This window comes from Paenarthrobacter sp. 10L412, from assembly GCF_056395565.1.
Genome location: NZ_JBFTJT010000001.1, coordinates 171591 through 286933 on the forward strand (window position 1 = coordinate 171591; position 115343 = coordinate 286933).

Genomic DNA, 115343 nt, shown 5'->3' on the forward strand with positions numbered 1-115343 from the left:
TTCCAACTACAAACGGCATTCCAAAACCGGCGAAGAGGGCCTCACTGAGGTCATCCGCCAGATCGAGGAGTCACACGCGGCCTTCACTGGCTTCCGTGTCGAAATTCTCCATGCCATCGAGAGCGACGATCTCGTCGCCATCCACTGGCAAAGCACCGGAACCCACAGCGGAACCTACATGGGTGTCCCACCCACCCAGCGCACCGTCACGGTGGTGGGCGCTTCCTTCCTCAACCACCACAACGGACTCATCACCGAAGAATCCGTTGTATGGGACCCCCGGGAGCTCCTTTCAAGCATGAACATCTGGCACCTCGGAAACCCGACGGCGGCAAAACCATGAGCACACAACGCAGCGAAATCGGCGCACTTGAGAGCCCGACACCCGCCGAGGATCCCACGAGAAGGAACACCACCAGGGACACTACCGCCCCCTTCATACGGGTCGGGAAGCTCACCAAGGTGTTCACTCCTGCCCAAGCACGCTCTTGGCGCCTCTTTGGGCGGAAATCCTCGGTTTCCATCGGATTCAAGGCGGTTGACGATGTATCTTTCCAGGTCGAGCAGGGCGAGATATTCGTCATCATGGGCCTCTCCGGGTCTGGAAAATCGACCATCATCCGTATGCTCAACAGACTCATCGATGCCACTGAAGGTTCCATCACCATCGGCGGCAAGGACGTTCGGGGCCTGGATCCGGCCAAGCTGCGCGCTTTCAGGAACCAGGCCATCAACATGGTTTTCCAGCACTTTGGCCTGTTCCCCCACCAGTCCCTGCTGGACAACGTTGCATTCGGTCTGAAAGTCCGCGGCGTTGACCGGCAGACGCGGGAAGCCAAGGCAACCGAGGCCCTGAAACTGGTCGGGCTCGGTGACCGGACACATGCGATGCCCGATCAATTGAGCGGCGGTATGAGGCAACGCGTCGGGCTGGCGCGGGCGCTGGCCACTGACGCAGAAATTCTCCTGATGGACGAGCCCTTCAGCGCGCTGGACCCGCTCATCCGCCAGGACATGCAGCAGTTGCTGATCAAATTGCAACGCAACTTCAAGAAGACAATCGTGTTCGTAACGCACGATCTTGACGAAGCCATGCTCCTCGGGGACCAGATCATGGTGATGAAGCAAGGGAAGCAGATCCAGTGCGGAACCGCGCTTGACCTCCTTGAATCGCCGGCGGATCCATATATTGAAAAATTCGTTGCTGAAGTGAACCGCAGCAAGGTCATCCAGGCCGGAATGCTGGTGGAACCGCTTGATGCCACCGACTACCCGGATTCAGCGGCTGCACAGACCTCAAGCGCCACAGTCCTTGCAGATCTGCTGCCTGTCTTCGCCTCAGGCAGCAAGCAAATCCACGTCACCGGCCAGGACGGCCGCGTGATCGGCAAACTCACCGCGAGGAAAGTTTTCGCGGCACTCTCTCCAAAGGAGTACGTCCATGAATCTTAATGTCGGAAAATGGTTTGAGTCCGTCATTGATTGGCTCCTGGCCAACCTCGGATGGTTCTTCGATGGTGTGTCCTGGCTGACCAGCCAGATTGTTGGCAGCGTTGAATTCGCCCTCATTGTCCTGCACCCCCTGGTCATCATTGTCCTGCTGACAGCCGTGGCAGCGTTCATGACCCGCAGCGTGGGCATCTCCGTCTTCTCAGCGGTTGCCTTCTGGCTCATCCTCTCCATGGGACTGTGGCTTAATACGATGTCCAGCCTGGCGATCGTGCTGGTCTCGGTTGCGGCCGCCCTCCTGATCGGAGTCCCGTTGGGAATTTGGGCAGCCCTGAGCAACTCGGTGAGCGCGGTCATGCGCCCCCTCCTGGACCTCATGCAGGCGATGCCCGTTTTCGTGTACCTCATTCCGGCCGTCTTCTTCTTCGGCGTCGGAACCGTGCCCGGCATCGCAGCGACCATCGTCTTCTCCATCCCTCCGGCCGTGCGCCTGACCGAGCTCGGAATCCGCCAGATGGACTCTGAACTCCTCGAAGCGGCACAGGCCTTCGGCGCAAGGAAAAGCCTGATCCTGCGCGATGTACAGCTTCCCCTGGCCTTCCCGTCCATCATGGTCGGCGTCAACCAGGTCATCATGCTCGCCCTGTCCATGGTGGTCGTAGCCGGCCTCGTAGGCGCAGGCGGACTTGGTGGAGTCGTAGTCCAGGGTGTTGCCCAACTCGATACCGCCCGTGGGTTCGAAGGCGGCCTCGCCGTCGTCATCCTGGCTGTCTACCTGGACCGGGTCACAGGCGGAGCCAGTTCCTTGGCCGGCGCCCTGCGCAAGAGCAACAGGCTCAGGAAAGAACGGGCTGCAACCAAGGCGGCCGCCCCGTCCAGTACTGCTCAACCAACCCTCACCCACTAAGAAACCGTTCACTAAAACCAGCACCATTCGGAGGCCCCTTTGAAAAAGACCATCACCGCAATACTCGCCAGCGCTGTCCTGGCAGTCAGCATGAGCGCGTGCTCTGGAGTCGCCAACGGCTCCAGCACCGACAAGGAAAAGACCATCAACTTCGCCACTGTTCCCGGCTTCGATGACACCGTTGCCGTCACCGGACTTTGGTCTGTGCTGCTCGAAGAAAAGGGCTACACCGTCAAGACCACAAGCGTGGACCTCGCTGCCGGGTTCTCCGGCATCGCCCGCGGTGACCTTGATGGGTACCTCAACGCCTGGTTGCCCTCAACGCACCAGGCCTATGTCGACAAGTACAAGGACGATCTGGTGATTCCGGACAAGCCATACTTCGACAACGATATGAACGTCCTTGCGGTACCGGACTTCGTCGAAGAAAACACCATCAGCGATCTGGTCAAGAACGCAGACAAGTATGATTCGAAGATCGTAGGAATCGAGGCCGGCTCCGGCGAAATGAAGTTGCTCCCTGGCGTACTGGCCAAGTACTCCGGCCAGGACAAACTCAAGATCGTCGAAGGCAGCACCCCGGCAGCCCTCGCGGCACTCAAAAGCGGCGTCGAAAACAAAAAGCCCGTAGTCATCGCGCTATGGACCCCGCACTGGGCCTTTGCATCCATGCCCATCAAGACTCTCAAGGACGATTCCCAGGGCTGGCCGAAGCCGGACGGTTCCTACGTGGTCCTGTCCAAGAAGTTCGCGGAAAAGCACTCCGACGTCAAGGGCTGGATGTCCAAGTCCAAGCTCACCGAGGAGCAGTACGCCTCGTTGATGCTTGCCGTGAGTGAAGCCAAGGACCCGGCGGAAGGCGCACGCAAATGGCTGGAGACGCCCGATAACCGTGCAGCGGCAGACAAGTGGTTCCAATAAGCCTTGTGAGATTAGCGGCCAGGACCAAGTCTTTGGTCCTGGCCCTCCAATAGTTGCCGATGAAGCGGCCCGTGTGTGCATCAGCACGCACGGGCCGCTTCGACGCCCAGTCTCCGTTTCGTTGCGGAGAATTTCTGAAGGAGCATCATCAATGACGCTATTTACGGACCTCAGTGGATGGCTGGGAGCCTTTGTGGTCCTCGCGGGGTACGCGTGTTTCTCCCTGGGGTGGATCCGTGCAGGGTACCGCTTCCAGCTGGCGAATCTCATCGGTTCTGCAGCCCTCGCCTTCAGCAACACCGCCACCGGCTCCTGGCCTTCAGTGGCGCTGAACATTTGCTGGTGCCTCTTCTCAGCAGTGGCCATCGTCCGGCTTCGCGGGACACCAAGGCGAGACCGGGAAAACATTCCAAGGATTCCCCGCAGGCCCGTAGATTGAAGTGGCAGAAGCGCCAAAAAGCAGTGGCCCGGACTCATGGAGAGTCCGGGCCACTGCTTTACGGCCTGCCGAAGGGATTGCTACCGGGCCTTGCTGTGCATGACGTGCTTGGTGCGCGAGTAGTCATCCAAGGCGTAAGCCGAGAGGTCGCGACCGTAGCCGGAGCTCTTGAATCCGCCCCAGGGCATCTCTGTTGCCAGAGCCAGGTGGGAGTTGACCCATACGGTACCGGCCTCAAGCCGCGATGACATCTCGTGGCCCAACTGCGGGTTCAGGGTCCACACTGAGGCTGCCAGTCCGTAAGGCACTCCATTCGCCCGGCTCACGGCCTCGTCTTCGGTGGCAAACGTTTCGACTGTGACAACGGGGCCGAAGATCTCCTCAACCGTGCAGGCCGCGCCTTCCGGTACGTCTACGAGCACTGTCGGAGCCACAAAGTAGCCTGCGCCCTCCAGCGCACCGCCACCCAGTGCTGCCCTGGCGCCGTCCGCTTTCGCGCGCTCCAGGTGCCCCAGCACGCGCTCGTAGTGGGCCTTCGAAATCATGGGGCCCATTTCGACGTCGGCGCCTGCGGTGGACTCCCCGACAACAAGGGTGCCGACCTGCTCCACAAGCAACTCGGTGAAGCGCTCGGCGACCGATTCGTGCACGAGCACACGGCAGGCAGCACCGCACTCCTGGCCGGAGTTCCAGTAAGCGGCCGCGCGCAGCGACTCGGCGGCTGCGGCGAGATCCGCGTCGGCGAAGATCACAACGGGCGCCTTGCCGCCCAGTTCCAAGTGCACGCGCTTGACCGTCTCCGCTGCCAGGCGGGCCACTGCGCGGCCACTGTTGACCGAGCCAGTCAGGGCGATCATGGCAACATCAGGGTGTTCGGCGAGACGCGCCCCGACCACCGGGCCGAGGCCCGTGACGATGTTAAGCACTCCTGACGGAAGCAGGTCCGCGATCAATTCGGCAAACTTCAGCGTGGTAAGCGGCGTCTGCTCCGAGGGCTTGAGGACCATCGTGTTGCCGGCCGCCAGGATTGGCGCAATCTTCCAAACAGCCATGAGCAGCGGATAGTTCCACGGCGTGACCACACCTACAACACCCAGCGGTTCCCGCAGGATGACAGAAAGGTGGTCTTCGGCGTACTCGCCTGAGGCAACGGAGGTGGTGGACCGGCATGCACCCGCCATGAAACGGAAGGAATCGATGGAAGAAGCGACATCGTCCTCGGCCACCATCAGCGGTTTTCCGGTGTTCAGGGCCTCAAGCCGGGCAAGTGCGTCCGCGTTTTCAGCCAGGCGGTCAGCGATGGCCAGCAGGATCTCCGCACGCTGCTTGGGCAGCGTGCGGCCCCATGCCTCCTTTGCCTCGAGTGCAGCGGCGACGGCCACGTCAACGTCTTCGGCGACGCCTTGGGCAACCTCACAGATGACGGCTTCGGTACAGGGATTAACGACAGCCAGCGTTTCACCGCTGGCTCCCGCACGGAACTCACCGGCAATGAAATGCTTGCCGGGCGGAAGCTGGTCGAGCTCGAAAATCGGTGACGGATCCGTGCCACGGCGCACTGATCCTGACAATGTTGTTGCTGTAGTCATGGTCACTCCTGGTTGTTCTTATTTGGGCAGAAACAGATGGTGCAGGTTCTTGGGTTGGGCATCTGGCGGATTCTCCGCTTAGGCGTATGCAGCCTCGAGTTGAAGTTCTCCCACGAGTTTTGCGATACGCGCCAAAGATTCGGGGTCGAGGTCTGCCGTCGGCCGGCGCGGCGTGCCGATCGGATGGCCAAGCAAATCCAAAGTGGCTTTGATGGCTGGCACAAACGGCACAGAGAGGATGGCATCGATCAGTGGATAAATGCGCCTCCACTCGGCTTGTGCTGCCGGGAAGTCGCCGGCAGCAACTGCGCTCTGGACCGCCACAATTTCGCGCGGCAGGATGTTCGCCGTACCGGCCATGACAGCAGTGGCGCCCTCCGTTAGCGCGGCCAGAGTCAGACTGTCCCAGCCGATGATGGTTGAGATGTACTCGCCATGGTGGTGGATCAATTGCGTGGCCTGCCCCATGTCGCCGCTGGAGTCCTTGATGTAGAGGATGTTCTCCACTTCCCGGGCCAGTTTCCCCACCAGGTCGGCGTCAAGGTTGAGACCAGTGAGCGCTGGCATGTTGTAGAGCATTGCCGGCAGTTCGATTGAACCTGCCACGGACCGGAAGTAGCTGGCAGCCTCCGCCGGCGAGAGGAGATCGTAGTACGGGGTGATCAGCATGACGACGTCGGCGCCGCTCTCCTGCGCGTGCCGGGACAACCGGATGGCCTCGTCGGTGCTGCTCGCGCCGGTCTGGGCCACCACCGGCACGCGGCCTGCTGCGTGATCCACAACGGTCTCGACGATGAGGCGCCGTTCGTCGGCAGTAAGCGAAGCGAACTCGCCGGTGGAGCCACAGGCAACAACGCCGTTCACACCGCCGTCGATGGAGCGGTCCACCAGTGAGCGCAGTTTTGGCTGATCAATAGTGCCATCGGCCGTAAAAGGCGTTGGCAGCGCAGTTAGCACACCGCTGAGTTGTAGTGACATAGGGAGTTCCTGTCTGCTGATCCTGAAACGGGACATGGGTGGGAGCTTGGCAATCCAGTTAGAGCAATTTGTCCTTCAACCACACCCCGCACGTTCAGTTACTGAACGCTATGATCAATTCTTGTACATCTACTCGCGCGCCACAATAGATGTGGGCCGAATTAACACACCATTAACGCGGGACCGCACCCACCGATGTGGGGACGTCCAGCATTGCCTGGGCCGCCATGATGTCGGGGTTGCAATACCCAGCCCGCCAACAGGAGGCCCGATTAGGCCAAAGCTTCGGCAACCTCGTTGGCGGCCTGGCCCAGCTCGGCAACAATTCGCAGCACGCCGCTGGACTTGATCCGCTGGACCAGTCCCTGCAGGACAAGGATGCCAAGCAGTTCTCCGTGAGGATCGCGCGACGGACAGGCGATAGCGAAGAGCCCTTCTTCCAGCTCATCGTCCAGAAGCGCGTAGCCCTGCTCCCTGACCCGGTGTACTTCGCGCAGCAGGGCACGGCGAGTCGTGATGGTGCGCTCGGTATAGGACTCAAGCCGATCCGGCAGGACTTCGGCGATCCTGTCATCGCTCAATTCGGACAGGATGAGCTTTCCCGTGGCGCTGGCATGCAGCGGATACGTCCCGCCAACGTAGAGGTGCGATGCGTTCAGGAAACGTGTAGCCGATGCTTCTGCAATGACGTCATAGGCAGTTTCGCCCCTCAACATTGCGAAGTTCACGGTCTCGTTCAGCTGCGCGGCGTATTTGTCCAGGACAGGCTGGACTCTTGCGACCACCCCGGCATGCGGGTCGGCCAGCCTGCCAAGCCGGGCAACCTGCCAGCCAAGCTTGTACCGGTTGTCGCCGCTACGGTCCACGAAACCCGCATGCTCCAAGCTGAGGAGCAGGCGAAAAGCCGTCGGCCTGGTTATGTCCACAAGCTGGGCTACCTCGGTGACGGAGACTCCTTCAGGATGCCGGCCCAGCTCAGCCAGGAGATGCGTTGCTTTGACAACGGACTTGTTCGTCAGGTCCACGCCTTCCCCGGATAGCGGGTTCTCGCTGACCGCGCCCGCCGGATACCCATCTGAGTTCAGCACTTGCGCCCCTGATTCGGAATTCATAACGTCCCTTGCTCTTTCGTGTAGCCAACGAGATGGTGGAGTCGTGCGGTCGGGCCGTGGTCGCGCTACTGCCGTGCCGCCGGAACGAGGGTTTCCCCCGATGTGGGCATCGGCGTGAGGAGCATCGTAGCGGTGTCGATGCGCTCGTCGGTGTCCTGCCCTTCGGCTAGCGCCTCGGCCTCTTTGCCGCTGGACACCACGGGCACTGAACCGAGAAGCGGACGCGATGCAGACTCCCGCATTTTCAGCACTGCCAGGAGCGCGATGACGGAGAAGAACATCACATAAAACGCCGGTGCGAAGGCATTTCCCGTGATCTGGACGAGGATCTGGCTGACCAGCGGGGTAGTGCCGCCGAAGAGTGAAATGGAGAGATTATGCGTGAGTCCGACACACCCAAAGCGTGAGGCGGTGGGGAACAGTTCGGACATCACGGCACCCGTCAACGCCAGGAAGCAGGCACAGGGGACGGCCACCAGGAACAGTGCCAAGTACAGCGACCACAGAGCGCCGACCTGCATCAAGGCGAACGCGGGGATCAGCAGGATGATGTTGCCGAGCGTGGCAATGGCATACACAGGGCGCCGTCCAATCCGGTCGGACCAGCGCGCCACGACAGGAATCATCACAGCCAGCAGAACCAGGACAACAACTGCAGCCACGGCAGTGTGTACCGCATCCGACCCCACCTGCGTTTCCAGATAGGTGGGCATGTAGCTGGTCAGCATGTAGGCCGAAGTGCCGTCAGCGGCGATCAGCGAGATCCCGATAAGAATCTGGGGCCAGTAGTGCTTGACGATGTTGGGCAGGCTGTGGCGGACGAAAATCGGGTTGACATCGCCATGGCCGGACTTCTCCTGTGCGACCTCGAAGCTCGGCGATTCCGGGATGCGCTTGCGGAGTGAGATTGCCACCAAGCCCAACGGCAGGGCGATCAGGAAGGGAATGCGCCAGCCGCCATCGCGCATCGCGGATTCGCCCCACACCGACGTCGTAATCGTTGCCACTACAGCCACTACTCCGGCGCCGGCCGCGAAGCCCAGCATCGAACCGGAGTTCAGGAGCGATGTCATAAACCCGCGGCTTCGGTCCGGAGAAAACTCCGAGATATAGGTCGCCGCACCGGAATACTCGCCCCCGGTTGAGAAACCCTGCAGCATCTTCAATAGATAGAGCGGAATGATGACCCAGAGGCCAACCTGTCCGGCGGTCGGCAGCAGGCCGATAACGGTGGTAGCGGCCGCCATCAGTGCCATCGTAAAGAACAGCACCTTGCGGCGACCGATCCTGTCACCCAGCGGGCCGAGGATCATGCCTCCGAGGGGGCGAACGACGAAGGACACAGCGAAGCCCAGAAGAGTGACCAGGAGGCCCATTCGCCCGTCCATTCCTTCGGTGAAAACCGAAGTCATGGTGACGGCCAGGTAGCCGTAGATCCCGATGTCATACCATTCGATGAAGTTGCCTACACCGGCGCCAATCTGAGCTTTCCGCAGTTCGCGGTTGTCCACGACTATGCAGTCATCCGCCCTCAATCGGCGTGCCGCCTTGGGCAACCCTTGGCGACGCGTTTCGCGTTGATCGAACATCTTTGTCCTACTTTCCTTAAAAGCCAGAAGCGCAAGACTCAATCGCGTCGGACAGCCCAAGGAGGGCTACCGACATCGGCAGAGACGCCACAGGGACCGGCATCGCGTCTTCTTTCAGCATGGCTCCTTGTAATTCGTGCACTTCCAGGCAACGTGCCGGCATTTTGCTGGCCGGCCAGCGAAGTTTCGGGGCCAAGAACCCCAAGGCCCGACGAGTTCAACAAGTGAACGTCGTGATCAAAAATATGACACCCGCCACACCTTATGTCAAGAGCGCCCCGCAACCTCCCGCGATCTGGGCCACGTCTTGACAGTGAACTGCACAACACCCTAAATTGAACGCAGCGTTCAATATCTGACGTTCACCAATGAAGTTGTCGCCGAGTCCGGCGCAGTCCAAGGAAGCACCGCTGCCATGAAAAACGAACCACTGAGCCTGTTCGCATTCGACGTATTTGCTCCCGCGCACCTGACCTCCGGTTCGTGGCGCCACCAAGGTGACGAAGGCTATCGCTACACAGACCTGGAGTACTGGAAGGGCGTAGCCCGGATGCTGGAAGAAGCCAGCTTCGACGGAATCTTCTTCGCCGACAACCTCGGCTACCACGACGTCTTCCGTGGTTCAGGCGATGCTGCGTTGCGCGATGCGGCGCAGTTTCCCATCAACGACCCCACCCTGCTGATCAGCGGCATGGCCGCGGTCACGAAACACCTGTCCTTCGGTGTCACGTGCTCAGCAACCTACGAGCCGCCATACATGCTTGCCCGCCGCTTCAGCACCCTGGACCACCTCACGGCCGGACGCGTCGGCTGGAACATCGTTACCTCTTACTCCGAAGCCGCGGCCCGCAACCTTGGCAAGGAACAGCAGCTCAGCCCCGCAGAGCGCTACGACATGGCCGACGAGTACATGGACGTGGTTTACAAGCTTTGGGAAGGTTCATTCGAGGAAGACGCCGTGGTCCGCGATCCAGCTTCCGCGACCTATATCGACCCCAGCAAGGTCCACGCCATCAACCATTCCGGTAAACACTTCACCGTTCCCGGCTTCCACCTTTGCGAGCCCTCCCCGCAGCGCACTCCCGTGCTGTTCCAGGCAGGCTCTTCTTCCAGGGGCATGGCCTTCGGCGCCAAGCACGCCGAGGCTATCTTCATCCAGAGCACCTCCGTGGAAGGCGCCAAGCGCACGGTAGCCAAGGTGCGCGACTCTGTGGCCGAAGCGGGCCGCGATCCTCAGGATGTCAAGGTTGTCATCCTCTTGACCGTAGTCGTGGCTCCCACCGATGAGGAAGCCCAGGCCAAGTACCAGCAAGCCGTGGACAATGCACCGATAGAAGGTTGCCTCGCTCGATTCAGCGGCTGGACCGGAATCGACATGTCCGAGTACGAACTGGATGCTCCCTTGAAGTCCGTGGGCACCAAGGCAGCACAGTCCATGGTGGATATGTTCTCCAAGGCCGATCCGGACCGGGACTGGACCCCGCGCCAGATCGCCGAGTTCCTCGCCGTGGGCGGCAGCGGCTGCACCATCATCGGCTCACCCGAAACCGTGGCTGCCGAACTGCGCCGGTGGCGCGACGAGGCCGACGTAGACGGCATCAACCTCAGCTACACCACCAAGCCCGGCGACTGGAAGACATTCATCGAACTGGCCCTCCCTGAACTACGTGCCCAGGGACTCGTTTCCCCGGCACGCACCGAAGACCAGGCTGCGGCAACCCTGCGCGAAAAGCTCTTCCCCGGGCACAAGTACGCCCTCGACAGCCATCCTGCCGCCGGATACCGCGCGGAGCGACTGGCTCCCACCAGCAACTGACACAACAGACTGACGAAAGCACAAAGGAACCATCATGGATATCACCCCAACCGCCGAACAGGCCCCGGCACCGGACCTCTCCCCCGCCTACTACCGCCAAGTACTGGGCAAGCTGCCCACCGGCGTCGTGGCAATCACCGGCATTAACGACGACGACGAGAAGCTCGGCCTGGTCGTCGGCACCTTCCAATCACTCTCGCTGGAACCGCCCTTGGTCATGTTCTGCGTTGACCGCTCTTCCTCCACCTGGCCGAAGCTTCGCAAGCTGCAGAACTTCACGGCCAACATCCTGGCCGACGACCAGATCAGCACGTGCCGCTCCCTTTCCCGGAAGGGCCCGGAAAAGTTCGAGAACCTGCCCAGCACGCCGGGCCCCCTCGGGACCCCACACCTGGATGGTGCCACGGCCTACATCGACTGTGTGGTCACCGCAGAAGTGGTCGTCGGCGACCACTACATGGTGGTCGGCGCCGTGACCAACATGGAAGAAGGAACAGGCAACGCCCTGATCTTCCGTGGAGGCAAGTTCGGCCAGTACCAGCCCATCGAGATCCCCGTACCTGCAGAAGCAAAGAGCGCATCATGAGCAACCGCAAAGAAACAATCCTCAAGGCCTGGAACGACGCCTGGGGCGAAGGCGACCTGACCGCGTTCGAGCAGTTGCTTGCACCGGGCTATGTCCGCCGCTCCAAATCAGGCAGCGAAGACTATCAAACCCTCAAGGCGAACATCGAGGCGATGCACGCTGCCTTCCCCGATACCCGCACCGACATCCTGCAGATCATTGAGGACGGCCAGAAGACCGCCATTCACTGGCAGACCACGGCAAGCCACCAGGACACCTTCATGGATGTCCCTGCCACAGGCCGCAAAGTCACTGTGACCGGAGCGTCCTTCCTCACGTTCGAGGACGGGAAGCTCGCTGAGGAATGGGTCGTCTGGGACCCGCGTGAACTACTTGCCGCTCTGGGAATCTGGCACCTCGGCGCCGGTAACCCAATCGCACAGGAGACGCAACGATGACACTCAACGGACATTCCCTGATCGCCGGAGACACCGTCGTCGGCACGGACGGCAAGTACTTCGCCATCGATCCGTCCACCAACGCGCAACTGGAACCGGCCTTCAGCCTGATCAGCGAAGCACAGCTGAGGACCGCCACTGACGCAGCAGCGGACGCCTTCGAATCGTTCAGCAACCTCGATCCTGAACGCCACGCGCGCTTCCTGGAGATCATTGCCGAGAACATCGAAGCGCTCGGCCAGGAACTCATAGAACGGGCCATGGCAGAGACCGGACTGGGAGCAGACCGGCTGAGGGGCGAGCGTGCGCGGACCGCCGGACAGCTACGGCTCTTCGCGAAAGTTGTCCGCCAGGGTGACTTCCGCGGGGTTCGCATCGATCCGGCCATCCCGGACCGTACCCCGCTTCCCCGGGCAGACATCCGCCTGCGCCACATCCCGCTCGGCCCCGTGGCCGTTTTCGGGGCCAGCAACTTCCCTCTCGCCTTCTCCGTTGCCGGCGGTGACACTGCTTCCGCCCTCGCCGCGGGGTGCCCTGTGATCGTCAAGGCACACAACGCCCACCCAGGGACCTCCGAGCTTGTGGGCCGGGCGATCACCAAAGCGGTCCGTGCTGTTGGACTCCATCCCGGCGTCTTCTCGCTCATCTTCGGATCCGGCAACAAGATCGGCCAGGCCTTGGTAGCCGACCCCGTTATCAAGGCTGTGGGTTTCACCGGCTCCCGCGGCGGTGGCACGGCGCTAATGCGCACGGCTGCCGCGCGGCCTGAACCGATTCCCGTGTACGCGGAGATGTCTTCCATCAACCCCGTCTATGTTCTCCCGGGCGCCTTGGAAGGGGACATCGATACGCTGGCCCGCCAGTACGTCACATCCGTCACCGGGAGTTCCGGCCAGGTGTGCACCTCTCCCGGCTTACTGTTCGTCCCGGCCGGTGAAGCTGGAGACCGCCTCGCTGTCGCCGTCGGGAAGGCCATGAGCCAGCAAACCGGGCAGACCATGCTGACCCCAGGCATCGCTTCCTCCTGGCAGCAAGGTGTAGACGCCGTGGAGGCGGTGGCCGACGCCGGCCTGATCGCCCGCGGTGAAAAGGGAACAACCTCCAACGCACCTGCCCCAGCGGTGTTCAGCGTGGACCTCGACGCCTTTACCAACAGCCGTACGCTGCAGGAAGAAATCTTCGGTGCCGCCAGCTTGGTCATCCGGTACAAAGCCGTAGGGGACCTCATCGCCGCCACGCTTCGGCTCGAAGGACAGCTGACCGCGTCATTCCAGGCATCCGAGGCAGACTATTCCACTGTGGCACCGCTCATCACGGTCTTGGAGCGCAAGGTGGGCCGGATCATCATCAACGGCTGGCCCACCGGTGTGGAAGTCGGCCACGCGATGGTCCACGGCGGGCCCTACCCGGCCACCTCCGATTCAAGGACAACGTCCGTGGGCACGCTTGCCATAGATCGGTTCCTGCGGCCGGTCTCCTACCAGAACTTCCCGCAGCAGCTACTTCCGGCACCGCTGCAGGATTCCAACCCCTGGAAGGTAAACCGGATGATCGACGGCGAAATCACTAGCGTCACGCGCTAGGCAATTCGCAACTCAATATTTCCGGCCCTGGACAACCCGCCACCACAGGAGTCCAGGGCCGGAGTCCCACTCCCCCTTAATCAAGGACGATTAACCATGTCTATCAACACCATCGCAGAGACCCTGCGGACGGCCCGCTTGCAGGGTGAACCCATCGCGGCTCCCACGGAGAACTGGCCTTCCCTCGACGTCGACTCCGCCTTCGAAGTGCAGAAGGCGAACGTCGCCCACGCCGTAGCCAACGGCGACCGCCTTGTCGGCTATAAGTTGGGAAACATCGCCAAGGTCATGCAGGATGCCTTCGGCCTGGACCAGCCCGACTATGGCCACTTGCTCGCCGGCTTCTTTAAATACGAAAACACGTCCCTGCGCCGTGAGAGCTTCATCGAGCCTTACGTCGAACTCGAGCCGGCCTTCGTCCTCAAGCGAAACCTGGGCGGTCGGAACACAACTGTCGCAGATGTCATCAATGCGATTGACTACGCGCTGCCCGCCATCGAGGTCATCGACTCCCGCGTCAAGAACTGGGCGATCGGACTTCCCGATACCCTGGCTGACAACGGTTCCACCGGTGCAGTCATCCTCGGCGGCACCCCGCGTCTGCTCACCGAACTTAACCTGCGGGACACACGCGGCGTCCTCCGTTTCAACCACCGCGAAGTCATCACGGGCACTACGAAGAACATCCTCGGCAACCCGCTTGCCGCCGTCGCCTGGCTCGTCAACCGCCTCGCCCAGTACGACATCGAGTTCGAGGCCGGCCAGGTCATCCTTCCGGGCAGCTGCCTGAAAGCTGTTCCGATGAACGAAGCCGGCCGCTGGTCCGGCACCTTTGAAGGCTGGGGAACGGTCGAGTTCGACGTCACCACCGGCGTCGCAAACTAAGCCCATTGGTGGCCGGTGCCGTCCGGCCACCACCAACAACCAGCTAAGGAAGCCCTCACATGCGTTTTGCCAATATCTCCGGCCGGCTGTCTCTCGTCACCGCTGCCGACGGCGTGATTGACATCGCCACTGAGAGCAACGGCACGTTCAGTCCGCGAATTCAGGAAGCCTACGAACGCTGGGACGATCTGCTGGAGTTCGCCACCACGCTCCAAAGTGCAACCGGTAGGCCGTTTTCGGAGGTGGCCCCGGAAGAGTTCGGCGGCCCCGTTCCACAGCCGCGGCAGATCTTTGCCATTGGCCTCAACTATGCCAAACATGCAGCCGAGGCCGGGCTGGACGTTCCAAACGACCTTACTGTCTTCACAAAATTCGCCACCGCTCTGACGGGCCCCTTCGGCGAGATTTCACTGCCTCCCGGAACAGTGGACTGGGAGGTAGAACTCGTCGCCGTCATCGGCCAGGGCGGGCGGAACATCGCTGCGGAGGTCGCGTGGAAGCACGTCGCAGGCCTTACCGTTGGCCAGGATCTTTCCGAGCGCACAATGCAATCACAGGGTCCGGCGCCGCAATACAGCCTGGCGAAGTCCTACCCCGGCTTTGCGCCGATTGGTCCCGTTGTGGTGACACCCGACGAGTTCAAGGACCCGGACGACATCGGCCTGACCTGCACCCTGAACGGCGAGCAAGTACAGAGCTGCAGGAGTTCGGACATGGTCTTTTCCGTACCGGACATCATTGCACGCCTCTCCCAGGTCACCCCGCTGTTGCCCGGCGATCTCATCTTCACCGGCACGCCGCCCGGGGTGGGAGTGGGTCGCACTCCCCAACGCTTCCTTGCCCCGGGAGACGAGCTGGTCACTTTCATGGAGGGCGTCGGCGAGATGCGCCATGTTCTCCGGGCACCAGCAGCACCTGACACGGTTACTCCTGCCTGAGCGCGATCCGGGCCACCCAGAATTCGGCGAGATCGCGCGTGGATTTCAGGCTCCGGCCCGTCAGCTTCTCGATCCGGGTCAAACGGTAAGCGAGGGTCTGTCGGTGGATACCAAGGACGCTCGCCGTGGCCGTCCAATTGCGGTCCTGGTCCAGGTAGGCGCACAACGTCTCCAACAGTGAAGCCCCACTGCTGCCTTCGCGCAGCGGGCCCAAGACGCGGTCAATAACCTCAAGCGCTTCGCTCTCCGAACGAGGGGAAATAGAGAAGACCGCCTCATCGTAGTGGACCACTTCCTCGGCGCCGCTCCGAACCGACTCATACGCCCATTGGGCGCGCAGGGCCGCTTCACGCACCTCGCTGATATGGGTGAAGCGGGGCGACACGCCAGCTCGGACGCCGTGGAACCTGACGATGGAACGCAGACCCTCGACGTCGGAAGCGGACAGCAGCGAGACAAGGTACCCCTTACGCACCGCGCTGGCGTGCGGAATGGTAGCCAGTGATAAGGACTCAACGATGAGGTCCTCATGGGCGGGCACCATCACCGCCACCGCGAGGTCTCTGGAGTTCAGGCCAAGTTCGGCTGCGTCCTGCTCCAGCCTGGAAACGTTTATCTCGCCCGAGTACGCATCGGCCAGCACTTGACGGCCACGCCCTGCCGCAGCCATGGCGGCGGCGGCACGTCGATCAGCTTCGACAGCCACCACGCGTGTCAGGTGCACCAGCGTGAAGGAATCCAGCATGGAGCCATGGCCCTCGTCCACCAGCAGCACAGTCGGCCTGCGGGCAGTAAGCTGCCATGCCGACACCGATCCCTGCCGCAGAGTTGCGATCCTTGCGCCCCCAACCTTCGCTGACCGGGCCAAAGCCGCAGCCGCTTCCTGGACTTCGCCTTCGCCCGGCATCAGGGCGCCCGGCAATATCGTTGTTCCAGTGGCGGCGTCGACGGCGCACAGGGAAACGTGGAAGACCCTGCCGAGTTCCCGCATGAATCCATCCGGGGCTTCATAGGGTTCAAGCACGGTCCTGTAGAGACGGCTTAGCGTCAGAATCTGCTGGGTCTGGTTGTTGGAATTCGCGGCCGCGACGATCCGCCCAATGCTGGCGAACGGCACGGCGCTGGTGATCATGATGGGGAAATTCAGCCGGTCGGCTTCGGCAAGCATTTCCTGGGTGAGCGCGGGTGCGAGTTGGTCGTCGCCCACGGTCACTCCCGCGAGCCCCGCGGCATCCAACCGGCGGACCAGGTCCACTTGCCCCTGCCGGTCCTCCGGAATGCACAATCCCACCGTCATCAGCAGCTCATCGGGACCCAGCCAGCGCTCAGGCTCCGGCATTTCACTGCTGTGGGCCCACAGGACGCGGCGTTCTACCCCGCCCTGCCCCGCGATCAGGCGCGTGCTGGCCGCGTCCATGGCCAGGAGATCCGCCACGCGCAGGTTTTCTGCCACAGCCTTACCTCATATTCCAGTCTGGACTCTCAAATGCTGGATCACACTACGACGGCGTGTCATACGTAAGTACGAATCGTTCATCTAAATTCGTAGTTTAGTCCATAGATCGTGCGGGACCCAGCCACCTAATCTCGCAATAGAACAACCTCCGGAAACGTCAAGACCATTGGAGATACCCATGACTGAACAAACTGACGTAGTAGTCATCGGCGCCGGTCTCGCCGGCCTCATCACAGCACGCGAGCTCGACAACCGCGGCCACCACGTCGTCGTCCTGGAAGCCCGCAACCGGATCGGCGGCCGCCTGTACACCGAGAACCGCCTCGGCAGGACACTGGAACTCGGCGGCAACTGGCTCCACTGGACCCAGCCGCACGTCTGGGCCGAGGTGACCCGTTACGGACTGGAGGTCTCCCGCGGACCGCGCTCCGAAGAAACGTACTGGCTCGCCGGCAGCGAGGTACGCCGAGGCAACCTCGATGACTTCATGAAACTGATCGATCCGGGAATGACTCGCCTGCTGGCGGACACCACCAAGTGGCTTCCGCGCCCTGACGCCCCGCTGACAGTGGAGAACCTGGCCGAGGTGGACCAGTACAACTTGCAGGAAATGCTGGACAAACTGGACCTCTCCGAGGACGAGCGCAACGCGAACGAGGCCGCTTGGGTGGGGCACTTCAACGCTCCCCTGGATCAGTGTGCGTACGTCAACGCATTGCGCTGGACAGCTGGCTCCTCCGGGCACTGGCAACTCATGCACGAGGCATCGGCGATCTACCGACTGAGGGATGGCAACGACACGCTGGCCAACGCTATCGCCGCCGACACCAACGCGGACATCCGCCTCAACTCACCGGTGACTTGCGTCCGTCACACAAACAACGGCGCCACTGTCACCTACGGCGACGGCCAGGAAATCCACGCGAAGAAGGTGGTCATCACCTTGCCGCAAAACATTCTGCACAAACTCACCGTCCAGCCCGCCCTTTCCGAAGGCAAGCTGGCGGCCAGCCGGGAAAGGACTGCGTCCCAGGGAGTCAAGGCCTGGATCCGGGTCAAAGGTCCCATTAGGCCGTTCTTCGCATACTCCGCGCAGGACAAGCCGCTGTCAGTGATCCGCACCGAGTTCGTCGGCGACAACGACGCCGTCCTGGTGGGCTTCGGCGCCGACGCCGCCCGCATTGACGTCACGGATCCCGCACAGATCCGGGAAGCCATCAAAGTGTGGCGCGACGACCTGGAAGTCCTCGAAGTCACCGGGCACAAGTGGGGCGAAGACCCGTACGCCGAAGAAACGTGGCAGATCCAGCGACCCGGCCAGCTCACCAAATACCACGCCGCACAGCAGGCAAGTGAAGGCGTGCTTCACTTTGCCAGCAGCGACATCGCCAACATCTGGGCCGGCTTCTTCGACGGCGCCATCGAGTCCGGCCTGCGGGCCGGCCGTGAGGTGCACACCGAACTTCGGCCATAAGAAGAACTCAAACACATCCGAACTGGAGCGGGGTGGAGGCGCCATAAGGCGCCCCGCCCCGCTCTACGCGTTGTTGCCGGGGCAGCCTTGCAATAGACCTGTGAGCCATGCCATACTATTTCAAACGTTCGTAAAATGAACGTCGCGTTCAATTTACAATCAAGGATCAGCAGCTTCAGAGAGGAAGCCACCATGTCGATCGCAGACCGCACCGCCCGCACCTTCAGTCTCGGCAAAGCCGGACGCATGTTGAAGCGCTCCTCCCGCCCGGAGACCCAAGAATGCACTCACGAGCCGTCCCCGAGCATCAGCTGCACGCCATGGGAAGGCCTCTACCTGGAGCATTGGAACACCGCCGACGACGGCTGGCAAGACGACGCCGGCGTCGCCATCGAATTAGAGCGCTTCCTGGACGGCCTCCTGGCAGGCAAATAGGACAGTCGGCAGAAAGCCCCGCGATTGACACGACGTCGACACTGAAGTTCGTGCCGACGTCGAGCCTTAAGGTCTGGTTTAGACAGCCCCTTGCTGCAGGCTAACCAAGTGCTGCGGCTACCTGTTCGGCGGCCTGTCGCACTTCGTCGATGGTTTCGGCTAAACGGTGCGATTTAAGGCGCTGCGTGGGTCCGTTGATGGTTACTACGCCAATGAGTTCGCCGGTGGAGTTTCGGACGGGGCAGCCGACCGCAAACAGGCCGTCTTCGAGCTCGCTGTCCAGAATTGCGTACCCCTGCGTGCGGACTTTGCCCAGTTCTTGCAGGAGTGCGTTGCGGCTGGTGATGGTGTACGGGGTGTGGGCGTCCAGCGTCTCCGGCAGTTCCTTGGCCAGTTTTTCGTCGCTCTGTTCGGCGAGAATCAGCTTTCCCGTGGCACTGGCGTGCAGGGGATAGATTCCCCCAAGGTACTGGTGCGATGCGCTGAGGTAACGCGCCCCCAAGGCTTCGGCGATCACCTTGTGCGCGCCATCGCTATCCACCATGACGAAGCTGAATGTCTCATTGTGAATGCCTGCGTATTTGTTCAGTATGGGCTGGATTTTGCCGACCGCACCGGCATAGGGATCTACCAGTGAGCCCAAGCGGGCTATCTGCCATCCAAGCATGTACCGATTGTCCTCGCGCTGCACAAAGCCCGTTTGCTCCAGGCTCAAGAGCAAGCGGAAGGCTGTTGGCCGTGACATGCTACCTGCCCGCGCGAGTTCTGTGACGGTGATGCCTTGCGGGTGGTGGCCCAGGTTCTTTAACAGAACTGTTGCCTTGACGACGGAACTATTGGTCTGTCCCAAGGGCTCATGGACACTCGAGGCGTCGTCGCTTACTGGCGTTTCCTCTTGCTGGTTTAATAGCGATGCCATTCGCACTCCCGCTTCGATGGACGTGGCGGACCTCCTGTCAGCGATGTGGCAACCATTCAGGCAATCCGACGGTACGTTCATTTGCTGAACGTCATATTCAAATCTTGCGGCTCCCCTCCACCCCTGTCAACATCCCATTTCAAGATTTGCCCTTTCGATCCAGGCATTGACCGACACTGTGATTTGTGTCATATTTTGAATACGACGTTCAAGGCTTGAACGTTCGAGCCTCGGCATCCGAACTCGGATCCCCACATATCGCCCCACTGCTCATTGCACGCCCAGCCCCTCAGTGACCGGGAGGTCAAACATGTTCCATTGCCAACTTCTCAGTGCCGCGAATACGGCGGAACCCATGTCCCCAGCGGCGGGGATGTGACAAAATGTCAGCCATAGACAAAACCGCCGCCCCTCACAGCGTCGCCTCATCGACGAGCAAACGGCGCTTCATGATCAGGATGGTCACCGTCCTGATCGGCGGCATGTTCCTGGACGGCTACATTCTGGGCATCATCGGTCCGGTGTCCAGCAGGATGGCCGAGGACCTGCAGCTCGATCTGGTCTGGCAGGGTCTGATCGCCGCCGGAGCCCTGATCGGTATCCTTGTCGGCTCTCCGCTTGGCGGCTGGGCCGCCGACAAGTTTGGCCGCAAGCCGATCTTCATGTTGGACATCGCCCTCTTCGCGGTCGCCTCAAGCATGCAGTTCTTCATCGACACACCTGTATGGCTGTTCGTCGTACGCCTGCTGATGGGCATGGCGATCGGTGCCGAGTATTCGGTTGGATGGCCCATGATGAGTGAGTTCGCCCCCGCCCACCTGCGCGGCCGACTCCTGGGCGCTACGCTGATCGCCTGGTACGCCGGCTTCATGATCGCATTCCTGGTCGGTTACCTGCTGAACGAGTACACCGGCCTGAGCTGGCACTTCATCCTCGGCACCAGCACCTTCATCGCGGTGGCTATATTCCTGGGTCGGCTCGGTTTTCCGGAGTCGCCGCGCTGGCTTTGGAGCGTAGGCCGCAAGGACGAAGCCCGCGCTCTCGCCGTCAAGTACATGCCCGAGGACGCGCTCGACGACGTCCAGCACGAGGACGTCCGCAAGGGCAACTTCAGGATGCTGTTCAACAAACAGTACTGGCGGGCCACCCTGTTCATCTCAGGGTTCTGGTTCTGCGCGGTGACACCTTACTTCGCGATCGCCACCTTCGCCGACAGCGTTTTGACGCAATACGGCCTCTCCGGCGGGCTTGCTGGTGGAGTCGGTCTCTCCGCCGTTGCCCTGGCAGGCGTTGTCGTCACAGTGTTGTTGATCGACAAGGCCGGCCGCCGCGTACTGACCGTCCCGCCGCAGTGGCTGTGCGCCGTCGTCCTCGCAGTCATCGGCCTGTGGGCTGGCGCTCCGGCGCCTGTCGTGCTCATCCTCTTCCTGGTCTTCTCGTTCGTCAACGCGATGTACACCACCTTGACTGGCGTCTACCCGGGCGAGGTCCTCCCCACGGAAATCCGCGGAATCGGAACAGGCTTCGCCGCCGCAGTCAGCCGCGTCGGAGCAGGCATCGGCATCTTCCTCTTCCCGATGTCAATGCAGACACTCGGCGCCGGCCCCACGATGCTGATCGCCGCCGGAGTCGCCCTCCTCGGCGCCGGGCTATCACAGTGGCTGGCCCCGGAAACGAAGGGCAAAACCCTCACCGAAGCCGCAGCAGGCTTCACGCACTAAAGCCCATCGAGTAACCCTGGGCTGGTGGCCGGGCGTCACACTGAGCCACGTCGTGCGATGGCGTGAATTACATGAAAGGAGCGTGGGACATGGGTCTAGTCCTCGTCACAGGAGCTTCCTCGGGCCTTGGACTAGCGACTGTGACCAGCTTGGCAGAGGCGGGACATGACGTTGTTCTGCACGCCCGCAACTCCGTGCGAAACATCGATCACAACGTCCGCAATCGCATGTGCGAAGTCATCTACGGTGACCTCGCGGACTTGGATGAGACAGCCAGCCTGGCAGCGCGAGCGAACGATATCGGGGTATTTGACGCCGTGATCCATAACGCCGGAGTCCTTAATGGCCCCGAGGTATTCGCAGTTAATGTCGTCGCCCCCTTCGTACTCACGTCTTTGATGGCGGCTCCAGGTCGTTTGATTGTTCTTAGCAGTTCAATGCACATGTCCGGTTCGACTGACCTGGACATGGTCGACTTTTCCCACCCCGAAAGCAGGCCTCGACCATACGAAAACTCCAAGCTCTACGTCACGGCACTGGCGTTTGCTATCGCCGACTTCCATCCCAACATGCTCTCTCATGCAGTGGACCCGGGTTGGGTACCGACGCGGATGGGCGGCACTTCTGCTCCAGACAGTTTCAACGAAGGCCACCGTACCCAAGAATGGCTGGCCACTGCTGACGAAGCTGAAATCACGCCGCGTTCAGGCGGATACTGGTACCACCGCCAGCCACGCCACCCGCACCGGGCTGCCCTCAGCGGCCAGTTTCAACGTGAGCTAGTGGAGAAACTGGCAGGACATACCGGACTTGATTTAGCAACCACCGCCTGACCAGAGCTCGGACAGTGGACGGTCATCAAAGCCCACTACGCTGACGTCTTCCGGCATTCGTACACGTTCGGGTGAGACAGCGCGCTCGCGAGGGCATTCACCATAACCGCAAACTACCACCGGCAGCATTGAGTGAAGCTCCGGAAGGACGGAACTTGGCTATCGCGGCCACCCCACTGGACGGATATTGTCCGCTTGGGGTCCTTTGGAGCCCTGTACAACATCGAACTGGACACGCTGGTTCCCTTCCAACGAGCGGTACCCGCCGCTGACGATCGCCGAGTAGTGGGCGAAAACCTCACCTGAGCCGTCGTCGGGGGCAATGAACCCGAAACGCTTTTCCGTGCTGAACCATTTGACCGTACCAGTCGCCATTTCATGCTCCATCGTTGCCGTACTTGAGCCTTTGGATTTCGCTGACCTAAGCCCTCTACTGGGACTTTGCTGGTGCCTGGGCCAGTTTCGCCTGGATGTCTTTTGCGTGTTTCTGTATCTGCTCGCCGTAACCTCCGTTGAGGGCGGTGTCCTTGACTTTTGAGGCATCGGCGTCGCGCTCTGATGCCGGGGCTGCTTCCAAGGTCTTCAGGTCGGTCTGCAGATTTGCGGGGAGTTTGCTGAACGCCTTGGGGTGGTGGATCAAGATGTAAGCGACCTCGTGGGCTTTGTCCCCGAAGCCGGCCTCGGCCCGGATGCTGACCCTCAGCACGGCTGGTAGGGCTCGGGCAAATGGATGTTTAGCGTGGCTCGCGCTGTCTTGTCCCGCCGTCGAGGCTGAGGATGACGCGCTTGGAGAAGGGGATGGGCTCTGACCGTCTGCCGAGGCAGCTGTTGCCCCAATTGCTGCTCCCCCGAGAAGGACAGCACCTGTCGCCACGGCGGCGCCGCGCATCCGCCATCGACGGATAACGTCTCCACTTGGCATTCGCCTGTTGTTCATGACTGCTCCTGAGTGATCCGTTGGGACCCCGGTGGGTTGGGCCAGGATGGGTCCTGACCGTTCCACTATCGCCTGCCGACGTCCGGGACAGGTTCGGGGAATGTAAGGGGACGGTAAAGTATGGGGCCCTTGCCGCGTTGCCGACCACAACAGAGCGTTCAATGGAAGCATGGACCAACCATCGACTCCCGATGCGACACCGTCCCGTGGTCTCGTGATGATCGTGGAAGATGAGCGTGCGATCGCCGACGTGGAACGGCTGTATCTGAGTCAAGCGGGGTTCGGCGTACACGTTGAACCCACCGGTGAAGGCGCGCTGGAGCGGGTCAGAAGTCTTCGACCCGTCGCTGTCGTGTTGGACGTCGGGCTGCCTGGCATCGACGGAATCGAGGTATGCCGTCGGATGCGCACCCAGGAGGATTGGACACCCATCATTTTTGTCACTGCCCGCGACGAGGAGGTGGACATGCTTTTGGGATTGGAACTGGGCGCAGACGACTACATGACTAAACCGTTTTCACCTCGGGAGTTGGTGACCAGGCTCAAGACGGTCCTGCGCCGAAGCGCGGGCGCCCCCGGCAGAGGTGTCCTGCGGGTTGGTTCCGTGACCCTGGACCAGGGCAGTCACACTGTCAGCATCGATGGTTCAGCGGTGGAGCTGACTGCGAGGGAATTCGACGTGCTCGCCTTTTTGATGGCCAGCCCGGGCAGAGTGTTCAGCCGTGAACAGCTTCTGTCTTCGGTCTGGGGGCAGGCCAGCTACGCGGGAGGGCGGACCGTGGACGTGCATATAGCCCAGCTTCGCTCCAAACTCGGCGATGACAGCCCCATCCGTACCCTGCGAGGGGTTGGATACTCTGTCGATGGCGGCCTCACGTGAAAATCCATGACGCTGGTAACGGGGGGCTTGAGGGTCACACTGACCGCGAAAACCGGAATCCGGCGTCGGGTTGGCTGCGCTCACTGGCAGGACGAATCACGCTCGTTACCGCCGCGGTGGCTGTCCTGGCGGTACTGGTCACCGGTGGCACCGCCTACCCACTGATACGATCCGCGGCGGTTGAGCAGGCCAGACAGCAGCTGTTCCGCCAAGCCGACGCGTTCGCCGCGGCACCCGTTGCCTCCCAAGCGCTGGACCTTCGCGAGAGGCACCTTCTTGGACCGGACACCTACGAACTGTCCACCATCACCGCCACCGGCACGGTCCGGGGGCCAGCCACACAGCTTCTCGGGCCAGCCGACATTCAACAAGTGCTTGCCGGCCACAAAGTGTCCGCGACAGTTGTCCATGACGGTGCCCAACTCCTTGTGGAGGCAAGGGCCCTCCCCAGAAGCGGGGGGATCGTGCTGAGCAGGTCCTTGGACGATGTGAACGCCGCCTCCTCCCAGCTCCTCCAACGCACACTGCTGGCCCTTGCGGCCGGGCTGTTAATCGCGGTGCTTGCCGGAACACTGCTTGCCCGGCGTCTCTCCGGCCCCCTCGTCAGGACTGCTGCAGCCGCGCGGCGGATGGCTGCCGGCGAACGGACCGTTCGCGTTGACCCGGCCGGAGTTACTGAAGTGCGCGATGTGGGAGAAGCCATCAACACCCTGGATCACGCGTTGCTGGCCAGCGAAGGCAGGCAACGTGAATTCCTACTGTCCATCTCCCACGAGATCCGGACGCCACTCACTGCCATGCGCGGCTACGCCGAAGCCCTCGAGGACGGGCTGATCCCGCCGGAGGACACCTCCCGGATAGGGCGCACACTTTCCGCGGAAACGGACCGTCTCGATGGTTTTGTCCGTGACCTTCTCGCACTGGCCCGACTGGAAACGGACGATTTCACCCTGGACCTCCAACCCGTCGACGTCGCAGCGCTCTTGGGACAAGTACAGCGGACATGGCAGGGAGCAGCCACGGAGGCCGGGGTGGAACTGACGCTCCAGCTGCCGGAAGCAGCCACAAGTGAACCCCTGCTGGTTGTTACGGACGCGCAACGGTTACGCCAGATCATCGACGGGCTCGTGGGCAACGCACTGCGCGTCACCCCGCGCGGGAAACCGCTCATCCTCCGCGTCAGGGTCGAAGAGCGCCCCACAACCGCCGGGTTGGCGCAATCCCCTGAGCAGTTCCCTGGCACCTCCAACGTGATCGTCATCGAGGTGCGGGACAGCGGCCCGGGCCTCACAGCCGAAGACACCGCCGTCGCTTTCGACCGCGGCGTCCTCTATCAGCGCTACAACGGACAACGCCCCACCGGTAGCGGCCTCGGCCTCTCCATCGCAGCACGGCTCGCAGAACGCATGGGACTCACCCTCACCGCAGAAGCCACCCACTTCCCCGACGACGGTGCCTGCTTTTGCATCCGGGTCCCTCGCATGTCCGCTACCTCACCGGGGGACGCCTTGTAGGCACTCAGGCTACTGGCGCTCCGGCGCCAAGTGCCACGGGGCGCACGGACGGGAACACTCTGCACCGTGGCTCCACATAGCCCGCGGCGGTTCGGGTACCCGGTGCTGCTAATCCAGTACCGCGGTTGCTTCGATCTGTTCGAGCACGTCGGGCTCGAACAGAGACTCGACGCCGATCAGCGAGGTCGGCGGCATCGGCGTGGGCAGTCCGATCTCTGCGGCGACACTTTCGATACCGTCCATGAGAGCGGTGATCTTCTCGGGAGCCCAGGCGGTGACGTAGAACGTCAAACGCACGACGTCGTCGAAGGTCGCCTGAGCTCCGGCGAGCCCGATCGCGGTATTGCGCAGAGCCTGCGCGACCTGGCCGGCCAGGTCCCCCGGGGCGACGGGCGTGGCATCGGCCAGGCGCGAGATCTGTCCGGCGACGTGAACGTGACGGGTGCCGGTGCCGACGGCGACGTGGTGGTACGGGGCGGGCTGCATCAAGCCTTCCGGGCTGAAACGCTGAACAGACATGAGACTCCTTACAAAAGAAATGAACTTGGTATATCTTTGATACCTGGTACATGCAGGACACTTCAACGAGACCAGGTTTCATGCCGGATACCACCAGCCATGCTGACCCTCTGGAGATCAGCACCCCGCACCGGGAATTGCTCGATCAAGTTCTGGACAAGTGGTCATTGAGCGTGCTCAACGAACTCTGCGAGCGGCCATGCCGGTTCAGCGAACTGCGACGGGCGATCCCATCCGTGTCGCAAAAGTCCCTGACGGCGACGCTGCGTCGCCTCGAACGCAACGGCATCATCGAACGCGAGCTGCTCAGCTCGCGCCCCGTCGCGATCGAGTACCGCATCACACCCTTAGGCAAGACACTCCGCCACCCCATCGACGTGCTCCTGGAATGGGCCGCAGCGCACATGCCCCACATCGAACAGGCCCGCGAGACCTTCGACGTCCAGGACCTGGCCGAAGACACCTGACGGTGGGCGACTCTGTGGGACACCGTAGAGCCATCGAACCGCCCCACTGCAGACATCGACGCCAGCTAAGGTGACAAAGCCGAGGTCGACGACGTCGTCGACGACGCACTCGACGCCTCTTTTACACTCAGACCTGAAACAGAGGACTGGATCCTTGGTGTTACAGGAGCGAAGCTAGACACACCGCGCTTCCCGCTGGCGATGGCCGCTGGGATGAGCCGATGAGCATTCTCCGCGCCGCGCTCGAGGCCAGCCGGCTCCAGGAGTCCGATCCTGCGGTCGGACCCGACGGCGGTGATCTTCCCCGGTGACAGCTATTGCCTCGTTCCGGCGGGTTCTGTTCAGACATGCTTCCTCCAAGATGATGACGATAGGTGGCCTTAGTGAGTGGTGACGTTGACTACTTCCGTGATGGCACCCACGGGGAAGTTTGTGTAGCTGGAGAAGTCGAAGCCGTTGTACCCAAAGATCTTGCCGTCGGTTTTTAGTCGGTTCATATCGATGAGAATGACGCCGAGGGTGGGGACGATCTTTTCACGCCAGACGAACAGATACAGAGCCTCAGCGATTTTGATGTAGTGGCAGCGGTCGGTGTCACCCAGACCGGCTTCTGAGCCCTTGATGCAGTGCCACGTGTAGAAGTTGTTGTTCAGGTAAACGTGTTCATACACTTCTTCGGGGCTGTAGTGGTAGCGGTTCCTTAGCCCGATCAGTTCGGTGGTGGGGGCGTGCGCGGTTCCGCCTTGCGTCCCGCCCACTGAGCCGTGAAGAATGGCTGCTTCAACTCCGGTTAGTTCCGTGCCTTGGCGTGCCCTGTCGTAGGCACTGATGGAGGTGGCTTGCTCGTCAGGGAGTGCTCCCTCTATCAGGGTCACTTGCCCGCTGTTGTTGTCCAGTACGAGGCTCACTGACTTCTTGACCGAGTCGCCCACGAGGAAATCGTCGCCCATGAGGAAATCAACGAAGTAGATGCCTTCCCTGACGGAGGTGACGCGTGCGTCCTGCTCCCGGCCGTCCCAGACCAGTGTCTGGCTGTTCGAGATCCGGCACTCGTGAGTGCGTCCGCCGAGGAAATGGAGCGTGAAGTCCTTGCCGTTCAGGCCCTCGTTGGCCTCGAGAATGTTGTTGTTAACGGCGAAACCCTCACCCAGGGCGCCGACGGAAATAAACTCGGGCGTTGTTGTGGTGTTCAAAATGAAATCCTTTCGTGGTGGTTGCGGTAGTCGTTCAGGCAGGAAAAGACGATCGTGCGTGGTAGCCGTAGTCAGCCATGAGGGAGACACCGTTGACAGGGCCGGAGAGAGGGGATGCAAGACTGAGCACAAGCCAGGCAACATCCGAAGGCTTACTGACGGGGTATTCGGCGTCCTCAAATGAGTCAATGCCCAGGCCGTCGCGGGCCATTGGCGTATCCACGATTGACGGGCAGACGCTGTTGACGCGGATGCCGTCATTGTAGAGTTCCGTCGACAAAGCCCGGGTCAGCTGGACGATTGCGCCCTTGGATGCGTTGTAAGCCAACATGCCTGGCACAGCGACGAAGCCGGAGTCACTGCCGATGAGCGTATATGTCGCACCCGTCCCCTCGCGAAGATAGGGCAACGCTGTCTTGATGGCCAGGAACGGGCCCAGGACATTGGTCCGTTGGACCTCCATGAACTCCTCGGCCGGAACCTGATCCACAGGGCTGCCGAGGGATCCTGAGATGCCGGCGCTGCTGACAAGGTGATCCAACCCGCCCAATTGTGACACCAGGTCGTTTGTGGCGGACTGTACAGCTGACTCGTCGGAAATGTCACAGGATTCTCCGACGATGGTTACGCGGGGATGTCTTGCACGTAGGCCGTCCACCGCCGTCGAGAGCCTTTTGGACGATCTGCCGACAATGCCTACGTTGGCCCCTTCTCCGGCGAAGGCATCGGCCACTGCGATCCCGATACCCGACGTTCCGCCGGTGACCAGGACCCGCCGGCCCGCTAGTCCGAGGTCTACCATGAGCCGGGTCCAGATGTGCTGGTGGCATCGGCGAGGTCGCGATGCGCTTTGTCGTAGTGCTCCATGTCGCTGAGCAGCTCGTGGTAAATCTCAGGCCTGCGGGACTTGAGCCACTGCGCAGTTGCGAGTCCGGTGAGAACCGCAACAACGAGCAGCCACGGCAGCGCGCCGATGATGGGATTGTCGGAACCGGCCAGTGTGGTGAAGTTTAGAATCGCCAGCAGCACGATCAGGGCAAGCCCGAGTGCTCCAAGGCTCGGGGCTACCAGGGTTTTCCAGAGCCTTGGATCCCTGTTGCGGCGGAAGTGGACGACCACGGCCACCGCGGCAAGCATTTGAAGGGTCAGGATTCCCAAGGTGCCGAACCCCGTCATTGAGGCGGTCAGGGCGGTAATGGGGTCCAAACCAGCCACGTAGTAGATTCCCGCAACCACCGTGCCGAAAAGTAGCTGCGCGGCACTGGCGTTCTGGGGGGATCCGTTGGAGCTTCGTGTGCGGCTGAGGGCTCTCGGCAGAATTCCGACGCGGCCATAGGCGTAGATGTAGCGGGCGGCCGAGTTGTGGAGTGCCAGCAGCGCAGCGAAGAGTGAGACCAGCAGCAGGACCATCATGACCTTGGTGAGGGTGTCGCCGAGGTATTGATTGGAGAGCATGAAGACCAGGTCACCTGAGGGCAAGTGCTCGATGGCGGTGTCCTGTGCCTGGGCGACACCCAGGGCGCTGACGATGGCCCACGTCGTGAATGCAGCGAAAGCGCCAATGAACAAGATGGCGATATACGTCGCTTTCGGGATCGTGCGGTGAGGGTCCCGGGCTTCCTCGCTGAACAAGCCCGTTGCTTCGAAGCCGACAAAGCAATTGGCTGCGAAGAGCAAGGCCAGTCCCAGTGATCCCGAGAACACTGCCTGGGGCATCAGCGCTTCAAATGAGAACCCGTGCGTGAGCAGAACGTTGAAGTCCAGGATCAGGAGGATGGACACCTCCAGGACCAGGCAGACGCCCAACACTTTTGCGCTGAAATCGATGCCTCGGCGTGTCAGCAAGAAGATCAGCACCACAGTGATGAGACTCCAGACGAACCACGGCAGGTCCAGTCCTGTCAGTTCTTTGATGACTGTGGCGGTGAAGAAGCCGGACGTGCCGATAGCTCCAGCCACAAAGCAGTTGTAGCCGAGCAGGGCGATGTTGCCTGCCACAAGGCCCATGCGACGGCCGAGGCCTTTGACGACGAAAGCGTAAAACCCTCCGGCACTGACCAGCTTCTTGGCCATTTGTGCGTAGCCGACAGCGAAGAGCAGCAAAATCAGGGTTGCGATGAGAAACGCACCGGGCATGCCCCCTCCGTTGCCGAGGGCAATGCCTAGTGTTGCGATAACGATGATGCCGGTCAACGGGGCTACCGCTGCCAGAACCAGAAAAACGATGCCTCCTACGCCCAAGGCATTGGAAGAGAGCTCGGTGCCGGCGGTGCCTTGCTCTGGGAATTGAGGTTTCACGGGGTTTACTCCTGGGAGATGAACGAGCGAAGGTCGTGCTTTTTGGTACAACTGGGTACCCGCCGGAGAGCCGGAAAGCTGCACGGGCGTGGGGAGACAGGCCGCCTGACCGGAGATTTCCCGGGGAAGGATGGTTAGGAGGCTGCAGACGTATAGCTTTTGGAGATGTAGCTTCGGGCGAGTCCAAGGACCATCGGAACAACGCGTTCGACGATGAATTCTGCAGCTTCGTCACCTCTGCGCGTGGATGCCCAGCCCAAGTAGGTCAAGCCCCGCGAGAGCAGCATGGAGTCCCAGGACTGGAGGAGTCCGTCCGGCAAGGCTCGGGCCGAGGCGTAGCCCTCAAGCAGAGCTCGGCGGTAGTTCTCGTAAAGGGGGTGCGGCTGGAAGAAGAACATGATCGTTGCCAGATCGAAGAGGTGCCAACCCTCACCGAAGTCGTCGAAATCGATCAAAACCATCTGGCCGTCGTGTCCGACCAGAACGTTTTCGGGAGTCAGATCCGCGTGGATCACCCCGTAAACATCGACAGACTTTGGAAGGGCCACCAGGTCTTGCCGCAGCTTCTCCACCCCGGATTCCAGGAGCGATTCGCCCTCTGGACCCAGGCTCTGAAGCGCCAACGGGTTACCCCACTGGGCCGAGTCACCTACCAGCCCGTCGGCATCCCATGCCTGGCGCCGGAACGCTTCGACACGGCCGATCATGGAAGTGCATGTGTGCAGTTCAGCGGTCAGGACGCCCAACTGGCGGAATACTGCCGGATCAAGCGAGCTTTCCCCCGCCATCGCTTCACTGATGTCACCCAAGGGCACTCCACCCTCCACCCAACGCAAGACGTCCAGTTGGAAAACGGTGCCATCGTCAGCCGTAACTACGCATACGAAGTCACCTTTGAGGGTGGCAACCGGCTGGGACACGCTTAGCCCGTGCTCAGCCAGCGCGTGCAGATAGGCAAGCTCGGTGTTGATCTCCGCATCAGTCCTGTATCCGGCCCGATGCAGGCGGATGGCATAGCTGTCCCCGGAGTCAGATGTGAGCCGGAAAACGTAGTTCTCCCGGTACTTGACTAGTTCAATGGGGGCTGTTGGATCAAAACCATACTGCTCCAGCGCTCCCCTGACTGTTCGGATTGCTGCTTCTGTCCTCATGCTGATTTCCTGCTTCCTGAGCCCGGTTGTGAGCGGGGTCATACCTAAAGCTAAATCCTGCACACACAGTTTGGCAACAGTACAGTGTGTTTAGTTTTTGTGTGACATGTGTCATTATTGAATAAGCAAGACAATGGATGGCCTTGGGAAGGTTGGATAACCGCATGGACCTGAAAACGGACAAGCAACTGTCGCTGCGTGAGCGCAACCGGCTTCGGACGCGATCAGACATTCTCGACGCTGCGGCTGAGATGTTGGGCGAGGGTGGTTACTCCGGGCTTGCCCTCGAAGAAGTCAGCCAGCGGGCTGGACTCTCCCGGGGGACTGTGTACGCGCATTTTCCCGGCGGGCGAGATGATGTAGTCCGGGAAGTGTACCTGCGGGTCGCAGACGCCGTGCACGCCCGAGGCCTGGAGCTTCGCGACGAAGCAAGCGACACAGCAGGCCGCATATCAGCTTTGGCACGGGCCTACGTGGAAATGACCAGTAGTCCTTCAGGACGCTTCTACGGCCTTATGGGGCCGGACGTCACACCTGTTCTTTCCGGTGTGCGGCGGACATCCGAGTCGTTCGAGGCGCTGATCAAACTCGACCTGTCCACGGCCCTCGCTGCAGGTCAATTGCCCCAAGGCTCCGACAGTGATGCCTTGGCCACGGCCCTGTCGGGAGCCATTCGAGCCTCGGGCGCCCGCGCCGCCGTGACACCCGGAACCGCCGAGCAACAGATAGCCGCCGTAAAACTGCTCGTCGAAGGCCTCCTCACAAAACCGGCATAGAACCAGTCATCCCCACTCAACCTTCAACGCGAATAGAACGCGGCCGGCTTAGGTCGGCAGGCGCCAGAAAGACAGCCATGACTACGGAAACTAAGACTGAGTCCCAGGTGCAGCAGCCAGGCAAGGACCTGTTGGCCCGCCGATACGCCACACTTGGCCCGCACTCCCCCCTTTTTTACGAGAAGCCGCTGGAACTGGTCTCCGGCTCTGGCGTTTGGCTGACCGACGCGCAAGGCAAGATCTACCTTGATGGTTACAACAACGTTCCACACGTGGGCCATGCGAACCCCGCCGTGGCTGACGCGATCTACCAACAGCTGCTGACCATCAACCTGCACACCCGCTACCTGAACAACCGTGTAGTGGAATACGCAGAAGCCCTGCTCGGCACCTTCGACGGCGCTCTGGAACGGCTGTTCCTGACCAACAGCGGATCGGAGGCCAACGAGCTCGCCCTGCGGATCGCACGACAACACACCGGGAACACCGGCGTGCTGGTTTCAGATTTCAGCTACCACGGAAACACCACCAGTCTGGCCGAGCTGACAACGGGATTGACGGTGCGCGAACCACTCGGTTCCCATGTCCGGCCCCTCCGGATTCCCGACACTCACGGCGTTGCAGAGAGCGACGTGCCCGCATTGCTTAAGCAGTCCTTGTCTGACGTTGACGCCGCCATCGCATCACTTCAAGCCACGGGGCACGGCGTCTCTGCATTCCTTTTTGACCCCCTCTTCTCCACCGAGGGGCTTCTGCAGCTGCCCGCCGGCTACATCGAGGGCGTCGCCGCCCGCGTCCGTGCCGCAGGAGGCCTCATCATCTCCGACGAGGTGCAATCGGGCTTCGGCCGCACCGGATCCGGCATGTGGGGCTACCAAATGTTCGGCATGGAACCCGAACTCGTAACGATGGGCAAACCCATGGGCAATGGACATCCTATCGGCGCCGTAGTCACCACGGCTGAACTGCTCGACGAATTCGGCCAGAACAACATGTTCTTCAACACCTTTGCAGGAAGCCCTGTCTCTTCCGCCGCCGGACTGGCCGTGCTGCGCTTCATGGAACAGGAAGACCTGATGGCCAAAGCCGGCCACTTGGGTGAGCACATTCGTGCCCGCCTCGAAAACATCGCTCAAGGCAACGCGAACGTTGGCTCCGTAAGGGGGCGCGGCCTGTTCTTCGGAATAGACATCATAGAAAGTGACGGCAGCCGCACCCCTGCCCCAGGCCTGACGAAAATCCTCATCGAGGACATGCGTGAACGCGGCGTGCTCATCAGTCGTGTGGGACCCCATGACAACGTCCTGAAAATGCGTCCGCCACTTGTATTCGGTAAGGAGCACGCCGACATACTGCTCGAACAGCTCGAACTGTCACTCGGCAGCTTGTCCTAATCATCTCGCCAGTTCTCCCTTCAGCCCCGGTTTGCTGACCTCAAGTCCTTTGACCTCACGCACCTTCCACTGCTGATTGTCACCCTCATTCCGCTGGCCGCAGCAATCATCCTCGGTGCCGTCGCCGGCTCCGAGGCCCACATCAATCCGGATAACCCCTGCGACGTACTCGCATTAGTCACTGTTTTCGGGCTGGTTGCACTGTCCGCAGTGATCGAAGTTGTCGGACATGAAATGGTCGGCAGCAAGCACACAATCCGCGCTGTGAAGGCAAAAGCAGCTTGAACAACTTGGGTCTGAGCAGCTAACGCGCCAGCAGGGTCTCCTCCTCCAAGTAGCCGAGCTTGTCCGGGTTTCGCATGGCGAAGATCCTTGCGATCCTGCCGTCCTCCACAACCAGGCTGATGAGTGACGGACCGCCTGCTTCGTCGTCGATCCGGATGCCGAGGCCGCCGTTGAGCCAGAGCAGAGCGATTTTCGGGTTGAGCGCGGCCTGCGGGAAGGACCGCAGCAGATTTGTCACCTTCTTCGCGCCATACACCGGCACCCGAACCGCCTGGGCGACGCCGCCGCCGTCAGCGATGAGTACGACGTCGGGGGCCAGCACGTCCATCAAGCCCTGCACGTCCCCGGTGGTGACCGCCGCAAGGAACCGTTCGACGACTTCCTGCTGCTCGGTGCGGTCCACGCGCATGCGGGGCCGCCGGGCGGCCACATGAGAGCGCGCCCGGCTGACGAGCTGGCGCACGGCTGCCGCTGACTTGCCCACGGCCTCGGCAATCTCCTCGTAGGGCACGTCGAAAACCTCGCGCAAGACGAAGGCGGCCCGCTCCACAGGGGTGAGCGATTCGAGAACCGTGAGCATGGCGATCGAGACGCTTTCGGCCAGTTCCACGTCCTCGGCTACATCCGGCACGGTGAGCAGGGGCTCGGGCAGCCATTCCCCGACGTAATCCTCCCGCCGTCGTGACAGCGTGCGGAGGCGGTTGAGCGCCTGCCGGGTGACGGTGCGAACGAGGTAGGCCCGCGGGTCGCGGACGCCCGCGCGGACGTCGAGGCCCAGTTCGGCCCACCGGAGCCAGGCCTCCTGCACTACGTCCTCCGCATCCGCGGCGGAGCCGAGTATCTCGTAGGCGACAGTGAAGAACAGGCTGCGGTGGGTAACGAATGGATCCTGCCTGTCAGTGGCGCGGAGGTTGCTCATGCCGCTCAGGCTACTCCGCGGCCGCTGCGTGCTGCGAGCGGCTTCAGCTCACAGGACTCCGCGAAACCCTCGGATTCGATGCCGAGGGCCACGTTGCTGCGGGTGGTGAGGTTGGCGAAGCCGATGACGCTGGTCAGTTCGATCAGCGCTGGCGCGCCCAATTGCCCGAGCAACCGGGCCGACAGTTCGTCGGTCACCGAGACGGGCGTGGCACTCATGGTCTCGGCATACTCCAGGACGTCCCGCTCCAGCGGCGTGAAGACGTCGGACTCACGCCAGCACGGGATCTGCCGAGCCTTCTCCAGGTCCAGGCCGTGGTTGTGCGCCATGAAGTAGTTGTAGTCCAGGCACCAGCTGCAGCCGATGAACGAGGCCACGGCCATGTGAGCGTAGGACTTCAGCGACTCATCGCAGCTGTTCCACCTCTGCAGCTTCTGTCCGAAGCCCATGGATGCCTTGAGAACGGGCTGGTTGTGCCACATGACGCCCAGCGATTCAGGGACTTTGCCGAACATCTTCGCGCTGAACTTCTTAATGAGTGCGCCGTAGAAACCGGTGATCTCTGCGGTCGGGATCCTGCTGGTCATGACTCCTCCTACGGGTCGGTTCTGGGTCCTACGACATGAAGACACCGCCCGGGCCCGATCTGTGACACGTCGAGTTCAGACGAAGGCGGATTTGCCGGTGACGGCACGTCCGACAATCAGGGAATTGATCTCGTATGTCCCCTCGTAGGTGTAGAGGATCTCCGCATCCCCCAGCAGTTTGCCCATTTCGTACTCAGTGCTAATGCCATTTCCACCAAGCAGGGACCTGCCCATGGCCACCGAAGCCCTTGCCATCCGGGTGGTGGTTGCCTTGCTCATGGCGGCCTGGGCCATCTCCAGCTTTCCCTCAGTCTGGATCCTCGCGAGGTGCGCCATTAATCCAAGGGATGCTGTGGCATTTCCAAGGATCTCGGACAACTGCTGCTGTACCAGCTGGAACTTTGCGAGTTCCCGACCGAACTGCATTCGCTCCAAGGAATAAGCGCGGGCGATATCAAATGCTGCAAGTTGAATGCCAGCGGCCTGCCAGCCAACCCAAGCCCGGGAATCCCGCAACAAGTCGTTTGCTTTGGAGAAGTCGGTGGCTCCCGGAAGGAGATTTGCTTCGGGAATCCGGACGGAGCGAAGCTCAATGTGGGCGTTTTGCATGATCCGCAAACCGATCTTGTTGCAGATCTTCGTGGGTGAGTATCCGGGACGATCCGTCTCAACAATGAAGCCCTTGATCTGCCCATCCGCGACATCCCTCGCCCACACCAGAGCGAAATCAGCAACAGTACCCGAGCCTATCCAGCGCTTGGCGCCATCGATGACCCACTCGCCGTCGTCGAAGCGGGCCGTAGTCTCAAGTCCGCCGGCAATATCCGAGCCATGGTCCGGCTCGGTGAGGGCAAAGGCACCGAGTTGACGGAATGAGGTCAGGCCAGGGAGCCAACGGTCTTTTTGGTCCTGCGACCCCAAGGCATCCAGCATGCCCACGATGAGTTCATTGTGGATGCCAACCAGAGCTGACAGTGAGACGTCCGCTCGTGCGACCTCAACATATACGAGCCCCTTAAACAGGACTGACGTTCCGTCGGTTTGCAAACCTCCAAGACCGTAAGTTCCGAGCATGGCCAGTAGCTCGAGCGGGAACTCCTCCCTGTTCCAGTAGTCAATGGAAGCTTCCCGGACGTGTTCCTGAAGGAAGTTACGGATGTCCAACAGCCGCGAACGCTCGGTGGCCGAGAGCAGATCCCAGACATACATCAGGTCTGCGTCAGGAAAAGGCGGCTCTATCGCGGGCATCGCCGGGTCGGGCCGGTTGCGAACACTTTCTTCCAGTTTCACGAGCATGTGTCCCTTCATCCTTGACAGGAGTAGCTTGGCTGGGCTTACTGACAGCAGAAACGCACCAGGGACTACATATTAGGACTTCCTAGTAGATACTAGGAAGTCCTAGTAGATGCCTGAATTGGCAGACATAGTGTGCGTTGATGCACAGGAGGCGAATGTGGAATTTAAGGGACTTCCAAGCGCAGACGATCTTCTCGTCCTGCTCACTGTTGCCCGCTTGGGCAGGTTCAACGCAGTCGCTGAAGCGCTGGACACCACACACACCACCATTTCGCGGCGGATCGTCGCCTTGGATAAGCGCCTGGGCGGCCGCACCTTGGAGCGCACGCCTTATGGATGGGAGCTAACCGAGTTGGGACGAAAGGCGGTCGCTGCGGCGGAGGGCGTTGAGCGAAGCTTGGGAGGCCTCACGGCCAGCTTGGAGCGCACGTCCGAATCCCTTTCGGGCTTGGTGAGGATCAGCACCCCTGACGTGTTCGGACCCATGTTTGTGACGCCCGCACTCGTACGGCTTCAGCGCAGAAACCCTTTGCTACGGGTCGAAATGCTCAACGCCACACGCAAACTCAGCCGGAACCGGTCGGGCGTGGATCTGGAGATTGTTGCAGGCGCCGTGGAGGCGGGGAGAACGGAAACAATCTTCCTGGCCGACTACGTCCTCCGCCTTTACGCCAGCCCAAATTACCTGAAGGAGCGCGGGACGCCCCAAACGCTTCCAGAACTCCAAAGCCACAGCTTCGTCTCCTACGTGGAATCCGTTCTTCAAGTTGTTGAAATAGGCCACAGGTCGCAAACCCTGACAGAGAGTCCGGCAAACTTTCAGGCAACAAGCCTCTTTGCCCAGCTGGAGGCGGTTCGACATAACGGCGGAATCGGCCTCCTGCCCTCCTTCATGGTCTATGGACTACCCGGTTTTGTCCCCGTACTGCCGCATGGTTTTGAACGGCGGCTCAGTTTCTGGGCCGCGGCCAGACCAGAATCACTTCGCTCCCCTGCCGTGCAGGCCGTCATCAAGGCCGTTCTGTCGGAAGTCCGCAGCCGCCAAGACGAGCTGATGGCTTAAAGGCCGGAACAAGAGCCGACCCATCGCTGATGCCATGTGCACGTATGCACATGGCATCTGCTTTAACTGCGCTTGTTCGCACCGTTGAGGCGGTGGGACGCTGAATCAACGGCCCAGCAGAAAGCTGGAATCCCCCAGACCTTCGACCAGATGATGGATCACCCAGCCACGGAACCGAGGCCAGTGATCCAGAAGCAAAGGAGCATTTCATGGTCAACGAACTCACGCACTACATCGGCGGAACACGCACGGAGGGCACGTCCAAGCGCTTCGGCGACGTCTTTGACCCCTGCACCGGACAGGTGCAGGCACATGTCCCGCTTGCCACCCCCGCAGAGGTAAGCGAGTCTGTGGCCAATGCTGAAAAAGGCCACGCGGAATGGTCAGCGATGAACCCGCAGCGCCGCGGCCGAATCTTGCTGAAGTTTGTGGCACTCGTCAATGAACATCTGGACGAGCTCGCGGAAATGCTCTCATCCGAGCACGGCAAGACCTTTGCCGATGCGAAGGGGGACATCCAGCGTGGCCTTGAGGTCGTGGAATTCTCAGCCGGAGCGGCTGCGCAGTTGTTGAAGGGTGAGTTCTCCGACAGCGTCGGGACGGGAATCGACGTCCACTCCCTGCGCAAGCCGCTCGGCGTCGTCGCGGGCATCAGCCCCTTCAATTTTCCTGCGATGATCCCGCTGTGGCAGGCCGGCCCCGCATTGGCTGCCGGCAATGCATTCGTCCTCAAGCCCTCCGAACGCGATCCCTCCGTCCCCCTGCGTTTGGCGGAGCTGCTCACCGAAGCCGGGTTGCCTGACGGTGTATTCAACGTGATCAACGGCGACAAGGAAGCCGTTGACGCCCTCCTTGAGGACCCGCGCGTCAAAGCAATTGGCTTCGTTGGCTCCACGCCGATCGCTCAGTACATCTACGCAACGGCCGCCGCACAGGGCAAGCGTGCCCAGTGCTTCGGCGGAGCCAAGAACCACATGGTGATCCTTCCGGACGCCGATCTGGATATGACCGCTGAGGCCTTGATCGGCGCGGCTTACGGCTCCGCGGGCGAACGCTGCATGGCGATATCAGTTGCTGTGCCGGTGGGCGAAAAGACGGCCGACGCGCTGGTTGCCAAGCTCAAAGAGCGCATCAACAAACTCACCGTCGGCCACAGCATGAATAAGGCCAGCGACTTCGGTCCGGTCATTGCTGCATCAGCGAAGGAACGCATCGAGTCCTACATTGCCGCCGGCCAGGATTCAGGAGCCACCCTGGTGGTGGACGGGCGTGAACCAACCGTAGAGGGCTATGAGGGCGGATTCTGGGTAGGCCCCACCCTGTTCGACCACGTGACGCCCGAAATGAGCATCTACAAGGAGGAGATCTTTGGCCCCGTGCTGAGCGTCGTCCGCGCCGAGGACTACGACGAAGCACTGCGCCTGTGCAACGAGCACGAATTCGGCAACGGCGTTGCAATCTTTACGCGCGACGGCGACGCGGCCCGCGACTTTTCCAGCCGAGTCGAAGTCGGCATGGTCGGCATCAACGTTCCGCTTCCGGTTCCCATTGCGTACTACACCTTCGGCGGCTGGAAGGCATCCGGCTACGGCGACCTTAACCAGCACGGAGCGGATGCGTTCCGCTTCTACACAAAAACCAAGACCGTCACCAGCCGCTGGCCGTCGGGGATCCGCGGGGGCGCCAGCTTCGTCATGCCTGCCGGAAGCTGACCATGCCCACCGACCAAGTCCTCTTCGAACGTCGAGGCCGGCTCGCCGTCATCTTGCTCAACCGGCCCCGGAACATCAACGCGCTAACCCCACAGATGGTGGAAGCAATGCTCGCCAAGCTTGGCGAGTGGGCCGAAGACGATGCGGTGAGGACGGTCCTGGTGCGGGGCGCCGGCGAGCGCGGCCTCTGCGCCGGCGGCGACATCGTGGCGATCTACCGGGACATGATCGACGGCGGCGGCAGCGCCACCGCGCAGTTCTGGGCTAGGGAGTACCGTCTCAACTCGCTCATCAGCCGCTATCCCAAACCGTATGTGGCACGACTCCCTGCATCTGGGCCTCGCGGACCACTTCGTTCGGAGCGACAGCCTGGACGCACTTGCGACGGCGTTGGAGGAGGAAGCGGCGGACGAGGCCATTGCGAAGTTCGTCGTTGAGCCGCAGCCCTCGAGCCTCGCGGCAGACCGGACGTGGATTGACCAGGCCTACGCCGCCGACGACGTCGAGGAAATCGTGCGTCGTCTACGGTCCACACCTGTACCGGAGGCAGCCCAAGCAGCGGACTCCATCGAGGGGAAGTCACCTACGGCGCTCAAAGTCACCCTTGAGGCACTACGACGTGCGCGGGCGCGTGACCTCACTCTTGAAGAAGCACTGGACATGGAATACCGCATCGGCCTCCGGTTTCTTGCCGGCCATGACTTCCGTGAGGGCATCCGCGCACAGGTCATCGATAAGGACCGTAGTCCCCGCTGGAACCCAGCCACCGCGGCCGAGGTGACCACCACCATGGTTGCGGCTTGCTTCGCCTCCCTCGGCGGGCGTGAGCTTGGGCTCGCCGAGGGCGTGGCAGTCGGATGACGACTCCGAAGCCACCCACTATCCAATTTTCAACTTTTTCAGGAGTGTGACGCATTCCATGTCTGCATACGCTGACGCCTACGCACGCAGTATGGCCGACCCGCAATCGTTCTGGCTCGAAGCCGCCGACGCGATCGACTGGTTTGAAAAGCCGCACCGCGCGCTCGACACCTCCGAGGCGCCGTTCTTCAGCTGGTTCCCGGATGGGGTACTCAACACCTGTTACAACGCGCTGGACCGGCACGTCGTCCAAGGGAAAGGTGACCGCCTGGCCCTCGTCTGGGAATCGGCCATGGCACATCGGACGGAGCGGTATACCTACACCGAACTCCTGGATCGAGTCGGCCGGTTCGCGGGTGCTCTTCGTGACCTTGGCGTCGGCCGCGGAGATCGCGTGCTGATCTATATGCCCATGGTTCCCGAAGCCGCCATCGCGATGCTGGCATGTGCTCGGCTCGGTGGGGTTCATTCGGTGGTCTTCGGCGGATTCGCCGCCCCGGAACTTGCCGCGCGAATCGACGACGCCGAGCCCAAAGTCATCGTGGCTGCATCCTGTGGTCTGGAGCCAGGCCGCGTTGTGGAATACACACCGATCATCCGGGCGGCGTTGGAAAAGACCCGCCATCGTCCCGATTCCACCATCATCCTTCAGCGTGAACAGGCGATGTCGGAACTGGGAGAAGCCGAGTTCGATTGGGATGACGTCATTTCCGCTGCCGTACCCACCGACTGCGAACCGGTCATGTCCACCGATCCCCTCTACATCCTTTACACCTCTGGAACCACCGGAAGACCCAAAGGCGTTGTCCGTGACAACGGCGGCCACGCTGTCGCCCTGGCCTGGTCCCTGCCCAACGTCTACAACGTTCACCCAGGAGAAACGATGTGGGCGGCCTCAGACGTGGGATGGCAGGTGGGCCACACTTACACGGTGTACGGGCCACTCATTGGCGGTGCCACTACGGTCATGTTCGAGGGAAAGCCGGTTGGAACTCCCGACGCCGGGGCGTTCTGGCGCATCATCGAAAAGTACAACGTCAAAGTGCTGCTCACCGCACCCACGGCCATGCGGGCGATCAAACGGGTTGACCCCGAGGCCACGTGCTTGGACGGGCTGGACATCAGCAGCCTGGAGACCCTGTTCCTGGCAGGCGAAAGGCTTGATCCGGACACCTACGCATGGGCTGGCAACCTCCTCGGCGTTCCGGTGGTTGATCACTGGTGGCAAACGGAAACCGGATGGCCCGCTTGCGCGAACCTTCGAGGGCTGGAACCGATGCCCCTCAAGCCGGGCTCGCCCTCGGTTCCTGTTCCCGGGTTCGACATTCGGGTGCTCACCTCGGACGGCAAGCCGGTGGAGGCCGGCACCGAAGGGATGCTTTGTATCAAATTGCCGCAACCCCCAGGCATGCTGAGCACGCTTTGGCAGGACAAGGAACGCTATCGCAAGGCATACCTGAGCACGTTCGACGGGTATTACCTCACTGGCGACAGCGGCCTGATCGACGAGGACGGGTACGTGTTTGTCATGGGCCGCACTGATGACGTCATCAACGTAGCCGGACACCGTTTGTCCACCGGAGTCTTGGAAGCGGTGCTGGCTGCCCATCCGGCGGTCGCGGAATGCGCGGTCATCGGGGTGCCGGACGAATTGAAAGGGCAAGTGGCTCGGGGCTTCGTGGTCTTGAAATCCGGGGCCAGCATCACCGAGGACACCTTGCGGGAACAGATCATCGCCTCTGTCCGCGCAGAAGTCGGGCCTGTGGCCGCATTTCGGGAGCTCTACGTGGTGGACGGCCTCCCCAAGACGCGCTCCGGAAAGATCCTGCGCCGCAGTATGCGGGCTATCGCCGAAGGGCGAGATGAAGCGCTGCCAGCGACCATCGAAAATCCCGAAATCTTCACTTCACTGAGTCCAATACTTCAAGGTAAAGGCGCCAATTAATGACGGATCGAGCCCGCGGGCTCGTCCATTGGTTCGAGGGCTCCGCCCCAATGCGCGACCAAAGAAATCAATCGAAACGCGAGGACAACTTATGACACCACGAATCGCTTTTATCGGACTGGGCCACATGGGTGGTCCAATGGCAGCCAACCTGGCAAAGGACGGATACGAGGTAAGCGGGTTTGACCTGGCAGCCTCGTCCCTTGGCCAGGCCCGAGACAACGGAATCAGGATTGCGGAATCTGCGGTAGCGGCCGTTGAGAGGGCCGACGTGGTCATCACGATGCTTCCAGCAGGCCGCCATGTTCTGGAACTGTACTCAGGAACAGCTGATTCTGTTGGGCTGTTGTCGGCAGCCTCCCCAGGGACCCTCTTCATTGACTGCTCCACCATTGCAGTCGCAGATGCGCTGTCCGCACACGAATTGGCGGCTTCGGCGGGCCAAAGGTCTTTGGAGGCTCCGGTCTCCGGCGGGGTCGCTGGCGCTGCTGCGGGCACCTTGACGTTCATGGTTGGAGGACTTGACGCTGACTTTTCCCAAGCCGGCCCGCTCCTGGACACCATGGGCAAACGAAAGGTGTTTTGCGGCGGTCCTGGCGCGGGCCAGGCAGCCAAAATTTGCAACAACATGATTCTGGGCATCACCATGATCGCGGTAAGTGAAGCCTTTGTCTTGGGAGAGCAGCTTGGGGTCAGCAACGATGCACTGTTCGATGTGACGTCAAATGCGTCCGGCCAATGCTGGGCGCTGACCTCCAATTGCCCCGTACCGGGTCCTGTACCTGGCAGCCCGGCGAATCACGACTTCCGTCCTGGTTTCGCGAGTGCCCTCATGGCCAAAGACTTGGGCTTGGCAGCCGATGCCTTGGCTTTCGCCGGCCTGCAGGACGTTGGGCTGGGAGGAAGGGCGACGAACATGTATCGCGCGTTTTCCGACGACGGCGGTGCAGAACAGGATTTTTCTGCCATCATCAACGCCATTCGGGCCAAGACGACGGAATCAAACTTCGAGAAGCGTCCACAGAGCTTCCTTCACCAGTAGCGTGTAGGGTCATGCAGCCTAACGACTACTACCGCCCCGATGACCGGGAGTTGCTCCGCGCCGCGATGCGTGAGCTGGCCCAACGGTTCCGCCCCGCGGTGTTGTTTGGCGGGATGGTGGCCGGGAAAAGCCTCCAACTCTCGGACTTCCTCGGCACGGCCACGGCTAGTCTCCGCAACGTCAGTGTCCTTCCTGGCGCTGGGCTGGGTGGGCGGGTTTTCAGTCAGTGCCAGCCGTATCTGGTGACCGACTACATCGCTTCCGACCGGATTACCCACGAATACGATGCTGCCGTCAAAAACGAGGGCATCAGATCGCTGACCGCGGTGCCGGTCCTGGTTCGGGGCGAGCCGCGCTCCGTACTTTATGTCGGAAGTCGGGAGGGCATCCCCCTGGGTGAGCGGGCCATGGAAGATGCGATGGCAGCGGCGACGGCCATCGCTTCCGAACTCCGCGTCAGGGATGAGGTAGACCGGCGAGTGGCCGTCATGCATCGTGTCCATCCGGAACCAGCCATGGCCTACGACCACAACTGGCTGGAGGAAGTCCGGCAGGCACACGCTGAGTTGCGGTCCCTGGCCAGCACGGTCACTGACGTGCAACTCGCACAACAGCTCGACGGCATCGGCGCGCGTCTGGCCCCGTCCCCCGCCAGCGGGTTGCAGCCCGCTGTACGGCTGGCACCCCGGGAACTTGATGTGCTTGCTCAGATTGCCTTGGGATGCTCCTATGCCGAAACGGCAGACAGGCTGAGTCTCAAGCCTGTCACCGTGAAGAGTTATCTTCAAAACGCCATGGCCAAGCTCTCGGTGCATAACCGGCTCGAAGCGGTGTCGGCCGCACGGAGGCTCGGCCTTCTGCCGTAGTGAGTCTTCCGAAACCGCGGTAAGAACGTCCTCCCGGATTTCCGGAAGGACGTTCTTGTGTTTGCTTTGATCGGCCATGGAGTCCAGGACGTACGTGAGGTAGCCCAGCGCCACGGATGCGGGGCTGCCGATGAGTCGACAGCCCCGCACCTTCCAGCGGCAGTCCTATGCCGCCGTCGTGCGGTCCTTCTTCATGGTTCCGCCTTCTACGGGACGTTCTTCAAGTCCCGACCTCTCCCGGTTGGGTAGTGCCATGGTGCAGGCGATGCTGAACACGCCAATGGCGGCGAGCAGAACGCCGATGCCCCAGCCGCCTGTGCTGGTAATCAGCTGTGCCGCGACGAGCGGAACAATGCCACCGCCCAGAACCCCGGCGAGGTTGTAGCCCATGCCGGCACCGGTGTAGCGGTACTTTGTCTCAAACAGCTCGGGAAGGAGCGCACCTGCCGGGCCGTAGGCGATCGCAAAAATCACGAGAGTGACGGTGAGGCCAATACCGAAGGCCAGAACCGTGCCCATGCCCAGCATTGGGAACAGCACCAGGGACCACGGCACAGCGAAAATACAGGACGCCGCGATGACCTTCTTGCGACCGAAGCGATCGGAAAGGATACCGGAGGCCAACGTAGCGGCGGCAACGAAGACTGACGCGATGATTCCAGTGGTAAGGACCTCCGGACGGCTCAACTTCATACCGGTGGGACTCGTGGCGTAGCTGGTCAGGAACGCCGTTCCAATGTAGAAGAGGGCAAACAGGAGCGTCAGGGAGCCGCCTGCCAAGAGGATTTCCTTGGGTTGGCCCTTGATGGATTCCACGATGGGAAGCTTGGCAGTGGTTTCGGGGCGCTTGGCATTCCTGAACACCGGCGTCTCCTCGATGCTGGTCCGCACCCAGAAGCCCACCAGAACCAGGACGGCGCTGAGAATAAACGGCACTCGCCAGCCGATAGTGATAAACGCTTCCGACTTATCGCCCAGGGTGAGGCTGGTGACCAGAAACGTGCCGCTGGCCAGCGCGAAGGCCACCGAGGGACCGAGCTGCGGGAAAGAGCCGAACAGTCCTCGTTTTCCTGGGGGTGCGTATTCGGCTGTCAGCAGGGTGGCTCCCGCCCATTCCCCGCCGACAGCCAGACCCTGTACGAACCGAAGGACCACCAGCAGGATCGGTGCTGCAACGCCGATGGTGCTCGCATCCGGTATCAGGCCGATCATCACCGTGGCGATGCCCATCATGAGCAGCGTGGTGATGAGGGTCTTCTTGCGTCCGATCCTGTCGCCATAGTGCCCGAAGATGATTGCCCCGACCGGCCGGGCGATGAACGCGACGGCGAAGGTGCCGAAAGATGCGACAGTTCCGGCGGCAGCACCCAAGGCGGGAAAGAAGACAACCGGAAAGACCAAGGCCGCTGCCGTTCCGTAGATGAAAAAGTCGTAGAACTCGATGGTGGTGCCGGCCGCACTGGCGAACGCTACTTTCCTGAGCGTCTTGCGGCTATGAGGCGGTGAATAGGCAACAGATGAAGCTGAGCTCATGGGAATCTCCTTTGATGTCCGGCTCGTATTTCTCACAATGTGATGCAGAGCACCCTAGCTAGAAGCGAGGACATCCAACTACCTCCCAAAGGAGGTAGTTGGCGACAAGGCATGAATGTATACAAAGAGGCTCCCATCTCGGCGGTTATTGCCGCTTGGCGCAGCCTGTGTATACACTGGGGTTATGCGCGCCAGTGATCGGGCCTACGCGGCTCTTCGTGAAGACATCGTTGAGTGGCGTCTGCGGCCGGGGACGGTGCTGGCGGAGGTGGAGCAGTCCGAGCGGTTGGGGGTGTCCCGTACGCCGGTCCGGGAGGCGTTGGGCCGGCTGACCGCGGAGGGATTGACGACGGCGGCTGGTGGGCGCGGTGTCGTCGTGACCGATATTTCGCTGGACAGCATCGATGAGTTGTTTGAATTGCGCGAAACGCTGGAGGTCAGGGCCGCGGCGTTGGCAGCGCAGCGTGGAGAGCCGGGCGTTTTCGCCGAACTGCATGCCCAGCTGCTGGGGGCGCCGGATCTGCTCAGCGATACCGATCCTGCCCGGCACGAGTATTACGCGTTGGTGGGCCGCCTGGATGAGGCCATCGACGCCGCCGTCTCCAATTCCTACCTTGCCCAGGCGATGCGGGGCCTGCGGGTGCACCTGGTCCGGGTGCGTCGGCTGGCAGCCGACGACGCCGCCAGGCTCCGTGCCGCGGCCGCGGAGCACGCCGCGATTGCCGAAGCGATCGCGGCAGGCAATCCGCGGCTGGCCGAGGCCGCCACCACACTTCACTTGCACCGAAGCCTCACCCACGTCAAGGCCGCTCATGTGGCCCGCTGAACACCCTCACCAGCCCGCTGAAACCCCTCAGTAGAAGGAGCACCATGGTCAAGAACCACCACGTCCGCGTGTACAAGTCCGAAGAGAACCTCCCGCGCGAGGAACAACTCGCGCACAAAATCGCCGTGGTCGCCGCCGACCCCGTCGACGTCACCCCGGAGGTGACCGATATGGTGATCAATCGGATCATCGACAACGCCTCGGTGGCTATTGCCTCGCTGAACCGCGCCCCGATCATCGCAGCACGCGCCCAGGCCCTGACCCACGCCCCGTCCGCCAACGGCACGGGCGGGCACGTTTTCGGCATCAGCGAGCGGGTCTCCCCCGAGTGGGCTGCTTGGGCCAACGGCGTGGCCGTGCGTGAACTGGACTACCACGACACGTTCCTGGCCGCGGACTACTCCCACCCCGGAGATAACATCCCGCCGATCCTGGCCGTCGCCCAGCACGTCGGCTCCAACGGTGCGGACCTGGTCCGGGCCATCGCCACCGGGTATGAGATCCAGGTGAACCTGGTCAAGGCCATCTGCCTGCACAAGCACAAAATCGACCACGTCGCCCACCTGGGTCCGTCCGCCGCGGCCGGCATCGGCACGTTGTTGGGTTTGGATGTTGAGACGATCTTCCAGTCCGTGGGCCAGGCCCTGCACACCACCACCGCCACCCGGCAGTCCCGCAAGGGCGAAATCTCCACTTGGAAGGCCCACGCCCCGGCGTTCGCGGGCAAAATGGCCGTCGAAGCCGTGGACCGTTCCATGCGCGGACAGACCTCCCCCGTGCCGATCTACGAAGGCGAAGACGGCGTGATCGCCTGGCTGCTCGACGGCCCGGACGCCTCCTACGACGTGCCCCTGCCGCTGCCCGGTGAAGCGAAGCGCGCCATCCTGGACACCTACACCAAGGAACACTCCGCCGAATACCAGGCCCAGGCCTGGATCGACCTCGCCCGCAAACTCCACAAGGAACACCCCGAAACGACGGACCCCGCCAATGTGAAGTCGGTGCTGATCAAGACCAGCCACCACACGCACTACGTGATCGGCTCCGGCGCGAACGACCCCCAAAAATACGATCCGTCCGCGTCCCGGGAAACCCTGGACCACTCCATCCCCTACATCTTCACCGTCGCCCTGCAGGACGGTACCTGGCACCACGTTCACTCCTACGCCCCCGAACGCGCCGCACGACCGGACACCGTGGCACTCTGGCACAAGGTCACCACCGTCGAAGACCCCGAATGGACCCGCCGCTACCACTCCCTGGACATCACCGAGAAAGCCTTCGGCGGCACCGTCGTCATCACCCTCACGGACGGAACCGTGATCACCGATGAAATCGCGGTGGCCGACGCGCACCCGCTCGGTGCCCGGCCGTTCGCCCGCGCCCAATACATCACCAAGTTCCGCACCCTCGCAGCAGGACTCGTGGAGGAGACCGAGATCGAACGGTTCCTCGCCGCCGTCGAACGCGTCACCGACCTCGGCCCGGGCGAACTGGACCAGCTGAACATCACCGCAGCACCCGGCGTGATCGACCCCACCAACGCGCCGAAGGGACTGTTCTAAATGCTGTACTCCAAAGTCACGCCCGAACAGAAACGGCTGAAACTGCGGGAACTGCTGGCCTCCGGGACCGTGCAGCAGTTCCCCGGCGCGTTCAACCCGCTCTCGGCACGGCTGATCGAGGAGAAGGGCTTCGCGGGGGTCTACATCTCCGGCGCGGTCCTGGCCAACGACCTCGGCCTGCCCGACATCGGACTGACCACCCTCACCGAAGTAGCCACCCGGGCCGGGCAGATCGCCCGGATGACCGACCTGCCCTCCCTCGTGGACGCGGACACCGGCTTCGGTGAACCCATGAACGTCGCCCGCACCATCCAGGAACTCGAAAACGCAGGCCTGGCCGGCTGCCACATCGAGGACCAATTCAACCCCAAACGCTGCGGCCACCTGGACGGCAAAAACGTCGTGGACATCGACACCGCCACCAAACGCATCCGCGCCGCAACAGACGCACGCCGGGACCCCAACTTCCTCATCATGGCCCGCACCGACATCCGCGCGACCGACGGCATCCACGCCGCCCAGGACCGCGCCAAAGCCCTGGTGGACGCAGGCGCCGACGCCATCTTCCCCGAAGCCATGGCCACCCTGGACGAGTTCCAAGCCATCCGCGACGCCGTGGACGTGCCCATCCTCGCCAACATGACCGAATTCGGCAAAAGCGACCTCTTCACCGTGGACCAACTCCAAAGCGTCGGCGTAAACATGGTCATCTACCCCGTCACCCTCCTGCGCATTGCCATGGGCGCTGCAGAGGCCACCTTGGAAACAATCAAGAGGCTGGGCACCCAAGAAGTTCGTGTACCGCAGATGCTCACGCGTGCGCGCCTCTATGAACTCGTCGACTACGAGGCCTACAACCAATTCGATACCGGCGTATTCAACTTCGCCGTACCGGGCATCCGATAACGCACTCGATACAGAACAAAGGAGTTCAAACATGGCTGAATCAGAAATCCGCAAAGGCCTTGCCGGCGTCGTGGTGGACTACACCGCCGTCTCGAAGGTCAACCCGGACACCAACTCGCTGCTCTATCGCGGCTACCCGGTCCAGGAACTGGCCGCCAAGTGCAGCTTTGAAGAGGTCGCCTACCTGCTGTGGAACGGCGAACTGCCCGACGACGAACAACTCGCGGCGCTCGTTGCCGTGGAGCGCGCGGGCCGCGCCTTGGATCCTGCCGTCAGGGAGGTCATGGATGGTCTGCCCACCACGGCACATCCCATGGACGTCTGCCGTACAGCAGCTTCCGTCCTGGGAGCCCGGCACGAACTGGCCGAAGACTCATCCCCCGATGCCAACATGAAGAAGGCCATCGACCTCTGGGCTGCCATGCCTGCCGTCGTCGCCTATGACCAGCGCCGCCGCCGCGGCCAGGACGTGGTGGAACCGCGGGAAGACCTCGACTACTCCGCGAACTTCCTCTGGATGACCTTCGGCGAAGAAGCAGTAGTCGAGGTGGTGGAGGCATTCAACGTCTCGATGATCCTCTACGCGGAGCACTCCTTCAATGCCTCCACGTTCACAGCCCGCGTGGTCACCTCCACGCTCTCCGATCTGCACTCGGCCGTGACCGCTGCCATCGGCGCCCTCAAAGGCCCCTTGCATGGCGGCGCAAACGAGGCCGTCATGCACACCTTCGACGAGATCGGCATCCGCAGCGAAGAATCCATGGAAGAAGCCGCAGTCCGGGCCCGGGCCTGGATGGAAGATGCACTGGCACAGAAGAAAAAGGTCATGGGTTTCGGGCACCGCGTCTACAAGCACGGCGACTCCCGGGTGCCCACCATGAAGGCCGCCCTGGACAAAATGATCGCCCACTACGGACGGCCCGAACTCCTGGGCCTCTACAACGGCCTCGAACAAGCCATGGACGAAGCCAAGGCCATCAAACCCAACCTCGACTACCCCGCCGGGCCCACTTACCACCTCATGGGCTTCGACACCCAGACCTTCACCCCCATCTTCGTCGCCAGCCGCATCACCGGCTGGACAGCCCACATCATGGAACAACTTGCTTCCAACTCGCTGATCCGACCCCTGAGCGCATACAACGGTGCGGAGCAACGCTCACTCTAATGCCGCCGTCGAGCCCCTGAACTGGTGGTGGGGCACCGGATGATCACCCGGATCATCACATCTATCGCAACGTTTCGGTGCCCCGCCTCCGCTTTTTGATGCTGCTCGTGCAGCCAGAGCCCTTGAAGAAAAGAGGAGCCAAACCGTGGACTTGCACCCACAACCGGACTGGGGCCGACTCTTGGGCCAACATGTGGAAATCCGCCAGGCCGGACACTTTGTCAGGAGCGGCATCGTGGACGCCGTGATGCCCGACAACTCGATCATTTGGCTTTCAGCCGAGGGGCCATGGCCCCGGGAAATGGTCGAAAAGTCAGGCAGCCGGGAGGTCTTCGCCCGCTACCAGTGGGATGTCCCGAAACAGAACACGGCTTGAGCGCGCGCTGCAGGCCATCACAGTCGCGTCGGCCCCGTGCACTGGTGCGCGTGGCTGATTGAGTCCGGGCACGTATTCGCCGACGGCCTTGATCCCGTCCGGACGTCAGACAGGGGGAAGAGGCCTGCCGCTCGTGTGGGAACAAATCTTCTCACGCCAGTCCAACGCGAAACGTGGGGACAAGCTGGCTAGTGGCCCTCGGCACCCGTAGCTAGCTCATCCTTGCCCTCCCAACCGGCTGGTGGCTGCCTCTCGATGAAGCTTCGAGAGCGCCTGCGCAAGCAGGGGAAACGCCTGTGCCCTTGTTTCCGGACGCAGACCGAGGTTGATCCGCACGCGGCCAGGGACACCAAAGCACGCATTCCCCGGCGCCACAAGGAGGCCAAACTCTTCCGCTATGCTGCCGCACCAGGCATCCACGTCAGGAGCGTCTACTTCCGGAAAAACGGTGGTGCCGCCGTCGGGCACCGTGAGCCGAATTCCGGGCACCCTGTCGCACAGGGCCGCGAGTTCGACGTAACTGTCGTAGACCAATGATTTGGCCCGGGACAGCAGTCCTTCGCTGTTGTCCAGTGCCACCTTCCCGATCGCCTCGCTGGTCACGGCGGGCGACCGGGATGTCCAGCGCTGGATTGAGCGAAGGTCGTCAACAACCATCATTGGCCCGGCCGCCCAGCCCAAACGGAGTCCCGGAAGACCATAAACCTTGGAGAGGCTTCCGATCGAGACACCGTTGGGCACCAAAGCGGCAACAGCCGGCGGTACCTCCTGGACCCCCAGTGGCAAACCGCGGTAGACCTCGTCAACGACTAGAAGCGCGCCGACGCTGGCCAGCTTGGTGGCGATCTCTGTCAGCATGCCCGCGGTCAGAACCTGGCCGGTGGGATTATGTGGGGAACTCAGGAACACCGCGGTGGTCGACGAACGCACATGTTCGCTAATCGACTCCGCGGTCACTGGGGCCCTTAGCAGGGAGACAGCGCAACCCCGCCTCTGCGCAGTCATCAAGGCACTCTCATGCGTGGGGATTTCGATGATCACGTGAGCGTCCGGATGGCAGAGGAGCTCGGCGACCATCGCCAGTGCGTCCCCGGCCCCGGCAGTGACTGTCACGTTGTCCGCGACAAGCCCCGGCATGGCGGAGGCTATTTGCTCCCGGAGCTCCAAGGAACCGCCTGGTGGACCGTAATCAAACAGCAATCCCGGCGGGGCTAGGTCCGTGACAGCCAAGCCGGCGATTGCCGCCAGTTCGCTGAGCTCCAAGGGAGCGACGACGCTGGAGCCAAGCACGAGCGGGGCAACGGATTGGTAGGGCGCCGCCCAAGCCGAGTGGCCAAACGGACGCCGAATATCGCTTTGCAATTCAATCCCCTTTGATTGGGCTCCTTGGATCCCGGTTTCAATCCGGCAGGACCACGAAGTGTTCGAAGCTGCCTGTGCCCGACCCGGCGCCGCACGAATGCGCGGTGAACAAGTGCTGGGCATCCCCGGTTGCCGGATGACCGTAGACGCTCCGCACCACCAGACGCCCCTGCATATCCCTAACGACGACGTAGGTGCCGCCTGGTTTCGGATCACGGTCCAGCCTCACTGTCTTCCTCGTGAGTTCATGCTGGGCGTACCAGACCGGTGCCCGGCAAGCCTGGCATTGTTCCTGCTTCATGAACCTAAACGGCGCTGCGCTCGAATGACGTGGCCTTTAGCTTGCGCATATGTTGTGTCATTGCCGTTTCCGTAGGCAGGCGCTCCACGCTCGAGGCTCCGAAGAACCCCACCACGCCGCTTGTACGGTCCAGGACGTACGCCACGTCGTCTGCGTCAGCGATTGGCCCGCCGTGGCAGAGGACGATGACTTCCGGATTTATCGCGTGACCTGCATCGGCAATGGCCTGGACATCTGCGACACATTCGTCAAGGCTTTTTGCCGTCCGGGCACCGATGGTCCCCGAGGTTGTCAGCCCCATGTGTGCCACGAGGATGTCCGCGCCCGCTTCGGCCATGGCGCGGGCGTCCTCGGCGGAGAAGACGTAAGGCGACGTCAGCAGTCCCAGGCTGCTGGCCTGGCGGATCATCTCGACTTCGAGGCTATAGCTCATCCCTGTTTCCTCGAGGTTCTGCCGGAAGTGCCCGTCGATGAGTCCCACCGTCGGGAAGTTCTGAACGCCGGCGAACCCCAGTCCCTGCAGTTCGCGCAGAAAAACGTTCATGTTCCGGAACGGATCAGTGCCACATACGCCGGCCAGGACGGGGACATCCTTCACGATAGTGAGGACCTCACGGGCCATGTCGACCACCACTGCGTTGGCATCACCGTAGGAAAGCAGTCCTGCGAGGGACCCACGCCCGGCCATCCGGTAACGACCGGAGTTGTAGATGATGATGAGGTCGGCTCCGCCAGCTTCCGCGCACTTGGCTGAGAGCCCGGTTCCCGCACCGGCGCCAACAATGACGCGGTTGGCTGCGATCTCGTCCTGGAGTCGCTGGACTAGTGGGTGTCGTGTCATGGCGTGATTGTCCTATCGTGATCGGCTTCGTTGTGGATATCGGTGTACATGTTGTGCAGGCGGGTGGCCATGGCTAGGCCGAACCCGGGTTCGTTGATGTCACAGTCATGGGCGTGGATCTCGATCCCGTCTCCGCTGTTTTCCTGGATGGCGGTCCACAACCGGGCGTCCGCGGCGGGATCGTGGAACGTCTTGCCTTCGGTTGCGATGCCGGACGTGCCCTTCAACGGCAGGTAGAGGGCCACGGGCCCCTTGGCGGCGTTCAGCTTCACGGCAATTTCCCGCCCGAGCTGATCGCACTCTTCGCCTGTTGTCCGCATGAGCGTGACAGTGTCGTTGTGGCGATGGAAGGTGCGGTTCTCGAACTTTTGCGGCACCGTTGAGGCCGCCCCGAAGTTCACCATGTCGATGGCCCCAACGGACACGACCTGCGGGATTCCCGCCCGTGCGGCGGCGGTCAGGCGCTCCGGACCCGCCGAGAAGACGCCCCCAACAAGGTTGTCGGCAAGTTCAGTGGTGGTGATGTCGAGCATCGCGTCGACCATGCCGGCGTCGACAAGGTTCTCCAAGGCGCGTCCACCGGAACCCGTGGCGTGGAAAACGATCACCTCGTAGCCGCGTTCTTCCAGGTACTGCCTGGCAGTCGTTACGCAAGGTGTTGTGAGCCCGAACATCGTTGCCCCTACCACCGGCCGCTGGCTAGCATCCTCGGGGGGAACAACCTTGGCCATGCCTGCCACAGCTCCAGCGGCGTTGGCGATTGTTCTGCTGGAGATTCGGTTGATGCCTGCGATATCGACGATCGAATTCATCATGGTAATGTCCGTGTCCCCGACGTAAGGGCGTGTATCTCCGGAGGCAACAGTGGATACCAGCAGTCTGGGAACGCCGACAGGCAGGGTCTGCATCGCGCGGCTGATCAGGGTGGAGCCTCCAGTGCCGCCCAGGCCGGCCACGGCGTCGAGCTTTCCGTCGCCATGCAGGCGCCGCAAGATGGCCGAAGCGCCGAGCGACATCACATCCAGTGCATGGGCCCTGTCGTTTGCCTCGATCAGCTCAGCGATGCTTGAGCCTCCCAGCCGCGAGACTTCATTGCGATCGACGTCGGGTTCAGGGCCCTGCGGCTCGTGGATGCCCGTGTCGACCAGGATGACGTCGACTTCCGCTTCGGCCAGGCACCGCCTGAAATAGTCGTACTCGGTACCCTTCGTGTCCAGCGTGCCCAACAAAACAACTGTTGGCCTCATGATTACTCCTTAAGTGCATGGGTTTGGTATTGCAGCGGATTGCGGAGGAACGCCTAAACCCGACGGCGGGCGGTGACTGCGACGGCGAGGATAATGATCGCCCCTCTTGCTACCTGCTGCTGGGCGCTGTCGAGGCCCATGAGGATCAGCCCGTTGTTCAGAAGGCCGATCATCAATGACCCAAGAAGTGCACCGACCACGGAGGCGCGGCCGCCGAAGAGGCTCGTGCCGCCCAGGATCACGGCGGCGATAACCGACAACTCGTCACCGGTGCCCGTGTTGTAGCTGCCGGTATGGAACCGCCCCGCATAGAGCATTCCGGCAAGTGCCGCGAGCACGCTGGACAAGAGCAGTACCAGGAAGACCACGCGCTTGGTGTGGACGCCACTGAAAGCCGCAGCTTTGCTGTTGCCGCCGGTGGCCAGCACCTGGCGGCCGAAACCCGTCCGGCGAAGGCCGAAATGCCCGATCAGCACTATCAACAAAGTCCACAGGAGCAGCCCGGGAATAGGCCCGATGTTGCTGTCGCCGAAGAGGAAAGTGAAGTCGAGGTCGTTGATGGCCTGGGGCGCCGCGCCGGTTATCCACATCGCCGCACCCTGGGCCATGCCGAGCATGCCCAGTGTTGCAAGGAATGACGGGACTCCCACGACGCTGACGAAGAAGCCATTAAGTAGCCCAACGATCACGCCCGTGGCCAGGCCGGCTACGATGCCTGGCACCAGTCCCACAGAGTTGATCGTCATCGCCGTCGTGACGGATGCGAGGCCCGCGGTGGCGCCCACCGAGAGATCGATCTGCGCCGCGGCTATGACGAATACGACGCCGACTGCCATGACTGAGATGGTTGAGGTCTGCCGGACGATGTTGAGCAGGTTGTCCGACGTGAGGAAACCACGGTCATTGAGAGTGATCGAAAAGAGGACGAAGATGACTGCGAAGCCAACGTAAATAAGGTTCTGGCGCCAGCTGAAGGTCGAGACGATCCGCTTGATCGAATTCTTCGATGACTGGTCGACCGGTTCGAGAATAGTTGTCATGGTCAGACTCCCTGAATGGCACGATGGAGTGCCTCTTCTGATGTGAATTGATGGCCTCGATACGCGTTATCAACGCGTCCGTTTCGAAGCACTAGGATGCGGTCACTGACCTCCAAAAGTTCTTCAAGCTCTGACGAGATCACAATGACTGCTTTGCCCGATGCGGCAAACTGACGGAGAATCCGCATGATCTCCTTTTTGGCGCCGATGTCGATCCCCGCCGTGGGCTCGTCGAGCAGGAACACTTTCGGCTCCGTCAGGAGCCATTTGCCGATGACGATCTTCTGCTGGTTACCGCCGGAAAGCAGCCCTACGGCTTTCCCGGTGGACGACGTTCGAACGTCCAGGCGCTTGATGACGGCCTGGGCGGAGCGGAGCGTCTCGCTTTTGTTGATCCAACTCCTGCGCCCCGACGCTATGAGGGGCAGTTCGGAGTTCATCTCAACGGAATGGTCCAAGACCAAGCCCTCCATGCGACGGTCTTCGGGAACGAGGGCAATGCCTGCCCGGATGGCGTCGCGGGGGTTCTGGATCTTCACCTCCTGGCCCTGGACCCGTATGGTGCCCTTTGTAATCCTGTCGATCCCGAATATGGCGCGCACCAGTTCGCTGCGCCCGCTGCCCATCAACCCGGCGAGACCGACCACCTCACCAGCGCGGACGTCGAGGTCAAGGCCGCTGATGCCATTGGCGCAATGCAGGTCGCGGATTTGCAGGAGCGGAGTGGTCTGTCGCGGACCTTTCGGCGCTTGAACGGACGACGCCGGACTGGACACCAGCGGATCGGGCGCGGTGGATCCGTGTTGCTTCGGCGCGTGTGCCTTTTGCTCGCCGAGCATGTCAGCAATAACTTCACCGACGGGGTAATCGGAGACAGCCTCGGTCCGGACCCTGCGGCCGTTGCGCATCACGGTGATTCGATCGGCGATGTCGTAGATCTCCGCCATGCGATGCGAGATGTAGACGATTGACATACCGGCGTCGCGCAGCATCCTGATCCGTTGGAAGAGCGTCTCCGTTTCATCCTTCGTCAGCGATGCGGTTGGTTCATCCAGGACGAGGACGTTCGCGTCCTGGGACAGTGCCTTCGCAATTTCCGTAATCTGCCAGTAGCTGGCAGCGAGCGGCCCTACCTCGGAGCGGGGGTCCAGTTCGACGTTCAGCTCGGCCAGGATTTTCCTGGCTTGTGAAATCATCATGCGTTCATCGATGAATCCCAGACTGGTTCGGGGCTCCCGCCCCAAAAGGATGTTTTGCGCCACCGTCAACGTGGGAATGAGGCTGAACTCCTGGAAAACCATGGTGATGCCGTTTGCCTTGGCATCCAAGCCGGATTCAAGCGGCACTGACTTTCCGTTAATAAGGACTTCTCCGCCGTCGGGAGTGTAAACGCCCTCAAGGATCTTCATCAATGTTGATTTGCCGGCACCGTTTTCGCCCAGAAGAGCGTGGACTTCACCCCGAGTCACTTCGAAGTCGACTTCCTTCAGGACCTGCACGCCGGCGAAGCTCATCTTCATTCCGCGCATGGCCACCGCCACCGGCGGTCCGGCAGTCTCTGTGGTTTCTGTTTCCTGCACCCGTGTTCACCCCTTTGGGAACTGTTGTGTGGGTAGGTTCGAAGGTTCCGGCGGGTGTCCGGACGCCCCCAAAAGGCATCCGGAAACCCGCCCGGGCCTCCTATTTCTTGTTGACTGCGTCAGTGATTTCCTTCGGCGCTTCAGCGTTGTAGATCTGTTTCCACTGCTCCGCCACGTTGGAGCGGTCAACCGGGAGTGCGTTCCATGCGTAGTAGGGGTTGAGATCTTTTCCGAGCAGCGAGTAGGCAACGGCCATCGCTTCGGCCACGCCCTGGTTGTATGGCTGCGACCCGCCGACTCCCTTCACCATGTCGTCCCTGGCTGTGCTCACGGCAACCGTCTTACCGAGGTCGATCGTGGTGATGGCGAAGTTCGAACCGTTCTTACCCCTCTCGCGCGCTGCTGCGATGACGCCCTCGGCGTGGGTATCCCAGACAGCCCAGATTCCGTCGAGATCCGGGTGCTGGCTTAGCATGCTGTTCGTAGCGGCTGCACCCTGACCGGTAAAGTCAGGGCCCGGGCTCCCCTTTTCCTCCACGACCTGGATGTCGGGGTATTCCTTCAACACTGCATGCACCGCATCAAGCCGCTGCTGCGTGGCGTAGTAGTGGGCGGCGTGGTAGATAATGCCGACCTTCCCCTTGCCGTTGACCGCTTTCACCAACTGGCATGCCGAGGCCACGCCGGTACCGTAATCGTCGGAACCGACGACCGTGAGGTAGTCCTTGCCTGCTTTCATCTCGGGCGGCGCATTGAGCGCGAAGACGAGCTTCACTCCGGCTGCGGCAGCCTGCTGGTAGATGCCTGTCTCGGAGGGCGCGTCAACCGGAAGGGACACCATGAAATCCGGCTTGCGTGCCAGGATCGTCTGAATGTCGTTGGTCTGTTTGTTGACTTGGAACTGGCCGTCCGTGGTAGTCAGGACCTCGATGCCCAGCTTATTAAACGTGTCTTTCAGGGCCGCTACTTGGGCTGTGGAATAGTCGCTGCCAAAGACATGCCATGCGATGGCGACCGACTTCTTCATAGCCCTGACTTTGTCGATTTCTTCCTGCGTCAATGTCAGTTGCGAAGCGGGCGTCGCCGTCTCGCCTTGTGGACCCTTGTTGTAGACCTTTTGGGCTACCTCGGTGAGGCATTTTTCGACCTTGCTCTGGATGGCCGGGTCGACGGTGGCGACTGCTGTGCCAGCCCCGGTACTGCCGGCACTACAACCGGCGAACATGGTAATTGCCATGGCGGAGGCCGCCACGAATGCTGCGCCTTTGATTCGGCTCTTTATCGACATTCTGAATGTGCTCCTAGCGAATGGATGGCAAAGGTGGAGGGGAGCCCTGAGGGCGGCGGCGCAGGAAAGCGACGGACCCTGCCGCAGGTGTCCGGGTGCCTGCTGATTCCACTGCATCGGCCATCTATCTACGCCTATGCGAACGAATCAGCAGGCAGACCGGGCAGCTGCATGCTCCTGTTTGGTTACTTCGACGCGGCGGCTGGCCGCGGCGTGAAGTCGCGCCACGTGTACTGGGGGTCATAGCCGAGGAGATTGCGAGCCTTGCTGATGTCGTAGAGGGGGTACTGGGGTTCCGCCCGGTACAGGTCCTCGTTCACCCGTGCCTCCGGGTAGTACTTCCTGATGAGGTCCAGCGAGTCCCGGGTCGAGAAGACATCGCCGGCCCCGATGTTGAAGTTGTCCCACTGCACGTCTTCGTTACCGATCCGGCCCGTCTGCACTGACTCCAGTGCGAGACGGAATGCCTGCGCAACGTCCCGCGGGTCGACATACTGGTAGACGAAGTCGGTCATCGTCATGTCTCCCGCGGAGGGTAGTTCCGGGTTGGCCACGGCTGGGAGCACATGTTCCGGGTTGTCGATGTCGGCAACGGCGTCGATCCAGTAGTCCTGGTCGAAGAGACCCACCGTAGCCAAGCGGAGGGACGCGATACGCTGCTTGTAGCGGCGGCTATACCCGTAACCGAGGACTTCGCCGATGATCTTGCTCATCCCGTACATGTCGTCGGGGCGGTTGGATATTTCCTCGTCAATCGGGAAGTATTCCGGAGTCTGCGGGGTGGACCAGAAGATCGGGCCCCAGGCGCATACGCTGCTGGTCAGAACGATGTCCTGGACACCGGCCCGACGCGCAGCTTCGAGGACGTTGAACGTGCCGTCGCTATTCACGCGCCAAATCTTTTCTTCTTCGCCTTGGCCGGTGTAAACGGGGATAGCGGCCAGGTGGACTATGGCGTCGGCGCCCTCGAAGGCGCTTGCCAGGTCATCGATGGACAGGATGTCGCCCTTGTGGAAATCCCATTCTGAGTTCGGGGGTTCAATGGCGTCGAACACTTTGATGGAGTGGTCCTTCGCGAGTTCCGGTACAACGAACTCACGTCCGAGGCGGCCGGAGCCGCCGGTAACGACGATGTTACTCATTTGCTTTTCTCACTTTCCTGGTGGCCCTCCAACGGGAGCGGCCATCTAGAGGGGTGTGCTGCCCGGAGAAGAAGGCCCGGGCCGGTGGTTTCACCCATTGCGGGGCGACCTGCAGCAAATGTACCAACACTGTACCGAGAGTCAAGAGGTTTTGATTTTTTCTTTTCTTAAGCGCCAATGAAACGCCATCCCTTGACCGTGTTGGAACATAACTGGTACACATGCCTAAGCGTCAAAGTGGTCGCACGCTTGCCGCTGACAGACGCGGGCGAAGCCATTCGACCGCTTGTATCTCCATCCATGAAAGGTAGGACCATGGCGTATCCAAACCTGCTACGCGAGGGCAGAATCAACCGCATGCGGACAAAGAACCGCATCATCACCGGTCCGATGGAACGGGCCATGGCTAATCGCGATGGCACCCTGAACCAGCGCTACATCGACTACTTGGTCGAACGTGCCCGGGGCGGCGCCGGCCTGGTGAATGTCGAGTCCACATACGTTGACCCTCGTGGCCAAGGGAATCCATTCCAGGTCGGGTGCCACGACGATCGGGTTATCCCGGGCTTCACCCGCCTGGTCAACGCGCTCCACAATGAAGGGGCAGTAGTTTCGGTTGAGCTCTATTTCGCGGGGCGACAGTCTGCATCGACCGCAACGCTTCGTCAACCCTTGGCACCAACGGCCATACCGTGCAGTTTCTTCGACCCCATGCCGCTTCCTCTGGAAATGACCCAAGCCGATATCGACGACGTCGTCCGCGCATTCGCAGAAGCCTCAACGCGCTGCCTCAAGGCTGGCGTCGATATGATCCATCTGCACGGTTCACACGGTTATCTCCTGGAACAGTTCCTCTCTCCCTGGAGCAACAAGCGGACTGACAAGTATGGCGGGTCAGCAGAGAACCGGGCCCGATTCGCCCTCGAAGTTGTCGCAGCTGTCAGGAACGTCGTCGGGCCGGACTATCCCATCGGCTACCGCATCTCCATGGAGGAATATGTGGAGGGTGGCCTCACGACCGCCGACACCATCCCCTTCTGCAAGCTTCTCGTGGAAGCCGGCATCAACCTGATCGACATCACCGCCGGAATTTATGAGACGGGAAGCGAAATCTTCCAGGGCCCCGAAAGGGGACACGGTGGTTTCGTGCCCATCGCCGAACAGCTGAAAAGGGCGGTTGGAGACACAGTTCCGGTCAGCGTGACGCAGAAACTCAATGATCCTGACCTTGCTGAGTCCGTGCTGGCGGACGGCCGGGCCGATTTCATTTCCATGACACGTGCATTCCACGCGGATCCCCATTTCGTACGCAAGATCGAGCAGGACCGGGCCGAGGACATCGTCCCCTGCATCGCCTGCCATACCTGCCTGAATCTATTTTTCAGCCGCAAGGTGGCGCATTGCGCCGTGAATCCCCAATCGACGTTTGAGCGCACGCGGGCCCTACGCATCACGGAACGCCCCCGCCACGTGACAGTGATCGGCGGCGGGCCGGCCGGAATGACAGCCGCACGGCTCTTGGCGCGCCAAGGAAACAGCGTGGAGCTTTATGAGGCGCGTCCTGTACTTGGTGGCCAACTGAACCAGGCCGCCCTCGCCGCGCACGACTATGGCTACTTCGTCAGCTACCTGTCCCGGCAGATGGAAAAACTCCATGTCGACGTAAAGCTCGGCCAGACATTGGACGCAGCCACCCTGGCGGACCACGACACAGATGCGATCGTCCTCGCCACGGGCGCACGCGGCGGTTACACCTACGCGACGACCAGTGGCGGCCGCCCGGTCTTCAACGTCATCTCGGCCTTTGATCGTGACATCACCGATTGGTCCGGCCGCGTCGTGATCATCGGCGGAGATGCCGAAAGCTGCTTCCTCGCCGTGCGCCTTGGCACGGCAAGGCCCGATCTCAGGATCGACATCGTGGACCCCGACGGTGGGTTCGCGCTCAACAAGGCCGCACCCGCACGCAATTTGTTGATGGCCCAGGTCGACGCGCTGGAGAACGTCCACCTGCATCCGGAACGCACTGTCGAAGAAATAGGCGAGGGGTTCATCCGCCTACAACACCGGGGCGTGGCGGAAACCTGGAATGACATCCAGGATGTCGTAACCGGCGGGAGGGTTTCCAACGTTGAGCTTTACGAGAGCCTGATGGAAATCAATCCCGAGCTGGAGGTTTATCGCATCGGGGACTGCATCGAGCCGCGGGATATCCACGAAGGAACCCAAGAGGCTGCGGAGGTGGTGGAGCTTATCCGATTGCGGAGTTTGGAACGCCGCACAGCTCCCGCAGGGGCCGGGGTGGGCATCCGCTGATCCCGTAAGGTGCCGCGGAAAGCCAAAAAGTCCCGGCCCTGACCCCAAACAATGTTCTGGCCGTCACAAACGTGGCGGCCAGAACATTGTTGTGTTGGCGGCTGGACTTTGCCGGTTCCTTTGCCCGATCCCCTGGCCAATGAGGCCACTTAGGTCATTGTGCGGGCAGTTCGATCTTCTTGTGGTCACTCGCGGTGTCGGCGGCCGTTGCCGCTTGCCCCATCGATCCGGCAAGCCGGGACCGCAGGAAAGTGAGCTCCGCCAGGGAAATTTGACACCGGTAGCGGGCCGTCGGGAGATTGCCGGTGTGGGCCTCCATCGCCTCGGGCAGGAGCAGCAGCGATGTATCTCCGAGCTCCCGTGGTATTTCCGTATAGCTATGGATGGAAAGGTCCGATCGCAGTTCTGAAAGCTTGTCCATTACGGCCCCCAGAACCCGCCGGTCCTCGGAGACAACGGCAACACTTGTCTCCGCAGGAAGGCCGGCCACCGCGAGCCGGAGGTCGGTCTCAAGCGTCAGGCCGATGGCAAAGACGTCTGCGCGGCCAGCCATCCTGGCTCGGGCCTTCGGGGCATCCGACGCCAACGCGACAAACACCGTCCGTGGGGCAGGCTCGATGGATTCAAGGCGTTCACTGGAAACCGGATAGTCGAGAAGGCGGGCAAGATCCTCGGGACCCATGCCCGGAACCTCGACCTCGGGTTCAATAAAGACGACGCGTAGGTCCCCCAGGGCCGCGGCTCGGAACATTTGCCTGGCAAACTCGATGAATGCGGATTCGGAAAGCCCATCGCGGATGGCCAGGCCGGCCGCGGCCCTCAGGCGCCCGGCAAGAGCTGCCGCTCCATCTTCTCGAACTGTGGCCGCGAAATTTGCGACAAAGCGCCCGTTGGCGGTCCTGGTGAGGGTTCCCCTGTCGACCAGGATTTCAAAGGCCCCCTGAACGGTGGCCCGATGAACGCCCCATGCGTCCGAGAAGTGCCGCGCAGAGGGAAGCAGTTGATGACCGGCGCGATGTTTCAAGAGCCACTCTTCGAGGCCATCAGCCAGACGTCGGCGCAGATCGCGGCGGTCTGAGACGTCGACTCTCTTCGCTACGTCAGTGACGATCGCTGAGTCCACGGCCGTCATGGCTCCAGCGACTGAAAGCTCGTCTGTCAGATCCTTCTCCGTCGTCCCATCCATGCATCAAGGCTAACATCGTCACACCGAAATTCCGGGCTTTGCATGTACCGGATTCATACCAGATCTGCGTTCCTGGAAGCAGTCTCCCCGCAGATCAAACCGCAGCGGCTCCTAATGCCGGAACGTGGGGGTTCCCCTGAGGGCTTGAGCGAGAACGGGAAAGGCCTTTGCCCTCGCCTCCGGCCGTAAGCCCAGGTTTATGCGGATACGGCCAGGGATTCCGAAGCATGCGTTGCCTGGCGCTAACAGAACCCCGTACTGCTCTGCGACCCGTCCACACCATGCATCCACATCAGCAACATCAATCTCCGGGAAGGCAGTAGTCCCTCCGTCCGGCGCCGTCAGCTGCATTAGCGGCGACCTGTCGCAGATGGCGGCCAGTTCGGCGTAGCTGTCGTATACGAATGATCTGGCGCGGGAGAGAAGAGCCTCGCTGTTGTCCAACGCGATCGTGGCGATCACTTCGCTGGTGGCTGCCGGAGACCGCGAAGTCCAACGCTGCATGGATTTCACGTCATCGATCAACAAGGCCGGGCCTGCTACCCACCCGAGGCGCAGCCCAGGAAGACCGTATACCTTGGAGAGGCTACCGATAGATACTCCGTTGGGGACGAGGGCGGCAACGGCTGGAGGGACCTGTGACATTCCCAAGGGCAGTCCTCGATAGCTCTCATCAACAACAAGGAGCGCGTCGACCACAGCTAGCTCCGCTGCGATCCGGGTCAGGGCGTCAGCACACAGTACTTGACCGGTCGGGCTATGCGGGGAACTCAGGAAAACGGCCCTGGTGGTTGGTCGTAAGCTGCCAACGACCAATTCCCTAGTGATCGGGCCCTGGAGCAAGGTGACGGACGTGCCTATTTTCTGTGCTGCCACAAGGGCACTTCGGGGAGCCGGAGTTTCGATAACAACATGGGCGCCAGGAAGGCAGGCCGCTTCGGCGACCATGGCCAGCGCTTCGCCGGCTCCAACAGTGACGGTGACGTTATCAGGGATGACGCCAGGCATGATGGCGGCGATTCGTTGACGGAGCTCTGCCGATCCGCCAAGTGCCGTGTAGTCCAGGCTGAGCCCTGTGGCCAGAAGGGGGCCCGGGTCGAGGCGGGCGATGGTGGTCAGCTCCCCCAGAGTGAGTGGGGCTATGGCGCTTGACCCAATGACTAGCGGAGCAAGTGATTCGTACCGCGCTGACCATTCGGCGTGGCCCAAAGGCAGGTAAAGGTCGGCTGGCAATGCGGTCCTCTTTGGGGTCGGTTTGGGACGGCCCCCCCCGACGCCGTTCTTAAGTCTGTCTTCGAGCGCACGCCGGTACGTGGAGGTACTTCACGTACCGGCGTGCGCTCAAACCGGGATGTCCCGTTTGGCGAACAGTCAAAGTTCGCGAGCCGCATTGATCAGTCTTTGCTGCTGAAGGCGGCGTCGAAGGAGGTCTGCGACGCCGGGAAGTCGTACTTTTTCAGGGCGGCGAGGGCTTCGGGGGCGCCGTGCAGGCGGTCCATTCCGGCGTCTTCCCATTCGATGCTGATGGGGCCGTTGTAGCCGATCGCGGCCAGGGCGCGGAAGGAGGATTCCCAGGGCACGTCCCCGCGTCCGGCGGAGACGAAGTCCCAGCCGCGTCGCGGATCTCCCCAAGGCAGGTGGGAACCCAGGACGGTGTTCCGGCCGGTGGGCCGGAGCTTGGTGTCCTTGCAGTCCACGTGGTAGATCCGGTCCTTGAAGTCCCAGATGAAGGAGACGGGGTCGATGCCCTGCCACATGAAGTGGGACGGGTCCCAGTTCAGGCCGAACGCTTCCCGGTGGCCGATCGCTTCGAGGGTCCGGACGGTGGTCCAGTAGTCGTAGGCGATCTCGCTGGGGTGGACTTCGTGGGCGAAGCGGACCCCGCATTCGTCGAACACGTCCAGGATGGGGTTCCACCGGTCCGCGAAGTCCTGGTAGCCGGCGTCGATGACCTTTTCGGGGACGGGCGGGAACATGGCGACGTATTGCCAGATGGAGGACCCGGTGAAACCCACCACCGTGTCCACACCCAAGGCCTTGGCGAGGCGGGCGGTGTGTTTCATTTCTTCGGCGGCGCGTTGGCGGACGCCTTCAGGCTCCCCGTCACCCCACACGCGGGACCCGACGATGGCTTCGTGGCGGAAGTCGATGGGGTCATCGCACACGGCCTGGCCTTTGAGGTGGTTGGAGATGGCCCAGACCTTCAGGTTGTACTTCTCCAGGACGGCGAGTTTGGACTCGACGTAGCCGGGTTCGTCCCAGCGCCAGGCGTCCAGGTGGTCTCCGGAGACGGCGATTTCCAGGCCGTCATAGCCCCAGCCCGAGGCGAGGCGGGCGACTTCCTCGAAGGGAAGGTCGGCCCACTGGCCAGTGAACAGGGTGAACGGCCGGGTCTGTTGGTCGGTCATGGTTGTTCCATTCTGGAGGGATCGCTTAGGCCGCGGCGTAAGCGATGACGTTTTCTTTGGTTGCTTGTGCCTTGTCCAGCTCAGCCACTACCCGGCCGGCCCTCATGACCATCACTCTGTCGGAGAGCTCGAGGAGTTCGAGGAGCTCGCTTGAGATGACGAGTACAGCCACGCCTCTGCGGGCCAACTGTTCGATCAGGCGGTGGATTTCGGCCTTCGCCCCGATGTCGATGCCCTTAGTTGGCTCGTCCAGAATGAGGACCTTGGGATTGCTTGCCAGGCAGCGTGCGATGATGACCTTTTGCTGGTTGCCGCCGGACAGTGACTGTATCGGCGTTTCCGCAGATGGGGTCCTGACATCGAGTTCCTTGATGTAGCGGCTGACCATCTTCTTTTCGTAGCCCCGCTGCATTACGCCCCATTTACTGACCTGTTTCAGGAGGGTCAGTGTGGTGTTTTCCCGAATGGACAGCATGGGAATGATGGCCTGCAACTTTCGCTCCTCCGGGACGAGGGCAATACCGGCGTCGATGCCGGCAGAGGCGCTACGGAGATTCAGTTTCCGGCCGTTTACCTCAACTGTCCCGGCGTCGGCCTTGTCGGCCCCGTAAATACACCGGGCGACCTCGGTCCGGCCAGCTCCGACGAGCCCTGCGAGTCCAACAATCTCCCCTGCGTGCAGCTGGAGGTTCACGTCTTCGAACGCGCCGGCGAGGCTTAGACCCCGCGCTTCAAGAACAAGTTCACCGCGTTCGCGGGGAATGTGCTCATAGAGGTCAACGTCCTTGCCCACCATCAACTGCACAACGGAACGGGCATCGAGCTGATCTGCTGGAACGGATGAGGCCACCGTTTTGCCTTCGCGGATGACGGTGATCCGGTCGGCCAGGGTGAAGACTTCCTCCAATTTGTGAGAAACGTACATGATCGCCAGGCCCTTGGCCCGCAGTTCGTTGACCAACTTGTACAGCTTCTCAACGTCCTGCTCGGTCAGAGCAGTGGTGGGCTCGTCCATGATGATGACTCTCGCGTCCTGGGCTATTGCGCGCGCGATCTCCACCATTTGACCGTCCACCGTTGAGAGCGCCATGGCAGGGGTGTCAAGGTTCAGGTGGGGTGCCACCTGGTCAAGGGCCTTGCGTGCGCGGCGGCGGATCTCGCGGCGGGAGACGATGCCGTTGCGTCCGCCCCAGTTTCCCAAAAGGACATTTTCGGCCACCGACAGGTCCGGGACCAGGTTGTGTTCCTGGTAGATAGTGGCAATGCCGGCGGCCTTGGAGGCCACCGTGCTGGAGGGCATGAGTTCGCCATCCACGTACACGCCGCCTTCATCGGGCGTGTAAAACCCACTGAGGGTCTTGATCAGCGTTGATTTTCCGGCTCCGTTTTCGCCGCAGACGCAGTGCACCTCTCCGGCATGAAGCTCAAAGTTCATGCCGGAGAGGGCGACGACGCCCGGAAACAGTTTTACAAGGTTGCGTGCTTCAACAATTGCTGGAGCGCGTCCGGGCATTTCGATCACGGCAATTCCCTCCTGAGGAAGGTGAGTCCGTCCCTGGCCAGCGCGTCCATGGAGGGTGCCACCGGCCGCCAGAGCGAAACGGCTTTGGCGATTTCCTCGACCGTGGGAAGGAACGACTCGACAACAATGGAACCCTGGTAGTCGATCGTTTTCAGTGCGTCGAAAGTCTCGGACCACGGCACATGTCCGCTGCCGGGCGTTCCGCGGTCGTTTTCTGACACCTGGAAGTGGAAGACCTTGTCACCGGCAGAGGTGATGGCCGCACCGATGTTCTTCTCTTCAATGTTCATGTGGAAGGTGTCCAGCATCAGCCCGACGTTGTCCCGGCCGATCAGCTCGCACAATTCCAGACCCTGTTCGACGGTGTTGACCAGGTCGGTTTCGAACCGGTTGAGCGGTTCTATGGCCAAGGTGATGCCGCGTTCGGAGGCGTAGTCGGCTACTTCACGCAGGCTGTCGGCCGCCCACTGGCGCTGCTGCTGGCGTTCCCCGGGGGGAAGCAGCCGTGCTTTGCCGGTAGCGGAGTACATCGGGCCCGCCACGTGGGGTGATCCCACGGCTTGGGCGATGTCAACGCAGAGTTTCAGGTAGTCGATGCCCTGCCGCCGCTTCTGCGGGTCCTCATGCGAGACGTCGCGGTCCGGTCCGAACGCGCCGCATATGGACACGGGCAGTCCGGTTCGTTCCGAGGCTGTCTTGAGTGCTTCTGCGCTGACCACGGCAGGGTCTTCAATGCAGACCTCGATCAGGTCGTAGCCCATCTCCTTTGCGACGTCGAATTGATCGACGTCCTGGTCGGTGAACGGGGAGACCAGGATGAAGGTGCTAACGCCGAACTCATATTTACTCATTGGGCCACAGCTCCTGTTCCAGCTTCTTCATTTCGTTGATGGCCTTTTCGGTGTAAGGGTCCAGGAACTCCAGGTGCCCGCCGCGTGCCATCATGGCGAAGGGGTTCGACGCGGCGGGAAGGAGCTCGAAGGTCAGGTAGCCGTCGAAGTTGATGTCCTTCAGCGTCTGCAGCGTGGGACGGAAGTCGATGTGTCCTACGCCCGGGGCGGCACGGTTTGAATCGGCCAGGTGGACGTGGTTGACCTTGCTGCCGGCACGGGCGAAGGCGCCGTGGATGGTGTCTTCTTCGATGTTCATGTGGAAGAGGTCACCGTGCACGCCGGCGTTTTTCAGACCGGTAGCGTCGAGAAGCTCAACGGCACGGTCCAGCCGGTTCAGGAAATGTGTCTCGTAGCGGTTCCACGGCTCCAGGGTGATGTTGATGCCAACGCTGGCCGCATATTCGCCCAGAGTGCGGACGTTCTCCACAGCCCAGTCCCATTCCTGTTCGTCGCTTGCCAACGCTTCGGTCTTACCCACTGGGGACGGGCCGACGATGATGGTTGGGGCTCCGACGGCGGCGGCGAAGTCGGCTACCGACTTGCCGTAGTCCAAGGCTTTCTGCCGGTTTGCAGCGCTGGGGTTGATCAGGTCGCGTTCCTCCCCGAACCAGATGCTGCAGATGGAGCTGACGTCAATACCGGCGTCGTTGGTCAGCTTGTTGATTTCTTCGACGTCGTGCGTTGCCGGCTCTCCTACCAGTTCGATGGCGTCGTAGCCGTAGCGGGCGACGCGGTCGATGCCTTTGGCGATGTCTTCCTGGTAGTAGACGATGGCGTTGTAGGAATACTTGAAGCGGGACATGTTTCTCCTTGAGGTGGAATTGCTTGGTCCTGCCGGACCGAACGGGGGGCTCGGCCCGGCCGCCTATGGTTTGGGGCTCTAGTCTTTGAAGATGTTGCCCCAGAGCGTGGGGTCATCGACGTTCTCTTTGGTGATGAGCTTGGTGTCTGTCAGCTGCATCTTGGGGACCTGCTTGCCATCCAGCAGATCAACCTCGGCCTGAAGGGCCAGTGCTCCCATCTCGAACGGGTTCTGGTCCATCGTGGCGTCCTGGATACCGTTGCGGATGCGGTCCAGGGCGAGCGGAGTACCGTCGACTCCAACCAGCGGGATGTGGTTCGCTGCTCCGACCGGAGCGTCCTTGTTGATCTGTGAGAGGCCGGAAACGATGCCACGCACCATTTCGTCGTTGTGGCTGAAGAGTCCGTTGATGCTCGAGTCGGCGGTGAAGTTGTCAACGGTCAGGGACAATGCGTTATCTGCGGTCCACTGTGCGTCACGGCCGATGACCTTGATGCCGGGGTACTGCTTGATACCCTCGGTGAAGCCTTTGCCGCGCAGAATCGCGTGGTAGGCACCCTTGGCTCCTTGATATTCAAGGACGGTCCCCTTGTTTCCCATCAGTTTGGCCAAAGCTTCAGCGCCGAGTTTGCCGGCCTTTTCGTTATCGAAGGCGACGGCAGCGTCCGCGATGTCGCCTGGGATCACCGAGTCAACAGTGGTGACGGTCTTTCCGGCGTCGTGGATCATCTGGACTCCAGGAACCAGCTCAGCAGAGTTATTCGGGCTAAGAACGATGCCGTCCACGCCTTGGGCGAGCTGGTCCTGGATCTGGCTTATCTGGGTGCTGGAGTCACCCTTGGCGTCAAGGACTGTGACTTCCACGCCGAGTTCCTTCGCCTTGTCCTTCACGCCCTGGCCGAGGGCAACCATGAATTCAAAACTCTGGCTGTACAGCAGGACGGCGATTTTCTTTGTCTTCGTTCCGTCGCTTGTTCCCTGCGCGGCGCTGGATGCACCGCAGCCGCTCAGGGCGATGGCAGCGGCGGAGATTACCGCGAGCACCGCCAGTTTGGGTGAGGTCTTCATTGACTTACTCTTTCTATTGATGATTTCCCTGGTGCTCAGATATGCCAGCTGAGCGGGGCAAAGGGGTGAGGTGTCAGGCCGGCGTTCCGGTGGTCTGCGGCGTGCCGGACCCTGTGTGCTGCGTGCGGGTCCCGTTGGGGTCTTTCGATGGCGGCGGCCCGATCTTGCGTTTCCTGGACAGGTTCTTTTGGACGTACTTGTAGCGGTAAACGTCCAGGGCGGCCGCGGCGAAGATGACGACGCCTTGGACAATCCGGTCATAGGACGAGGGGATGCCGAGCAGGTTCACGGCGTTGGAAACCATCGCGATCAACAGCACACCGAGCAGGGTGCCCTTGATGTTTCCCTGGCCGCCGAAGAGGCTGGTTCCGCCGATGACCACGGCTGCGATGACAGTCAGTTCAATGCCGTCGCCGGCACGTGGGCTTCCGGAAGCCAGCCGGCCCGTGAGCAGGAGCCCGGCCATACCCGCAGACAGACCGGCGACTATGTAGGCGTTCATCGTGACGCGGTCAACGCGGATGCCCGCCAACAGGGCTGCCTCCTTGTTGCCGCCAACGGCGTAGATGGAGCGTCCATAGGTGGTACGGGTCAGGACCAGGTGAGCCAAGAAGGCCAGCACCAGAACAGCTGGTATCAGCAGGGGAATTCCTGCGATTTTGGCACTGACCATATCGGTGAGCACCTTCGGAACGGGTGTGATGTTGCCGCCGTCGGAGTAGGCAAAGGCTATTCCTGATCCGGCGGAGAGTGTTGCCAGGGTCGCGATCAGCGGGGATATTCCCAGCTTCGTGACCATCAGTCCGTTCACTGCACCAACTCCGGCGCCGACCACCAGACCAGTCAGTAGTCCAACTGCCGGCGGCATGTTCATGTTGACGATCACGCCCATGGACAGCACGGAGGACAGGGCTGCGGTCGATCCAACCGAGACGTCGATGCCTCCGGTCAGGATCACGAAGGTCATGCCGATGGCGAACACACCGAGGATGGTGCACTGGTACAGCAGATTTACGAGGTTGACCGTGGTCAGGAATACCGGGCTGAGGAACGTCAGCAGTACACCGAAGAGCAGGACGACGACGAGCAGGCCCTGGGCACCGATGAAATCGCCGACACCGGAAAGCCGTGAACGTGACTCCTCTTGGGATTTTCCGGGGCCAGCCTTCCCGGAAACCGGACCGGCGGAACCGGTGGCTGTTTGTGGCTGCATGGTTGTATCTCCAGTCAATTCGACACTTCCTCGGGTCGGAAGTGCTAGTGGCTGCCGATGAGTTCGGCGTTGGTCTTCAGGGGAATGGGTGCGCCGTCTTGGCGGGCGGAGTCCGCGGTGGCCATGACGAGCTGCAGGCTCTGGATGTTGTCGGTGACGTCCGTCTCAGCCTTGTGCCCCGTTTCGATGGCGTCCCGGAACGCTGCGAGAGTGCCCAGCCGTTCCTCGACCGGCAACGGGTCCAGGTCCACGTGCATGACGCCGGAGCGTTCCACTGCGCCCGCGAGGAACACGGTGTCGAACAGTGAGGCGAAGTTGATGGTGACTTCGTTGTTCTTCCACGTGATGGTGCCCTTGCTGCCTTGGATTTCCCAGTCGCCGTCCCAGCTGGTCTGCGGGCCGTAGGAGCTCCACGAACCGGTGTAGACAACGCGGGCACCGTTGTCGCAGTCGAACTGCACCACCGCGGACGCGTTGCCTTTGAATCGTGAGGTGCCCGTGTTCCAGGACCGTGCACGGACCGCGGTAGGTTCGACACCCACGATCCCCCGGAGTTGGTCGAGGTGATGGATCATGGCGTCCACGATCAGGGGCTCGTCCATTTCGAGACGGAATCCTTCAAACGGCGGGTTTTTCTTGTAGTCGATGAACACGTGCTCAAGGTCTCCGATGACCCCGTCGCGGATGAGGCGCTGAACGGTCCGTGCGGCCCGCTTGAAACGGTAATTCTGCGACACCATGGCGTGCTTGCCGTATTTCTCTGCCGCCTCGATAATCCGGATGCCGTCTTCAAGGTTGTGGGCAAGCGGCTTCTCAATCAGGGTGTGTACCCCGGCTTCCAGGGCCGGAATCGCCACGGCTGCGTGATACTCGGGCGGAACGATGACCAGGACAGCGTCGAACGTTTCCTTGTGGTTCAACGCTTCCTCGATAGTGGCGTAGGCGGGGATTCCGTACTGTTCACCTGCGGCCCGTGCGGCGTCGGGATTGACGTCGACAACGCCGGCCAGTTCCCAGGTCTTGCTTTGGTGAATCACGTTCAGCCATGAAGCGCCCCATGCGCCCAGACCTACCTGGATAATTTTCATTTACCTAACTCCTTCTGGTTCTTTGACGTCCGGGACGGCGACCCACTCGCCGCCCTTGCTCGATTCGATGATGCTTTCGGTCAGGAGGGCTGACCTGAGGCCGTCCCTAAAGGTGGGCAGGCCATCGCGGATGTCTCCGTTGATTGCGGCATAGGTATCGGCGACGAATGCATTGAAAGCGTCTTGATAACCCTGCGGATGTCCTGCCGGCAGGACACTGAGCCGTGCCGCTTCAGGGCTAAGCGCGTCCGGGTCGCGGACAAGCAACTGTGAACCCGTCCGTTTACCAAGCCACAATGTCTCCGGGGCTTCCTGGTCGAACTGAAGGGTGCTCTCCGCACCCGAAATCTCGATCATCAGGCGGTTCTTCCGTCCAGGCGCAACCTGGCTGACCAGGAGGTTTCCCACGGTCCCGCCTTCAGTGGCAAACACGGCCGCAACAAGGTCCTCGGTCTGGATGTCCTTGTGATTTGCCCGGCCGGAGAAGAAAGTGCGGCTCAGGGCCCCGACCCGTGTAATCCGGTCCCCGCTCACGAATTCCAGCAGATCGCACAGATGGGAGCCGATGTCGGCGAACGCCCGCGAAGGGCCACCGAGACCGGCGTCCACCCGCCAGTTGTCGTCGTCCCGGGACAGAAGCCAATCCTGGAGATAGGAACCCTGAACCGTGGAGATCCGGCCTGTTTGGCCCGATGCAATGCGTTCCCGGGCTTCCCGGATCATCGGATGGAACCGGTACACGAAGGGAACGGTCGCAACCGTTCCTGCCGCGGCGGCTAGCTCCACAAGACGGCTGGCATCCTGCACGTTGGTAGCCAGAGGCTTCTCACAGACAACATGCTTGCCTGCTTTCAGCGCTGCCTCGGCCAGTGCGTGGTGGGTGGCGTTCGGGGTGCAGATGTGGATGACGTCAATCGTCTCGTCCTCGATGAGGTCCTGGACGGAGGCGTACGCCTGCTGCACACCCAGGCGGTCTTTGGCGCGGCGGGCGCTGGCCGGGCTGGAGGACGCGATGCCGGCGATTTCCGCCCCTGCTGCACGGGCGGCTCTGCTGTGCACCTCGGCCATGAACCCGGCGCCGACGAACCCGGCCCGTAACCGGGAGGGGGCTGTCGTGGTTCTGTCTTTTTCCATGCCGAAACAGTGACATGCAGCAACGGGCTTTGGTCAGGGGATCAGCAAAAGTCTGCACCTTTTGACGCTGACGGCGCTGGAACACCTGCACAAGTTGCACTTTTTGATGCTTAGCACCTCGCCGGGTGGACGGGGACGAGTGAGCAGCTCGACACTGGGTGGAGATAAGGGCCCCAGGGTCCTGTGAGCGTGATGCGTCGAGACCTCAGTCTCACCATTCACCTTCTTCGAGCCCCCCCGAATTGGAGAGACATGGACAACGGCGGACCGGGCGGACTTCTGCAGATCCTGCGTGACGGACGCCCTCGAACCAGAGCAGACCTGGCTGGGATAACCGGCCTGGGGCGGGCTGCCATCAGTGCTCGCCTTGAGCCACTCCTAAAACTTGGATTGGTTGTTCCCGCATCTGGTGCACCCTCCACTGGGGGCCGCCCCTCAGCGCGACTAGCCTTCAACCCGGGTGCAAGGTTGGCTGCTGCAGTTGACGTCGGCGCCACACACGCCACCGTGGCTGTCACGGACCTGTCAGGGACGGTACTCGTGGAAACCACTGAGCGGATTGAAATCTCAAGCGGACCAGAAGCTGTTCTGGACTGGCTGCTGATGGCGCTGAAGAGACATTTGAAAGTGCTGGAGCGTCCGACGGCGGATGTCATCGCCGTCGGTATCGGGCTACCCGGTCCCGTTGAATTCTCCACCGGAAAGCCAACCAGCCCGCCGATCATGCCGGGATGGGACGGATTCGATGTTCCCGGTTACGTTCAGCAAACCTTTGACGTTCCCGTACTGGTTGACAACGACGTCAACCTCATGGCCCTCGGCGAGCGGGCGACACGCTGGCCCAATGAGGACAACATGATCTTCCTCAAGGTCGCAACCGGTATCGGCTCCGGAGTGGTTAGTGGAGGAGAATTACAGCGCGGGGCTGCAGGCGTGGCTGGAGACGTCGGCCATATCGCTGTTGCCCGCGGGGCAGGAATTCTATGTCGCTGTGGCAAGAGCGCCTGCCTGGAAGCCATCGCAGGTGCTCCGGCCATAGCCGCCCAGCTCCGCGAGAGCGGACTCGAGGCAACCAACGGAAGTGACGTCGTCGCGCTCGTTCGTTCCGGTGATTTGGCTGCCATCCAAGCGGTCCGCCAGGCTGGTCGCGACATTGGGGAAATGCTCAACATGTGCGTGAGCTTTATCAACCCCTCGCTGATTGTCGTCGGCGGATCGCTTGCGCAATCCGGGGAACATCTGATCGCAGGGATTCGCGAAACGGTCTATGCACGCTCAACGCCCTTGGCGACCCAGCGCCTGAATATCACCCAATCCGAAACCGGGCCGAAAGCTGGAGTGGTTGGGGCCGGCATCTTGGCCGTCGAACATGTCCTCGCCCCTCACCGGTTCAATGACCTGGCAACCAGGCTGCCCCAGTCAAAGGTACGTACAGAGGTAAAATATCGCTAACAGTTGAGGTCTTTTCCGGCCGGTCTTGTGTGCCACCCCGCCCGCTTCCTCAAGACGTCGTGGCAACTCCCAAGGCCGCCGTGATGGTCAGCTGGTGAAGGAGGATGACATGCCTCAATCTGATACAGGGAACAGCGGCCGGCTGCGACGCTATGCAGTGCCGGAGGGGCTGAATCCCGAACAAAGGTTCGAACATTGGCGGGAGTGGTACGGCAGTGCCGTCGAAACACCAATGCGGCTGGAAAAGTCCATACATAAGACTCCTGCATCTTTCAATCCTTCAGCCATCACTCTTGCCGGGCCCGGCTTCAGCCTCATAGAAATGCACAACTCCCCGGCAATGGGCTTTTGGGCGCCGAATCCCGACGCCGCCGATCTGCGCCTGGCCTACTTCCGCAAGGCGACAGGACTAACCCTCACTCTCGATAGCGTGCCAGAGCCGGTTTCACCGGGCTCCGTCAGGTTCATCGATACTTCGCTCGGCGGCAGCTTCGATGCGCCCGAAGGTTTTCACGCCCTGCAGCTCAACATCGACCGCGGCAGCCTCAATCTGAGGGAGGCCGAAATGCGGTCACTCCTTCGCGCGCCGGACCTCGCAAAACACCCAATTGTGGGTACGTTCGTGATTCCTGCGCTGATGAGTTGGAAGCGGCCGGGTATCGACGCCAAGGCATCGGGCACCGGAGACATCCTGCGATCCGTGATGGCAACCCTCGTGGGTTCCCTGCTCGAAACGCCGCTCGACGATGAGACGCAGAAACCAGCACTGAGTCGGGCAGTAAAGAAATACGTTGAGGCCAGCTATGACAACCCAAATCTGGACGTGTCAATGATCGCCGCAAGGTTCAGCCTCTCCCGTCGCTCGCTGTTCTACTTTTTTGAGAATGAAGAACTCCGCTTGGGCGAGCGAATTCGCGCCTTGAGAACGAGGAAGGCGCTGGAGCTCCTCCTTCAAACCGATGCCCGCAGCATTACCTACTCCGAAATTGCGGCCCAGTGCGGATTCACCGACGTCCAAAGTATGCGCAGGGCATTGAAAGAGTTTACCGGGATGAATGTCAGGGAGATCCATCGATCCGAGCCCGTCGTGCAGGTGGCGCTGCAACAACTGCGACAGAAGCTTAACCGCGGAGCTTGACCGGACCGGCGGAATTGCGTCCTGCTAGAGATCCTCCCCCCGGACTCCCACCACGAACAGTCAACGTGCCGGACAGGTCCACGTCGCTCCCCGATCCCGTGGCGCCGGCCTGTGACAGGAGGGTGGCTCCGAAGGCTGCGCTCCAAAACGTCCTGGTTTCCACCGGCATGGGACGTTGCACTTCCCAGTGCCTGTGCTTCATAAGACGGGCAAGATAGCGCTCAGACTGGCGGAACAGCAGATTCAGATGCTGATCCACTACAGCCGCCAGAGCAGGCCGGGATGTTCCCACTGCCAAGGCGCGCACCACAAGCGGCATGGACGGGAGCATCAGTACCGTGCGGGCCATGTTCCTTCGAAATGACTCGGGACTCCCTGCGCTGCGACCGATGGCCTCAACGCGTTCCGCATCGTGGAGCAATGCCAGAAAGGCAGCATGGATGAAGAGCGAGTCTTTGGAACCGAAGTAGTAGGTCACCTGGTTGGGAAATACGTCGGCATCGGCAGCGATCGCTGCCACGCTCACGTCACCCGAAGTGTTGGCCAGGTAAAGCTTCACCGCGCTATCCAGGATCCGGCCCCTGGTCGAGTGGCCACGAGCTTGCGATGGACCCCCCGGAAGACGTTTCCCCTTGCGTTCTGTGACCATGCAAGAAATTGTACTCCATACAACTATCTGTATATCTTGTATGTCATACAAGAAAAGGAGTTGCCATGAAGGCACGAGATATCGCTGTGACAGGAATAGGCGCCACAACGCCTTTGGGAGGCACCGTCGACACGACCTGGGCCGCCCTGCTTGAGGGCTGTTCAGGCGTGCGGGATGTCGGGCCGGATATGTTGCAGGGCAGCGGGCTCCCCGTAACCATCGCCGCACCCATGGCCACCGACCCAGCCACCGGACTTGACGCCGTCGAAGCCAAAAGACTGGACCGGGTCCAGCAAGCCGCCCTGATTGCCGCGGCAGAAGCTTGGGCAGATGCCGGTTCGCCCCAGGTCGACGGCACCCGACTGGCCGTGGCGGTAGGAACAGGCGTGGGCGGAATCGGCACGCTCCTCCGGGAGGACGACACCTTGGAAAACCGCGGCCAGCGCCGCGTCTCCCCACGGGCAGTACCGATGCTTATGGCCAACGGACCCGCCGCGGCTGTCAGCATCCGCTACGGCGCCAAGGCAGGTTCATACACTCCGGTCTCGGCGTGCTCGTCGGGTGCCGAAGCAATTGTCCTGGCCGCCAGATTGATCCGTTCCGGCGAAGCTGATGTGGTCATTGCCGGCGGTGCTGAAGCCGCGATAACGCCCTTCACCGTCGCTGCCTTCCTGCAAACGAGGGCTCTCTCAACCCTTACGGCGGACCCCGCCTCTGCATCGCGCCCCTTTGCCTCAGACCGCGACGGCTTCGTCCTGGGCGAAGGCGCAGGCATTCTGGTGCTGGAAAGTGCCGAGCACGCCATGGCCCGCGGCGCCACTGTCCACGCGGTCCTGCGCGGCGTCGGCATTGCCTCCGATGCCTTCCACATGACGGCACCGGCGGACGACGGCGAAGGCCAGATCACCGCCATCACCAAAGCCCTGCACGACGCCGGCATGGGCCCAGCGGAGGTGGGCCACGTCAACGCCCACGCGACCGGCACCTCCTTGGGGGATCTGGCGGAAGCAAAAGCCATCAAGGCCATCTTCGGCGACACCATTCCGGTGACGGCCCCCAAGGCCTCCCTGGGGCATCTCTTCGGAGCCGCCGGCGCAGTTGAAGCCATCATCACAGTCCGGAGCGTCGCGCATGAAGTCATCCCTCCCACCCGCAATCTTCACCAGGGAAACGTGGACCCGGAGCTCGGGCTGGACATTGTCACCGAACAACGCCGCGGAACATCTCCCGCAGCGCTCTCCAACTCGTTCGGATTTGGCGGCCAGAACGTCAGCCTGATCTTCAGCAAGGGCTAAAGCTGTACCCGGTTCCTACTTTTCGGGGTCCCGCAGGAGGTCTTAGTGCTCGATGCAGTCACTTGACGGATACCCCGCGCACACGTCAGCGGTTCAAGATTTAAGGACACCGTTAGCTCGGTTGTGCCGGGAGCCTCCCGGGCGACAAGCGGTACCGTTTCAAGAACTAAGGACGAATCATGGACCAGATTACCCTGGGCGATGTGAGCATTACCCGGGTCTGGGAATACTACGGACCCGTCGACATGACACCACAGACATTCTTCCCGGAAAGCCCACAGCAGGCATGGGAGGAAAACTCCTCATGGTTGGCGCCGCACTTCCTGGACTCCGAGACGCAGATCGTCAATTCAGCGATCCAGACCTGGCTGCTGCGCAGCGGGGGAAAGAACATTCTCATCGACACGGGAGTCGGCAACCACAAGGAGCGGCCTTACGCGCCGGTCTGGAGCCACCTCGACACAGATTTCCTGAGTAACCTCGCCCGTGCGGGCGTTCGGGCCGACGACGTGGACATCGTGGTGAACACGCACCTCCACATCGACCACGTCGGGTGGAACACGTACTTGGACGGCCGGACGTGGGTGCCGACCTTCCCCAACGCCACCTATCTGATGCCTAAAACCGATTTCGACTTCTGGAACCCCGCCAACGGCTACAAACCGCTGCTCGGTCGGGGAAATCAGAATGTGTTCGAGGACAGCGTAGCGCCCGTACACGAAGCAGGCCTGACGTTGCTGTGGGGTTCTACGCCGGAGCGCCTTGGAAGCGTCTCCACGATCACCCTGTCACTGCTCGCTGACGAGTCGGGCCTGCCCAGGAAGCTGATATCTCCCGGGCAACGGCTGCTGCTGCACGCTGAACGTCTGGACGCTGCCTTGCAGACCATTGGCACCTTCCTGATGCCAATGACCGCAGCGAAGCCGCAGTGTCCAGCTGACGGGCGGGGGTTATAGGACAAAAAGTGTGTATGGGAGGGGCTTGCTTTCCAGTGATCGCGTGGGAAAACCGGAGTAGCTAAGCTTTTGAAGCTTAGGGTAGCTGGGGTGACACACCCGGGATCTACACACGTTTTGTCCTATAACCCTCAGAGGGACCTGACGACCCAGAATGTACACGTTAAAGCAAAACCCCCTCTACCGAGGGGGGTTGCCGTGCCCGAGGTGGGACTCGAACGGGATTGCAGGGGGTTGGGTACGCTGGGAAGTGGCGAAACATGCGGAATCCGGGACAATCCGGCGGCTGCACGAGGCAGTCCGAGGTGGAAGGTGTGGACATCGTCCACGCTTCTTTGTTGCTCGACCCGGAGCATCTCCGAAGAACAACCGGGCGACAAAGTCCAGGCCACGCATGCGTGCTCGGACCGGGAGGCGAAGAGGAGTTCCAGTCATCCAATTCACTCATTCCAAATCCTTCGGGGTGACGGACACGAGAGATTTAGAGCGGGGCGGCTTTACGCCGCTTTAATGGGGGCCTTGCCGTTCGAGGCCGTTGCGGCCTGGCTCTCGCGAGCGAGGAACGCCGACAGTTCACCTATCGTGCTCATCAGCGGGGCCGGGAAAACAACAGTGGTGTTCTTATCGACTCCGATTTCAACCAGGGACTGCAAATTCCTTAGCTGAAGGGCCAGCGGATGGGCCATCATCGTATCCGAAGCATCGCCCAAAGCCGTCGCGGCAATAGCCTCACCCTCAGCTGCGATGATCTTGGCCCTCTTTTCCCGTTCGGCTTCAGCCTGACGGGCCATGGCCCGCTTCATGCTTTCTGGCAACTGGATATCTTTGAGTTCCACCAAGGTCACTTCAACCCCCCAATCGATGGTCAGCACGTCGAGGATTTCGCGGATGTCAACATTTATTCGCTCGGTCTCTGACAAAGTCTGGTCCAGGGTGTGCCGGCCTACGACCTTCCGCAACGTTGTCTGCGCGATCTGGTCAATGGCAGAGGCCACGTTTTCAATGGCCACAACCGACTTCACGGCGTCTACCACCCGGTAATAAGCAACAGCGGAAACGTCGACGCTGACATTGTCTTGGGTGATGATGCCTTGTGACTGGATGGGCATAGTCACTATCCGCAGACTTACCAACGGCAGCCGGTCAATGACCGGGATTATCAACTGCAGGCCCGGTTCCCTGACTCCAAGAACTTTACCGAGCCGGAAAAGCACGCCCTTCTCGTATTGACGCACAACACGGATCGACAATTTTGCGGCGATAAGCAGCAGCACCAGAACAATGAAGATAACGACAGCAGTGGTGGGGTCCATCAGGATCCCCTCCTAGGTGAACAGGACGTGCCGGTGCCGGGTCCGGCACCGTGACATTTGTCCTTCATCTATTGTCCCAGCAAAGGATGTGAAAAGCCCTGCTCCTGCGGCATCCCGGAACGACCAACCCGGGCACGGGCGACGACCGGCAGCGGCTCACATCTTGGTGTCAATGCGGACTGATACACCGCCTCGGTTCCGATGAACAGGAGCACTTTCCCTTCCGTCCTGTCAGTGCGTCCATTCATATCTCATTCTCAAGCTTCGACGAGCTTGATCATTTCGGACTCCCGCTCTGATAGGGGAACCGGAAGGAGTACTCAACAGCGATATGCATGGGCCAACATCTCTTTCAATTCTCAGTAGACGTTCTTGGTGCGGTGATATCGGGGCGATCATCAATAGCAGTCTCCACTGCCGCGCCGAGTACTTTTCCGGCGGTGCTGAAGCGGGAGGCACGCCGGCTGATGTGATGGGTTGTCCGGCGCCGAGGGATAGACATTGAGGTGGGTGCCTGTTGCTTGGCGCGGGAGAAGAACCACTTTTTGGCGAACTCCACCATGGTCAGGTAGACGATCACCATGCCGAGGAGGGCCAGGAAGAACGGTGCCGGCAAGAGGTCGAAGCCGAGCCATGGTCCGATCAGTGAAAGGGGCAGCGCGATTCCCACGGCGACTACGCTCAAGGACGCGGCGGCCAGTCCGGCCGAGGGCCTGCTGCGGACGAAGGGCACCTTGCGGGTGCGGATAGCGAAGATGATCAGTGTTTGTGTAGCGATTGATTCGATGAACCATCCGGCGCGGAACTCCCCGGGCACAGCATTGAACACCATCAGCATCAGGGCGAAGGTCGCAAAGTCAAAGATCGAACTGATGGGACCGAAAAGAAGCATGAAGCGTCGAATGAAGGCGATATTCCAGTGCGCGGGAGCACGTAGTTGTTCCTTATCGACCCGATCGGTGGGAATGGCCAGCTGCCCGGCGTCGTAGAGCAGGTTATTGAGCAGGATCTGGCTAGGCAGCATGGGCAGGAAACTCAACACCGCTGAGGCGGTCGCGGCACTGAACATGTTCCCGAAATTGCTGGATGTTCCCATCAGGACGTACTTGATCGTGTTCGCGAAGATCCGCCGCCCCTCCCCGACACCAGCGGCGAGAACGCCGAGGTCCTTGTCGAGCAGAATCACGTCCGCTGCGTCCTTGGCGACATCGGTGGCCGTATCCACCGATATGCCGATGTCAGCCTTGTGCAGGGCCAAGGCGTCGTTCACACCGTCTCCCAAGAACCCTACGGAGCCGCCACTTTGGCGCAGGGCGGTGATGATTCGTGCTTTATGTTCCGGGGAAACACGGGCAAAGATAGAGGCCGTCCGTGCTGCAGAGACCAGTTCCTCATGAGACATCCCATCGATCTCGGCACCGTTGAGGGTGCCACCGGAAACAATTCCGATTTCGGCGCAGACTTTCTCGGCGACTTTGGCGTTGTCGCCGGTGGCGATCTTCACCGTGATCTGTAACGACTGCAGTTGGTCCAGTGACGCACGGATGTTGGCCTTGGGCTGGTCCAAAAAGATCAGAAAGCCTGCCAACGTGAAGTCGTGTTCATCGGCTTCTGAAATTTGCTTCAGTCCAGCGACGTCACGGTAAGCGACTGCCAAAACCCGGGATCCTGCTTCAAATTGTTCATTCAACACGGCTAGCCCGGCCTGCGTCGTCGGCCGGCACAGGCCGAGGATGTCTTCCGGGGCGCCCTTGGTAATCAGCTGTTCCCCGCCTTCGGGTTCGTGGACCAGCACGGTGGTGCGGCGTCGTTCGTGGTCAAAGCTGACCAGGTCCAGGCGTGTGAAACGTTCAGGAGTGAACCGCGCCGCTGGAGGACTGGCCCAGAGGGCAGCATCCAACGGGTTTTGTCCGGCGCTGGACTGCTTGGCCACTGCGTAATCTGCCTCGGTGGCCAGCAGTCCCAAGGTGAGTACTCGATCCGGGGTTATGGGCGGGGATACCGGCAGTGCAGCGGTATAACTGATCCTTCCTTCGGTCAGGGTGCCGGTCTTATCGGTGACCAGAATGTCCATGTCGCCCAGGTCTTCGATGCACACCAGCCGTTTGACAAGGACCTTCTGCTTGGCCAGAAGGCGTGTCCCAGTAGCCAGGCTCGTGCTGACGACAGCGGGGAGAAGTTGAGGCGTGATGCCGACGGCGATGGCCAGCGAGAAGAGCAGTGATTCAATGATGGGCCGTTGAAGCATCACGTTGATGATGAAGATTAGCGTGGTCAGGCCGATGGCGACCTGCAGCAAGAGGAATGAGAAATGCCGGAGACCGAGCTGGAACTCGGTCTGTGGCTGGCGTTCTCCCAATCCGGAGGCGATTCGTCCAAACTCTGTGCCACTTCCGGTGGTCACGACCGCCCCGGTCCCACTACCGGAATGTACAACGGTGCCCATGAACGCGCATGATGTCCGATCGGCCAGGGCCGTGCCGTCGGGCACAGGAGAAGGATCTTTTACCGTCGGCAGTGACTCCCCGGTAAGAATGCTCTCATCACAGAGCAGGTTGTTCGTTTCCAGCAGTCGAAGATCGGCAGGAATTATTGTTCCCAGTCCCAGCTGGACGACATCGCCGGGCACAACGTCCGTCACGTCCACCCGCAGGGTCCTACCCTCCCGAAGCACCAAAGCCTGGTGGGTGATCTGTGAGTGCAGGGATTCGGAGGCGCGCTCGGCGCGGAACTCGTTACTAAATCCCAGACCAACACTGACCAGAAGGATTGCCCCGATCACAATCGAGTTGGTCGCGTCCCCCAAAAACAACGACACCGACGCGGTGACGAACAACAAGATCAGGATGGGGCTGGCGAGCTGACGACCCAACACGACCCAGGCATTGGCCTTATGCGACAGAACCGCGTTCGGTCCCACGACGGCCAACCGGGCTGCCGACTCCTGATCGGATAAACCAGACGGACCGGAAGCCAGCTGGCTCAGGACCTGCCCAGCGTCACAGCTAGCGGTTGTCGCAGTGGATAGCTGGAGGAAGTTCCTCTCCCGACCGTCAACAGAGGGCATGCCAGATCCGTCCTTTTAGTAACGACCGGTCACACCATAGGCAAGACCCGGCACCTCTGGAGCAAAGGTCAAAGAAATCCGAAACCTGACGTGAGTCCTAACTGGAGTCTCCCACGATGCCAGGGGCCTAGGAACCCCTCGACGTTCGCGGTAAGACCACTGAACCGGGAACCCGACCAGCCAGAATGTTTGGACCTTAAGGCAAAAACCCTTCTGACGAGGGTGCCTGTTGCCGCACAGTGACTCACTGCTACTACTGCGTCCACACCCATTTCCTGATTTCGGGGAGGTCCTCAAAGTGCTCCCGGATGTAGCGGGAATGGGCGTCCAACTGGGTCTGACAAAGCGCCAGCAGTTGGTCTGCCCCCACAAATTGCCCTCGTGCCCGGCGTAACGCTTCCATCGCCAGGTGGTAACGGCTGACCTTGTTCAGGACCACCATGTCGAATGGTGTGGTGGTGGTGCCTTGCTCGTTGTAACCGCGAACATGGAACCGCTCGGGATGCGGGCGACCGTGCAGGAGTTGGTGCAGGGCCCTTGCGTATCCATGCCACGCCATCACCACGTCCACGTCAGCGGTGAAGAGTTGTTCGAACTTGTCACCAGCCAGCCCATGTGGATGAGCGTCCGGAGGTGGCAAGACCATGGCATCCATGACGTTGACTACCCGGACGGACATGTCCGGGACGTGCTGTTTGAGCAGCCATGCGGCAGCCAATGTCTCCTGTGTGGGTACATCTCCGGCACATGCCAGGACAATGTCCGGGGCCTTGTCAGCTGAGGTTCCGGGAATTTCATTTCCGGCCCAAGCCCATGTGGATGCACCTACGGCTGCATGCTCCCGCGCCTCTTCGAGCGTCAGGTACTGAGGATGTTCCTGCTTGTCGATCACTACCAGGTTCACGTAGTCCTTGCTGTGCAGCATGTGTTCGGCGGTGACCAGCAAGGTGTTTGCATCGGGAGGAAAGTAAACACGGATGACGGTGCTGGACAGTGACAGAACCGTATCGATGAGGCCAGGGCCTTGATGGCTGAAGCCGTTGTGATCGTTCCGCCAACAGGTGGAGGTCAGCAGGATGTTCAGGCTGGGCACGGGCTCCCGCCATTCCAGGTCCCGCGCATGCTGCAACCACTTGGCGTGCTGGATGGTCATGGAAGCACTCACCATCGCAAACGCCTCATAGCTCGCGAACAAGCCGTGCCGGCCCGTCAGCACGTATCCTTCCAGCCACCCTTGGCACAGGTGTTCGGACAGGACTTCCATCACACGTCCGCTGGGGGATACATGATCGTCTGCGAGCGCGTCCTCCTTGGTCGCAGCTGGTTCGAGGAGGCATCTGTCGGTGGCTTCAAAGACTGCGCCGAGCCTGTTGCTGTTGGTTTCGTCCGGGCAGAACAGGCGGAACCTGGGATCGTCGGCAGTATCGATGTAGATATCCCGCAGCATCTCCCCCAATGGCTTGGTGCTCTCATGCATCACGGCACCGCGAGGAACCGTCTCGATGGCGTATTGATCGAGCCCGGGGATCACCAGGTCGCCTTTTCCGATTCCACGGCTGGCCGGCAGTGCGCCCATGCGTAGATCGCCGGTCGGGGTTAGTTGTGCGAGTTCGGCCATCAGGCGCCCGTCGGCGTCGAAGAGTTCTTCCGGCCGGTAGGAACGCATCCACGCTTCAAGTTGTCTTCGGTGCTCGGGATTTTCCCTGACTCCGGCCAGTGGGACTTGGTGGGAGCGGTGGGTTCCCTCCACAGGCTTTCCGTCCACTGTCACCGGGCCTGTCCATCCTTTGGGGGTGCGCAGGATGATGGCCGGCCATCGTGCGGGCCCGGTGACTCCCTCCGTGCGAGCGTGGGACTGGATTGCGCGGATCGATGCGTAGGCCGAGTCCAGGGCTGAGGCGAGCGCAGGGTGGACGATGGCTGGGTCGTCGCCGGAGACGATGACGGGATCCCAACCGTGCGCTTCCAGTAGTGACGCTACATCCGTGTCCGAGCGTCTGCCCAGGACGGTGGGACCGGAGATCTTGTGACCGTTGAGGTGGAGGATTGGAAGTACTGCCCCGTCATTGAGCGGGTTGATGAACGACGGCGCCTTCCAAGAGCCTTCGAGTGGACCGGTTTCGGCCTCTCCATCACCGACGACGCAGGCAACGATCAGGTCCGGATTGTCCATGGCCGCACCTGTGGCATGCATCAGGGAATAGCCCAGTTCGCCGCCTTCATGAATGGAACCGGGTGTGGCCGGCCCGACGTGGCTGGCGATGCCTCCCGGCGTCGAAAACTGCCGGACCAGTCTCCGAAGCCCTTTCATGTCTTTGCCAACGGCGGGATAAACCTCCGAGTAACTGCTTTCCAGATAGGTGTTGGCGACGACGGCGGGGCCTCCGTGGCCGGGACCGGCCACGAACAGAACTTCCGCGCTCGTGCGACGGATGAGGCGGTTGAGGTGTGCATAGATCAGGGACAATCCGGGGCTCGTGCCCCAGTGACCTAGCAGCCTGGGCTTGATGTGTTCTACTTGCAGCGGCTCCCGGAGCAGGGGGTTCTCCTGCAGATAGATCTGGGCAACGGTCAGATAGTTGGCCGCGGACCAATACCGGTGCAGGAGGTCAAAGTTCTCTTCTTCCGGCTCAGTGTCGGTAGCGGTGATGTTCTCGTCCAGGCTCATGTCGCGATCAACCTTCCGTAGGGGGCATGGCGAGCAAAGCCGCCGTCGTTTCTGCAATGGCGCGTTCTTCGTCGCTCGGCACTACGAGCACAGGAAATGCGGAGTCCATGGTGCTGATTTTGCGGATGCCTTCCTGGACGGCCATATTCAGGCGCTCATCAAGGACAAGCCCCAGTGGTCCCAGCCAGGAGACCACTTTGTCCCTGAACAGCGCAGAGTTCTCACCCACGCCGCCGGTGAACACCAGAGCGTTAGGCCGGCCAACCACCATGGAGTAGGCCGCTATGTACTTGGCGAGACGGTAAGCAGCCATATCGATAGCCAGACGAGCCTTGGGTTCGCCGCTGCCCGCAGCCTTTTCAACAGTCCGCATGTCTGCGGATCCTGCAACGGCCAGCAACCCCGATTGGTGGTTCAGGAGGTGGTCGACTTCCACTGCAGTTGCGCCGTCTTCCTGCAGCAGTAGGACCACGGACGGGTCCAGGTCTCCGGAGCGTGTGCCCATAACAAGCCCTTCCAATGGGGTCATTCCCATGGAGGTGTCCACACTGAGCCCATTCCTGACGGCGGTGACGGACGCACCGTTGCCAACATGCGCCACTATCGCGTTCAAAGACGCCTCGTCGAGAAACTCTGTTGTGTCATGGCAGGCCATCTCCACCGAGATCCCGTGGAAGCCGTAGCGCCGCACTGGATGGGCCCGGTAGGCGTCCTCCGGAATGGCATAGCGGGCGGCGAAGTCGGGAATTGAGCGATGGAACGCTGTGTCAAAGACGGCCACTTGTGGGAGCCCGGGCCAACGTTTGCCAGCGGCGTCAATGCAGGCAACAGTGGCGGGGTTGTGGAGCGGCGCCAAGGGACTTAGTCCTTCAATGGCGGCTATCACGTCCGCCGTGACACGTACCGGTGTGCTGAACCGGTTGCCGCCGTGGACGACGCGGTGTCCAATCGCCTCCGGATGCACGGATCCGAGGCTCTTCATGGTGTCATGTATCTCTTCAAAGGCAGCGTGGAGGCGATCGGCAGTGGCACGCTCCTCAAGTGGCCAATCCACTTGTCCGGACGCAAGAATGCGCGCAACTGGGTTGGGAGCTGCTGTATCACGTAGGTGGTACTTCAGCGATGAGGAGCCAGGGTTCAGCACCAGAACACGCATGTATTCCTCTCACTTCCGTGGGGCAGGCTACGGTCGATGGCTCTCCTGTGGAGACTAATGCACTGAGCCGTTCAGTGGGAGGGCCTTACGGCCCTTGCGACGACGGGCCGTCCCGCCGATAGTGGAGACCACCACAGTTGGTAATCCGAAAGGAACGTCGGTTCGTGAAGATGCAGATTCTGGTTGCCCTTGACGGCTCGCGAGCAGGCTCAGCTGTGGCTGACTGGGCTGCTGCCCGAGCTGACTCCCTTGGTCTTGGCCTGGCCCTGGTCCATGTGGTTCCCGGGGAGTGGGCTTACCCTCGGGAGAACGACCGTCAATTGGCCGTGGGGCGCGCTGACGACTTGCTCAACAGCGAAGCGCGGCGGCTCGCGGCAGCCTTTCCCACCGTAGGCACTGCAACCAAACGGTTGTCTGGCGAGCCTGCCGAAACGATCGCTGCGTTGTCACCGGGCTACCCGATGGTGGTGGTGGGCACAGACCGCGGACCCGGCACGGAAGGGCAAGGATACGGTTCGGTCAGCTTCCAAGTGGCTGTTACCAGCAAGTGCGACGTCGCCGTTGTTCCGGGGCTTCCACCTCAAAAGCGTTCCGGCGTAGTCGTTGGCGTTGACGGCTCCGCTGAGTCAGTCGAGGCCCTGGATCACGCGGCCAGAGAGGCTCAACGTCTGGATGATGAATTGATCGTTGTCCATGCAACCCGTTCTGTGGCCGAGCTTGCCGAGGGCGGGCATGTCCTCAGCTCGGCTGTCCAACGGGTCAACCAAAAGTTCCCGGCCGTCGTCGTGAAGGAAGTCCTGGATATGACCCGTGGCCCCGGAGAGGCTCTCGTTGCCGCTGCCAAGGATGCGCGGCTATTGGTTATGGGATGCAAGGGCCGGGGAGGACTGAGCGCGCTGCTTGGCTCCGTGGCCCAGCGTGTGCTCCTGCACGTCCAGTGCCCCACCATCCTGACCCGGCTCTGACGGCCACAACGAAGCGGGCCACGGGGCACCTACTGCGTTCCGTCGTCGTTGGCGTCTGAAGCTGACGGGTCCAGCGGCGGCCACCACTTTGACGGCGGGCTGATAACAAACCGACGCCCGCTGATCTCCGTAGGCGTTACCCTCACCAGGATGTCCTTGGCCCCGGGCTGCCAAGGAGAAAGGCCGGCGTCCACAGCCTCCTGAATGTCTTCGGGCTGCGTCAGGAACTGCGGGTTTCCCTTGAGGATGACGCTCCACGCTGTGGTGCCGTACCGATTGAACCCATCTGCCTCCAGGGCAATCATTGCCCCTTCATGAAGGGCGTCGTGCTTTGTCCCCGGTCCGGTCCTGAAGAGAACAGTCCCGTAGTTGGGGACGAAGTTCACCGGAAAAATCTCCGGCACGTCCCGGTTGATCAGGGCGATCCTGCCAATGGACACGGTTTGAAGGTACTTCCAGCAGTCGTGGACACTGAGCTCTGTCGTGTCCTGGCCCATCGATGTGTTCTCCATAGCGCCGAGCCTAACGCTTCCGCCAGACCGCGAGTAGGGCAGGAAGTCCTCATCAGGGCTTTACCGTCGCTTGGGTTCTTGCCGTTGTGTCAGGCATTCCATTGATCCGTCGGGAATCTGGATCCTCCGGGGATGGTGGACAGGAGCCAGAGTAGTGTGAAAACAACGAGGTCCAGATGGCTCTCACTTCCGCGCAGACGGGCATTCAATGAACGGGTCCGAAACTCCAGACTCCAACCAACTCGCAGCTGTGCCAGGGGTCCGGATTGAGGACCTTCTGAAAGACTTCGTCAGCAGGGCGGGGGAACTTCTGCAGGCTCAGGAAAGAACACGCGGCTTGCTCGAAGCAGTTGTCGCCGTAGCGGAAGACCTCAGTCTCGAAGCCGTGCTGGACCGCGTGGTCAGCTCTGCATGCCGGCTGCTTCATGCCCGCTATGGTGCGCTAGGCGTGCTCGGCGAAGGCAATGCGCTCAGCCACTTCGTCACCGTGGGCATCGACGGTGGGCTAAGCAAACGCATCGGTCCCCTTCCCACCGGGCACGGCGTGTTGGGCCTGCTCATCACCGCGCCGGCACCGCTCAGGCTCCACGATCTCGGCCAACACCCCAAAGCCTTCGGTTTTCCACCGCACCACCCTCCGATGAAGTCGTTCATTGGCGTACCAGTCCGGGTAAGGGATGTGGTCTTCGGGAATCTCTACCTGACCGAAAAGGAGGGTGGTGGCGACTTCACTCCAGAAGACCAGGATCTTGCCGTGGCTTTGGCTGCCGCGGCCGGGGTAGCTATTGAAAACGCCCGTCTGTATGAGGACGCCCGGCGCCGCGCGGCATGGCTGGAAGCCTGTATGGACGTAACGGGCAGGATGCTCGGCGAGGACCAGATGGCGCAGCCTGAGGACTCCGCCCTGGACCTGATCGCAGCACGGGCCATGAAGGAATCCGAGTGCCATCTTGCCCTGATACTCGTCGCTCATCCCCAAAGCCCATACTCCGTGGCCGGCACCGCAGGAGCAAACGCCCGTGCTTTCTCGGGCAGGCACCTTGCTATGGACTCTCAGCGGGTCCGTAGCGTCGCATCCAGCGGGAAACCTACGTGTCTTGATGATTCCGCGCTGCTGTTAGGTATCACCAGCGAGGGCATTCCCGGCAAACTCCTTATCATCAACCTCAGCGCCCAAGGGGCCCACCACGGCCTCTTGGTTCTTGCCCGGAACCCCGGAACAGGCACTTTTTCGAAAACTGATGTGGAGATGGGGGCGGTCTTCGGTTCGCACGTGGCCCTCGCCTTGGCATTGGACCGGATCCACCGCCTCCGGGAACAAGTGGTGGTGTTTTCGGACAGGGACCGGATTGCACGGGACCTTCACGATCTGGTCATCCAAAGATTGTTCGCTGCGGGGCTGAGCGTCCAGAGCCTGCGGCGCTTCACAACAGGCGAATTGGCGCTCAGCAGGATTGAGTTAGTGACCGACGAGCTCGATGCCACTATCCGAGACCTGCGCAACACCATTTACTCTCTCCAGGCCAGCACCGAGGACCGCGAATTGTTGAGTAGCCGCATTCTCAACTCCATCCGGGCAGGCTCCAAGTCTCTGACATACGCGCCACACCTGACCTTGACTGGAGCAGTCGATTCGGTCGAGAACGAAACCACCATCACGCATCTCCTGGCCGTTCTGTCGGAAACCCTCAGCAACGCAGTCCGCCACTCCGGCGCAACGTCCATTAATGTGACGGTGGCCGCGGACGACGGCGCGCTGACTCTGAAACTCCTGGACGACGGATGCGGGTTCAGTCAAGCAGCACCCGGGAACGGCCTTGCGAACATGGCTCAGCGGGCAGGGCAGTTGGAAGGCTCGTGCACCATAAACAGCGCACCGGGAAAGGGAACGTCACTCACGTGGACCGTTCCGCTGCGCTGATTCGTCAGCGCCGGGGTTCAGCGTCCGCTTCGGGTGCATGGGTAATGAACACAGCTGCCTGGGTCCGCCGCTCGAACCCCAGCTTTGCAAGCAAGGACGAGACGTAGTTCTTGACCGTTTTTTCCGCCAACTGCAGCTCCTTCCCAATCTGGCGGTTCGTCATACCCTTACCGACGCATTCCAGGACACGTCGCTCCTGTGGGGTGAGGGATGCAACCCGCGGATCCTGCCTCTTCGGCTCTGTGAGTCCTTGAATGATCCTCTGCTTCACGGCCTCGTCGAACAACGATTCTCCCCGCGCCGCCCTACGCAAGGCGCCGAGCAGGTCGGTGCCGCCGATTTCCTTAAGTACGTACCCTGCGGCCCCTGCCAGAACGGCGCCACGGAGGGCCTGTTCATCGTCGTAACTGGTCAAGATCAGGCAGTTCAGCCCGGGGTCGACGGAACGCACATCCCTGCACACTTCAATACCAGTGCCGTCAGGAAGTCGGGCATCGAGGACAGCTACGTCAGGATGAAGAGCCGGAATCCGCCGCGTCGCTTCCTCAGCGGACCCGGACATACCAACCACCACAAAGCCTTCGCCTTCCAAGAGCTCCTGCAAGCCGCGGCGAACCAGCTCATGGTCATCGAGGATGAAGACACCTATTGGTTCTCCACGCGAAACTCCCCCGCTTTGGCTGGGCGTTTCTTGGCGGTCCATGATTCTCCTCTCCGGCGTCCGGCGACCTTAGTCCCACTTGCGCGTGCTTTGGCAGCTCTGCCGAATTGTTGCCGACTACAGGCCCTCGCTACAAGGAACCTGCACTAACTGTGAAGCTTGACCGAAGCGGTCCGGCCGCCCACAATCAATGCCAGGCAAGGTGCACATGCCAGCCTGACACGGCGTTGGCTTGGACCCGAATCAAGAGCGCCCTTTCCCCTCCCTCCCAAGGTTCGTCCATGGCCTTCCCCCAGAGGTACGTCAGGAATTCACGCTCTACAACGTGGGAGGAAGGCTCACTGACCAGCCCACGAACGGCAGTCACTGGATGTGACGCCCCGGCTTGTTGCGTAACCGCTTTTCGAGTTTGGCTTCAGCGGCTTCACGGCGCTTCCCTAACCTGAGAAGCTGCTGGGCCAGCGGATTGAACAGGATCCTTGGAAACGTTGCGCGTTGCCTTTCCGGAGTGGCCGCCCCGGTCCTGGGTTCACCAGTGATAACTCGAAGTGGGCGCGCGGCCGACTCCGGTACCTGCGGGGTGTTTCTACTGATCGCATTCATCGCGTTCGCCCGGGCTGCAGCTCGTCCATCCGTAACGCGTTTGATTCCCGCCCCGTTTCGCCATGCCATGAAACAGGCGCGGAGCAGTGGTCCTCAATGAGTCCCATGCCGGCACATTCACGGACCGCTGATATGCCGCGCACCGCAGCGTCCACGTCCAAAAAAGCGCAGGAAACGGCAAGTTCCCGTCCGACGGCATCCATCAGGCGAAACCGAACATTCGCTTGGCCATCCGTAAACAGTTCAAAGGTCCCAGTCGCCATGGACCCACCTCCTGAGTTGCCATTTGGACCGCATCCGCCAGTTCTTCCGCGATGCCTGTCCTCAGCATGGAGGAGTGCGCCCGCCATCATAAGGGCACAAAGTCCCGGTTTCTCCCGGTCACGTTTACGAATTGTCGATGGTTGCTGTGACTTTTGGCCCTGTTTTCCGCGCGCATCGCGGCACATGCTGATGAGACAGCATGAAATGATCTTGCCGTGACCGGTCGAAGTACATCACAGCAGCCTGGCCGCCCTTGGATCCCTAGTCATGGCGGGAGAACGGTGATGGGAGGTACAAGCCGCGTGAAAAGCACCGTTATGCGCCGCTGGGTGTTGTCAGTCACCGCCGGCGAAGCGATCGGCTTCATTGTTCCTGCGGTCGTTGGCGGTTCGCTGGCACTGACCGAAGCCCCCGTTTTCGTGGTCTACCCTGCGATGATCCTTGCCGGTGCGTGCGAGGGAGCCCTTCTGGGGCTGGGACAGTCGATTGGATTCGGGTCATCTGCAGTGCCGCGTTTGGCTTGGATCACAGCCACAGCGGTGGGCGCCGCTGTGGCCTGGTCCCTCGGCATGCTGCCCAGTACGGTCGGGGGACTCGATTTGCGGTCTGTTTGGACACTGTTGTGGATTTCCGTGGGTGCGGTGCTGCTGCTGGCGTCCATCCCGACCATGCAGTGGCTTGTCTTGCGTCGTGTGGTTCCGGGGAGTTTTCGCTGGATTCCCATCAATGCCGGCGCATGGGCGACCGGAATACTGTGGACCTTGGCGCCGTCGCCGTTCGTCGATGAGAAGACACCCCCTCTTGGACTGTTGGGCGCCTACGTACTGGCAGGCATCCTCATGGCCACCACTGTTGCCACGCTGACAGGATCCGCCGCGAAGCGAATCGTGCTGGCCAATAGTGCACAGTCAGGAATCGGCGAAACAAGCAGCTCCGATTAGTCGCTCGTGTCGCCACCTACTGGCATGCGTGAGACCGAACCGATGGCCTCGGCTTGTGGGGAGAGGATCATCAAACCGTCCCGATCGGGGCGCAGGGCAAGAAAGCCGTGGGCGCCCCCAAACGACCCCACACTTTCGCGTGGTGACCCTGTTGTCGATGGGCCCCGTGCCTGAACCGGGGCTTAGGGTAGGACATGACCGACCAAGGAAAGACCTGGCACGACAGACACAAGGCTTCGCTAACCAAGGGCCAGCGCGCCGCGGACATCATGCGGAACGGGATGGGAAGCTGGCCGTTCGTGGGAAGCTTCATCGTCTTCATGATGATCTGGGCAGGCATCAACACCTGGGCACTGATGACGAAAGCTTGGGACCCCTACCCCTACATACTCTTGAACCTCCTGCTTTCAATGCTGGCAGGACTTCAGGGCGCCATCCTTCTGATCGCCGCCAAACGACAGGACGCCATCGCCGCCGCCATGGCCCAGCACGATTACGAGACCAACCTGAAAGCAAAAGAAGAGATCGAAGTCCTGATCACCATCAACCGTGAACAGCTTGCAATCCTTCAGGAACTCAAGAACATCAGGGATTCCTAATGGTGAAATCGTCCCCGAACCGCAGTGCAGCAGGCCTGCAGGATGTGTCGTCCTTCGCCTTGCGGATCAGGTTGCCAGCAGAGCACGGCTACCCTTCGCCTTATAGGTAGTGCAGCCTGCTAGCCTCACCTCATGCGCACAACGTCGGCACGAACCAAAGCCACCGCCAGCGGACAGCGCGTACTAATCCTGTCCGCAGGCGTGGGATCGGGGCACAACAGCGCAGCGGCGGCGGTACAGCAAGCATGTGGCGCACGCGCTGACATCGCCGAGGTGCAGGTGCTTGACGTGCTGCAGGTGAGCAGCGTGCTCTACCGCGCGCTGCTGGGCAAGGGTTACTTCGTCCTGGTGGAGGGCTTGCCCTGGCTGGTCGAGTGGGGCTATGACATCAGCAATCCGCCGTACCGGCGCCGTGGCCCGATCGACCCCTGGACGCGGGTGAACGCCAGTCCAGTCGTCAGTGCCATCAAGCGGTTCCGGCCGACGGCGATTGTGTGCACGCATTTCCTCCCTGCCCAGCTGTTGGCCTCACTGCTCCTTCGTGGCGTGGTTGATGCGAAGACCGCCGTCGTAACCACCGACTACGACTTCCAAGGTTTGTCGCTCTCGGGCGCGTTCCACAAGATCTTTGTGGCCAGAGAGGAGGGGAGGGTGGAGCTGCTGGCGCTCGGTCTTCCTCCCGATCGCGTCGCTGCCACAGGAATCCCGATCACCAAACAGCCCAATCCCGCGCCCGTACGTGATACCAACAAGCCACCGATGCTGCTGATCTCGGCGGGCGCGACCGGCGGGGACTACGCTGTCTCGGTGGTGCGGCAGACGATGCATATGCGCTCGGCGTTCACGGCCACGGTCGTGTGCGGACACAACGATGAGTTGCGGAAGCGCATCGAGGGGCTCGTGGCGCCGGCTGGCGACCGTTACCGCGTGCTCGGCTTCACGACCGAAATGCCACAGCTACTGCAGCGCGCGGATCTGTTCGTGGGAAAGCCGGGCGGGCTCTCGGCGTCGGAGTGCATGGCTGCCGGGCTCCCCATGGTACTTGTGAACCCCATCCCTGGACAGGAGGTACGCAACGGCGATTACCTCATGGAGCAGGGGGCGGCCGTCCGCTGCAACGCAGCTGCAACGATCGGCTGGAAGATCGATGAGGTGCTGCGCGAGCCCGGCCGCTTACAGCGGATGCAGGCGGCCGCGCAGAGAACGGGCCGCCCTGACGCCGCGGCGAATGTAATGAGCAGCCTGCTGGGCGGGCCGTCACGTCCGCTGGTCGTGACGCGGGCGGCGCAAAGGACAGTTCTTGCCGCCAGCGAGCAGCGCTTCGTCGCAACCGATCTCACGGGACCCTCCTCGTTGGTCCGTTTGATCGATCGGGCTTCGGGCAGCACGGTTGCACTGCTGCAAGAGGAGGAGCTGGCGGATCTGCAGAAGCGGTACGCGACGCCGGACGGAGACTTGGTGCTGCGGCCAGGCCAAGCGTCCCTGTTGCTCCATTGGGAGGAACGTCGGTTGTTCCGCGCTATGCTTCGGGGCGACGATGCTCTGCCTGTCCGTGTCGAAGGGCCGTTGGCACCGTTCCACGATCTTCACGGGTAATCAGCGGACCCCCTGTCTGCATCAGGCCGGCTGGCCGTCTGACTTGTACTCCTCGCCAGTCGGCCTTCCGTGCGTTGTAAGGGGACGGCGTTCTCCCAGCTGACCGGGCTGTGTTGGCTGGCGAGCAGGGCCCAGTCCCCCGCCCGGGGCGACCAGTGCCTCGTGGTCGGATCGCGCTGCAGGGTGGGCCCAGCATCCAGGGCGACCCGCACTATCGTCTCCGCGCCCGGCTGCAGCGTCACTTTACGGAAGCCCAGTAGCTGAGCCACAGGTCTGCGGAGGGACACATCCGCAGCGTAGACCTGAACAACGGTCGAGCCCTCGCGGTCTCCTTTGTTCGTTACGAGCACGTCCGCGTTGCCGCCTGTGTCGTCGAATCCGTGGTCCAGAAGCCTGTGTTCGATCGTCGTGTAGCCCAAGCCGAATCCGAACGGAAACGCGGGGATATGTCCCTCGCCGTCCAACCGGCGCTGACCCCATTTATCGTCATAGACAACGGACTTTGCCGCGGGGTCGAACAATGGCAGATGCGCGGCGTCCGTTGGCAGCACAAACGGCAGACGACCGCCGGGTTCCTCACTGCCGGTCAGCACGCCCGCAAGCGCGCGACCGCCTTCCATGCCGCCATACCAGGCGAGGAGGAGCGCTGGCACGCGGCCCCGCCATGTCTCCGTGAGGATCGCGCTGCCGCTGATCAGCACGACGACGGTCCGGGGGTTCGCGGCGACGACCGCGTGGATGAGGCGCTCATCAGAGGGGCGCAGGCTGAGCGAGCTGCGGTCGCCACCCCGGACGAAGCGCGAGGCCAGGTGTGCCAGGCCGATGAGCACACGACGGAGTGGACCTGAGCCAAAGGTCCGACCGAGCACGCCGACGTCGACGCCTCCCGTGACGACGGACTCGCCCTCATCGTGCTGGTCCAGCCCGACGACGACGATCGCCGTCTCCGCCGCGGCTGCCATCGCGGCCGCGGCGCGCTCGTTCCGACCGGTGGTGGTGGTGATCCGCACCCCGGGAAACGCCTCACGCAGCCCCTGCAGCGGTGACACAGTGGAAGGAGGCCGGACGCGTGAGGAGCCATGATCGCCAAGGTTCGGTCGCGCCGCGAGCCGTCCGATCACCGTGAGATGTCGGGTAGTGGGACTCAATGGCAGTAGCGGCGCCTCGCCGACGGTTTCGTTCTTCAGCAGGACGATCGACTCTGCGGCTACCTGGCGGGCAAGCGCCCGGTGCGCCGGAGAGGCGATGAGGGCGGCGGTTGGGGCCGCTAGCTCCCGGGTCGCGGCATGCTGCACGCAAGTGCGCAGGATGCGTCGCGCAGACTGCAGCACTGTCGCGCGGGCCAGGTCACCGTTCCGCAGCGCGGCCGGCAGTTCGCGGGCGCGCAGCAGCCGCAGCGGCATCTCCACGTCCATTCCCGCCTCCAGGCTGACGACCGCGTCGTGGGTGCCAAACACCCAGTCGCTCGTCACGAACCCGGAGAAATTCCATTCATCCCTCAACACGGTCGTGAGCAGGGCACGATTGACGTCCATGTATTCGCCTCGCACGCGGTTATAGGAACTCATAACGGAGTCCGCGCCGGCTTCCACAACGGCCTTGAAATGCGGCAGGTAGACCTCGTGCAAGGCGTGTTCGTCCACCGCCACGTCGACTTCGAAGCGCTCGTTCTCCATCGAGTTGAGCGCGAAGTGCTTCACGCACGCCATGACGTGCATACGTACGCCTCGCGTAAGGGCTGATCCCATCCGGCCAGTGAGCACCGGATCCTCCCCGTAGCACTCCTGCGCCCGGCCCCACCCAGGGTGGCGAAGCAGATTTACGCAGACCGAGGCCGAGTAGTCCGCTCCCCGTGCCCTGGTTTCCAAACCGATAGCGATCCCGACACGTTCCTCCAACGATGGATCCCAGGTCGCTGCCCGCGCAATCGTCACGGGGAAAGCCGTGGAGGCGCCGATCACGACGCCACGGCCACCATCGCTGAACCGAATGCCTGGTATGCCGAGCCGCGAGACCGCCCCCGCTACGAACGGGCGCCTACCGAGCAGTATCGGGATGAACGGGAGCAGCAACCTGGGCGAGTCGCCGTCGAGCAGCCCGAGGATCTCCCCATCCGTCATCCGGTCGATCAGCTGGTTCGCCGCTTCATCCGCGTTGATCTCACCCGCCCGGACTGCCCGGACTGCCTCGCCGTACGCGCTGCCCTCCGCCGTCATCGTCTCCGATGAAGCCGGCTCTTGCGTCAGCGCTGGCCGTCGTCCCGCAGTCATCTTCATGCACTAAAGTCTGCACCCTCTGCGTGTGCGCCCGCGCAATCTGGGGAATTGCCGTGTGACGTACGGTGCGGCGCAAAGGGGCGTGGAGCGGCAATATCCGGTTGTACGGTGGCGTATGGCACATCCGGTCAGAAGGAGAAGAACGCAATGTCCACAATCACTGTTTTCGAAAGCATCACCCTCGACGGCGTCATGCAGGGACCAGGCCGCACCGATGAAGACACCCGAGACGCGTTCACCCACGGCGGGTGGGCCGATGGATACCAGGACGAGGTGTCAATGAAGTACGCCAGCGAGGGCATGAGCGCTGGGGGTGGCCGCCTGTTTGGCCACCGCACCTACGACGACGTCCTCGGATACTGGACCTCCATGGGGCCCAACCCATTCGTCGACGTACTTGTGGGCTCAGAAAAGTTTGTCGTCTCACACAACCCTGACGTCAAGCTGACGTACCCCAACAGCGAACTCCTCGTCGGAGATGCAGCGTCGACTGTAGCCGCGCTCAAGAACCACTACCCCCGCGACCTCATGATCATGGGCAGCGGTAAATTAATGCGCCAACTACACGGCGCAGGCCTGATCGATCGATACGCACTTCTTATTCACCCCATCGTGCTCGGATCAGGAACCCGCCTCTTCCCGGAGGGACCCCGTTCCGACCTAAAGTTGGAACGCAGCATCCCCACCACCACCGGCGTGATCATTGCCGAATACAGCGTCAGGCCCCCGAAGGAACAGAACTAAACGGCCGTGGCATGATTTGACGACGAAATTGGGCGGCCCGCTTGATGATGCCCTTGGTATTCAATCCGCACCAGACGTACGATCGCCTCACGCTATGGCAACAGCGCGGAACTCACGGACTGGCGGAAGTTGCCCAGCCCAAACGAACTACGCAGCCGACGTCGGGCCGCCCCCGGATGCGTTGCCCGCCGGCGTCGGGCCGGGCTGCGTCAACGTGCGGGCGGCCCGTGAGCCTGCGGCGGTGCTCGCCCCGATGGTGATGAGGGCTCCGAGGATCATGGCCGCGGCTTCCCCCGCCGCCAACAAATGCAATTGGGAGCCGATCGTAGCGGCGGCAACCGGAACTCCCAACTGGGACGCTGCAAGCACCGCAAGCGGCAGAGGCTGGCCCAGTAGCCGCAGGCTTCCATGGACCAGCAGGGCACCCAGGCCAAGGCAGATCCCGAGGAGAAGCATTCTGGGGCTTCCGGCGAGGGCGCGCAGATCCAGCGATGCGCCCAGCCAGACGAAGAACACTGGCCCCAGAAAGCCATCGCTGACGGCGAAGAGCTGATGAGCCAATCGCCGGGGCTCGCCCACCGCTGCGACCACCAGGCCGAAGGAGAACCCGGCCAGCATGATGGACACGTGACCCGCCACCGCAAGACCGGAGAGCGCGAACAGCACGGCAAGTTGGATCCTCAGCTCCAGGGCGAACTTCCGGTCCTCGGACACGTCATGCACCCGTCCGCGCGTGCCGTTGCGCTCCAGCCAGCGAAGCACGAAGAACAAAACCGCAGCGCACGCCGCGATGACGGCTGCCCCTGCAGCTGCCCTCGGCGCATTGGATGGGTCGACAGCAAGCGGAAGCGCCACAATGCAGGCGATGTCCGCCACCGCCACTTGCGCCGTCGTCGTCAAAACCCTTGGTCCCCTCAGCCGCAGCGAATCGACGATCGGCAGGACCAAGGCTGCCGACGAGGACGCGAGCAGAACGATGTAAAGGGGAGCATGTCCGGTGCCGAAGGCAAAGGCAATGCCGATTCCGACGACGGCCGCCAACACTGCGGCGATGCCGGCACGCAGCGCACCCGCGCCCAGTGCCGGGCGGATGGCTTCGTCCCGCACTGGGACATGCGTTCCGGCGACGAACATGACGAGGGCAAACCCGACGTCGGCCACAAAGGTGAACGTGGCCTCCGAGGAGTCCACCAGACCCAAACCTGTGCGCCCGATGGCGATACCGGCCAGTAACTGCCCCAGCACCACGGGAAGATGCCATTTCCGGGGAAGCGCCAGCAGCGGTCCCAGTAGCGCGACCGCGGCGATCAGCGAAAGCTGAAAGAACGACACCTTCCTCCTTCCACCGGCATGCGGTTGGCTTGCGGTAATTACCGGGGTACGTCAGCCAGTTTGAGTGGAATGTCCGTGTATTCGTCCGTGTAGTAGCTTGCGCATACCCGATGGTAGCCGTCGGCCATGACAGCGGGTATCCCTCGGGCTAGATCGCCCCTGATCCGCCCGCCCCACAACCACGTTGTTCAGCAGTCTCCCAGGTGGCGCTGTCCATCACGCCGGTTGGCTCCTCCCGCCAGAGCAACCTCCGGGAAGTCTTCGAAAGAAATAGGCGAAGGGCCGCCGAAGAATTCCAGTGCCGCAGGGCCATGACGCTGCTGATGGCTTTTCACGGGTTTACAAAATATGTAGACCGGTCTATTATTTCCTCATGGCAGTCAAAGGAAACCTGACGAAGGCACGGCTTACAGAGTCCATGCTCCAGCTCATCCAGACCAGCGGCTACAGCGGCACGGGCCTGAACGCTGTGATCGAACACGCCGCAGCACCAAAGGGGTCGATCTACTTCCACTTCCCCGGCGGGAAGGAGGACCTGGGCGTCGCAGCGGTCGAGCTAGCCGCGAAGGAATTCGAGCTGCTGATTGCAGAGGCCGCAATTTCCGCGGGCAGCGCGGCTGAGGCTGCCCGCGCCGCGATTGAAGCCCTGACGACCATCGTCAGCGAGAGCAACTTCCGGTTGGGTTGCCCGGTCTCCGTCGTCACCCTGGAGATGGGCGCGGAGAGCGAGCGACTGCGGCGGGCGTGCGCCAGTGCCTTTGAGGCGTGGATCGCCCCGACGTCCTCGTTGCTCGAGGCAAGTGGCGTTGACGCCGAGGAGGCGCGGTCTTTGGCAACTGTCGTGGTGTCGACGATCGAGGGGGCGGTGATCGTCTCTCGCGCCATGCAGAGCATCCAACCCCTGGTTTCGGCCGCTGACGTTGTGGCGGAGCTCATCAACCTGCGCTGCGAGACCGGTGGGAGGACACGATGACACCACAAGAAGACTCCCGTTACGCCCTGGTCTTCGGGGCCTCGGGAATGGTCGGCCGTCACCTCGTCCTGGCCCTTGCCGAGGCCGGCGCGAACGTCACAGCAGCTGTTCGGACCGCCGAGTCCGGAGCGCGTGTCGAGCGATGGGTGAGGGAGCATGGCCTGACACGGGGCATCAGCACGACGATCGTCGACTTCGATGCTCCGGAGATCATCGCGGGCGGCCCCTCGGCATTCCCGTCCATCACCGAGATCCACAACTGCGCCGGGTCCTACCAATTCGGAATGACCGCCCAAGAGGCACGCAGCGCGAACGTCGGCATCGTCGAGAAGCTGATCGACTTCGCCGAAGACCTCCCCAACCTGCAGCGCGTCGTCCATGTGTCGGGATACCGCGTCGGCGGACAGGACCCCACGACCGTCCCGTGGTCAGAGGACCACCGCACCGCGGTCTACAAGGAACTTGGCGCCTACGAAGCCTCAAAGGTGGAATCCGACGCCATCTTCCAGGCCCGGGCCCTGGAGCGCGGAGTCCCCTGAACCATCGTCAATCCCTCCAGCCTGATCGGCGACAGCGTGACCGGGGAGTCCGACCAGCTCATCGGGCTGTCCACCACCATCGAGCAGATCTGGGACGGCACCGTTGCCGCACTGCCTGGAAACCAGACGACGTTCCTCCCGGTCGTCACGGTCGACTATCTGGCAGCCTTCATGACGGCAGCAGCGGTCGATCCGGCTGCTGCAGGCAAGGCCTATTGGATTCTCGACGACGCCACCCCGCCGCTGGCAAACCTGCTCACGCACGTTGGCCGGCATCTCGGTGTCAAAGTTCCGCGGGTCAGGATGCCGATCGGTGTCATCAAGCGACTCCCGCAACGAATCACCAAGGCGGATCCCGAAACGCTCACGTTCATGTCCGCCGACCGCTATCCGACAGATTCAGCCATCGAGTTCGCTGAAAGACACAGGATCCCGATGCCCGACGTGCTGGTGTCCCTGGAACGGTGGGCCGACCACCTGGCCGCGCATCGGTTCGGCGCCATGATGGCTGAAGGCCGTCGGTTCGTCGACGTTGGCGGTCTGAGGACATTCGAGCTCGGCGTACCCAGGTCCAGCAAGGTGGTCTTTCCCGGCTTGCCGGTCAACGCAGACACGTGGGCAGAAGTGGCGGCGGGCATCGGCGCGCGCGTCGTAGACCTGCCCGGACTCGGCCTCAGCGGCGGAACAGGCGTTCAGGACTGGGAACAGTGGCTGCCCGCTCTACTGGGTGGGGAACCCGCTGACCTCATCGGCCATTCGATCGGTGCGGCTGCAGCAGTAGTCGCGGCTGACCGGCACCCTGCGCAGGTCAAGTCCCTCACGCTGATCGCACCGTTCTTCCTCCAAGCCCCGATGGGTGCTTCGGCCAGACTGCAGCCGCTCGTATGCACCTACTTGCGACACACTGACCCGGCGCGGCTGTCACACCAACTAACCGGGTCAGGAGCGAGTACGGCCGCTCTCGAGTCCAGTCATAGAGACCTCAAGCGAAGCACCGCCAAGAGGGTGGCCGAGCAGCTCGCCCTTACAGGATCGAAGCAGTGGCGTGCCGAACTCCAGGAAGCGCTTGGCCGATTCAGCGGCCGGGTCCGCATCATCACAGGAAGCGAGGACCCAATCGCCCCAGGCGCGGCTGAGCAGCTCGAGTCACTTCCAAATGTTGAGCTGATCTTGGTACCGGGCGCCGCGCACCATCCGCAACTGACCCATGGCGATGCTCTCGTCCCTCTCATCAAAGGATCGGTCGCGTGAACGTCGCGTGAACAGGCACCCTAGGTTTCAGCCGCAGACAGGTACACGGGTGCCGTATGAGATCCACCAATGAGGCGTGAACCAGGAAGACAGCCAGAGGTTCAAACTGGCTACATATTTCAGGGCCAGTTTGCGGGAGGCTGATGTGATGTTGATACGCAGAATCACTCAATTGCTCGCAGGCCTGTCGCTCTTCGGCTTTTCCATCGCGGTCCTCATCAAGGCTGGGCTTGGAATCTCCCCCTGGGACATCTTTCATCAAGGTCTGGCCCGGCTGACGGGGGTCAGCACCGGAATGGTCATCATCGCGATCAGTTTTCTCGTGCTCCTCCTGTGGATCCCACTGAGGATGCGCCCGGGCTGGGGCACTCTGGCGAACGCCGTGCTGATCGGCGCTTTCGTCGACTTGTCGATGCCGTTGATCCCACAAGCCACCGGACTATTCTGGCAAATCGTCTTTCTCGCCGGCGGACTGATGCTCCTGGCCGTCGCCAGCGCCTGCTATCTTGGGGCCTCCTTCGGCCCGGGTGCACGAGACGGGCTTATGACCGGCCTGGCCAAGCGGACCGGCTGGTCGATCCGGACTTGCCGCACGTTGATCGAGGTAACGGTAGCCGCAGCTGGCTGGTTGCTGGGCGGGACCCTCGGGATCGGTACCATGGCCGAAGCGTTTCTGATCGGACCGTTGATTCAGTGGCTCATGCCCTTGTTCAGTGTTCCTTCAGTCCGGCAAGAACCCTTGCCGGACAACACACTGCGCAAGCAGTCCGCCCCCTGAGGAACGGCATCCGGGCGCATCGACTACGGCTGAACCATCAAGCCTGATCCCTCCAGGCTGTCCGGGATGGCCTCAGGGTCCCGGCCTCATAAGCCAGGGCCTGGAGGCCGCGGAGCTTGCGGAGTGGACGCCCCTTTCCCGGTTCGCGCGGCCAAGGCCGCCGCCACGGGTCGCCATCACTGAACAGGACTGCGCTGCCGAACCCCTGGCCCACCAGCCCTGAAGCCGCACCTCAGGCCAAAGGTCCCAGAAGCGGTCGTGGACGCTGCCACCCCGGTGAATCTCACCGTACTGAACCGGGACCACCCCTTATTGTGTGAGCAGCTCGAGCCAGGATCTGAACGACGTTGTTACTAAAGTAAGGCCGCATGCGATTCGCACTTCGCTGCCATGAGACACCCACGACCGACTCGTAGAGGTGTATTCTTGCCCGATTCGGTCCGCAGCGGAAAGGGAGCGCCAGAGATGTCGCAATCGGAAGTAGCCCAAGCCATCAGCAGGTCCCGGCAGTACTTGAACGAAAGCCCGGAGAAGGCCCGCTCCCGCGACTCAACGGCCACCGCGGTGCTGGAAGAAGGGCTCCGGGTCCGGGTAGACGGCCCCCACAGCTGGTCCTTGGTGACGGACATGGGACCAGGAGTTGGGGGGAAGGGTTCGGCGCCTACTCCTGGATGGACGCTGCGCTCGGCAAGCGCCGCCTGCTTGGTCTCGCTCATCGCCATGCGTGCCGCCGAAAAGGGAGTGAGCCTAAACCTGCTCGAAGTCGAAGTTGACAGTGAATCTGATGACCGCGGTCTGCTGGGAATCGGTAAGGACACTCCTGCAGGACCCCTTGGTGTCCGCACAGTGGTCCGCATAGCGGCCAATGACACCGAAGAGGCCGCTCTCCGCGACATCGTTCAATGGGCAGACGAGCACTCCCCCGTTGACGATGCGATCCGCCGTGCCGTCCCAGTGGAGCTGACCGTTGTGATCGGCTAAACCGAGACCGACCGATTAGGAAGCAGCTTCCAGACGCATTCAACCGTAAGAGGCTTGCAGCATCCTCGCAGCGACCGCTGCCTACCCTTTGGCTATCCGGGCCCGGCCTTAGAGGCTATGACTGGCAATAGCCTTTCGCATCGCTCAGAGGTGCGGCGCTTCGCTTTTCCGGGTTCAGCGTGCCGGCCGGGTTCACGGAATCTCCTCACAGGCGTTTTCTCCGACAAGAGATCCGTAACGAGCAAAGAATATGTTTGACAACAAACCAGCCCTAGCACCACGCTGTTGGCTAAGGCGAGACTTGATGATCATTGCGGAACAGCGCGCGGGTGGGGGTGTCACACGAGACTTCTCGGTGCGGCAGGCACGGGACGGTCCCTCCCGATGGGCTTCTCCCTCGACGCGCGTTTATGGCGTAATAGGAAACTTTGAACCGGCCCGAGCCGACGGCGACCTCGGCCAGATGAAAGGAAGAAGAATATGACGGATCCCCAAGAGCATCCCCCAGTCCCCACTCCCGGGAATGCGCAGGGCTTGAACCAGAAGGTGGAGGGCGGATGCCCGGTGGCCCATGGCAGTGCCACGGACCAGGGCAGCGAAAGTGAAAACCCGGCGATCGATTCCCCCCAGCCCAAAGGCCACCGACCGCGGACCAACCAGGACTGGTGGCCCAACCAGCTGGACCTTTCCGTGCTGCACACGCAAGGCAAGTCAAGCAATCCGCTGGACCCGTCGTTCAGCTACCGGGAGGAATTCCAGAAGCTCGACCTCGAGGCTCTGAAGCGTGACATCACCGAGGTCCTGACTACCTCGCAGGATTGGTGGCCGGCGGACTTCGGCCACTACGGTGGCCTGATGATCCGCCTGAGCTGGCACGCGGCCGGCACCTACCGCGTCCATGACGGCCGCGGTGGAGCGGGAGACGGCAGCCAGCGGTTCGCGCCGCTCAACAGCTGGCCGGACAACGCCAACCTGGACAAGGCCCGGCGACTGCTGTGGCCGGTCAAGCAGAACTACGGCCAGAAGCTCTCCTGGGCCGACCTGCTGGTCCTGGCCGGCAACGTCGCCTTGGAATCGATGGGCTTCGAGACCTTCGGCTTTGCCTTTGGCCGCGAGGACGTGTGGGAGCCCGAGCAGATCTTCTGGGGCCCCGAAGACGCCTGGCTCGGTGATGAGCGTTACGTGGGTGAAGGCCAGATGTCCGAGGACGTCGGTTCCACTGAAATGGGCCTGATCTACGTCAACCCCGAAGGCCCCATGGGCAACCCGGACCCGGTAGCTGCGGCCGCCTTCATCCGGGAGACGTTCAAGCGCATGGCGATGAACGACGAGGAGACCTTCGCGCTGATCGCCGGCGGCCACACGTTCGGCAAGACCCATGGCGCCGGCCCCGCCGATGCGCATGTGGGCCCCGAACCGGAGGCCGCCAACCTGGAGGCGCAGGGCCTGGGCTGGCTCAGCACCTACGGCAGTGGCAAGGGCGCGGACACCATCACCTCGGGCCTCGAAGTGACCTGGACGGACATGCCGACCCAGTGGAGCAACCGCTTCCTGGAGATCCTGTTCGAGTACGAGTGGGAACTGGTCAAGAGCCCTGGCGGTGCTCACCAGTGGGTTGCCAAGGATGCTCCGAATATCATCCCGGACGCGCACGACCCGGAGAAAAAGAACCGACCCACAATGCTGACGACGGACCTGTCACTGCGCTTCGACCCCGTCTACGAGGAAATTGGGCGCCGCTTCCTCAAAAACCCGGACGAGTTCGCCGTGGCGTTCGCCAAGGCCTGGTACAAGCTGCTGCACCGCGACATGGGACCCGTTGGCCCCCACATGCTGGGCCCGTGGGTTCCGGAAGCCCAGCTGTGGCAGGATCCCGTTCCCGCCGTCGACCATGAACTGATCGACGAGCAGGACATCGCTTCGCTGAAGGCCAAGCTGTTGGGCTCCGGCCTGACCATCCCTCAGCTCGCGGGTACGGCCTGGGCCTCGGCGGCCACCTACCGCAAAACGGACCGGCGCGGCGGCGCCAACGGTGCAAGGATCCGCTTGGAGCCGCAGCGCAGCTGGGAAGCCTCCGAACCGGCGCAGCTGGCAACCGTTCTTCCGGTGCTCGAGCGGGTGCAGGAGGAGTTCAACTCTGCGCAGGCTGCCGGCAAGAAGGTCTCCCTTGCAGACCTGATCGTCCTCGGCGGTGCCGCCGCGGTGGAAAAGGCCGCTGCCGACGCCGGATTCCCCATCACCGTGCCATTCCGGCCGGGACGCACCGATGCCGCCCAGGAGCAGACCGACGTCGAATCCTTCCAGTACCTGCAGCCCAAAGCTGACGGGTTCCGCAACTACCTGCGGCCCGGCTCGAAGCTCCCGCCCGAGACCCTCCTGCTGGACAAGGCCTACATGCTGGACCTCACCGCACCTGAGATGACGGCGCTGGTAGGCGGCATGCGCGCCCTGGGCACCAACCTGGGCGGTTCCAGCCACGGCATGCTGACAGACAAGCCACAGGTCCTGAGCAACGACTTCTTCGTCAACCTGCTCTTGCCGGGCACCAAATGGAGGGCGTCGGAGTCGGAGGAGAACGTCTATGAGATCACAGACGCCGCCACCGGCGAGCTGAAGTGGACGGCAACCCCGGTGGACCTGGTCTTCGGGTCCAACTCACAGCTGCGCGCCCTTTCCGAGGTCTACGCCAGCGAAGACGCCAGGGAGAAGTTCGTCAACGACTTCGTGGCCGCGTGGGCCAAGGTCATGGAGCTGGACCGCTTCGACCTCAAGTAACAAATTCAACTGAACCGCGGTGTCAGGGCTGGTTGCAACTGCAGCCGGCCCTGACACTTTTCGAAACCTAGTGTTCAGCGGGGAAGCTGACCTCAGGAACCCTCCCATAGTCGCTGAGCAGGATGACGTGCTCGCGATCTGCAGCGCGGCGCGCTCCTGCTCTAAGAAGTACTGCGATTCCCACCAGACCGGCACAACAGCGAGTCGGTCGGGAGTTTCGCCGTGCTCGATCGCGTCCCGGATGTGCAGCTTGAGGCAGAAGGCGCACCCGTTGAGCTGGGCCGCTCGGATCTTCACGGGCTCGATCGATCAGACGCTCATCCAAGCCGGAATCCGTTGCGCTCTCCCCCCGTAGACCTCCTCGAAGTGCGCGGCGATTTCCCCGGTAGTCAGCCCACGTGCCGAGAGCGAGAGCACGACCTCGTCGATCCCGTCCAAACGCCGTCTCCGTTTCGGCACGATCACCGGCTCAAATGACCCGTCCCGGTCTCGGGGCACCTCGATCTCAACCGGGCCGATCTCGGTCAGCACAGTTTTTGATCTCGTGCCGTTACGCATGTTGCCAGCGACCGGTCTTTGACCATGTTCGTGCCCAAGGTGCTCGGTCAATTCCGCGTCCAGCGCGGCTTCCAGCACGTTCTTCGTGAGCTGGTTCAGCAGCCCGCCAGGGCCCACCAGGCTCACGCTCTGTTCCTTGGCCTGAGCGAGCAACCGCTCCGCAAGTTCCTTCTGGTCAATGATTTCTCCCCACAGGATCGATCATCATCCCTGTCATCTCGGTCGCGGATTCTGACACGGCCGTCTCCTTCGGATCAGGCCGAACCCCACACACCGTTATTCAGACAGTCCCATCAACTTGGGGCACCCACTCCGGAAGCTCAGCCCCGCTACATCACCGCTCGATCAATATGAAACGCTTGTCACGAGCGATGCGTTTTAACAGGCCTTGCCACGACAGGGTTGGCTTACTGACGACGGGACGGGTGCGTTAGCGGGTCCGTCGCCTGTACCGACGTCAGGGCTTCAGGCTGTGATAGCTCGTGCGCACAATTGGTATATGGCCACCACAGACGTCCTCATTGCATCGACCGAGCAGGCCCGCATAGTCGGGCGCCTGCTGTATGACTTTAACGCCGAATTTGACACACCCGGTCCAACCGTCGAGGAATTTGCCACTCGATTCGGTGTCCTCCTGGCCCGCGCTGACGTTCTTGTCCTCCTCGCCGGCGCTCCGGCCGCGCCGACCGGTTTCGCGTTCCTGACCCTGAGGCCCACCCCGTACTACGACGGATCACTGGCCCAGCTTGAGGAACTCTACGTCCAGCCCCGCATGCGCGGCCAAGGCATCGGCAGGGCACTGGTGACAACCGCGGTCCAGGAGGTCCGGGACCGCGGCGGAGCGGAAATGCACATCAACGTCGATGAAGTGGACACCGACGCCCGCCGCTTCTACGAACGCCACGGCTTCACCAACGTCCAACCGGGCGCGGATTACCGGATGCTGTGCTACCTGCGCGAACTCTAAGACCAAACTAAAATCAGCGCACCGATCGCGGCCCATATGACAGCGCTCGGAAGCTTCGCCAACGGCAGCAATCATTCAAGACCTGCTCCCAGGGACCTACCTCCATAGCTCCTACCTATTAGCTGGATAACCTGAATTGACCCAGCCATGGAGGGATCAGAGTCGCGATCAGGTGATCAGCAAGCAAGGGTTTTCCGACCTCGAAGTCATGTTGCGCTCAGCCCCTGTACCCATGAAGGGGTGTAGGACAAAAACGTCCTACCGGACGCACCACGAAAGGAACCCATAGGCCCCGGTACAGAGCAAGCGGAGGGCCGGCCAGCCACGACCCTGAACCCGCTCCCCCACAACCAAACAGGCGAGCCGCGGCGCCAGGCACACCCCGCGGCCAGTGTCAGAGGGACCGGACCACCTAATTTGTACATACGTTAAAGCAAGAACCCCCTCTGACGAGGGGGTATGCCGTGCCCGAGGTGGGACTCGAACGGGATTCCAGGCCTTGGAAACACTGGGAAATGGCGGAAACATGCGGAATCCGGGCCAGTCCGATGGCCGTACGAGGCAGTCCGAGGTGGAAAGTGTGGACATTGTCCACACTTTCTTTTTTGCCCGCGTATGCGGCCTAGTGCACGACGTGCTCGGCCGGGAAACGCAGGGCACAACCTGACTAGGGAGGAGCGTTCGTTGCTCGCCGGCAGTGCCGACAAGACCTGAGCAGGACGTCATCAGATTTGCTCCTTTCGCACATTCATACCGATTCGACCCGGGGGCGACCTGACTTGCACTCTTCCCTTGGAAAGGGCTGCCGCCTAAGATTCCGAGCGGCATTCTTCTGCAAAAGGACGTGGCGGAAGCGAGCAAGGAGGTTTGCCTGCTGATAGCCGGAGACCTGGCGCTGGATATGGCCTAGCTCTAACCGGAACGCCGCGAGGTTCTCCTGGGCAAGTTACTTGAACTCTTCCCCTAATTCAAAGGCGAGAGAAACTGAGAAGGCGTCGGTAGGCTCGGTGGTGCGCAGCCCGGTGGCGGTGGCCGTCGGCTGCGCACCATCGGACGTGATGACGTCAATTTCCAACACGTGGTCCGATGTCCGGCCGTAGCGTACTGAATGGTTGCCGTACGCGTCGTTACCGGCGGAACCGCCAATGGTCCCCACCGGCTATGTCGACATCAATATTTCAGAATTTATGTTCATGCATGTATTTAGGCAATCCATCAACCGCAGCCTCGATCGCAGGACCTAGCGCTTCGGCAAGTGACGCCGGCTCAATTTCAGTGCCATAGACCAGAAGAGATTGGCTGGGTGCTAGCTGAATGACGTCAATCGTGCCAAGGTGGCGCTCGACTGGAAGGTCGCCGCCCGCAATAGAGTATTGGAATCTTCGCAGGCTTGAGTCGTTAGTCACGACAAGTTCCTCCAGCCGCTCGCCGCTTCCAAGTATGACCGTACGACGGGCGGCACTGCCATCCGATGCGGATATCGCGGGAAACCAATCAGCGATTCTTGGGGCGTCGCTTATGACCCGCCACAATGCGTCCGGGGACACGTCGATTATCACGTGTGACCTATGAGTTGCCATATTTGCTCATTTCTATATCGCTCGAGTACGAGTCTCATACGTCGCATCAGCGCGGCTGGAGACAGTCGTGGGGGCGGATACGTGATTGCAAAGGAGAATCACTACATCTTGCGCTTATGTTTGGAACTCTAGGTTTTGGATCACGGCGGCAATACATATTTTGCTCCTTTTTGCATGTTCAGCTGGTTGGATGAGGCCGCGGACACACGTTGAACAGGATGTAAAACTAGCTTCTCTGCTGTATGGGCTGGTCGACGTACAGCCAGTCGCTGTCGGCCCTGAGTGGGTACAAGTTCTCAGGACCGCGGTTGCCTGCCCAGATACCCGAGGATGAACCGCATGCCGACCAGTGTGGCTGTGGCTGAACGGCCTGCCCTTCTCAATATTGTGATCGCCTTCCCGACCCCGGCACCAACCACCTCGCCGAATGCCGGCCCAGGGACCGCGGCCATGCCCAGGGCTTAACCTTCCTGCACCATGCAGTGGATGGTCATTCCCGGCTTGTACACTCCCAGATCCTGCCCATGAAACCAATGAGACCGCCCCGGCGTTAGTTGGCGACGCCATCGCCCCGTTTCACCGCATGCGGCGTCAAAATCTAGAGGGGACTGACCGATAGCGGCTCCTGCTACCGCTCCCGTGCCTTCGCCGCTCTTCTGCCCGAGGCGGGAGCAGGCACGACGCACCCTACCGACCCCAATCCGGGTGGCAAGGTCTGTGAAGACTTTTGGTGGTGCTGCGTTGGGTCCAGCCTGGCCTCGGCCAAGTCTGACCATGGTGTCCTTGGTTCGATTTGTCGACTGGGCCTGGTGCTGCATCACCAGAGAGATCTACGCCAACATGCCACAAACGACCACTTGACAATATAGGAGCATCGAGCGCATCAACCGCATCCTCAAGAGGAATGGGCCCATGCTAGAGCTACGGCTCAGAAGCCGAACGGCAGGTCTGCTACCCCGGGCTTCGAGTACTACAAGCGCACGCCCCCTATCGCATTCCAACTCGCCTCTCGAGGGAGTGTGGGCTGGCCTGGCGGAGGGCTTGGAGCAGTTCACTCTGACAGCACTGTCCATCGTCCGGCGCCGAACGTTCGCCCCGGCCGCAGCGCTACCAGCGGGCCCACGAGACCATCCAGATCATCCAGGCTCTCTGGGGCAGCTGGCGGCGGGACGCCTGGATTAAGGACACGACGAAAGGTCGGTTCATCGATCCAGAGAAGATCGAGGCCTCGGCGACGTCCGCATCGAGGGCAGCCTCCATCTATCTCTGGGGAATGCTACGCCTGTCCGCAGCCCGAATTCCTAGTTGCCGGATCAGGCTGATCACTCCGAGGAGGAAGGTCGCGGTTCCGTAGACGGCCACCGTCGGCACGAGGCCAAACGTGGGGACCAGGAGTCCTGCAAGGATCACGGGGATGCTGAAGGCTGCGTAGGCCAGGATATACAAGGCTGCCACCAGCCCGCTCCTTTCGTGCGGAGCGGCTAGCGGCATTACCAGGCGCAACGCTGCTGCGAAGGCTGCCCCGAAGCCAATCCCGCCCACCACCTGGCCCGCAACCATCAGCCCCAAGCTCCCAGCCAGCACCCCGGAAAGGATCCCCGCAATACCAACGATCGACGCCATAACGCCGAGGATCATTCCGTCCCGGGATCCAGCTCGCATGAATGCAAGGCCGGCGACTGCAGAAGCCGCCGGCCCAACAAATACCGTGAATCCGATGAGGAGTCCGCTGTCGATGTGGAAGGCATGCCGCACGATGGATGGGCCAAGGCCCAAGGACAGCGCTGCAAGCATCCAGCCGGCGGCGACAGCGGGAGCAGCGCCGGCGAACTCGCCGCGGACAGGTCCGGGTACCCTGATTCGGGGAACAAGGGAGCGAAGGGCTCCGTGCCTGCGAATGCCGCTTTCCTGAGCTAGGGCGGTAGCCACAACGCCGAACACGGTTAGGACTGACAGTGTGGTGAAGACGAAGGCGTTCGGCTGCGGTGCATACTCGATGGCAAGACCTGCGAGCAGGGCTCCCACCCCCAGCCCGCCCGCGACACCAACACTTCCCATTACGGTACCCAGCTTTTTTCTGGTGGGCGGTGCCAGCTCCACCAGGGCGGCACTGAAGGCGCTGGTGGCGGCTCCGGTGGCAAGTCCTTGGACAACCCGGGCGGCGATCACGGCGCCAATATCAGTGGCTGTCAGGAACATGATCATTGATACGAGTTGAACGGACAGGGCGCCGAGGAGGACAGGGCGGCGGCCCACATAGTCGGAAAGGGACCCAGCTGTGAGGAGGGCCAGGAGGAACCCGCCGGCATACACCGCAAATGCCAGCGTCAGCAGGGGTGTAGCGAAGTTCCATTGCCGCTGGTAGTACGTCAGTAGCGTGGTGGGTGCCCCGGCCGCGAGATACAGACTGACGAAGGCCGTGGCAGTTCCAGCGAAGGCGAAACCTTTCGGACGTCGGGTCGTCCTCCTGTCTTCTGTCTGTAGATGAGCTGAGGTTTGTGGTGCGGACATGATGGACTCCGGTGCGGCGGTTGAAGGAATGGGACAGGTCATTCAGATAAGGACGGAATTCTGCCCTCAGGGGCAGTTGTCAGGCAGCGGCTTCATAAAGGCCGGACTCCGCACGTGAGCATGCGCCGGGGAATGAAGACGCTAGTGCCGGCCAGCGGGACCGGGACGGCCGCGAGTAACCGCACGTTGATTCTGTCGATTCCCCGGTGTGAGGAGGGATCGCCGCAAGTTACCTCGTGGAACGCCTTTTTATGAGCTGTAGGTCGATGCGCTGATTTTCGATCGGGTAACTATTCCCCCGCAGATTCTTATTCAGAAGATCCAGTACCGCTTCGGCGGACCTGTGTGTATTAATTCGCAGTCCTGTGATAGGTACCTCGGCGAATTCAGCTAATGGCCCATCTGTCATCGTGGCGATCATGAGCTCTTCTGGAACCGCTATGGACGCCTCGAGGGCAGCATCGAGAACGCCCGCCGCAAAGATACTTGAACTGGTCATGATGGCGTCCGGCGGACTGGCGATCCGAAATAGTTTCGCGGAGATTGCTGCCGCTACCGCTCTGCCACCCCCTGTGTCTGCGACCCGAAGCAGGGGGGCGGCAGCCGTCGATCCGACGAAGTGCATGTAGGCGGAGATGACACCTCGCCTGTACATGTTGTCCGTGCCCCCCACAAGAAGCGCAGTACGTTCAGAACCGCTTTCACGGAGGTGCTGCAAAAGCTGGATTGTCGATTTTTCGTACGCGGCACCAACCCACCAGTGAAACTCGCGCAAGCCAGGATCAGGATCGTACGAGACTACAGGTAGGCCCGATGCCAGGATTTTCCGCAAAGATTCGTCCTGATGATTGGGGGCAATTAGGATGCACCCGTCAAGACGCGAGACACTGCCCACGACATCATCTATGTCGCGGGCAGTGAGCGCATTGAATCCCCGTGTCATTGCGGCCAGAGCTATGGCTCCGGCGAGATTCGCAAATGAAGTGGTGCCAAACTCAGATGAATGCAGCGACTCCGGGGGACGAAGCAGGATAGCCACGTTGCGCTGCGCCGATTGATTTGTGTAACCAAGGCTGGCTGCGATCCGCCAGATTTTTTGCTTGGTTTCAGGTGCGACGTATCTCTTACCGCTGAAGCTGTGGGATGCTGTCGTCAGCGACACCCCTGCAGCTGCGGCCACGTCTCCCAGACGGGCGGTATTTTTCCCCGGCTTAGGCGAGGGCTCGGTCCCTGTTGTGGTCATCAATTTCAGCGTTCGATAGGTGCGCCGTCTCGCGCAGTCCCAGTGAGCATAGTACGAGCACAAGCATCGCGAAAGATCCGTAGACCGCTACGGACAGAGGGTTGTTTCCGGAGACGACCAGCAGACCCGTGGCCACGAATGAAGCAGTTCCGCCGCCCAGGGCTGCACCTATCTGATATGCAACAGACATGCCGCTGTATCGCATTCGGGCAGGGAACTGTTCACCGAGGAATGTAGGAACCGGGCCTTGGGTGACACCGGTTAACACGCCGATTATTGCGAAGCTGACCACGACCATAATGATGCTGTGAGTGTTCACCATTGGGAAGTAGAGGTGCAGAAAACCTGCCATCGCGAGTCCTCCGGAAACCATGACCTTCTTGCGGCCGTACTTGTCTGAGAGGAGGGCAAAGAACGGTGCGCTCAGAATCAGGAGTGCACTGAATACTAGCTGACCCACGAGGCTCTCGGTTGAGCCATAACCGATGCCCTTGAGGTAGGAGAGGAAGAATGTGAAGGCGATGTAAGCAATCGTGTTGTACCCGTAGCTGACCCCGAGTGCCAGAAGTATGGTGCGGGGGCTGCGTCGGATGGCAGCTACGAGAGGCATTCCGTGTCCTTCGTTAGCAGGCTTCTTTTCCTCCGGCATTGCCATCCTGGCGAAGAGGCCGATGATGACGAGAACGCCGCCGATAAGGAACGGAATTCGCCAGGCGAAGGGAGTCAGCTGGCCGCCGAAGGCAAGACTTATGAGCGTGAACACGCCAACGCCGAGCAGCGTCCCGATGCCGATCCCGGTGCTGGTGAAACTACCCCAGAGACCCCGACGGTTGGGGGGAGCATTTTCCATACCAAACAGGGCCGCGCCGCCCCATTCGCCACCTGCTGCGAAGCCCTGCACAAGTCGCAGCGCTACGAGCAGTATCGGCGCCCAGATACCGATGGTGGCAAAGTCCGGGAGTAGTCCGATGAGGAAGGTGCTTACACCCATGGTCACCAGGGTAAGGATAAGCATTCGTCGCCGGCCGAACTTGTCCCCGAAGTGACCGATTATGACTCCTCCCAGCGGACGAGCGATGAAACCTGTTCCGAAAGCAGCAAAGGCAAAGAGCGTTCCGATGATGGGTTCGACGGAGGGAAAGAAGACGGTGTTGAATACCAGACCTGCGGCCAAGCCGTAGATAAGGAAGTCATAGTATTCAAGGGCGGTTCCAAGCCCTGAAATGAGAAAGGCACGAAGTGGTGACACTTTGCCCGGTTTGTTACCCCCGACGGTACCTTGGATTTCGACGTTTTGTTGCATGACAGTTGGTCTCTCAATCTCCGTAAGCTGCGGATTCGATTGCGGATGATGTTTTCCCATCGCTGGTGATCGCAATGTTTGGACGGGCGTAGTCGATGGCGTAAGGGTCGTTGACCTCAGGAATGACGGTGCACCCCAGATCCTGCAGAAAATGCGCGTCAGGAAGAAGCGTTTTGGGCACTGTAATCGTCGTGCCGCTGGCGTCAATACGTGGTTGTTGCAAGGCCTCCTCGGCCGTCATTCCTTCATCAACCAGGTTGATGATTAATTGGGCGACAGCACTGATGATGCGTCGGCCGCCAGAGGCCCCCACGGCCATGCTTCTCCTACCGTGAGTGACGATGCACGGTCCCATGTTCGCAACGGGTCTCGCTCCCCCAGCTATGCTGTTAGCTGCTTGGGGTAAAGCATTGAACCAAGCCATCGCCGAGTCAAAAAGCAGACCGGTGCGAGGACAAATCACACCACTACCAAAATGATTTGCTGCCGTATGGGTGATAGCTACCGTACGGCCTTGAACGTCCGTTGCGGATATGTGAGTAGTTCCACTGGTGGGCGCCGATGCACCGAGAGGAGACCAATCTGGTGCGGTCCCCTCAGGAGCAAATGAGGGCTCATGCGGCCTACGGGTGGCAAACGTGCGCCAGGGAACGTCATCGTTCCAATGATCGACGTCATCACCATGGGCACAGAGAGCTGCGATGCCAGCAATGTAGGACGGATCCAGCAATCCCCGCTCCGGGACGGACACGAAGTCTGGGTCACCCAACCAGTGATAGCGATCGGCAAACGCATGGCGGATGGCCAAAGCAAGGCTTCTCAGTCTCTCGGGCCTCTCCTTTCCTTTGGAAACGTCGGGATAGATGGACTCCCATATCTTAAGGATCTGCAACTCAGTCAGCCCACCACCTGGAGATCTGGGCACGGATACGTGAGCCCCGCGGTAATGGATGCTTTTTGCCGGGCCGATTGATGGCGCGGACGCCTTGAAGTCCTCCATGGTCAGAAGACCTCCGATCTCTTTTGAGGACATCACCATACGTGCGGCGACTTCCCCATCCGTAAGGGTCCGCAGGGACGAAGAGGCTACCTGTTCAAGCGTTGCCCCCAACTCCTGTTGGCGGATCCTCTCTCCCTCGCCAAAGGAAGGACCGTAGAACCGCTGCGAAGACCGTCCTCGTGGCAAGCCATCGTCGGCA

General features: G+C 61.6%; 99 protein-coding genes and 2 pseudogenes (2 of these 101 cut by a window edge). 49 read left to right on the forward strand and 52 right to left on the reverse strand.

Annotation, left to right across the window (positions count from 1 at the left end; all coding sequences use genetic code 11):
* The 5 genes from AC1DD7_RS00800 to AC1DD7_RS00820 form a co-directional block, all read left to right on the forward strand.
* A protein-coding gene (locus AC1DD7_RS00800; RefSeq protein ID WP_477513381.1) for an ester cyclase crosses the window boundary here: on the forward strand, positions 1–343 show its 3' portion. Its footprint begins 86 nt before the window's first position; the window shows 343 of its 429 coding nt (coding positions 87–429); its start codon lies beyond the left edge, outside the window; it ends in the stop codon at positions 341–343.
* Positions 340–1452, forward strand: a complete 1113-nt coding sequence (locus AC1DD7_RS00805) for a betaine/proline/choline family ABC transporter ATP-binding protein (protein WP_477513382.1) — start codon at positions 340–342, stop codon at positions 1450–1452. Before AC1DD7_RS00800 ends, AC1DD7_RS00805 begins: the two co-directional genes overlap by 4 nt.
* Positions 1442–2356, forward strand: coding sequence for an ABC transporter permease (locus tag AC1DD7_RS00810; RefSeq protein WP_477513383.1), 915 nt, complete (start codon positions 1442–1444; stop codon positions 2354–2356). Before AC1DD7_RS00805 ends, AC1DD7_RS00810 begins: the two co-directional genes overlap by 11 nt.
* 39 nt (positions 2357–2395) lie before the next feature.
* On the forward strand, positions 2396–3277 hold the full coding sequence (locus AC1DD7_RS00815) for a glycine betaine ABC transporter substrate-binding protein (protein ID WP_477513384.1): 882 nt from the start codon (positions 2396–2398) through the stop codon (positions 3275–3277).
* A 151-nt stretch (positions 3278–3428) separates the two neighbouring features.
* Positions 3429–3716, forward strand: a complete 288-nt coding sequence (locus AC1DD7_RS00820; RefSeq protein WP_477513385.1) for a CBU_0592 family membrane protein — start codon at positions 3429–3431, stop codon at positions 3714–3716.
* A gap of 80 nt (positions 3717–3796) precedes the next feature.
* Here the strand turns inward: AC1DD7_RS00820 and AC1DD7_RS00825 are convergent, their stop codons facing one another.
* From AC1DD7_RS00825 to AC1DD7_RS00840, 4 genes are all read right to left on the reverse strand, one after another.
* Complete coding sequence (locus AC1DD7_RS00825; protein WP_477513386.1) at positions 3797–5305, reverse strand: aldehyde dehydrogenase family protein; 1509 nt, start codon at positions 5303–5305, stop codon at positions 3797–3799.
* A 78-nt stretch (positions 5306–5383) separates the two neighbouring features.
* Positions 5384–6283: a dihydrodipicolinate synthase family protein gene (locus tag AC1DD7_RS00830; RefSeq protein WP_477513387.1), complete on the reverse strand. Its 900-nt coding sequence runs from the start codon at positions 6281–6283 to the stop codon at positions 5384–5386.
* 272 nt (positions 6284–6555) lie between these two features.
* Positions 6556–7395, reverse strand: a complete 840-nt coding sequence (locus tag AC1DD7_RS00835; protein WP_477513388.1) for an IclR family transcriptional regulator — start codon at positions 7393–7395, stop codon at positions 6556–6558.
* Between the two features lie 65 nt (positions 7396–7460).
* A complete protein-coding gene (locus AC1DD7_RS00840) occupies positions 7461–8984 on the reverse strand; it encodes an MFS transporter (protein WP_477513389.1) in 1524 nt (507 codons plus the stop codon).
* 415 nt (positions 8985–9399) lie between these two features.
* Between AC1DD7_RS00840 and AC1DD7_RS00845 the strand changes: the two genes are divergently transcribed.
* The 6 genes from AC1DD7_RS00845 to AC1DD7_RS00870 all read left to right on the forward strand — a co-directional run bounded on the left by AC1DD7_RS00845 (position 9400) and on the right by AC1DD7_RS00870 (position 15229).
* On the forward strand, positions 9400–10800 hold the full coding sequence (locus AC1DD7_RS00845; RefSeq protein WP_477513390.1) for an LLM class flavin-dependent oxidoreductase: 1401 nt from the start codon (positions 9400–9402) through the stop codon (positions 10798–10800).
* A 34-nt stretch (positions 10801–10834) separates the two neighbouring features.
* Positions 10835–11386, forward strand: a complete 552-nt coding sequence (locus tag AC1DD7_RS00850) for a flavin reductase family protein (protein WP_477513391.1) — start codon at positions 10835–10837, stop codon at positions 11384–11386.
* Positions 11383–11823 carry an ester cyclase gene (locus tag AC1DD7_RS00855; protein WP_477513392.1) on the forward strand — a complete coding sequence of 147 codons (441 nt, stop codon included), beginning with the start codon at positions 11383–11385 and terminating at the stop codon, positions 11821–11823. Before AC1DD7_RS00850 ends, AC1DD7_RS00855 begins: the two co-directional genes overlap by 4 nt.
* Complete coding sequence (locus AC1DD7_RS00860; RefSeq protein WP_477513393.1) at positions 11820–13406, forward strand: aldehyde dehydrogenase (NADP(+)); 1587 nt, start codon at positions 11820–11822, stop codon at positions 13404–13406. Before AC1DD7_RS00855 ends, AC1DD7_RS00860 begins: the two co-directional genes overlap by 4 nt.
* A 96-nt stretch (positions 13407–13502) precedes the next feature.
* On the forward strand, positions 13503–14291 hold the full coding sequence (locus AC1DD7_RS00865; RefSeq protein WP_477513394.1) for a 2-keto-4-pentenoate hydratase: 789 nt from the start codon (positions 13503–13505) through the stop codon (positions 14289–14291).
* A gap of 59 nt (positions 14292–14350) precedes the next feature.
* Complete coding sequence (locus AC1DD7_RS00870; protein ID WP_477513395.1) at positions 14351–15229, forward strand: fumarylacetoacetate hydrolase family protein; 879 nt, start codon at positions 14351–14353, stop codon at positions 15227–15229.
* On the opposite strand, the gene AC1DD7_RS00875 is transcribed toward AC1DD7_RS00870, so the two are convergent.
* Complete coding sequence (locus tag AC1DD7_RS00875; protein ID WP_477513396.1) at positions 15216–16682, reverse strand: PucR family transcriptional regulator; 1467 nt, start codon at positions 16680–16682, stop codon at positions 15216–15218. The two genes, AC1DD7_RS00870 and AC1DD7_RS00875, sit on opposite strands and share 14 nt — an antisense overlap.
* A gap of 181 nt (positions 16683–16863) precedes the next feature.
* On the opposite strand from AC1DD7_RS00875, the gene AC1DD7_RS00880 reads away from it, so the two are divergent.
* Complete coding sequence (locus AC1DD7_RS00880) at positions 16864–18159, forward strand: flavin monoamine oxidase family protein (RefSeq protein WP_477513397.1); 1296 nt, start codon at positions 16864–16866, stop codon at positions 18157–18159.
* 192 nt (positions 18160–18351) lie between these two features.
* Positions 18352–18594 (forward strand): hypothetical protein, encoded by a 243-nt coding sequence (locus tag AC1DD7_RS00885; RefSeq protein ID WP_477513398.1) that lies wholly within the window; start codon positions 18352–18354, stop codon positions 18592–18594.
* 100 nt (positions 18595–18694) lie between these two features.
* On the opposite strand, the gene AC1DD7_RS00890 is transcribed toward AC1DD7_RS00885, so the two are convergent.
* Positions 18695–19513, reverse strand: a complete 819-nt coding sequence (locus AC1DD7_RS00890) for an IclR family transcriptional regulator (protein WP_477513399.1) — start codon at positions 19511–19513, stop codon at positions 18695–18697.
* 383 nt (positions 19514–19896) lie between these two features.
* On the opposite strand from AC1DD7_RS00890, the gene AC1DD7_RS00895 reads away from it, so the two are divergent.
* Positions 19897–21234: an MFS transporter gene (locus AC1DD7_RS00895; RefSeq protein ID WP_477513400.1), complete on the forward strand. Its 1338-nt coding sequence runs from the start codon at positions 19897–19899 to the stop codon at positions 21232–21234.
* 89 nt (positions 21235–21323) lie between these two features.
* Entirely contained in the window at positions 21324–22067 is a 744-nt protein-coding gene (locus tag AC1DD7_RS00900; protein ID WP_477513401.1) for an SDR family NAD(P)-dependent oxidoreductase, read from the forward strand.
* A 159-nt stretch (positions 22068–22226) separates the two neighbouring features.
* Here the strand turns inward: AC1DD7_RS00900 and AC1DD7_RS00905 are convergent, their stop codons facing one another.
* On the reverse strand, positions 22227–22442 hold the full coding sequence (locus tag AC1DD7_RS00905) for a cold-shock protein (protein WP_477513402.1): 216 nt from the start codon (positions 22440–22442) through the stop codon (positions 22227–22229).
* 55 nt (positions 22443–22497) lie between these two features.
* Positions 22498–23004 (reverse strand): hypothetical protein, encoded by a 507-nt coding sequence (locus AC1DD7_RS00910; RefSeq protein ID WP_477513403.1) that lies wholly within the window; start codon positions 23002–23004, stop codon positions 22498–22500.
* 169 nt (positions 23005–23173) lie between these two features.
* On the opposite strand from AC1DD7_RS00910, the gene AC1DD7_RS00915 reads away from it, so the two are divergent.
* A complete protein-coding gene (locus AC1DD7_RS00915; protein WP_477513404.1) occupies positions 23174–23884 on the forward strand; it encodes a response regulator transcription factor in 711 nt (236 codons plus the stop codon).
* A complete protein-coding gene (locus AC1DD7_RS00920; RefSeq protein ID WP_477513405.1) occupies positions 23881–25398 on the forward strand; it encodes a sensor histidine kinase in 1518 nt (505 codons plus the stop codon). The genes AC1DD7_RS00915 and AC1DD7_RS00920 overlap by 4 nt, the downstream gene beginning before the upstream one ends.
* 108 nt (positions 25399–25506) lie before the next feature.
* Here the strand turns inward: AC1DD7_RS00920 and AC1DD7_RS00925 are convergent, their stop codons facing one another.
* The gene (locus AC1DD7_RS00925) at positions 25507–25917 is read right to left on the reverse strand and encodes a RidA family protein (protein ID WP_477513406.1); all 411 of its coding nucleotides are present in this window, start codon (positions 25915–25917) and stop codon (positions 25507–25509) included.
* Between the two features lie 80 nt (positions 25918–25997).
* Between AC1DD7_RS00925 and AC1DD7_RS00930 the strand changes: the two genes are divergently transcribed.
* Complete coding sequence (locus tag AC1DD7_RS00930; protein ID WP_477513407.1) at positions 25998–26384, forward strand: winged helix-turn-helix transcriptional regulator; 387 nt, start codon at positions 25998–26000, stop codon at positions 26382–26384.
* 380 nt (positions 26385–26764) lie between these two features.
* Here the strand turns inward: AC1DD7_RS00930 and AC1DD7_RS00935 are convergent, their stop codons facing one another.
* From AC1DD7_RS00935 to AC1DD7_RS00950, 4 genes are all read right to left on the reverse strand, one after another.
* A complete protein-coding gene (locus AC1DD7_RS00935) occupies positions 26765–27577 on the reverse strand; it encodes a MoaF C-terminal domain-containing protein (protein WP_477513408.1) in 813 nt (270 codons plus the stop codon).
* A 34-nt stretch (positions 27578–27611) separates the two neighbouring features.
* Positions 27612–28379, reverse strand: coding sequence for an SDR family NAD(P)-dependent oxidoreductase (locus tag AC1DD7_RS00940; protein WP_477513409.1), 768 nt, complete (start codon positions 28377–28379; stop codon positions 27612–27614).
* Complete coding sequence (locus tag AC1DD7_RS00945; protein WP_477513410.1) at positions 28373–29875, reverse strand: APC family permease; 1503 nt, start codon at positions 29873–29875, stop codon at positions 28373–28375. Before AC1DD7_RS00945 ends, AC1DD7_RS00940 begins: the two co-directional genes overlap by 7 nt.
* A 134-nt stretch (positions 29876–30009) precedes the next feature.
* Positions 30010–31026 (reverse strand): phosphotransferase enzyme family protein, encoded by a 1017-nt coding sequence (locus tag AC1DD7_RS00950; protein ID WP_477513411.1) that lies wholly within the window; start codon positions 31024–31026, stop codon positions 30010–30012.
* A gap of 164 nt (positions 31027–31190) precedes the next feature.
* Between AC1DD7_RS00950 and AC1DD7_RS00955 the strand changes: the two genes are divergently transcribed.
* Together AC1DD7_RS00955 and AC1DD7_RS00960 are read left to right on the forward strand one after the other, a co-directional pair.
* Entirely contained in the window at positions 31191–31802 is a 612-nt protein-coding gene (locus tag AC1DD7_RS00955; RefSeq protein WP_477513412.1) for a TetR/AcrR family transcriptional regulator, read from the forward strand.
* 77 nt (positions 31803–31879) lie between these two features.
* Positions 31880–33196 (forward strand): aspartate aminotransferase family protein, encoded by a 1317-nt coding sequence (locus AC1DD7_RS00960; RefSeq protein ID WP_477513413.1) that lies wholly within the window; start codon positions 31880–31882, stop codon positions 33194–33196.
* A gap of 304 nt (positions 33197–33500) precedes the next feature.
* Here the strand turns inward: AC1DD7_RS00960 and AC1DD7_RS00965 are convergent, their stop codons facing one another.
* From AC1DD7_RS00965 to AC1DD7_RS00975, 3 genes are all read right to left on the reverse strand, one after another.
* On the reverse strand, positions 33501–34400 hold the full coding sequence (locus tag AC1DD7_RS00965; RefSeq protein WP_477513414.1) for an RNA polymerase sigma-70 factor: 900 nt from the start codon (positions 34398–34400) through the stop codon (positions 33501–33503).
* A gap of 5 nt (positions 34401–34405) precedes the next feature.
* Positions 34406–34987 carry a carboxymuconolactone decarboxylase family protein gene (locus AC1DD7_RS00970; RefSeq protein ID WP_477513415.1) on the reverse strand — a complete coding sequence of 194 codons (582 nt, stop codon included), beginning with the start codon at positions 34985–34987 and terminating at the stop codon, positions 34406–34408.
* Between the two features lie 75 nt (positions 34988–35062).
* Entirely contained in the window at positions 35063–36235 is a 1173-nt protein-coding gene (locus AC1DD7_RS00975) for an acyl-CoA dehydrogenase family protein (RefSeq protein WP_477513548.1), read from the reverse strand.
* Between the two features lie 205 nt (positions 36236–36440).
* Here AC1DD7_RS00975 and AC1DD7_RS00980 point away from each other — a divergent pair, with 205 nt between their 5' ends.
* The 6 genes and pseudogenes from AC1DD7_RS00980 (at position 36441) to AC1DD7_RS01005 (ending at position 43772) form a co-directional block, all read left to right on the forward strand.
* Positions 36441–37346, forward strand: coding sequence for a LysR family transcriptional regulator (locus tag AC1DD7_RS00980; protein ID WP_477513416.1), 906 nt, complete (start codon positions 36441–36443; stop codon positions 37344–37346).
* Positions 37347–37555: 209 nt separating this feature from the next.
* Positions 37556–39058 carry a CoA-acylating methylmalonate-semialdehyde dehydrogenase gene (locus AC1DD7_RS00985; protein WP_477513417.1) on the forward strand — a complete coding sequence of 501 codons (1503 nt, stop codon included), beginning with the start codon at positions 37556–37558 and terminating at the stop codon, positions 39056–39058.
* 2 nt (positions 39059–39060) lie between these two features.
* Positions 39061–39919 (forward strand): annotated as a pseudogene (locus tag AC1DD7_RS00990) (enoyl-CoA hydratase/isomerase family protein).
* Positions 39920–39944: 25 nt separating this feature from the next.
* Entirely contained in the window at positions 39945–41864 is a 1920-nt protein-coding gene (locus tag AC1DD7_RS00995; protein ID WP_477513549.1) for an acetate--CoA ligase, read from the forward strand.
* A gap of 91 nt (positions 41865–41955) precedes the next feature.
* Positions 41956–42906 (forward strand): 3-hydroxyisobutyrate dehydrogenase, encoded by a 951-nt coding sequence (gene mmsB, locus AC1DD7_RS01000; RefSeq protein WP_477513418.1) that lies wholly within the window; start codon positions 41956–41958, stop codon positions 42904–42906.
* An 11-nt stretch (positions 42907–42917) separates the two neighbouring features.
* On the forward strand, positions 42918–43772 hold the full coding sequence (locus AC1DD7_RS01005; protein ID WP_477513419.1) for a helix-turn-helix transcriptional regulator: 855 nt from the start codon (positions 42918–42920) through the stop codon (positions 43770–43772).
* Positions 43773–43937: 165 nt separating this feature from the next.
* Here the strand turns inward: AC1DD7_RS01005 and AC1DD7_RS01010 are convergent, their stop codons facing one another.
* Positions 43938–45305 carry an MFS transporter gene (locus AC1DD7_RS01010; protein WP_477513420.1) on the reverse strand — a complete coding sequence of 456 codons (1368 nt, stop codon included), beginning with the start codon at positions 45303–45305 and terminating at the stop codon, positions 43938–43940.
* Positions 45306–45489: 184 nt separating this feature from the next.
* Between AC1DD7_RS01010 and AC1DD7_RS01015 the strand changes: the two genes are divergently transcribed.
* The 5 genes from AC1DD7_RS01015 to AC1DD7_RS01035 all read left to right on the forward strand — a co-directional run bounded on the left by AC1DD7_RS01015 (position 45490) and on the right by AC1DD7_RS01035 (position 50146).
* Positions 45490–46131 carry a GntR family transcriptional regulator gene (locus AC1DD7_RS01015; protein WP_477513421.1) on the forward strand — a complete coding sequence of 214 codons (642 nt, stop codon included), beginning with the start codon at positions 45490–45492 and terminating at the stop codon, positions 46129–46131.
* Positions 46132–46175: 44 nt separating this feature from the next.
* The gene (locus tag AC1DD7_RS01020) at positions 46176–47696 is read left to right on the forward strand and encodes an MmgE/PrpD family protein (protein WP_477513422.1); all 1521 of its coding nucleotides are present in this window, start codon (positions 46176–46178) and stop codon (positions 47694–47696) included.
* Complete coding sequence (gene prpB, locus AC1DD7_RS01025; RefSeq protein ID WP_477513423.1) at positions 47697–48602, forward strand: methylisocitrate lyase; 906 nt, start codon at positions 47697–47699, stop codon at positions 48600–48602.
* Between the two features lie 31 nt (positions 48603–48633).
* On the forward strand, positions 48634–49770 hold the full coding sequence (locus tag AC1DD7_RS01030; protein ID WP_477513424.1) for a bifunctional 2-methylcitrate synthase/citrate synthase: 1137 nt from the start codon (positions 48634–48636) through the stop codon (positions 49768–49770).
* Between the two features lie 145 nt (positions 49771–49915).
* Positions 49916–50146, forward strand: coding sequence for a hypothetical protein (locus tag AC1DD7_RS01035; protein ID WP_477513425.1), 231 nt, complete (start codon positions 49916–49918; stop codon positions 50144–50146).
* 216 nt (positions 50147–50362) lie between these two features.
* Here AC1DD7_RS01035 and AC1DD7_RS01040 read toward each other — a convergent pair whose 3' ends face one another.
* The 8 genes from AC1DD7_RS01040 to AC1DD7_RS01075 form a co-directional block, all read right to left on the reverse strand.
* Complete coding sequence (locus AC1DD7_RS01040; protein WP_477513426.1) at positions 50363–51508, reverse strand: pyridoxal phosphate-dependent aminotransferase; 1146 nt, start codon at positions 51506–51508, stop codon at positions 50363–50365.
* Positions 51509–51545: 37 nt separating this feature from the next.
* Positions 51546–51809, reverse strand: a complete 264-nt coding sequence (locus tag AC1DD7_RS01045) for a hypothetical protein (RefSeq protein ID WP_477513427.1) — start codon at positions 51807–51809, stop codon at positions 51546–51548.
* A 4-nt stretch (positions 51810–51813) separates the two neighbouring features.
* Positions 51814–52650: a phosphoenolpyruvate hydrolase family protein gene (locus AC1DD7_RS01050; protein WP_477513428.1), complete on the reverse strand. Its 837-nt coding sequence runs from the start codon at positions 52648–52650 to the stop codon at positions 51814–51816.
* Positions 52647–53897: a Tm-1-like ATP-binding domain-containing protein gene (locus AC1DD7_RS01055; protein WP_477513429.1), complete on the reverse strand. Its 1251-nt coding sequence runs from the start codon at positions 53895–53897 to the stop codon at positions 52647–52649. The genes AC1DD7_RS01050 and AC1DD7_RS01055 overlap by 4 nt, the downstream gene beginning before the upstream one ends.
* A gap of 53 nt (positions 53898–53950) precedes the next feature.
* Positions 53951–54937 (reverse strand): ABC transporter permease, encoded by a 987-nt coding sequence (locus AC1DD7_RS01060; protein ID WP_223932597.1) that lies wholly within the window; start codon positions 54935–54937, stop codon positions 53951–53953.
* Between the two features lie 2 nt (positions 54938–54939).
* Positions 54940–56517, reverse strand: coding sequence for a sugar ABC transporter ATP-binding protein (locus AC1DD7_RS01065; RefSeq protein ID WP_477513430.1), 1578 nt, complete (start codon positions 56515–56517; stop codon positions 54940–54942).
* 100 nt (positions 56518–56617) lie between these two features.
* Positions 56618–57805: a substrate-binding domain-containing protein gene (locus tag AC1DD7_RS01070; protein WP_477513431.1), complete on the reverse strand. Its 1188-nt coding sequence runs from the start codon at positions 57803–57805 to the stop codon at positions 56618–56620.
* Between the two features lie 185 nt (positions 57806–57990).
* The gene (locus AC1DD7_RS01075) at positions 57991–58947 is read right to left on the reverse strand and encodes an NAD-dependent epimerase/dehydratase family protein (RefSeq protein WP_223932594.1); all 957 of its coding nucleotides are present in this window, start codon (positions 58945–58947) and stop codon (positions 57991–57993) included.
* A 357-nt stretch (positions 58948–59304) separates the two neighbouring features.
* Between AC1DD7_RS01075 and AC1DD7_RS01080 the strand changes: the two genes are divergently transcribed.
* A complete protein-coding gene (locus AC1DD7_RS01080) occupies positions 59305–61263 on the forward strand; it encodes an oxidoreductase (protein ID WP_477513432.1) in 1959 nt (652 codons plus the stop codon).
* A 154-nt stretch (positions 61264–61417) separates the two neighbouring features.
* On the opposite strand, the gene AC1DD7_RS01085 is transcribed toward AC1DD7_RS01080, so the two are convergent.
* From AC1DD7_RS01085 to AC1DD7_RS01130, 10 genes are all read right to left on the reverse strand, one after another.
* Entirely contained in the window at positions 61418–62449 is a 1032-nt protein-coding gene (locus AC1DD7_RS01085; protein WP_477513433.1) for a GntR family transcriptional regulator, read from the reverse strand.
* A gap of 111 nt (positions 62450–62560) precedes the next feature.
* Positions 62561–63682 (reverse strand): aminotransferase class I/II-fold pyridoxal phosphate-dependent enzyme, encoded by a 1122-nt coding sequence (locus AC1DD7_RS01090; RefSeq protein ID WP_477513434.1) that lies wholly within the window; start codon positions 63680–63682, stop codon positions 62561–62563.
* Positions 63683–63843: 161 nt separating this feature from the next.
* Positions 63844–64857 carry a sugar phosphate isomerase/epimerase family protein gene (locus AC1DD7_RS01095; RefSeq protein WP_477513435.1) on the reverse strand — a complete coding sequence of 338 codons (1014 nt, stop codon included), beginning with the start codon at positions 64855–64857 and terminating at the stop codon, positions 63844–63846.
* Positions 64858–64882: 25 nt separating this feature from the next.
* Complete coding sequence (locus AC1DD7_RS01100; protein WP_477513550.1) at positions 64883–66370, reverse strand: sugar ABC transporter ATP-binding protein; 1488 nt, start codon at positions 66368–66370, stop codon at positions 64883–64885.
* A gap of 5 nt (positions 66371–66375) precedes the next feature.
* Positions 66376–67230 carry a sugar phosphate isomerase/epimerase family protein gene (locus tag AC1DD7_RS01105; RefSeq protein WP_477513436.1) on the reverse strand — a complete coding sequence of 285 codons (855 nt, stop codon included), beginning with the start codon at positions 67228–67230 and terminating at the stop codon, positions 66376–66378.
* On the reverse strand, positions 67223–68074 hold the full coding sequence (locus tag AC1DD7_RS01110) for a TIM barrel protein (RefSeq protein ID WP_477513437.1): 852 nt from the start codon (positions 68072–68074) through the stop codon (positions 67223–67225). The genes AC1DD7_RS01105 and AC1DD7_RS01110 overlap by 8 nt, the downstream gene beginning before the upstream one ends.
* Before the next feature lie 78 nt (positions 68075–68152).
* Positions 68153–69142, reverse strand: a complete 990-nt coding sequence (locus AC1DD7_RS01115) for a sugar ABC transporter substrate-binding protein (protein WP_477513438.1) — start codon at positions 69140–69142, stop codon at positions 68153–68155.
* A gap of 73 nt (positions 69143–69215) precedes the next feature.
* Positions 69216–70355, reverse strand: coding sequence for an ABC transporter permease (locus AC1DD7_RS01120; RefSeq protein WP_431114805.1), 1140 nt, complete (start codon positions 70353–70355; stop codon positions 69216–69218).
* 44 nt (positions 70356–70399) lie between these two features.
* The gene (locus tag AC1DD7_RS01125) at positions 70400–71443 is read right to left on the reverse strand and encodes a Gfo/Idh/MocA family protein (RefSeq protein WP_477513439.1); all 1044 of its coding nucleotides are present in this window, start codon (positions 71441–71443) and stop codon (positions 70400–70402) included.
* A complete protein-coding gene (locus AC1DD7_RS01130) occupies positions 71444–72577 on the reverse strand; it encodes a Gfo/Idh/MocA family protein (RefSeq protein WP_477513440.1) in 1134 nt (377 codons plus the stop codon).
* A gap of 252 nt (positions 72578–72829) precedes the next feature.
* On the opposite strand from AC1DD7_RS01130, the gene AC1DD7_RS01135 reads away from it, so the two are divergent.
* Positions 72830–74029, forward strand: a complete 1200-nt coding sequence (locus AC1DD7_RS01135) for an ROK family protein (RefSeq protein WP_477513441.1) — start codon at positions 72830–72832, stop codon at positions 74027–74029.
* A gap of 109 nt (positions 74030–74138) precedes the next feature.
* The gene (locus AC1DD7_RS01140; RefSeq protein ID WP_477513442.1) at positions 74139–75167 is read left to right on the forward strand and encodes a helix-turn-helix domain-containing protein; all 1029 of its coding nucleotides are present in this window, start codon (positions 74139–74141) and stop codon (positions 75165–75167) included.
* Here AC1DD7_RS01140 and AC1DD7_RS01145 read toward each other — a convergent pair.
* On the reverse strand, positions 75151–75726 hold the full coding sequence (locus tag AC1DD7_RS01145) for a TetR/AcrR family transcriptional regulator C-terminal domain-containing protein (RefSeq protein WP_477513443.1): 576 nt from the start codon (positions 75724–75726) through the stop codon (positions 75151–75153). The genes AC1DD7_RS01140 and AC1DD7_RS01145 overlap by 17 nt on opposite strands.
* A gap of 155 nt (positions 75727–75881) precedes the next feature.
* Between AC1DD7_RS01145 and AC1DD7_RS01150 the strand changes: the two genes are divergently transcribed.
* Both AC1DD7_RS01150 and AC1DD7_RS01155 read left to right on the forward strand, forming a co-directional pair.
* Positions 75882–77111 carry a beta-ketoacyl-[acyl-carrier-protein] synthase family protein gene (locus AC1DD7_RS01150; protein ID WP_431114799.1) on the forward strand — a complete coding sequence of 410 codons (1230 nt, stop codon included), beginning with the start codon at positions 75882–75884 and terminating at the stop codon, positions 77109–77111.
* A gap of 179 nt (positions 77112–77290) precedes the next feature.
* Entirely contained in the window at positions 77291–78067 is a 777-nt protein-coding gene (locus AC1DD7_RS01155) for an MBL fold metallo-hydrolase (protein ID WP_477513444.1), read from the forward strand.
* A 497-nt stretch (positions 78068–78564) separates the two neighbouring features.
* On the opposite strand, the gene AC1DD7_RS01160 is transcribed toward AC1DD7_RS01155, so the two are convergent.
* From AC1DD7_RS01160 to AC1DD7_RS01175, 4 genes are all read right to left on the reverse strand, one after another.
* Positions 78565–79380: a slipin family protein gene (locus AC1DD7_RS01160; RefSeq protein WP_477513445.1), complete on the reverse strand. Its 816-nt coding sequence runs from the start codon at positions 79378–79380 to the stop codon at positions 78565–78567.
* A 352-nt stretch (positions 79381–79732) separates the two neighbouring features.
* Positions 79733–82447, reverse strand: coding sequence for a magnesium-translocating P-type ATPase (gene mgtA, locus AC1DD7_RS01165; protein WP_477513446.1), 2715 nt, complete (start codon positions 82445–82447; stop codon positions 79733–79735).
* 253 nt (positions 82448–82700) lie between these two features.
* On the reverse strand, positions 82701–85115 hold the full coding sequence (locus AC1DD7_RS01170) for a phosphoketolase family protein (RefSeq protein WP_477513447.1): 2415 nt from the start codon (positions 85113–85115) through the stop codon (positions 82701–82703).
* A gap of 7 nt (positions 85116–85122) precedes the next feature.
* On the reverse strand, positions 85123–86271 hold the full coding sequence (locus AC1DD7_RS01175; RefSeq protein WP_477513448.1) for an acetate/propionate family kinase: 1149 nt from the start codon (positions 86269–86271) through the stop codon (positions 85123–85125).
* A gap of 170 nt (positions 86272–86441) precedes the next feature.
* Here AC1DD7_RS01175 and AC1DD7_RS01180 point away from each other — a divergent pair, with 170 nt between their 5' ends.
* Positions 86442–87236: a universal stress protein gene (locus AC1DD7_RS01180; protein ID WP_477513551.1), complete on the forward strand. Its 795-nt coding sequence runs from the start codon at positions 86442–86444 to the stop codon at positions 87234–87236.
* 29 nt (positions 87237–87265) lie between these two features.
* Here AC1DD7_RS01180 and AC1DD7_RS01185 read toward each other — a convergent pair whose 3' ends face one another.
* The gene (locus AC1DD7_RS01185) at positions 87266–87748 is read right to left on the reverse strand and encodes a pyridoxamine 5'-phosphate oxidase family protein (protein ID WP_477513449.1); all 483 of its coding nucleotides are present in this window, start codon (positions 87746–87748) and stop codon (positions 87266–87268) included.
* A gap of 208 nt (positions 87749–87956) precedes the next feature.
* Between AC1DD7_RS01185 and AC1DD7_RS01190 the strand changes: the two genes are divergently transcribed.
* On the forward strand, positions 87957–89669 hold the full coding sequence (locus AC1DD7_RS01190; RefSeq protein ID WP_477513450.1) for a GAF domain-containing sensor histidine kinase: 1713 nt from the start codon (positions 87957–87959) through the stop codon (positions 89667–89669).
* A 4-nt stretch (positions 89670–89673) separates the two neighbouring features.
* Here the strand turns inward: AC1DD7_RS01190 and AC1DD7_RS01195 are convergent, their stop codons facing one another.
* On the reverse strand, positions 89674–90372 hold the full coding sequence (locus AC1DD7_RS01195) for a response regulator (protein ID WP_477513451.1): 699 nt from the start codon (positions 90370–90372) through the stop codon (positions 89674–89676).
* Between the two features lie 1127 nt (positions 90373–91499).
* On the opposite strand from AC1DD7_RS01195, the gene AC1DD7_RS01200 reads away from it, so the two are divergent.
* From AC1DD7_RS01200 to AC1DD7_RS01210, 3 genes are all read left to right on the forward strand, one after another.
* Complete coding sequence (locus AC1DD7_RS01200) at positions 91500–92138, forward strand: hypothetical protein (protein WP_477513452.1); 639 nt, start codon at positions 91500–91502, stop codon at positions 92136–92138.
* A gap of 194 nt (positions 92139–92332) precedes the next feature.
* Entirely contained in the window at positions 92333–92737 is a 405-nt protein-coding gene (locus AC1DD7_RS01205; protein WP_477513453.1) for a DUF1003 domain-containing protein, read from the forward strand.
* A gap of 132 nt (positions 92738–92869) precedes the next feature.
* The gene (locus AC1DD7_RS01210) at positions 92870–94333 is read left to right on the forward strand and encodes an MGDG synthase family glycosyltransferase (protein ID WP_477513454.1); all 1464 of its coding nucleotides are present in this window, start codon (positions 92870–92872) and stop codon (positions 94331–94333) included.
* Here AC1DD7_RS01210 and AC1DD7_RS01215 read toward each other — a convergent pair.
* Positions 94324–96609 (reverse strand): beta-glucosidase, encoded by a 2286-nt coding sequence (locus tag AC1DD7_RS01215; RefSeq protein WP_477513455.1) that lies wholly within the window; start codon positions 96607–96609, stop codon positions 94324–94326. The genes AC1DD7_RS01210 and AC1DD7_RS01215 overlap by 10 nt on opposite strands.
* A gap of 147 nt (positions 96610–96756) precedes the next feature.
* Between AC1DD7_RS01215 and AC1DD7_RS01220 the strand changes: the two genes are divergently transcribed.
* Positions 96757–97353 carry a dihydrofolate reductase family protein gene (locus AC1DD7_RS01220; protein ID WP_477513456.1) on the forward strand — a complete coding sequence of 199 codons (597 nt, stop codon included), beginning with the start codon at positions 96757–96759 and terminating at the stop codon, positions 97351–97353.
* A 147-nt stretch (positions 97354–97500) separates the two neighbouring features.
* On the opposite strand, the gene AC1DD7_RS01225 is transcribed toward AC1DD7_RS01220, so the two are convergent.
* Entirely contained in the window at positions 97501–98685 is a 1185-nt protein-coding gene (locus AC1DD7_RS01225) for a cation:proton antiporter (protein ID WP_477513457.1), read from the reverse strand.
* Positions 98686–99058: 373 nt separating this feature from the next.
* Between AC1DD7_RS01225 and AC1DD7_RS01230 the strand changes: the two genes are divergently transcribed.
* The 6 genes from AC1DD7_RS01230 (at position 99059) to katG (ending at position 105982) form a co-directional block, all read left to right on the forward strand.
* Positions 99059–99658 carry a TetR/AcrR family transcriptional regulator gene (locus AC1DD7_RS01230; RefSeq protein ID WP_477513458.1) on the forward strand — a complete coding sequence of 200 codons (600 nt, stop codon included), beginning with the start codon at positions 99059–99061 and terminating at the stop codon, positions 99656–99658.
* Entirely contained in the window at positions 99655–100197 is a 543-nt protein-coding gene (locus AC1DD7_RS01235) for an NAD-dependent epimerase/dehydratase family protein (RefSeq protein WP_477513459.1), read from the forward strand. The genes AC1DD7_RS01230 and AC1DD7_RS01235 overlap by 4 nt, the downstream gene beginning before the upstream one ends.
* 36 nt (positions 100198–100233) lie before the next feature.
* Entirely contained in the window at positions 100234–101448 is a 1215-nt protein-coding gene (locus tag AC1DD7_RS01240; RefSeq protein WP_477513460.1) for an alpha/beta fold hydrolase, read from the forward strand.
* A gap of 148 nt (positions 101449–101596) precedes the next feature.
* A complete protein-coding gene (gene yczE / locus AC1DD7_RS01245) occupies positions 101597–102226 on the forward strand; it encodes a membrane protein YczE (RefSeq protein WP_477513461.1) in 630 nt (209 codons plus the stop codon).
* Positions 102227–102691: 465 nt separating this feature from the next.
* Positions 102692–103207, forward strand: coding sequence for an OsmC family protein (locus tag AC1DD7_RS01250; protein ID WP_477513462.1), 516 nt, complete (start codon positions 102692–102694; stop codon positions 103205–103207).
* A 480-nt stretch (positions 103208–103687) separates the two neighbouring features.
* Complete coding sequence (gene katG / locus AC1DD7_RS01255; RefSeq protein ID WP_477513463.1) at positions 103688–105982, forward strand: catalase/peroxidase HPI; 2295 nt, start codon at positions 103688–103690, stop codon at positions 105980–105982.
* Here the strand turns inward: katG and AC1DD7_RS01260 are convergent.
* Complete coding sequence (locus AC1DD7_RS01260; protein WP_477513464.1) at positions 105863–106279, reverse strand: carboxymuconolactone decarboxylase family protein; 417 nt, start codon at positions 106277–106279, stop codon at positions 105863–105865. The two genes, katG and AC1DD7_RS01260, sit on opposite strands and share 120 nt — an antisense overlap.
* Before the next feature lie 36 nt (positions 106280–106315).
* Positions 106316–106745, reverse strand: a pseudogene (locus AC1DD7_RS01265) (transposase); the annotation flags it as partial.
* A 294-nt stretch (positions 106746–107039) separates the two neighbouring features.
* Between AC1DD7_RS01265 and AC1DD7_RS01270 the strand changes: the two are divergent.
* Positions 107040–107507 (forward strand): N-acetyltransferase family protein, encoded by a 468-nt coding sequence (locus AC1DD7_RS01270; RefSeq protein ID WP_477513465.1) that lies wholly within the window; start codon positions 107040–107042, stop codon positions 107505–107507.
* Positions 107508–108453: 946 nt separating this feature from the next.
* Here AC1DD7_RS01270 and AC1DD7_RS01275 read toward each other — a convergent pair.
* The 6 genes from AC1DD7_RS01275 to AC1DD7_RS01300 all read right to left on the reverse strand — a co-directional run.
* Complete coding sequence (locus AC1DD7_RS01275) at positions 108454–108663, reverse strand: FAD-binding protein (RefSeq protein ID WP_441432233.1); 210 nt, start codon at positions 108661–108663, stop codon at positions 108454–108456.
* Between the two features lie 22 nt (positions 108664–108685).
* Positions 108686–109087 carry an SRPBCC family protein gene (locus AC1DD7_RS01280; RefSeq protein WP_477513466.1) on the reverse strand — a complete coding sequence of 134 codons (402 nt, stop codon included), beginning with the start codon at positions 109085–109087 and terminating at the stop codon, positions 108686–108688.
* Between the two features lie 1260 nt (positions 109088–110347).
* Positions 110348–111598: an MFS transporter gene (locus AC1DD7_RS01285; protein WP_477513467.1), complete on the reverse strand. Its 1251-nt coding sequence runs from the start codon at positions 111596–111598 to the stop codon at positions 110348–110350.
* A 229-nt stretch (positions 111599–111827) separates the two neighbouring features.
* On the reverse strand, positions 111828–112778 hold the full coding sequence (locus tag AC1DD7_RS01290) for a LacI family DNA-binding transcriptional regulator (protein ID WP_477513468.1): 951 nt from the start codon (positions 112776–112778) through the stop codon (positions 111828–111830).
* Positions 112779–112809: 31 nt separating this feature from the next.
* Positions 112810–114144 carry an MFS transporter gene (locus AC1DD7_RS01295; protein ID WP_477513469.1) on the reverse strand — a complete coding sequence of 445 codons (1335 nt, stop codon included), beginning with the start codon at positions 114142–114144 and terminating at the stop codon, positions 112810–112812.
* A gap of 13 nt (positions 114145–114157) precedes the next feature.
* Positions 114158–115343, reverse strand: partial view of a gamma-glutamyltransferase gene (locus AC1DD7_RS01300; protein WP_477513470.1) — the 3' portion only. Its footprint extends 605 nt past the window's final position; 1186 of the gene's 1791 nt are visible here — the last part of the coding sequence; its start codon lies off the right edge, out of view — the gene reads right to left on this strand; it ends in the stop codon at positions 114158–114160.

Coding starts and splice junctions, on each gene's coding strand:
- AC1DD7_RS00805 (WP_477513382.1), top strand. CDS start 340: ATGAGCACACAACGCAGCGAAATCGGCGCACTTGAGAGCCCGACACCC.
- AC1DD7_RS00810 (WP_477513383.1), top strand. CDS start 1,442: ATGAATCTTAATGTCGGAAAATGGTTTGAGTCCGTCATTGATTGGCTC.
- AC1DD7_RS00820 (WP_477513385.1), top strand. CDS start 3,429: ATGACGCTATTTACGGACCTCAGTGGATGGCTGGGAGCCTTTGTGGTC.
- AC1DD7_RS00825 (WP_477513386.1), bottom strand. CDS start 5,305: ATGACTACAGCAACAACATTGTCAGGATCAGTGCGCCGTGGCACGGAT.
- AC1DD7_RS00830 (WP_477513387.1), bottom strand. CDS start 6,283: ATGTCACTACAACTCAGCGGTGTGCTAACTGCGCTGCCAACGCCTTTT.
- AC1DD7_RS00835 (WP_477513388.1), bottom strand. CDS start 7,395: ATGAATTCCGAATCAGGGGCGCAAGTGCTGAACTCAGATGGGTATCCG.
- AC1DD7_RS00840 (WP_477513389.1), bottom strand. CDS start 8,984: ATGTTCGATCAACGCGAAACGCGTCGCCAAGGGTTGCCCAAGGCGGCA.
- AC1DD7_RS00845 (WP_477513390.1), top strand. CDS start 9,400: ATGAAAAACGAACCACTGAGCCTGTTCGCATTCGACGTATTTGCTCCC.
- AC1DD7_RS00850 (WP_477513391.1), top strand. CDS start 10,835: ATGGATATCACCCCAACCGCCGAACAGGCCCCGGCACCGGACCTCTCC.
- AC1DD7_RS00855 (WP_477513392.1), top strand. CDS start 11,383: ATGAGCAACCGCAAAGAAACAATCCTCAAGGCCTGGAACGACGCCTGG.
- AC1DD7_RS00860 (WP_477513393.1), top strand. CDS start 11,820: ATGACACTCAACGGACATTCCCTGATCGCCGGAGACACCGTCGTCGGC.
- AC1DD7_RS00865 (WP_477513394.1), top strand. CDS start 13,503: ATGTCTATCAACACCATCGCAGAGACCCTGCGGACGGCCCGCTTGCAG.
- AC1DD7_RS00870 (WP_477513395.1), top strand. CDS start 14,351: ATGCGTTTTGCCAATATCTCCGGCCGGCTGTCTCTCGTCACCGCTGCC.
- AC1DD7_RS00880 (WP_477513397.1), top strand. CDS start 16,864: ATGACTGAACAAACTGACGTAGTAGTCATCGGCGCCGGTCTCGCCGGC.
- AC1DD7_RS00885 (WP_477513398.1), top strand. CDS start 18,352: ATGTCGATCGCAGACCGCACCGCCCGCACCTTCAGTCTCGGCAAAGCC.
- AC1DD7_RS00890 (WP_477513399.1), bottom strand. CDS start 19,513: ATGGCATCGCTATTAAACCAGCAAGAGGAAACGCCAGTAAGCGACGAC.
- AC1DD7_RS00895 (WP_477513400.1), top strand. CDS start 19,897: ATGTCAGCCATAGACAAAACCGCCGCCCCTCACAGCGTCGCCTCATCG.
- AC1DD7_RS00900 (WP_477513401.1), top strand. CDS start 21,324: ATGGGTCTAGTCCTCGTCACAGGAGCTTCCTCGGGCCTTGGACTAGCG.
- AC1DD7_RS00905 (WP_477513402.1), bottom strand. CDS start 22,442: ATGGCGACTGGTACGGTCAAATGGTTCAGCACGGAAAAGCGTTTCGGG.
- AC1DD7_RS00910 (WP_477513403.1), bottom strand. CDS start 23,004: ATGAACAACAGGCGAATGCCAAGTGGAGACGTTATCCGTCGATGGCGG.
- AC1DD7_RS00915 (WP_477513404.1), top strand. CDS start 23,174: ATGGACCAACCATCGACTCCCGATGCGACACCGTCCCGTGGTCTCGTG.
- AC1DD7_RS00925 (WP_477513406.1), bottom strand. CDS start 25,917: ATGTCTGTTCAGCGTTTCAGCCCGGAAGGCTTGATGCAGCCCGCCCCG.
- AC1DD7_RS00930 (WP_477513407.1), top strand. CDS start 25,998: ATGCCGGATACCACCAGCCATGCTGACCCTCTGGAGATCAGCACCCCG.
- AC1DD7_RS00940 (WP_477513409.1), bottom strand. CDS start 28,379: ATGGTAGACCTCGGACTAGCGGGCCGGCGGGTCCTGGTCACCGGCGGA.
- AC1DD7_RS00950 (WP_477513411.1), bottom strand. CDS start 31,026: ATGAGGACAGAAGCAGCAATCCGAACAGTCAGGGGAGCGCTGGAGCAG.
- AC1DD7_RS00955 (WP_477513412.1), top strand. CDS start 31,191: ATGGACCTGAAAACGGACAAGCAACTGTCGCTGCGTGAGCGCAACCGG.
- AC1DD7_RS00960 (WP_477513413.1), top strand. CDS start 31,880: ATGACTACGGAAACTAAGACTGAGTCCCAGGTGCAGCAGCCAGGCAAG.
- AC1DD7_RS00965 (WP_477513414.1), bottom strand. CDS start 34,400: ATGAGCAACCTCCGCGCCACTGACAGGCAGGATCCATTCGTTACCCAC.
- AC1DD7_RS00970 (WP_477513415.1), bottom strand. CDS start 34,987: ATGACCAGCAGGATCCCGACCGCAGAGATCACCGGTTTCTACGGCGCA.
- AC1DD7_RS00975 (WP_477513548.1), bottom strand. CDS start 36,235: ATGCCCGCGATAGAGCCGCCTTTTCCTGACGCAGACCTGATGTATGTC.
- AC1DD7_RS00985 (WP_477513417.1), top strand. CDS start 37,556: ATGGTCAACGAACTCACGCACTACATCGGCGGAACACGCACGGAGGGC.
- mmsB (WP_477513418.1), top strand. CDS start 41,956: ATGACACCACGAATCGCTTTTATCGGACTGGGCCACATGGGTGGTCCA.
- AC1DD7_RS01005 (WP_477513419.1), top strand. CDS start 42,918: ATGCAGCCTAACGACTACTACCGCCCCGATGACCGGGAGTTGCTCCGC.
- AC1DD7_RS01010 (WP_477513420.1), bottom strand. CDS start 45,305: ATGAGCTCAGCTTCATCTGTTGCCTATTCACCGCCTCATAGCCGCAAG.
- AC1DD7_RS01015 (WP_477513421.1), top strand. CDS start 45,490: ATGCGCGCCAGTGATCGGGCCTACGCGGCTCTTCGTGAAGACATCGTT.
- AC1DD7_RS01020 (WP_477513422.1), top strand. CDS start 46,176: ATGGTCAAGAACCACCACGTCCGCGTGTACAAGTCCGAAGAGAACCTC.
- prpB (WP_477513423.1), top strand. CDS start 47,697: ATGCTGTACTCCAAAGTCACGCCCGAACAGAAACGGCTGAAACTGCGG.
- AC1DD7_RS01030 (WP_477513424.1), top strand. CDS start 48,634: ATGGCTGAATCAGAAATCCGCAAAGGCCTTGCCGGCGTCGTGGTGGAC.
- AC1DD7_RS01045 (WP_477513427.1), bottom strand. CDS start 51,809: ATGAAGCAGGAACAATGCCAGGCTTGCCGGGCACCGGTCTGGTACGCC.
- AC1DD7_RS01050 (WP_477513428.1), bottom strand. CDS start 52,650: ATGACACGACACCCACTAGTCCAGCGACTCCAGGACGAGATCGCAGCC.
- AC1DD7_RS01055 (WP_477513429.1), bottom strand. CDS start 53,897: ATGAGGCCAACAGTTGTTTTGTTGGGCACGCTGGACACGAAGGGTACC.
- AC1DD7_RS01060 (WP_223932597.1), bottom strand. CDS start 54,937: ATGACAACTATTCTCGAACCGGTCGACCAGTCATCGAAGAATTCGATC.
- AC1DD7_RS01070 (WP_477513431.1), bottom strand. CDS start 57,805: ATGTCGATAAAGAGCCGAATCAAAGGCGCAGCATTCGTGGCGGCCTCC.
- AC1DD7_RS01075 (WP_223932594.1), bottom strand. CDS start 58,947: ATGAGTAACATCGTCGTTACCGGCGGCTCCGGCCGCCTCGGACGTGAG.
- AC1DD7_RS01080 (WP_477513432.1), top strand. CDS start 59,305: ATGCGGACAAAGAACCGCATCATCACCGGTCCGATGGAACGGGCCATG.
- AC1DD7_RS01085 (WP_477513433.1), bottom strand. CDS start 62,449: ATGGATGGGACGACGGAGAAGGATCTGACAGACGAGCTTTCAGTCGCT.
- AC1DD7_RS01095 (WP_477513435.1), bottom strand. CDS start 64,857: ATGACCGACCAACAGACCCGGCCGTTCACCCTGTTCACTGGCCAGTGG.
- AC1DD7_RS01100 (WP_477513550.1), bottom strand. CDS start 66,370: ATGCCCGGACGCGCTCCAGCAATTGTTGAAGCACGCAACCTTGTAAAA.
- AC1DD7_RS01105 (WP_477513436.1), bottom strand. CDS start 67,230: ATGAGTAAATATGAGTTCGGCGTTAGCACCTTCATCCTGGTCTCCCCG.
- AC1DD7_RS01110 (WP_477513437.1), bottom strand. CDS start 68,074: ATGTCCCGCTTCAAGTATTCCTACAACGCCATCGTCTACTACCAGGAA.
- AC1DD7_RS01115 (WP_477513438.1), bottom strand. CDS start 69,142: ATGAAGACCTCACCCAAACTGGCGGTGCTCGCGGTAATCTCCGCCGCT.
- AC1DD7_RS01120 (WP_431114805.1), bottom strand. CDS start 70,355: ATGCAGCCACAAACAGCCACCGGTTCCGCCGGTCCGGTTTCCGGGAAG.
- AC1DD7_RS01125 (WP_477513439.1), bottom strand. CDS start 71,443: ATGAAAATTATCCAGGTAGGTCTGGGCGCATGGGGCGCTTCATGGCTG.
- AC1DD7_RS01130 (WP_477513440.1), bottom strand. CDS start 72,577: ATGGAAAAAGACAGAACCACGACAGCCCCCTCCCGGTTACGGGCCGGG.
- AC1DD7_RS01135 (WP_477513441.1), top strand. CDS start 72,830: ATGGACAACGGCGGACCGGGCGGACTTCTGCAGATCCTGCGTGACGGA.
- AC1DD7_RS01140 (WP_477513442.1), top strand. CDS start 74,139: ATGCCTCAATCTGATACAGGGAACAGCGGCCGGCTGCGACGCTATGCA.
- AC1DD7_RS01150 (WP_431114799.1), top strand. CDS start 75,882: ATGAAGGCACGAGATATCGCTGTGACAGGAATAGGCGCCACAACGCCT.
- AC1DD7_RS01155 (WP_477513444.1), top strand. CDS start 77,291: ATGGACCAGATTACCCTGGGCGATGTGAGCATTACCCGGGTCTGGGAA.
- AC1DD7_RS01160 (WP_477513445.1), bottom strand. CDS start 79,380: ATGGACCCCACCACTGCTGTCGTTATCTTCATTGTTCTGGTGCTGCTG.
- mgtA (WP_477513446.1), bottom strand. CDS start 82,447: ATGCCCTCTGTTGACGGTCGGGAGAGGAACTTCCTCCAGCTATCCACT.
- AC1DD7_RS01170 (WP_477513447.1), bottom strand. CDS start 85,115: ATGAGCCTGGACGAGAACATCACCGCTACCGACACTGAGCCGGAAGAA.
- AC1DD7_RS01175 (WP_477513448.1), bottom strand. CDS start 86,271: ATGCGTGTTCTGGTGCTGAACCCTGGCTCCTCATCGCTGAAGTACCAC.
- AC1DD7_RS01180 (WP_477513551.1), top strand. CDS start 86,442: ATGCAGATTCTGGTTGCCCTTGACGGCTCGCGAGCAGGCTCAGCTGTG.
- AC1DD7_RS01185 (WP_477513449.1), bottom strand. CDS start 87,748: ATGGAGAACACATCGATGGGCCAGGACACGACAGAGCTCAGTGTCCAC.
- AC1DD7_RS01190 (WP_477513450.1), top strand. CDS start 87,957: ATGAACGGGTCCGAAACTCCAGACTCCAACCAACTCGCAGCTGTGCCA.
- AC1DD7_RS01195 (WP_477513451.1), bottom strand. CDS start 90,372: ATGGACCGCCAAGAAACGCCCAGCCAAAGCGGGGGAGTTTCGCGTGGA.
- AC1DD7_RS01205 (WP_477513453.1), top strand. CDS start 92,333: ATGACCGACCAAGGAAAGACCTGGCACGACAGACACAAGGCTTCGCTA.
- AC1DD7_RS01210 (WP_477513454.1), top strand. CDS start 92,870: ATGCGCACAACGTCGGCACGAACCAAAGCCACCGCCAGCGGACAGCGC.
- AC1DD7_RS01215 (WP_477513455.1), bottom strand. CDS start 96,609: ATGAAGATGACTGCGGGACGACGGCCAGCGCTGACGCAAGAGCCGGCT.
- AC1DD7_RS01220 (WP_477513456.1), top strand. CDS start 96,757: ATGTCCACAATCACTGTTTTCGAAAGCATCACCCTCGACGGCGTCATG.
- AC1DD7_RS01230 (WP_477513458.1), top strand. CDS start 99,059: ATGGCAGTCAAAGGAAACCTGACGAAGGCACGGCTTACAGAGTCCATG.
- AC1DD7_RS01235 (WP_477513459.1), top strand. CDS start 99,655: ATGACACCACAAGAAGACTCCCGTTACGCCCTGGTCTTCGGGGCCTCG.
- yczE (WP_477513461.1), top strand. CDS start 101,597: ATGTTGATACGCAGAATCACTCAATTGCTCGCAGGCCTGTCGCTCTTC.
- AC1DD7_RS01250 (WP_477513462.1), top strand. CDS start 102,692: ATGTCGCAATCGGAAGTAGCCCAAGCCATCAGCAGGTCCCGGCAGTAC.
- katG (WP_477513463.1), top strand. CDS start 103,688: ATGACGGATCCCCAAGAGCATCCCCCAGTCCCCACTCCCGGGAATGCG.
- AC1DD7_RS01270 (WP_477513465.1), top strand. CDS start 107,040: ATGGCCACCACAGACGTCCTCATTGCATCGACCGAGCAGGCCCGCATA.
- AC1DD7_RS01280 (WP_477513466.1), bottom strand. CDS start 109,087: ATGGCAACTCATAGGTCACACGTGATAATCGACGTGTCCCCGGACGCA.
- AC1DD7_RS01285 (WP_477513467.1), bottom strand. CDS start 111,598: ATGTCCGCACCACAAACCTCAGCTCATCTACAGACAGAAGACAGGAGG.
- AC1DD7_RS01295 (WP_477513469.1), bottom strand. CDS start 114,144: ATGCAACAAAACGTCGAAATCCAAGGTACCGTCGGGGGTAACAAACCG.